Origin of the sequence: Aquimarina pacifica, from assembly GCF_000520955.1 — a bacterium.
GTDB lineage: Bacteria > Bacteroidota > Bacteroidia > Flavobacteriales > Flavobacteriaceae > Aquimarina > Aquimarina pacifica.
The window spans coordinates 57,672-173,014 of sequence record NZ_JACC01000010.1 but is presented as its reverse complement, the minus strand read 5'-3'; the positions used below and the strand labels follow the sequence as shown (position 1 = coordinate 173,014).

99 protein-coding genes and 3 tRNA genes (2 of these 102 cut by a window edge) are annotated in these 115,343 nt (G+C 33.1%); 45 read left to right on the top strand and 57 right to left on the bottom strand.

Annotated elements, in window-relative coordinates; all coding sequences use genetic code 11:
- The 3 genes from DZ60_RS22690 to DZ60_RS25080 form a co-directional block, all read right to left on the bottom strand.
- Positions 1-213: part of a carbohydrate-binding protein coding region (locus tag DZ60_RS22690; protein ID WP_152537391.1), annotated on the bottom strand (this coding region is incomplete at its 3' end). Its footprint begins 2,414 nt before the window's first position; the window shows 213 of its 2,627 annotated nt.
- A 57-nt stretch (positions 214-270) separates the two neighbouring features.
- Complete coding sequence (locus DZ60_RS24115) at positions 271-2,979, bottom strand: glycoside hydrolase (RefSeq protein ID WP_025741506.1); 2,709 nt, start codon at positions 2,977-2,979, stop codon at positions 271-273.
- Positions 2,980-3,101: 122 nt separating this feature from the next.
- A complete protein-coding gene (locus DZ60_RS25080) occupies positions 3,102-3,278 on the bottom strand; it encodes a hypothetical protein (RefSeq protein ID WP_161634373.1) in 177 nt (58 codons plus the stop codon).
- Between the two features lie 775 nt (positions 3,279-4,053).
- Between DZ60_RS25080 and DZ60_RS24110 the strand changes: the two genes are divergently transcribed.
- Positions 4,054-8,331: a carbohydrate-binding protein gene (locus DZ60_RS24110; protein ID WP_161634372.1), complete on the top strand. Its 4,278-nt coding sequence runs from the start codon at positions 4,054-4,056 to the stop codon at positions 8,329-8,331.
- Positions 8,332-8,588: 257 nt separating this feature from the next.
- Here DZ60_RS24110 and DZ60_RS0107645 read toward each other — a convergent pair whose 3' ends face one another.
- The 3 genes from DZ60_RS0107645 to DZ60_RS0107635 form a co-directional block, all read right to left on the bottom strand.
- Positions 8,589-9,107 (bottom strand): OmpH family outer membrane protein, encoded by a 519-nt coding sequence (locus DZ60_RS0107645; RefSeq protein WP_025741503.1) that lies wholly within the window; start codon positions 9,105-9,107, stop codon positions 8,589-8,591.
- A gap of 260 nt (positions 9,108-9,367) precedes the next feature.
- Positions 9,368-9,607, bottom strand: a complete 240-nt coding sequence (locus DZ60_RS0107640) for a hypothetical protein (RefSeq protein WP_025741502.1) — start codon at positions 9,605-9,607, stop codon at positions 9,368-9,370.
- Positions 9,608-9,670: 63 nt separating this feature from the next.
- Positions 9,671-10,123: an SRPBCC family protein gene (locus tag DZ60_RS0107635; RefSeq protein WP_025741501.1), complete on the bottom strand. Its 453-nt coding sequence runs from the start codon at positions 10,121-10,123 to the stop codon at positions 9,671-9,673.
- 171 nt (positions 10,124-10,294) lie between these two features.
- Here DZ60_RS0107635 and DZ60_RS0107630 point away from each other — a divergent pair, with 171 nt between their 5' ends.
- The 9 genes from DZ60_RS0107630 (at position 10,295) to DZ60_RS0107590 (ending at position 22,178) form a co-directional block, all read left to right on the top strand.
- The gene (locus tag DZ60_RS0107630) at positions 10,295-12,247 is read left to right on the top strand and encodes a peptidylprolyl isomerase (protein ID WP_025741500.1); all 1,953 of its coding nucleotides are present in this window, start codon (positions 10,295-10,297) and stop codon (positions 12,245-12,247) included.
- 109 nt (positions 12,248-12,356) lie between these two features.
- Positions 12,357-13,205: a hypothetical protein gene (locus tag DZ60_RS0107625; RefSeq protein ID WP_025741499.1), complete on the top strand. Its 849-nt coding sequence runs from the start codon at positions 12,357-12,359 to the stop codon at positions 13,203-13,205.
- The gene (locus DZ60_RS0107620; RefSeq protein WP_025741498.1) at positions 13,198-14,715 is read left to right on the top strand and encodes a peptidylprolyl isomerase; all 1,518 of its coding nucleotides are present in this window, start codon (positions 13,198-13,200) and stop codon (positions 14,713-14,715) included. Before DZ60_RS0107625 ends, DZ60_RS0107620 begins: the two co-directional genes overlap by 8 nt.
- Positions 14,716-14,723: 8 nt before the next feature.
- Positions 14,724-15,680 carry an AAA family ATPase gene (locus tag DZ60_RS0107615; protein ID WP_025741497.1) on the top strand — a complete coding sequence of 319 codons (957 nt, stop codon included), beginning with the start codon at positions 14,724-14,726 and terminating at the stop codon, positions 15,678-15,680.
- 187 nt (positions 15,681-15,867) lie between these two features.
- The gene (locus tag DZ60_RS0107610) at positions 15,868-16,311 is read left to right on the top strand and encodes a hypothetical protein (RefSeq protein WP_025741496.1); all 444 of its coding nucleotides are present in this window, start codon (positions 15,868-15,870) and stop codon (positions 16,309-16,311) included.
- Between the two features lie 317 nt (positions 16,312-16,628).
- On the top strand, positions 16,629-18,893 hold the full coding sequence (locus DZ60_RS0107605) for an aconitate hydratase (RefSeq protein WP_025741495.1): 2,265 nt from the start codon (positions 16,629-16,631) through the stop codon (positions 18,891-18,893).
- A gap of 241 nt (positions 18,894-19,134) precedes the next feature.
- Complete coding sequence (locus DZ60_RS0107600; protein WP_025741494.1) at positions 19,135-19,803, top strand: Crp/Fnr family transcriptional regulator; 669 nt, start codon at positions 19,135-19,137, stop codon at positions 19,801-19,803.
- A 74-nt stretch (positions 19,804-19,877) separates the two neighbouring features.
- Positions 19,878-21,299, top strand: a complete 1,422-nt coding sequence (locus tag DZ60_RS0107595; RefSeq protein WP_025741493.1) for a hypothetical protein — start codon at positions 19,878-19,880, stop codon at positions 21,297-21,299.
- Positions 21,300-21,611: 312 nt separating this feature from the next.
- Complete coding sequence (locus DZ60_RS0107590; RefSeq protein WP_025741492.1) at positions 21,612-22,178, top strand: TlpA family protein disulfide reductase; 567 nt, start codon at positions 21,612-21,614, stop codon at positions 22,176-22,178.
- 59 nt (positions 22,179-22,237) lie between these two features.
- On the opposite strand, the gene DZ60_RS0107585 is transcribed toward DZ60_RS0107590, so the two are convergent.
- Genes DZ60_RS0107585 through DZ60_RS0107570 form a run of 4 tightly spaced genes read right to left on the bottom strand, consistent with a single transcriptional unit; the run spans position 22,238 to position 26,017 of the window.
- Entirely contained in the window at positions 22,238-22,696 is a 459-nt protein-coding gene (locus DZ60_RS0107585) for a sterol desaturase family protein (protein ID WP_025741491.1), read from the bottom strand.
- 27 nt (positions 22,697-22,723) lie between these two features.
- Complete coding sequence (locus DZ60_RS0107580; RefSeq protein ID WP_025741490.1) at positions 22,724-23,563, bottom strand: phytoene/squalene synthase family protein; 840 nt, start codon at positions 23,561-23,563, stop codon at positions 22,724-22,726.
- A 45-nt stretch (positions 23,564-23,608) separates the two neighbouring features.
- A complete protein-coding gene (locus DZ60_RS0107575; protein WP_025741489.1) occupies positions 23,609-25,105 on the bottom strand; it encodes a phytoene desaturase family protein in 1,497 nt (498 codons plus the stop codon).
- Positions 25,106-25,120: 15 nt separating this feature from the next.
- Positions 25,121-26,017, bottom strand: coding sequence for a MerR family transcriptional regulator (locus tag DZ60_RS0107570; RefSeq protein WP_025741488.1), 897 nt, complete (start codon positions 26,015-26,017; stop codon positions 25,121-25,123).
- A gap of 1,021 nt (positions 26,018-27,038) precedes the next feature.
- Between DZ60_RS0107570 and DZ60_RS25075 the strand changes: the two genes are divergently transcribed.
- Positions 27,039-27,188, top strand: a complete 150-nt coding sequence (locus DZ60_RS25075; RefSeq protein WP_161634371.1) for a hypothetical protein — start codon at positions 27,039-27,041, stop codon at positions 27,186-27,188.
- Between the two features lie 110 nt (positions 27,189-27,298).
- Here the strand turns inward: DZ60_RS25075 and DZ60_RS0107565 are convergent.
- The 3 genes from DZ60_RS0107565 to DZ60_RS0107555 form a co-directional block, all read right to left on the bottom strand.
- Positions 27,299-27,382 (bottom strand) — tRNA-Leu (locus tag DZ60_RS0107565).
- Positions 27,383-27,448: 66 nt separating this feature from the next.
- Positions 27,449-27,521 (bottom strand) — tRNA-Lys (locus DZ60_RS0107560).
- 61 nt (positions 27,522-27,582) lie between these two features.
- Positions 27,583-27,655, bottom strand: a tRNA-Lys gene (locus DZ60_RS0107555).
- 129 nt (positions 27,656-27,784) lie between these two features.
- Here DZ60_RS0107555 and DZ60_RS0107550 point away from each other — a divergent pair.
- Positions 27,785-28,306, top strand: a complete 522-nt coding sequence (locus tag DZ60_RS0107550; RefSeq protein WP_025741487.1) for a shikimate kinase — start codon at positions 27,785-27,787, stop codon at positions 28,304-28,306.
- On the opposite strand, the gene DZ60_RS0107545 is transcribed toward DZ60_RS0107550, so the two are convergent.
- Positions 28,307-28,807 (bottom strand): phosphoribosyltransferase family protein, encoded by a 501-nt coding sequence (locus DZ60_RS0107545; RefSeq protein ID WP_025741486.1) that lies wholly within the window; start codon positions 28,805-28,807, stop codon positions 28,307-28,309.
- A gap of 109 nt (positions 28,808-28,916) precedes the next feature.
- A complete protein-coding gene (locus DZ60_RS0107540; protein ID WP_025741485.1) occupies positions 28,917-29,312 on the bottom strand; it encodes an RNA-binding S4 domain-containing protein in 396 nt (131 codons plus the stop codon).
- A 195-nt stretch (positions 29,313-29,507) separates the two neighbouring features.
- Here DZ60_RS0107540 and DZ60_RS24105 point away from each other — a divergent pair, with 195 nt between their 5' ends.
- A complete protein-coding gene (locus DZ60_RS24105) occupies positions 29,508-30,779 on the top strand; it encodes an FKBP-type peptidyl-prolyl cis-trans isomerase (RefSeq protein ID WP_025741484.1) in 1,272 nt (423 codons plus the stop codon).
- Between the two features lie 108 nt (positions 30,780-30,887).
- On the opposite strand, the gene DZ60_RS0107530 is transcribed toward DZ60_RS24105, so the two are convergent.
- From DZ60_RS0107530 to DZ60_RS0107520, 3 genes are all read right to left on the bottom strand, one after another.
- Positions 30,888-31,472 carry a porin family protein gene (locus tag DZ60_RS0107530; RefSeq protein WP_025741483.1) on the bottom strand — a complete coding sequence of 195 codons (585 nt, stop codon included), beginning with the start codon at positions 31,470-31,472 and terminating at the stop codon, positions 30,888-30,890.
- Between the two features lie 207 nt (positions 31,473-31,679).
- A complete protein-coding gene (locus tag DZ60_RS0107525) occupies positions 31,680-32,633 on the bottom strand; it encodes a transketolase family protein (RefSeq protein WP_025741482.1) in 954 nt (317 codons plus the stop codon).
- A gap of 23 nt (positions 32,634-32,656) precedes the next feature.
- Positions 32,657-33,502, bottom strand: coding sequence for a transketolase (locus tag DZ60_RS0107520; RefSeq protein WP_025741481.1), 846 nt, complete (start codon positions 33,500-33,502; stop codon positions 32,657-32,659).
- Positions 33,503-33,832: 330 nt separating this feature from the next.
- Between DZ60_RS0107520 and tgt the strand changes: the two genes are divergently transcribed.
- The 8 genes from tgt to DZ60_RS0107480 all read left to right on the top strand — a co-directional run bounded on the left by tgt (position 33,833) and on the right by DZ60_RS0107480 (position 43,418).
- A complete protein-coding gene (tgt, locus tag DZ60_RS0107515) occupies positions 33,833-34,963 on the top strand; it encodes a tRNA guanosine(34) transglycosylase Tgt (protein WP_025741480.1) in 1,131 nt (376 codons plus the stop codon).
- A gap of 112 nt (positions 34,964-35,075) precedes the next feature.
- The gene (locus tag DZ60_RS0107510; RefSeq protein ID WP_025741479.1) at positions 35,076-36,146 is read left to right on the top strand and encodes an LptF/LptG family permease; all 1,071 of its coding nucleotides are present in this window, start codon (positions 35,076-35,078) and stop codon (positions 36,144-36,146) included.
- On the top strand, positions 36,133-37,065 hold the full coding sequence (locus DZ60_RS0107505) for a DMT family transporter (protein WP_025741478.1): 933 nt from the start codon (positions 36,133-36,135) through the stop codon (positions 37,063-37,065). The genes DZ60_RS0107510 and DZ60_RS0107505 overlap by 14 nt, the downstream gene beginning before the upstream one ends.
- 51 nt (positions 37,066-37,116) lie before the next feature.
- Complete coding sequence (locus tag DZ60_RS0107500) at positions 37,117-38,070, top strand: acetyl-CoA carboxylase carboxyltransferase subunit alpha (RefSeq protein WP_025741477.1); 954 nt, start codon at positions 37,117-37,119, stop codon at positions 38,068-38,070.
- Between the two features lie 168 nt (positions 38,071-38,238).
- Positions 38,239-39,792 carry a replicative DNA helicase gene (gene dnaB / locus DZ60_RS0107495; protein ID WP_025741476.1) on the top strand — a complete coding sequence of 518 codons (1,554 nt, stop codon included), beginning with the start codon at positions 38,239-38,241 and terminating at the stop codon, positions 39,790-39,792.
- Between the two features lie 121 nt (positions 39,793-39,913).
- Positions 39,914-41,098 (top strand): hypothetical protein, encoded by a 1,185-nt coding sequence (locus DZ60_RS0107490; RefSeq protein ID WP_034229057.1) that lies wholly within the window; start codon positions 39,914-39,916, stop codon positions 41,096-41,098.
- A gap of 286 nt (positions 41,099-41,384) precedes the next feature.
- Complete coding sequence (locus DZ60_RS0107485; RefSeq protein ID WP_025741474.1) at positions 41,385-42,323, top strand: tetratricopeptide repeat protein; 939 nt, start codon at positions 41,385-41,387, stop codon at positions 42,321-42,323.
- 252 nt (positions 42,324-42,575) lie between these two features.
- Positions 42,576-43,418, top strand: a complete 843-nt coding sequence (locus DZ60_RS0107480) for a DUF4412 domain-containing protein (RefSeq protein WP_025741473.1) — start codon at positions 42,576-42,578, stop codon at positions 43,416-43,418.
- A 106-nt stretch (positions 43,419-43,524) separates the two neighbouring features.
- On the opposite strand, the gene DZ60_RS0107475 is transcribed toward DZ60_RS0107480, so the two are convergent.
- The 3 genes from DZ60_RS0107475 to DZ60_RS0107465 form a co-directional block, all read right to left on the bottom strand.
- Positions 43,525-44,808: an amidohydrolase family protein gene (locus DZ60_RS0107475; RefSeq protein WP_025741472.1), complete on the bottom strand. Its 1,284-nt coding sequence runs from the start codon at positions 44,806-44,808 to the stop codon at positions 43,525-43,527.
- A 67-nt stretch (positions 44,809-44,875) separates the two neighbouring features.
- Entirely contained in the window at positions 44,876-47,875 is a 3,000-nt protein-coding gene (locus DZ60_RS0107470; protein ID WP_025741471.1) for an amidohydrolase family protein, read from the bottom strand.
- Between the two features lie 105 nt (positions 47,876-47,980).
- Complete coding sequence (locus tag DZ60_RS0107465; RefSeq protein WP_025741470.1) at positions 47,981-49,057, bottom strand: DUF3810 domain-containing protein; 1,077 nt, start codon at positions 49,055-49,057, stop codon at positions 47,981-47,983.
- 246 nt (positions 49,058-49,303) lie between these two features.
- Between DZ60_RS0107465 and DZ60_RS0107460 the strand changes: the two genes are divergently transcribed.
- Positions 49,304-50,764 (top strand): aminoacyl-histidine dipeptidase, encoded by a 1,461-nt coding sequence (locus tag DZ60_RS0107460; protein WP_025741469.1) that lies wholly within the window; start codon positions 49,304-49,306, stop codon positions 50,762-50,764.
- 160 nt (positions 50,765-50,924) lie between these two features.
- Here DZ60_RS0107460 and DZ60_RS0107455 read toward each other — a convergent pair whose 3' ends face one another.
- From DZ60_RS0107455 to DZ60_RS0107445, 3 genes are read right to left on the bottom strand one after another with little or no spacing between them, the layout of a single operon-like run.
- The gene (locus tag DZ60_RS0107455) at positions 50,925-52,106 is read right to left on the bottom strand and encodes a peptidylprolyl isomerase (RefSeq protein WP_025741468.1); all 1,182 of its coding nucleotides are present in this window, start codon (positions 52,104-52,106) and stop codon (positions 50,925-50,927) included.
- A 13-nt stretch (positions 52,107-52,119) separates the two neighbouring features.
- The gene (gldI, locus tag DZ60_RS0107450) at positions 52,120-52,671 is read right to left on the bottom strand and encodes a gliding motility-associated peptidyl-prolyl isomerase GldI (protein ID WP_025741467.1); all 552 of its coding nucleotides are present in this window, start codon (positions 52,669-52,671) and stop codon (positions 52,120-52,122) included.
- A complete protein-coding gene (locus tag DZ60_RS0107445) occupies positions 52,668-53,684 on the bottom strand; it encodes a DHH family phosphoesterase (RefSeq protein ID WP_025741466.1) in 1,017 nt (338 codons plus the stop codon). The genes gldI and DZ60_RS0107445 overlap by 4 nt, the downstream gene beginning before the upstream one ends.
- A 387-nt stretch (positions 53,685-54,071) precedes the next feature.
- On the opposite strand from DZ60_RS0107445, the gene DZ60_RS0107440 reads away from it, so the two are divergent.
- Positions 54,072-54,491 carry a nucleoside-diphosphate kinase gene (locus DZ60_RS0107440; RefSeq protein ID WP_025741465.1) on the top strand — a complete coding sequence of 140 codons (420 nt, stop codon included), beginning with the start codon at positions 54,072-54,074 and terminating at the stop codon, positions 54,489-54,491.
- A 121-nt stretch (positions 54,492-54,612) separates the two neighbouring features.
- Here the strand turns inward: DZ60_RS0107440 and DZ60_RS0107435 are convergent, their stop codons facing one another.
- Genes DZ60_RS0107435 through DZ60_RS0107425 form a run of 3 tightly spaced genes read right to left on the bottom strand, consistent with a single transcriptional unit; the run spans position 54,613 to position 58,659 of the window.
- Positions 54,613-57,165 (bottom strand): TonB-dependent receptor plug domain-containing protein, encoded by a 2,553-nt coding sequence (locus DZ60_RS0107435; protein ID WP_025741464.1) that lies wholly within the window; start codon positions 57,163-57,165, stop codon positions 54,613-54,615.
- A gap of 6 nt (positions 57,166-57,171) precedes the next feature.
- Entirely contained in the window at positions 57,172-58,080 is a 909-nt protein-coding gene (locus DZ60_RS0107430; RefSeq protein ID WP_025741463.1) for a FecR family protein, read from the bottom strand.
- Between the two features lie 57 nt (positions 58,081-58,137).
- Positions 58,138-58,659 (bottom strand): RNA polymerase sigma factor, encoded by a 522-nt coding sequence (locus tag DZ60_RS0107425; RefSeq protein ID WP_025741462.1) that lies wholly within the window; start codon positions 58,657-58,659, stop codon positions 58,138-58,140.
- A 521-nt stretch (positions 58,660-59,180) separates the two neighbouring features.
- On the opposite strand from DZ60_RS0107425, the gene DZ60_RS0107420 reads away from it, so the two are divergent.
- Together DZ60_RS0107420 and DZ60_RS0107410 are read left to right on the top strand one after the other, a co-directional pair.
- Complete coding sequence (locus DZ60_RS0107420) at positions 59,181-60,095, top strand: hypothetical protein (protein WP_025741461.1); 915 nt, start codon at positions 59,181-59,183, stop codon at positions 60,093-60,095.
- A gap of 261 nt (positions 60,096-60,356) precedes the next feature.
- A complete protein-coding gene (locus DZ60_RS0107410; RefSeq protein WP_025741459.1) occupies positions 60,357-60,758 on the top strand; it encodes an acyl-CoA thioesterase in 402 nt (133 codons plus the stop codon).
- Here DZ60_RS0107410 and DZ60_RS0107405 read toward each other — a convergent pair.
- Genes DZ60_RS0107405 through recF form a run of 3 tightly spaced genes read right to left on the bottom strand, consistent with a single transcriptional unit; the run spans position 60,744 to position 62,544 of the window.
- Entirely contained in the window at positions 60,744-61,040 is a 297-nt protein-coding gene (locus DZ60_RS0107405) for a DUF721 domain-containing protein (RefSeq protein WP_025741458.1), read from the bottom strand. The two genes, DZ60_RS0107410 and DZ60_RS0107405, sit on opposite strands and share 15 nt — an antisense overlap.
- Positions 61,040-61,453 (bottom strand): hypothetical protein, encoded by a 414-nt coding sequence (locus DZ60_RS0107400; protein WP_025741457.1) that lies wholly within the window; start codon positions 61,451-61,453, stop codon positions 61,040-61,042. The genes DZ60_RS0107405 and DZ60_RS0107400 overlap by 1 nt, the downstream gene beginning before the upstream one ends.
- Positions 61,450-62,544, bottom strand: coding sequence for a DNA replication/repair protein RecF (recF, locus tag DZ60_RS0107395; RefSeq protein ID WP_025741456.1), 1,095 nt, complete (start codon positions 62,542-62,544; stop codon positions 61,450-61,452). The genes DZ60_RS0107400 and recF overlap by 4 nt, the downstream gene beginning before the upstream one ends.
- A gap of 136 nt (positions 62,545-62,680) precedes the next feature.
- Here recF and DZ60_RS0107390 point away from each other — a divergent pair, with 136 nt between their 5' ends.
- From DZ60_RS0107390 to DZ60_RS0107360, 7 genes are all read left to right on the top strand, one after another.
- A complete protein-coding gene (locus tag DZ60_RS0107390; protein WP_025741455.1) occupies positions 62,681-63,451 on the top strand; it encodes a tetratricopeptide repeat protein in 771 nt (256 codons plus the stop codon).
- Positions 63,452-63,510: 59 nt separating this feature from the next.
- Positions 63,511-64,014, top strand: a complete 504-nt coding sequence (gene ribH / locus DZ60_RS0107385) for a 6,7-dimethyl-8-ribityllumazine synthase (RefSeq protein ID WP_025741454.1) — start codon at positions 63,511-63,513, stop codon at positions 64,012-64,014.
- Positions 64,015-64,129: 115 nt separating this feature from the next.
- Positions 64,130-64,420 carry a hypothetical protein gene (locus DZ60_RS0107380; protein WP_025741453.1) on the top strand — a complete coding sequence of 97 codons (291 nt, stop codon included), beginning with the start codon at positions 64,130-64,132 and terminating at the stop codon, positions 64,418-64,420.
- Complete coding sequence (gene mutL, locus DZ60_RS0107375) at positions 64,421-66,310, top strand: DNA mismatch repair endonuclease MutL (protein WP_025741452.1); 1,890 nt, start codon at positions 64,421-64,423, stop codon at positions 66,308-66,310.
- Between the two features lie 7 nt (positions 66,311-66,317).
- Positions 66,318-67,070 carry a rhomboid family intramembrane serine protease gene (locus DZ60_RS0107370; protein WP_025741451.1) on the top strand — a complete coding sequence of 251 codons (753 nt, stop codon included), beginning with the start codon at positions 66,318-66,320 and terminating at the stop codon, positions 67,068-67,070.
- Between the two features lie 3 nt (positions 67,071-67,073).
- The gene (locus tag DZ60_RS0107365) at positions 67,074-67,952 is read left to right on the top strand and encodes a rhomboid family protein (RefSeq protein WP_025741450.1); all 879 of its coding nucleotides are present in this window, start codon (positions 67,074-67,076) and stop codon (positions 67,950-67,952) included.
- A 12-nt stretch (positions 67,953-67,964) separates the two neighbouring features.
- Complete coding sequence (locus DZ60_RS0107360) at positions 67,965-68,981, top strand: endonuclease/exonuclease/phosphatase family protein (RefSeq protein WP_025741449.1); 1,017 nt, start codon at positions 67,965-67,967, stop codon at positions 68,979-68,981.
- A 174-nt stretch (positions 68,982-69,155) separates the two neighbouring features.
- Here the strand turns inward: DZ60_RS0107360 and DZ60_RS22670 are convergent, their stop codons facing one another.
- The 22 genes from DZ60_RS22670 to DZ60_RS0107255 all read right to left on the bottom strand — a co-directional run bounded on the left by DZ60_RS22670 (position 69,156) and on the right by DZ60_RS0107255 (position 93,094).
- The gene (locus DZ60_RS22670) at positions 69,156-69,464 is read right to left on the bottom strand and encodes a DUF6122 family protein (protein ID WP_034229034.1); all 309 of its coding nucleotides are present in this window, start codon (positions 69,462-69,464) and stop codon (positions 69,156-69,158) included.
- Between the two features lie 53 nt (positions 69,465-69,517).
- On the bottom strand, positions 69,518-70,468 hold the full coding sequence (locus tag DZ60_RS0107355) for a hypothetical protein (protein ID WP_152537390.1): 951 nt from the start codon (positions 70,466-70,468) through the stop codon (positions 69,518-69,520).
- 11 nt (positions 70,469-70,479) lie between these two features.
- Positions 70,480-71,715: an MBOAT family O-acyltransferase gene (locus DZ60_RS0107350; RefSeq protein WP_161634370.1), complete on the bottom strand. Its 1,236-nt coding sequence runs from the start codon at positions 71,713-71,715 to the stop codon at positions 70,480-70,482.
- 176 nt (positions 71,716-71,891) lie between these two features.
- The gene (locus DZ60_RS0107345) at positions 71,892-73,085 is read right to left on the bottom strand and encodes a cytochrome P450 (RefSeq protein ID WP_025741446.1); all 1,194 of its coding nucleotides are present in this window, start codon (positions 73,083-73,085) and stop codon (positions 71,892-71,894) included.
- On the bottom strand, positions 73,064-73,294 hold the full coding sequence (locus tag DZ60_RS0107340) for an acyl carrier protein (RefSeq protein ID WP_025741445.1): 231 nt from the start codon (positions 73,292-73,294) through the stop codon (positions 73,064-73,066). The genes DZ60_RS0107345 and DZ60_RS0107340 overlap by 22 nt, the downstream gene beginning before the upstream one ends.
- 132 nt (positions 73,295-73,426) lie before the next feature.
- A complete protein-coding gene (locus DZ60_RS0107335) occupies positions 73,427-74,059 on the bottom strand; it encodes a WbqC family protein (RefSeq protein ID WP_025741444.1) in 633 nt (210 codons plus the stop codon).
- 86 nt (positions 74,060-74,145) lie between these two features.
- Positions 74,146-75,717, bottom strand: a complete 1,572-nt coding sequence (gene lepB, locus DZ60_RS0107330; protein ID WP_025741443.1) for a signal peptidase I — start codon at positions 75,715-75,717, stop codon at positions 74,146-74,148.
- Positions 75,718-75,768: 51 nt separating this feature from the next.
- The gene (gene dapB, locus DZ60_RS0107325) at positions 75,769-76,473 is read right to left on the bottom strand and encodes a 4-hydroxy-tetrahydrodipicolinate reductase (RefSeq protein ID WP_025741442.1); all 705 of its coding nucleotides are present in this window, start codon (positions 76,471-76,473) and stop codon (positions 75,769-75,771) included.
- Between the two features lie 52 nt (positions 76,474-76,525).
- Positions 76,526-77,131, bottom strand: a complete 606-nt coding sequence (locus DZ60_RS0107320; RefSeq protein WP_025741441.1) for a DUF5683 domain-containing protein — start codon at positions 77,129-77,131, stop codon at positions 76,526-76,528.
- The gene (locus DZ60_RS0107315) at positions 77,121-78,029 is read right to left on the bottom strand and encodes a ParB/RepB/Spo0J family partition protein (protein WP_025741440.1); all 909 of its coding nucleotides are present in this window, start codon (positions 78,027-78,029) and stop codon (positions 77,121-77,123) included. Before DZ60_RS0107315 ends, DZ60_RS0107320 begins: the two co-directional genes overlap by 11 nt.
- A 6-nt stretch (positions 78,030-78,035) precedes the next feature.
- A complete protein-coding gene (locus DZ60_RS0107310; protein WP_025741439.1) occupies positions 78,036-78,800 on the bottom strand; it encodes a ParA family protein in 765 nt (254 codons plus the stop codon).
- A gap of 172 nt (positions 78,801-78,972) precedes the next feature.
- Positions 78,973-80,184, bottom strand: a complete 1,212-nt coding sequence (locus DZ60_RS0107305; protein WP_025741438.1) for a hypothetical protein — start codon at positions 80,182-80,184, stop codon at positions 78,973-78,975.
- Positions 80,185-80,267: 83 nt separating this feature from the next.
- Positions 80,268-81,149, bottom strand: a complete 882-nt coding sequence (locus DZ60_RS0107300; RefSeq protein WP_025741437.1) for an SDR family oxidoreductase — start codon at positions 81,147-81,149, stop codon at positions 80,268-80,270.
- Between the two features lie 66 nt (positions 81,150-81,215).
- The gene (scpA, locus tag DZ60_RS0107295) at positions 81,216-83,348 is read right to left on the bottom strand and encodes a methylmalonyl-CoA mutase (protein WP_025741436.1); all 2,133 of its coding nucleotides are present in this window, start codon (positions 83,346-83,348) and stop codon (positions 81,216-81,218) included.
- A 232-nt stretch (positions 83,349-83,580) separates the two neighbouring features.
- Entirely contained in the window at positions 83,581-84,207 is a 627-nt protein-coding gene (locus DZ60_RS0107290; RefSeq protein ID WP_152537389.1) for a hypothetical protein, read from the bottom strand.
- Between the two features lie 89 nt (positions 84,208-84,296).
- On the bottom strand, positions 84,297-85,661 hold the full coding sequence (locus DZ60_RS0107285; protein ID WP_025741434.1) for a methylmalonyl-CoA mutase subunit beta: 1,365 nt from the start codon (positions 85,659-85,661) through the stop codon (positions 84,297-84,299).
- On the bottom strand, positions 85,654-85,968 hold the full coding sequence (locus tag DZ60_RS0107280) for an FtsB family cell division protein (RefSeq protein ID WP_034229052.1): 315 nt from the start codon (positions 85,966-85,968) through the stop codon (positions 85,654-85,656). The genes DZ60_RS0107285 and DZ60_RS0107280 overlap by 8 nt, the downstream gene beginning before the upstream one ends.
- Before the next feature lie 81 nt (positions 85,969-86,049).
- Complete coding sequence (gene udk, locus DZ60_RS0107275; RefSeq protein ID WP_025741432.1) at positions 86,050-86,658, bottom strand: uridine kinase; 609 nt, start codon at positions 86,656-86,658, stop codon at positions 86,050-86,052.
- A 336-nt stretch (positions 86,659-86,994) separates the two neighbouring features.
- On the bottom strand, positions 86,995-87,882 hold the full coding sequence (locus DZ60_RS0107270) for a dienelactone hydrolase family protein (protein WP_025741431.1): 888 nt from the start codon (positions 87,880-87,882) through the stop codon (positions 86,995-86,997).
- Positions 87,883-88,238: 356 nt separating this feature from the next.
- Positions 88,239-88,652: a hypothetical protein gene (locus tag DZ60_RS0107265; protein WP_025741430.1), complete on the bottom strand. Its 414-nt coding sequence runs from the start codon at positions 88,650-88,652 to the stop codon at positions 88,239-88,241.
- Between the two features lie 160 nt (positions 88,653-88,812).
- Positions 88,813-91,881 (bottom strand): WD40/YVTN/BNR-like repeat-containing protein, encoded by a 3,069-nt coding sequence (locus tag DZ60_RS0107260; protein WP_034229031.1) that lies wholly within the window; start codon positions 91,879-91,881, stop codon positions 88,813-88,815.
- Between the two features lie 475 nt (positions 91,882-92,356).
- Positions 92,357-93,094: a LolA-like protein gene (locus DZ60_RS0107255; RefSeq protein ID WP_025741428.1), complete on the bottom strand. Its 738-nt coding sequence runs from the start codon at positions 93,092-93,094 to the stop codon at positions 92,357-92,359.
- 87 nt (positions 93,095-93,181) lie between these two features.
- On the opposite strand from DZ60_RS0107255, the gene DZ60_RS0107250 reads away from it, so the two are divergent.
- The 3 genes from DZ60_RS0107250 (at position 93,182) to DZ60_RS0107240 (ending at position 96,148) form a co-directional block, all read left to right on the top strand.
- A complete protein-coding gene (locus tag DZ60_RS0107250; RefSeq protein ID WP_025741427.1) occupies positions 93,182-94,072 on the top strand; it encodes a DUF72 domain-containing protein in 891 nt (296 codons plus the stop codon).
- 452 nt (positions 94,073-94,524) lie between these two features.
- Positions 94,525-94,920 (top strand): hypothetical protein, encoded by a 396-nt coding sequence (locus DZ60_RS0107245; protein ID WP_025741426.1) that lies wholly within the window; start codon positions 94,525-94,527, stop codon positions 94,918-94,920.
- 118 nt (positions 94,921-95,038) lie between these two features.
- Positions 95,039-96,148 (top strand): DEAD/DEAH box helicase, encoded by a 1,110-nt coding sequence (locus tag DZ60_RS0107240; RefSeq protein WP_025741425.1) that lies wholly within the window; start codon positions 95,039-95,041, stop codon positions 96,146-96,148.
- 22 nt (positions 96,149-96,170) lie between these two features.
- Here DZ60_RS0107240 and DZ60_RS22665 read toward each other — a convergent pair whose 3' ends face one another.
- Complete coding sequence (locus tag DZ60_RS22665) at positions 96,171-96,563, bottom strand: response regulator (RefSeq protein WP_025741424.1); 393 nt, start codon at positions 96,561-96,563, stop codon at positions 96,171-96,173.
- Positions 96,560-98,764 carry a PAS domain-containing sensor histidine kinase gene (locus tag DZ60_RS0107230; RefSeq protein ID WP_025741423.1) on the bottom strand — a complete coding sequence of 735 codons (2,205 nt, stop codon included), beginning with the start codon at positions 98,762-98,764 and terminating at the stop codon, positions 96,560-96,562. The genes DZ60_RS22665 and DZ60_RS0107230 overlap by 4 nt, the downstream gene beginning before the upstream one ends.
- Positions 98,765-99,233: 469 nt before the next feature.
- On the opposite strand from DZ60_RS0107230, the gene DZ60_RS0107225 reads away from it, so the two are divergent.
- From DZ60_RS0107225 to DZ60_RS0107210, 4 genes are all read left to right on the top strand, one after another.
- Positions 99,234-100,433, top strand: coding sequence for an imelysin family protein (locus tag DZ60_RS0107225; RefSeq protein ID WP_025741422.1), 1,200 nt, complete (start codon positions 99,234-99,236; stop codon positions 100,431-100,433).
- A 78-nt stretch (positions 100,434-100,511) separates the two neighbouring features.
- Positions 100,512-101,921 (top strand): di-heme oxidoreductase family protein, encoded by a 1,410-nt coding sequence (locus tag DZ60_RS0107220; RefSeq protein WP_152537388.1) that lies wholly within the window; start codon positions 100,512-100,514, stop codon positions 101,919-101,921.
- Positions 101,922-103,031, top strand: a complete 1,110-nt coding sequence (locus tag DZ60_RS0107215; RefSeq protein ID WP_025741420.1) for an imelysin family protein — start codon at positions 101,922-101,924, stop codon at positions 103,029-103,031.
- Between the two features lie 414 nt (positions 103,032-103,445).
- Positions 103,446-104,315, top strand: a complete 870-nt coding sequence (locus tag DZ60_RS0107210; RefSeq protein ID WP_025741419.1) for a type IV pili methyl-accepting chemotaxis transducer N-terminal domain-containing protein — start codon at positions 103,446-103,448, stop codon at positions 104,313-104,315.
- A 262-nt stretch (positions 104,316-104,577) separates the two neighbouring features.
- On the opposite strand, the gene DZ60_RS0107205 is transcribed toward DZ60_RS0107210, so the two are convergent.
- Positions 104,578-105,009, bottom strand: a complete 432-nt coding sequence (locus DZ60_RS0107205; protein ID WP_025741418.1) for a hypothetical protein — start codon at positions 105,007-105,009, stop codon at positions 104,578-104,580.
- 459 nt (positions 105,010-105,468) lie between these two features.
- Between DZ60_RS0107205 and DZ60_RS0107200 the strand changes: the two genes are divergently transcribed.
- The gene (locus DZ60_RS0107200) at positions 105,469-105,927 is read left to right on the top strand and encodes a COG2426 family protein (protein ID WP_025741417.1); all 459 of its coding nucleotides are present in this window, start codon (positions 105,469-105,471) and stop codon (positions 105,925-105,927) included.
- A 91-nt stretch (positions 105,928-106,018) separates the two neighbouring features.
- Here the strand turns inward: DZ60_RS0107200 and DZ60_RS0107195 are convergent, their stop codons facing one another.
- Positions 106,019-106,489, bottom strand: a complete 471-nt coding sequence (locus DZ60_RS0107195) for a nucleoside deaminase (protein ID WP_025741416.1) — start codon at positions 106,487-106,489, stop codon at positions 106,019-106,021.
- A 300-nt stretch (positions 106,490-106,789) separates the two neighbouring features.
- Between DZ60_RS0107195 and DZ60_RS0107190 the strand changes: the two genes are divergently transcribed.
- The 5 genes from DZ60_RS0107190 to DZ60_RS0107165 all read left to right on the top strand — a co-directional run bounded on the left by DZ60_RS0107190 (position 106,790) and on the right by DZ60_RS0107165 (position 114,009).
- Positions 106,790-107,830 carry a helix-turn-helix domain-containing protein gene (locus DZ60_RS0107190; RefSeq protein WP_025741415.1) on the top strand — a complete coding sequence of 347 codons (1,041 nt, stop codon included), beginning with the start codon at positions 106,790-106,792 and terminating at the stop codon, positions 107,828-107,830.
- A 283-nt stretch (positions 107,831-108,113) separates the two neighbouring features.
- Positions 108,114-109,841 carry a serine hydrolase domain-containing protein gene (locus tag DZ60_RS0107180; protein ID WP_025741413.1) on the top strand — a complete coding sequence of 576 codons (1,728 nt, stop codon included), beginning with the start codon at positions 108,114-108,116 and terminating at the stop codon, positions 109,839-109,841.
- Between the two features lie 192 nt (positions 109,842-110,033).
- The gene (locus DZ60_RS0107175; protein WP_025741412.1) at positions 110,034-111,488 is read left to right on the top strand and encodes a glycosyltransferase; all 1,455 of its coding nucleotides are present in this window, start codon (positions 110,034-110,036) and stop codon (positions 111,486-111,488) included.
- Between the two features lie 735 nt (positions 111,489-112,223).
- Entirely contained in the window at positions 112,224-113,147 is a 924-nt protein-coding gene (locus DZ60_RS0107170) for a helix-turn-helix domain-containing protein (RefSeq protein ID WP_025741411.1), read from the top strand.
- A gap of 121 nt (positions 113,148-113,268) precedes the next feature.
- Entirely contained in the window at positions 113,269-114,009 is a 741-nt protein-coding gene (locus DZ60_RS0107165; RefSeq protein WP_025741410.1) for an SDR family oxidoreductase, read from the top strand.
- Positions 114,010-114,089: 80 nt separating this feature from the next.
- On the opposite strand, the gene mnmE is transcribed toward DZ60_RS0107165, so the two are convergent.
- Positions 114,090-115,343: the 3' portion of a tRNA uridine-5-carboxymethylaminomethyl(34) synthesis GTPase MnmE gene (mnmE, locus tag DZ60_RS0107160; protein ID WP_025741409.1), read on the bottom strand. It continues 144 nt past the right edge of the window; only the last 1,254 of its 1,398 coding nucleotides appear in the window; its start codon lies off the right edge, out of view — the gene reads right to left on this strand; the stop codon is at positions 114,090-114,092.

The window sequence follows — 115,343 nt, the reverse complement described above, 5'->3', positions numbered from 1 at the left end:
AATAGTATTATTTGAGCCCGAAAAAATAATATTTCTGGATGAACTCGACAGATCTTCGAGATCATAATTACCAGAGGCCATTACAATACTTTGGTTACTATTTTGAACGGCCGCTCGAAGTTGTGCTAATGAATTGACATTTGTCTGGGCATTTCCTGAGGATAATGACATCAAAATCATTGTTATCATTATAAAAAAATGGTATTTTTTCATTTTTGAGGTTTTAAGTGATGTTGGCGTTTTTATGTTTATTAATGTGGAAAAAGTATTTTAATTCTTTATTACTTTTTTGATTTTGCTACCATTGAGATCTGTGATTTTCATGAGATACATGCCAGAACGCAGACGTTCTAAATTCATAGTGCTTATGCCTTCTCCATTGTTGATAATAGTTTTTGCAGCTACTACCTGTCCGGTTATACTAATAATTTCTACTAACGCAGTGGTGTCTATATTGCCTAGTTGAATAGTTACTATATCGTCGATTAGAGTAGGGTATACAAGGACTTGGTTGTTCGGGATTAAGTTTTTTGAATTAGAACTATCCGCAGAAAACTCTAACCAGTTTATATTAAATAGATATCCACTACCACCATTAAATACTAAATAGATATCCTGAACTCCGGAGGTGTTACTTATAGAAGTGTTTAGCGTTATCCATTCTTGGTTCCCTCCGGTATTCGAAACAGAGGTGCTTCCTATGAGAGTTCCTGTTGTACTTCCGGTTCTTATTTCAATAGTTCCACCAGTAAAATTACAGGCGATTCTTAGATCAACGCTTTGAGCTCCTGTTAAATCAATTGCGTCAAAACGCAGCCAATCTCCGTTATTAATCCATCCTACATTTTCACCACCTCCGGCATCTGTAGTAACTTCTGTTTGTATTTGATTCATTCCATCATAATCTTCTGCTTCTATTCTTGAAAAATTAGCTGGCGAATTACTAACTTCTGTAATACTAAAAGATTCCCAAGTTCCATTTCTATCACCTCCAACCATTTTTACGGTTCCAGTATTGTCTATTTGTAATCTTTTAAATTCTGTATTCACAGCGGGTAATGTTAAAAAATAGGTATTCGCTATGGCGCCTTCAGAAAAATCATAATAGGTCCATGACCCACTTGAGGATGTTGGTTGCATATCCGCATATTCCTGTTGATTTGTTCGTAATCTTGGTTTGGTTCCCCCGGCAGCTCGTTGTATGTGCCAGTATCCATTCCCTTTATCCACAAATTTCCATTCTACATCTTCTCCCGTAGTTGTAGTTGTTGTTGTGTATGCGTCTTCACTTTCTCCGGTAGCAGCAAGTCTAAGGTTATGATGCGGAGCATCGATATAATAAGTTTTACTCGGATCCGGAATAAAGTCTACAGTAATTGAGTTTAATAATGGGATTCTAAACGTAACAATCGATTTACCTGGAATGGAATATGAGTTTGCTAGATTGTGATTTTCGACTTGAGCAAGGTCATTTGCATCGTTAGTGATAAAAACTTCTGCATAATCTACATATTTGCCATTAGGAAGGTTATTAATATTTTCTTTAATAGCTATTGTACTATCCGACCAATTGGTATAGACAGTTACTAATTCGGATTGTTCAGGATCAATAAAAGAAACTCCCATTAATCCGTTTAGATCATCTGCTCCTGAAGTGCTTATGCGTTGATAACCAGGTCTAATAAATCTACTAAAATTACCTAGTGCCCATAGATTTTTGTCGGTATCGATAGTTCCGGGGTTTTCTAACGAAGCATAATTCCCACCTCCTGGAATTAACCGTATCAAATAAAACCTATTTTTTTGACTCCATCTTTCTCTTTCTAAGGCGGTCCAATAATCCCAAATACTTACTCCTGCAATTTCGAGATCTGCATAAATAATTTTGGCTAAAAAGATGGCATTGTCTAATTTATCGTCATAATGCTGGCTTAATAAATTATATTCAGTTTGATAAAGTTCTAAACCATCATAACTATCCGTTTTGGCTTTTGCATTAGCCCTTGTTGAACGAATTGAAGAATCAGAGCCATTTATCCAATAAGAATGCGCCCCTATACCTTTAAGAACTTGAGAAAAATTTCCCAAATAATAAGGACTACCAGAGTTAAAATAGTTATCTACGATATCACTTTTTTCAGCATCTTCCTGCACCTGATATAGGTATTTGTAACTGCCCGCTTCTGATAATAAAATTTTAGTATCTAACCCTTTACTTAATATGTCTCTATTGAGCTTGTCTACTAACGCATAAACTTCGTCATGTTTCCAAGGACACCCTTCTTGACCACTATTCCATTCATATTGGGGTTCGTTTATTGGACTGATTTGTGAAAATTCTATGCCTTCATCAGAAAAGTGTTTTAGGACATTGACTAAAAATTCTGAGAAACTATTGTAATTATTAGAAGCTAAATTTGTTGTTCCGTACCTGTTCGTATTATCGCTATTAGTTCTTCCATTTTTAGTATAAAAACGAGGAGGACTGTTTACAAAAGCAACTAACTGGTGTACATTATAATCATTTGCAGCTTTTAAAAACCACTGTTGTCCAGATTGTTTGTTCCAATTGTAATTGACAATTTCTTCTCCATTAACTTCTTCTACACTTTCAATAAAACATTCAGACCTTCTTTCCTCTTTTTCAATATTACTAGCACTTCCTTGTTCGGTACTGCCTCCTCCAATATTAAATCTCCATCTGGATAAACCAATTCCTTGAGGTGTATTATTGTTAATCTCTGTAGAAAATAACAATTCAGCTATTTCTTCCTTTACATCTTGATCCCAATATTTGCCAACAGCATCAAAATTCCAAGCATCAGAAGCACCAAAACCTTGTATGGTTTGGTGTCTATTTTCAAAATCTATTTCAACGATTTGCTGCGCTGATATATGTAAACAAAAGAACAGGATTACTATTGGCAGTATTTGTGTTTGAAGTAATTTTAAAACAATTTTCGAATTTAGAGGGTACATTTTGTGGTTGTGGATTAATTAATTATTCTATTGTTAGTTTTTATTTTTGAATACTTATTTTTTTGAAAGAAAACGGTTCTTTAAAATGATTTTCATAACTTTCTTTGTATTATTTAATTTGATCAACTCAGCATCGAATATCCTTTTAGCTTTAATTGTATGTTCATCTTCTCATCTTTTAGATACAATAAAAACGCTTCTGGAAAATTCATTTTAGTAAGCGTATGTGTATAAGAAAATGGAGAACATAAAATCGTTAAGCATGGAGAAGCATTTATTCGTGAGTCTGATTTTTTCATTTTTTTGAAAACGCTACTTTTCATATTACAAGATCGCGGCTATTTTTTTAGTTAGCAGAATTGTTTTTGTAAAATATACTTGGAATAGTAGTTGTGGGCTATTGTCTGAAAGCTTTGAATGATCGTTGATTTTTTCGAAAACGATAAGTGGTATAGACCAGTTGAGTATTAAGTGAGTTTGTTGTGAAAAAATAAAAAACAATTACATAGATAGCTTTTTTTATAGTAGTGTTGTGGTGCATGATTATTGGTTTTAGTGTTATTTTACTTGTGTTTTGTTGTTTTTTTTGTTAAAAAAATAAATTAAATATATTTTATTAACAAATATAAGTTAAAATTATCAACTTATAAATTTATGAATATTTTCCTTTGAAAAGATGTCTTAACTAGTTGCCGAAGTATTTAAAATAGAATTCGTTCTATTTCAATTAGAATTAGGGAATCACATAGTCTTTTTCGTTTATGTCTTATATAGGTTCTTTTTTTGTTTTTTATGATAATAAGGTCTCCTTTGATAGTTTTCTATGTTATTATTTTTTTTTGAGCAGTGATTCCATGGATCATCGAATACTACTTCATAATTGACAGATTCTATTTTTTGATCACCACATAGTAGTTCATGATATTCCAATCATGATTAGGTCAGTATATTAACATTATGGTAATTGTTTTGCGAGCAAATAATTCGGGAAACTAGAAAAAATCTTAAAACACAATGTTGAAATATAGTAGTGAAGTAAATATTCATTCATGCTATACAATCCAAATCAAAATCATGAAATCAAACTTTATTTTTTTTGCATTAGTATTATTAAATTTCACCCTGATGGGGCAAACCACCTCAGGTGAATTAAAGAGATGGCACAAAGTAACTATAGACTTTAACGGTCCTAATACTTCAGAAACAGCTGCTACAAATCCATTTTCGGATTACAAATTAGATGTAACTTTTACTCATTCTTCCTCGGGAACAACCTATGTAGTGCCAGGTTTTTATTCTGGATGTACAGATCCGGAGGATAGTAATTGTAGTTCTGGAGACATTTGGAAAGTTCACTTTTCTCCAGATCAAACAGGTACCTGGAACTGGTCTGTTTCATTTATGACAGGTTCCGACGTAGCTATAAATGGTGGTGGATCGGATGCGGGATATATGAATGGTGATACAGGTTCAATAGTGATTTCTGAATCTGACAAAACAGGAAGAGATTTTAGAAATAAAGATTTGGGTCGACTACAATATGTAGGAGAACATTATTTAAGATATTCAGGAACAACTCCATCATCTCCCAATGGAAAATGGTTTGTAAAAGCAGGGGCAGATTCTCCCGAGAACACATTGGCCTATGAGGACTTTGATAATACTCCGAATAGGGGTAGTAGACGAAAATCATGGACTCCTCATGAACAGGATTATAATGCTAGCGATGCATCAGATTATACTTGGGATGGTGGCAAAGGAACCGAATTATTAGGTGTTGTAAACTACTTATCCGAAGAAGGTGCTAATGCGATGTCATTTTTAACTTTTAGTCTTGGAGGAGATGATGAAAATGTTTTTCCTCATTTGATGAAAGTGTCAGAAAGTGTATATAATGGTTATGATGATGCTACCCAATGGAGTAGTGGGGTTCATAAGGACCGGTTTGATGTTTCTAAAGTAGCGCAATGGGAAAAAATATTCGAGTATGCCGATAAAAAAGGAATGTATTTGCACTTTAAAACCATGGAGACAGAAAATGATGAGTTTATGGACGGAGGAAGTTATTTAGGGCGAGAACGAAAATTGTATTATAGAGAACTTGTTGCTCGATTCGGACATCATTTGGCATTAAATTGGAACTTGTCTGAAGAGTCTACTTTGGATTCTGACGTTATTATTGATAACATAGAATACCTTAACGAAATTGACCCTTACAGTCACAATATTGTATTGCATACCTACCCAGGTCAAAAAGACCAACGATATAATCCGTTGTTAGGAAGTCAATCAAACCTTACAGGAGCTTCCTTACAATCGAATATGACATCTGTACACGGAGATGTAATCGAATGGATTGCGAATTCTAATAGTGCCAACAGAAAATGGGTTGTAGCCAATGATGAGCAAGGTCCGGCAGATATAGGTATACGCGTTACAGACAAAGAGGTGCGAGAAGAAATTCTTTATGGGACACTCGTGGCCGGAGGTGCCGGAGTAGAATATTATTACGGATATACAAGTAATGATGGTGATCTTTTTAATCAAGATCATCGACTAAGAGGAGTGAAATATCAAGAGGCAGGTTATGCGATTACTTTTTTTGAGAATTACTTTAATGAATATTTAGTAGGGGCCGTAAGTAATGATGGATTAACGGGAGATTCAGATGATTATGTGCTTGCTAATTCAGGAAATGCATATGTTGTATATCTTCCAAACGGTGGGTCAACAAGTATAACTTTGCCATCAGGGAATAGTACATATGAAGTGCAATGGTATAATCCACGAAGTGGTGGAAGTTTAACTACTGCAACAGTATTAGGAAATAATTTAGTTGCCCCAGATGATAATGATTGGTTAGCCTTGATTAAGAAATCGGATGGAACCAATACAGCTATCACATTACCAGGTTTTTTTGAAGCAGAAGCGTATACAAGCCAATATGGAGTGCAAATAGAGACCACTGAGGATACAGGTGGTGGTTTTAATCTAGGGTATATTGAAAATGGTGATTATGTAGAGTATTTAGTAGATGTTGAAACATCAGGAACTTATGATGTAGAAATCAGAGTAGCAAGCCCGAATAATGGTAGTAGTATATCTTTGACATCTAATGGAATTGAAGTTGGAGAAGCGGCAGTTACCAATACGGGTGGATGGCAAAATTGGACAACTATAGAGACCACTATAGACCTTTCTGCTGGAGAACAAACATTACGTTTGGATTTCACTGGAGAGAGTTCGTATTTGATGAACTTGAACAATTTAGAATTTTCTGAGAGCACTGATGATATAGGAGATTGTATTCCTCTAGAAGTTGATGGAGTTCTTGCTGTAGAAGCAGAAAATTATACGAGCCAGACAAAAACAGATATTCGTCAATGGTACTTACAGGATGGATCTGGCATAACAACACCGACTCCAGATCTTGATGAAAGTCACCATAGCAATGCCAGTAGTGGTGGTTATCTAGAAGTTTTGCCAGATACGCGCGTTACACATGACGATCAGTTGATTTGGGGAACAAATATCACAAATACAGGAGGAGAGGTTGCTGTACTTAATTATGATGTGAAGTTTACCAATCCTGGTAGATATTATGTATTTGTAAGGGCATATTCTACAGGGACAGAAGATAACGGGATTCATGTAGGACTTGATGGATCTTGGCCGGCTACAGGAAATAAAATGCAATGGTGCTCTGGTAAGAATGCATGGACTTGGGAGAGTAAGCAAAGAGATACAGGAGATACTTCTTGTGGAATAGATGAGACTATCTATATAGATGTGCCTACTGCTGGTGTACATACAGTTTCATTTTCTATGAGAGAAGATGGGTTTGAAATAGATAAGTTTGTATTTACCCAAGCGTTTACAAAGCCTACAGGAACTGGTCCAGAAGTAGTCTTAGATGATTGCGATACAACAAATGCAGCACCTATTGTTTCTGTTACCTCTCCAGCTAATGGATCGACATTTGAACCTGGAGCTTCTATTTTGTTAAGTGCAAATGCTTCGGATTCTGATGGTGCAATTGCTAAAGTTGAGTTTTTTATTGACGGAAGCTTAGTCGCAACAGAAAACTTGGCACCCTATGAGATCGCTACTACTTTAACAAGTGAAGGAAGTTATATCATAACTGCACAGGCCACGGATAACGAAGGAGCTGTTACCTTGTCAGAAGCCGTTACTATTGAGGTAGAGGAAGAGGTGATAGAAAATACAATCGATATACCAGGTGCTTTTGAAGCAGAAGATTTTGAAAGTAATTCAGGGACCGTACGAATAGAAAGTACTCCAGGAAGTACAGGTAGTAATTTAGGTTTTATTAGAAATGGTGATTATGTAGAGTATTTGGTAGATGTAGATTCCTCAGGAGATTATTCATTTGATATATATGCCTCTAGTCGAGGTATAGGAGGTACAGTAGAAATTCTTGAAGATGGACTTTCTGTTGGCTCTTTGGATCTTCCTGTAACAGGGGAATGGCATGAATACGATGCATATAATACAACAGTTACCTTGTCTGCAGGTGTTAAAACCCTTAGGTTTTTGTTTGTTGGAGGAACTGGATACTTATTTAATATTGATAGGATAGAGGTCACTGCTTCTGACGAACAGCCTATAATTCCTGAAACAGTAAGTCTGTCTCCAATTCATGACGCATACTTGCAAGGTTCAACACGATATGATTCAAGTATTGTACGTGTTGAACAAGGAAACAGAACAGGGTATCTTATGTTTGATTTGTCATCAATTAGCGGAGTAGTTACAGATGCTAGTCTTAAGTTTACGGTGTATTCAGATCCGGGTAATGGAAACCTTACCGTTCATAAGGGAGGTACAGATGATTGGACAGAGGATAATTTATCAACTTCTAATAGTCCAGAGCCAGTAGAACTATTAGGTAGTATAAATGAAACGTATGCTATTGGTGATACAAAGACAATTTCGTTGGATGTGAATGGAGTTTCAGGGGATTTATTAAGTCTAGTCTTAAATGCTACGTCAGGAAATGACTTGGCTTTTGGATCAAAAGAAAACGCAGCGGTAAGTATACCTGAATTAGTGGTTACTTATACCTCTGATGTAAAAAATAGTAATGAGTCGGCGGATATTAAAGTGTTTCCAGTACCTGTACTCAATACTATTAATTTTTCTGGAGTTCCTCAAGGAACAAAAATTAAGATATACAATATCTTAGGAGCAATTCAGAAAGAAGTGGTGTTGAGTAATAATCAAAACTCTATAGACATGAGTGGTATGGCGGCAGGATATTACGTTATGATGTTTCTTGAAAACAACAAGGCTAATAAGCCTATTAGTACTAAGAAAGTAATTAAGCTATAGTTAAAAAAAAATGATTATTACTAACCATTATATGGCAAGTGGCTATTTAGAATAATTTGTTAGAGTAGTTTATTATTTAAAAAAAAGCGGTAAGAATATATATTCTTACCGCTTTTTTAAGCATTTAACCTCTTTTCAGCGCGTATAAATTAATTTTATTGTACTAAGAAAGGTGTCATGATTACGTGTTCTGAATAAAAAACAATTATACAAATTGTAATAGGTGAATAAATATATATATTCGGTTAAGATTTTTTTTATTGTTTCGGAGTTTCTATTTTGATACCAAGTTTGGTCATTACCTTTTTAGTAAGATCATAACTAGGATCTATATATGCCAAACCACTAGAAGTTATTGTAAAAACCTGAGTAAACTTTTCGGCTTGAGATATTTCTTCTAGTGCTTTCCCTATTTTTTGATATAAGGGTTGTAATAAATTGTTTTGTTCTAGCTGAACAAGTTGTGATCCGTTTTGACGAAATTTTGCTATATCATTTTCTAAAGCAATGATTTCTTCTTGTTTTGTTTTTTTCATTGGATCAGTAAAAGAAGCCACCTTTTCTTGATACTCTTTTACTTTAGATTGGTAATCGTCAACCTTAACTTTTAATTCAGTTTCGAGTTTTGCGTTATATGCCTTTAACTCTTCCTGAACTTGGGCAAGTTCTGGCATCTGTGATAGGATATATTCGGTGTCAATGGTTCCTGTTTTAGACTGTGCATTTACCTGAATGCTAACTGCCAAAATTATTATAGCTACTAATACTTTTTTCATCTTATTTTTAATTACTGATTTTTGATTTTTGCAAATATATAAGGTCTTAATCAATATATATGCCATGAATTATGTTTTTTAAGAACATGAATAGAAGTAGCGCCTTTATAATGATTGATTTAGCCCAGATTATATTATGAAGCTTAAAAAATTAAATGAGGTATTAAGAATTATTGGTTATAATTGTCAAAAGACGTATCAGGTGTTCTAAAAGTACTATCTGGGTTTTGGGTTAGTTACTTTAAATGAATCAATAGAGGTCATACTTGGTATAATTGTCCACGGTGAGGTTTTAAGGCATCTCGAACAGTTTTCATTTCAGAATCAATTACCACCATGTATGCAATACTGTGCATATCATTCAAATTTTCGGTTCCGGTAATATTCACAGACAATTTTTCTGACTGAATATATTCTTTAAGATGAAATTCATGATGTATAGCTGTTTTCGCTGCGACTGGACCTCTAAAATCCCAGATTAGTTTTAGTTTTCGCTCCAAATTATCTTTTTATTTAGGTATTAGTTTGTTTTTTCTTAATTATTTTTTTTTAAATAAGACATGTTAGTCCATGAGAACACTTTTTCCGTCTTCAATAAATACCTTGAAATTTTGCATTTGCATATAGGATTTATTTTTGAAAGCTGCATACAAGAAAGGCTTCATGAATTTTAAGGAGCCACTAAATCTGAATTCATTAGTAGAGGTCCACTTTGTACTTCCGTTGGGTAATTTTTCAAAATTATTTTCTTGAATGTTATATATGTTTTTAGAATCAAAGGTGCGGTGTATTGATTCCGGAAGATCCATAAGGATAATAGTTTCAGTTACTTCGATCTCTTTTTTTCCGATTCTATATATTAGCTTAACAGTAGTTCCTGTTTTTTCTTCTTCAATAACCAACGGTTCAACACTAACAAAACCTTTTTGCCAATGCTTCATGTTTTTTCTGGATTTATATTCTTTGGTAACTAGTTCTAATGGTTGGTTAATGATCACACGAGTAGTATATTTCATTTTGGGGATTCTAGGTTATTAGGTGTTAGAGTATGGGGGCGCAATATACGTAGAACATAAAAATTTTAAAAACTAATACTATACCTTTAATTGCTTCGTTAGAAAAAGAACTTGTAAAACATCTTAATATTATTATTTTTGTCCAGTTTAGGACTTCATAACAAATAAATCATGCGCAAAACGTTATTGTTATTCTTTTTAGGGGCTTCTTTTTTTGTTGCAAATGCACAGCAATCAAAGGATGTATTATTTACGATTGATGATTCACCAGTATATATATCAGAATTTAAGAGGGTTTATCTTAAAAATATTGATCTAGTAAAGGATGATTCTCAAAAAAACATCGATGAATACCTTGATTTGTTTATTAATTATAAGCTAAAATTAAAAGAAGCAAGAAACCTCGGTTTAGATAAAAAAGACACTTATTTAAAGGAATTTGAGGGATACAGAAAACAACTGGCAAAAGGATATCTTAAAGATACGAGAATTTCTGATGCTTTGGTAAAAGAGGCATATGATCGGTCATTAGAACGAATTCAGGCAAGTCATATTCTTATTGGTGTAAAACCCAACGCATCGGCCAAGGATACTTTGGCGGCATATCAAAAAATTGTAGAAGCAAGAGATAAGATCATAAAGGGAGCATCTTTTGAAACTATTGCAAAAGAGTATAGTCAAGACCCTTCGGTTGTTAAGAATGGTGGGGATTTAGGTTGGTTTTCTGCTTTTAGAATGGTTTATGAATTCGAAGACGCTGCTTATACTACTCAAGTAAATGATATTTCTATGCCTTTTAGAACACAATTTGGTTTTCATATTGTAAAAGTAAATGCACGAGAAAAGAAACTAGGCGAAGTTACTGTTGCCCATATAATGGTAGCTATAAATGCAAGGAGAACAGCAGAAGAAGCAGAAAAAAGAATTAAAGAAATCAACCAACAACTCAATCAAGGAGTTGCATTTGCTTCATTGGCCAAAGAATATAGTGATGATCCCAGTACAGCTATTGAAGGTGGTAAAATTAGAAGGTTTGGACAAGGAGCACTTAATTCTAAAGAATTCGAACAAACTGCTTTTAGTCTTCAGGAAAAAGGAGAGCTTTCTAAACCTATAAAGACCAAGTATGGATGGCATATTATCCAATTGATAGAAAAACATCCTCTCAAAACTTTTAAAGAGCAAAAAAGTGAATTGGCTAAAAAAGTAGAAAAGGATGGTAGGTCTAAACTTGTAACAAAAGCATTTATTGATTCGTTAAAGCAAAAGTATTCGGTTATAAAAAACGAAAGTGCAATTTCTTATTTTAAACAAACAATACCAGAAACATTTTTTGATCAAGAATGGGTCATTGACGAAAATACAGATCTTACTAAGGACTTATTTAGTATAAAAGATGAAAAGTATTCTTATAACGATTTTGTAGTCTATCTTAAAAAAAATAAAAGTAGAGGGTCAGCTTTTGCAGATACAGATATTTTTGTTGATCAACTGTATAAAACTTTTGAGTCTTCAAAATTACTAGAATACTATGAAAATCATCTCGAAGAAGATAATGCCGATTTTGCAAATATTATTAATGAGTATCGAGAAGGACTTCTTCTTTTCGATCTTATGGAGTCTAAGATATGGAATGTGTCCAAAACAGATTCAATAGGTCTTAAGAAATACTATGAAGCGCAAAAGGATAAATATACTAAAAACGAGAGTTATAAAGTAATCAAAGCTTCATCATCAAAGCTAGAAGCAATTAATAAGGTTGAGGGGCTACTCACAGCAAAAAAGTCAATCGAAGAGATCAAGAATGAGGTTAATAAAGGAGATGTTAGTTTAGTCTTAATTTCTGAAGAAGAATTAGTCAAGGGAAAGGACGTATTACCAAAAGATTTTACTGTTGAAGAAGGAGAAATTACAATTACTAATAAAGAGAATTTTTCTACTCTTATTATGGTGAAAGAAATAGTGCCTTCAAGAATTAAAACTTTTGAAGAAACTAAAGGAGAGGTTATTAGTGATTTTCAAGAAAGCATTGAAAACAAATGGTTAGACAGTCTGAAAACAAAATATTCAGTGCAAGTCAATGATAAAACCCTAAAAAGGGTTAGAAAAGAATTGTCTATATAAGCTCAAACAGTCTTTAAGCTTTTTCTGAATAGAAAAACTTTAGAGTTGCGATCTTGCGGGTATGGAGCATAGGGGTTTTAATTTTTGAATAATTAAAAGATAAAAACAGGTGAGACGTTATATAGTAGTGTTGTGGGTATTAGTACTTGTGTCGTGCCAAAATTTTGAAAATCGGATAAAGAAAGAGATAGTAGCAAGAGTAAACAATAGTTACTTATATAAGGAAGATCTCAAAAATCTTGTGCCCGAAAATACACCATCAGTTGATAGTTCTAATATTATCAAAACTTATATTAATAACTGGGCAACCCGCCAATTATTTATTGATCAAGCAAAACTTAATCTTACAGAAGAAGAATTAGAAACCTTTGATGATCTTGTAGAAAATTATAAAAACACCTTATATATAAATGCATATAAGAATGCAGTTATTAATAAGTCTATTGATATGGAGATAACTGAGCAAGATCTTCAGTCCTATTACGAACAGAATTTAAAAAATTTTAACCTTAATGAGGAGCTAGTAAAATTACGTTACTTACATTTGCCTGCTGATTATGATAGAATTGTTGCAACACGAAAACAATTTGGTCGTTTTAATGAAGAGGATAAAGAAGAATTAATAGAGAAAAAAGTACAGTATTTGGCATATTCTCTCAATGATTCGACTTGGATAAAATTGGACCAAATATTTGGTAGAATCCCCATACTTAAAAAGCAGGATAAGTCAAAGCTTCTAAAAAATAAAAAAGAAGTGCAACTTAAAGATTCTACAGGGATTTATTTGGTTAAAATAGAACATTTTTTAGGGAGAAATGAGTTAGCACCATTAGAATATATTCGACCAAGAATAAGACAAATAATTCTAAATAAAAGGAAGCTAGAATTGATAAAGAAAATAGAAAAAGATATTACAAGAGATGCAGTCGAGAATAAACAATTTGAAGTATATGATTAAAACTACTATTTTTTGCGCTTTAGTTACGATAAGTGCAGGATCACAAATATTTGCTCAAGAAAATGTAGAAGAAAAAGTAAAAGACTCTGCGCAGGTCGTTCAAAATGCCATAGTTGTTGAGAGTGGTTTGTCTGATAATGATACAATTGCCAAAATTAATGAAAAAGATTCATTGATAGAAAATGCTGTAGATGTACCCAAAGATTCTGTTAAGGCACCATTTAAGAGAATGAAGATAGATGGTGTTGCTGCTGTGATAGGCGAAAACGTGATTCTTGATAGTGATGTAGCCATCGCATACCAACAATTAATAAGTGAAGGTGTTTCTCAAGAAAATGTAAGTCGCTGTGAGTTAGCAGGAAGTTTGTTTGAGAGTAAATTATATGCACATCATGCTATTCAAGATAGTATTATCGTAAAAGATGCAGAAGTGAACGCTATGGTTGAGCAACAACTAAGCTATATGACTAGTGAGCTTGGTACCGAAGAAAAAGTATTAAAGTTTTATAAAAAGGATAATATTGATGATTTTAAAAAGGAACTTTTTGAGATCAATAAGTCAAATAGATTATCTGAACAGATGAGAACAAAAATTATTCAGGATATTCAGATTACTCCAGAAGAGGTTAGAGAGTTTTTTGATGAAATTCCAAAAGATGACCGACCACTTTTTGGTACAGAAGTAGAACTGGCACAAATAGTAATAGAACCTGAAATCCCTGAAGAAGAAGAGCAAAAAGTTGTCGATAGATTATTGCAGTTTAGAGAAGATATAGTAGAGAACGGAAGTAGCTTTGCTACCAAAGCAGTATTATATTCTCAAGACCCAGGGTCAAAGTCTACTGGAGGAAAATATACACTTAACCGTCAAACCAATTTTGCAAAAGAATTTAAAGATGTAGCATTTAGTTTGCAGCAAGGAGAGGTAAGTGAGCCTTTTAAAACTGATTTTGGATGGCACATCGTAAAAGTAGACAGGATTCGAGGAGAAGAAATAGATGTTAGGCATATATTACTTATTCCTGAGGTAACAAGATCAAGTATTGAAATAGCTAAAAAACAAATAGATTCGATAAGAGATAAGGTTGTTTCGGGTAAAATAAAATTTAAAGAGGCTGCAAGAAAATTTAGTGATGATAAAGAAACAAAAGAAGATGGAGGCCAGTTAATTAATCCAACAACAGGGGATACGCATTTTGAACTTACCAAAATTGATCCTATATTGTATGATCAAGTATCTAAATTAAAAACAAATGAGGTTTCGTTGGTAATTCCTGATCAAGATAGACAAGGAAGGAAGAAGTATAAATTAATCACGGTTTTAAATCGTTATGATGAGCATATAGCAGAGTATTCTACCGACTATCTCAAAATACAAGAGTTGGCTCTCAGGAAAAAGCAAATTGAAGCTATTAGAAAATGGCAGAATGAGAAAATTGCAGATACGTATGTTAAGATAAATGGTGAATATAGAAACTGTGAGTATAGTGGTAACTGGTTAAAAAAATAAAAAATAATATGTCAAACGACGTAGTGGCTATAGAAAAACTAGTAAAAAAACATTCAGAACTTAAAAAAGAAATTTCCAAAATAATAATTGGGCAGGAAGAAGTTATCGATCAGATACTTATTTCTGTTTTTTCTGGAGGTCATGCGTTATTAATAGGTGTCCCTGGGTTGGCAAAAACTCTTATGGTTAATACCATATCCAAAGCTCTTGGATTAAGTTTTAAAAGAATTCAATTTACACCTGATCTCATGCCTAGTGATATACTCGGTAGTGAAATCCTAGATGAAACAAGACATTTTAAGTTTATAAAAGGACCAATATTTTCTAATATTATATTAGCTGATGAAATTAACCGTACTCCTCCTAAAACACAAGCTGCATTATTAGAAGCAATGCAGGAGAGATCGGTTACCGTAGCAGGACATCATTATACATTAGATTTACCTTATTTTGTACTTGCAACACAAAATCCTATAGAGCAAGAAGGTACATATCCTTTGCCAGAAGCACAATTGGATAGGTTCATGTTCGCGATTGAACTCAAGTACCCAAGCTTTGAGGAAGAGGTTGAGGTTGTTAAAAGTACTACAGGCGATCATACCAATACTGTAAACCCTTTGTTTACAGCCCAAGAAATTATTGATTTCCAAAACCTTATTCGTAGAATACCAGTTGCTGATAATGTAATTGAGTATGCGGTAGGTATGGTTGGTAAAACAAGACCTAATTCAGAAACAGCAACAGACTTGGTTAAAAACTATATTGATTGGGGAGCAGGACCTAGAGCTTCTCAAAACCTAATTTTGGCTGCCAAGGCAAATGCAGCAATAAAAGGTAAATTTTCCCCAGATATAGAAGACGTTCAATCAGTGGCATTGGGTATTCTTCGTCATCGTATTATAAAAAATTATAAAGCTGAGGCAGAAGGGGTGAGTACTGAGGATGTAATTAAAAGTTTGTTTTAGTAAATAAGATGGGTATATCAGAACACTTACATGTGTCGTGTTTTTGATAAATAACTTAGGTCTTTTTTCATGATAATTAAATTATAACTTTTTTTTAGTAAGTATTAAACCTTTTGATGGTTTAATAGTCAAAGTAGTAGATCCTCAAGTTAGAGGAGATGTTTAACTTAATATGAAAATTAAATAGATGAAAAAAATTGTAACCTACGTAATGATATTGTGTCTTGGTGTAATCTCAGTATCTGCACAATCAAAAGAAAAATCAGATCATAAAGGAGCTCAAAAAGAATTAAAAGAAGAGTTTAAAGCAAGTCTTTCTGATGGTCAAAAAGCGCAATATGCAAAATTGGTAGAGCTTCGTAAAAATCACAGAGAGTCATTAAAAGCAACATATACAGAGGAACAACTAAAGGTGTCAGAAAATAAAGAGCTTTCAAGAAAAGAGAAGCGCTCCGCAATCAAGTCGACATTTACAGAAGAGCAAACCAATATGGTTACCGCTCATAAAGAAGCTCTGAAGAAAGAGCGCGAAGTTTTTAAAGCTAGTTTGAATGAGACTCAATTAGAACAATATGAGAAGTTGAATAAAAAAAGAATGGGCAAAAAGAAAGGCGCTAAGCGCAAGGAATAGTGTCCTATTCTATTAGTATAATTTTAAAGAAGTGAGACCCCTAGGATCTCACTTCTTTGTTTTTATAAACCCTGCTTTCTCCAGGACAATTAATAATGTAACTAAAACGTTTTCAATTTGATTATAAATATGATCCCTATTTATTATCTTTTTTTAATGATTTTATAGTATTAGTAAAATTAATTTGTGAATTTCAGGAAATGACTATCCTATTATTTTAAAAAATGTAAAAAGTTAGGAATAGATATATTCATTTAATAAAATCGGTTAAAATTCGTATTTTCGCATGACTTTTCAATACTTAAAAATAATAAGAGATGGCATTCGATATCGATATGATAAAAAAGGTCTACAGTCAGGTAGCAGAACGTGTTAATTCAGCGCGCAAAGTTACAGGTAAACCTTTAACATTGGCAGAGAAAATTTTATATGGACACCTTTGGGATGGTAAAGCAGATAAAGCTTTTGTAAGAGGAAAGGATTATGTTGATTTTGCACCCGATCGTATCGCTTGTCAAGATGCAACAGCTCAGATGGCCTTGCTTCAGTTTATGCAAGCAGGTAAAAATAAAGTAGCCGTTCCAACTACTGTGCATTGTGATCACTTGATTCAGGCAAAAGTAGGAGCGGATAAAGATTTACAATCAGCATTAAATACCAGTAATGAGGTTTTTAATTTTTTAGAATCTGTTTCTGATAAATACGGAATAGGTTTCTGGAAACCTGGTGCAGGGATTATTCATCAGGTAGTACTAGAAAATTATGCATTCCCAGGAGGAATGATGATTGGTACGGATTCTCATACAGTAAATGCAGGAGGACTAGGAATGGTTGCTATCGGAGTAGGAGGAGCAGATGCTGTAGATGTTATGGCAGGAATGCCATGGGAACTTAAATTTCCTAAATTAATTGGTGTTAAGCTTACTGGTAAACTTAGTGGGTGGACTGCACCAAAAGATGTAATCTTAAAAGTAGCAGGAATATTAACTGTAAAAGGTGGTACCGGAGCTATTATAGAGTATTTTGGACCAGGAGCTACGGCTATGTCATGTACAGGTAAAGGTACTATCTGTAATATGGGAGCAGAAGTAGGAGCAACAACTTCTACTTTTGGTTATGATGAATCTATGGAGCGTTATTTACGTTCTACAGATAGAAGCGATATTGCAGATGCGGCAAATGAAGTAAAAGAGCATCTTACAGGAGATCCTGAGGTATATGCGAGTCCAGAGGATTATTTTGACCAGGTAATAGAAATTAACTTATCAGAATTATTACCACATGTTAATGGTCCTTTTACACCAGATTTGGCAACACCTGTTGGTGAAATGTTAGACAAAGCAAAATCCAATGATTGGCCATTAAAAGTAGAGTGGGGATTAATAGGATCTTGTACAAACTCTTCTTATGAGGATTTATCAAGAGCAGCATCAATCGCACAACAAGCTATTGATAAAGGACTTAAAACTAAGGCAGAGTTCGGTATTAACCCAGGGTCTGAACAGGTTCGATACACTGCAGAAAGAGACGGCTTATTAAATATTTTTGAAAAACTAGATGCTAAAATATTTACAAATGCATGTGGACCATGTATTGGACAATGGGCAAGAGAAGGAGCAGATAAAGAAGAGAAAAATTCTATAATTCATTCTTTTAACCGTAACTTTTCTAAACGTGCAGATGGTAACCCGAATACGCACGCTTTTGTTGCATCACCAGAGATGGTCGCTGCAGTAGCAATTTCTGGTCGATTAGATTTTAATCCAATAACAGATAAGTTAATTAACGAGAACGGAGATGAGGTAATGTTGGATGAGCCAACAGGATGGGAGCTACCTCCAAAAGGTTTTGAAGTAGAAGATGCAGGATATCTTGCCCCTCAAGAAGATGGTTCAGGTGTTCAAGTAGTAGTAAGCCCAGATTCTGAGCGTTTACAATTATTATCTCCATTCGAAGCATGGGATGGTAATAATATAACTGGTGCTAAATTATTGATTAAAGCATTCGGAAAATGTACAACAGATCACATTTCTATGGCAGGACCATGGTTACGTTATAGAGGACATTTAGATAATATCTCTAATAACTGCTTGATAGGAGCAGTAAATGCATATAATAAGAAAACCAATTTTGTAAAGAGCCAATTAAATGGTGAGTATGATGGTGTTCCTAATGTGCAAAGATCATACAAAGCGGCTGGTATACCAACTGTGGTTGTAGGAGACCATAATTATGGAGAAGGATCATCTAGAGAGCATGCGGCAATGGAGCCACGTCACTTGGGAGTTCGTGCAGTAATCGTAAAGTCATTTGCTAGAATTCACGAAACCAATCTTAAGAAACAAGGAATGCTTGGTTTAACTTTTGCAAATGAGGCAGATTATGACCTTATTCAAGAAGATGATACTTTTAACTTTACAGACCTTAATCAGTTTGCTCCTGGTAAACAATTAACGTTAGAAATAGTGCATGCTGATGGTTCTAAAGATACAGTTATGCTAAACCATACATATAACGATTCACAAATAGAATGGTTTAAAGAAGGTTCTGCGCTTAACTTGATCAAGAAGCAAAACGTATAAGCATAAGCAACAAAATATTTTTTTGACTCCCGAATATCAAATGATATTCGGGAGTTTTTATTTTTTAAATATTTTTCTCGACTAATAGTATTGTGAGTATGTTTTATATCCTTTTTTATTACTCTTGAAGATATAAGGAGGTTAAGAGATTTTGTACTGTGAATAATTTTTGGTTTTTTATTGTAAGGTTTGGTGTGTTTTACGAACCTAACTTATAACTAACTCTTAAAAAACAATCATCATGAGTGCAATCTGGTATTTTGAGGACGAAAACCTTTTTCAGGTATTGTGTCCTCATAAATTCAAAGCTTATAAAAAAAATCATGATTTCGATGAATATCGGAAGAATGACTATATTTATTTTGAAGAGGATTCAGCTAATAAAGTGTATTTGATCGAAAAAGGAAAAGTAAAAATTGGTTATTATTCTGAAGATGGTCAAGAGGTAATAAAAGCCATACTGACTAGGGGTGAAATTTTTGGAGAAAAAGCAATATTAGGAGAAGATAGAAGAACAGAATTTGCTCAATCTGTTGATAATAGAACTTCAATCTGTCCTGTTGGGGTTCAAACAATGCACGATTTAATGCGAGATAATCAATCCTTTAGCCTTAAGATTTATAAGTTTATAGGACTGCGATTTAGACGTTTAGAAAGAAGGCTGCAGCTACTTCTTTTTAAAGATACTAAAACTAGATTATTAGAATTTCTTAATGAACTGAAAGAGGATTATGGGTACTGCTGTCCTAATACTGGCGATATGGTAATACAGCACCCTTATACTCAAAAAGATATTGCTAACCTTATAGGGACTTCAAGACCAACTTTGAATATTATTCTGAACGAATTAAAAGAATCTAATATAATTGATTTCGATAGAAAGCAAATTCGGCTAAGAAATGTTGCTTAGTGTTAGTTAGCTAACATTTTATGGTTTTTTGTATTGATACTTTTACAGTATAATAATCATAAAAAATATAAGCAATGTTTAGAAAATTAATTTTGGGGATTTTGGCAGTAGGCTTTACTGCGATCTCATGTAGTGATGATGATGGTAATATGGACGTTAATGCTGGTGCAATATCAGGGGGACCATTCGAGTTTAATGTTGATGGAGAAGCTGATTTTGTAAGTGGTATTATTCTAGATGATACTCATGTTGTTGGTAGCAATAGTACTTGGGTAATTACTGATGATTCTGGTAATATATTGGGGTTACCACCGACATTAGAAGCGGTAGAAGGAGTTAATTTTGACGGAGCCGGCGCCGGTACATGTTTAATTTGGTATTTACGTTATGAAGATGATACGGCAGGGGTAGAAGTAGGAGAGAATACTAGTAATATTACAGGTACTTTTGATTTTTCTAACAGTATAGAAGTAATTCGTAATCAAGTTACAAATGCAGGTACATTATCAGGTGGACCATTTGAGTTTGATGTCGATGGAGAAGCTGATTTTGTAAGTGGTATAGTATTAGATGATACCAACGCCTTTGGTACAAATAGTACTTGGGTAATTACTGATGATTTAGGGAATATATTAGGATTACCACCAACATTAGAAGCTGTAGAAGGAGTTAATTTTGATGGTGCCGGTGCTGGTACATGTTTAATTTGGTACTTGCGCTATGAAGACGATCTACAAGGTGCAGAGATGGGGATGAATGCAAATGATCTTACAGGTACTTTTGATTTATCTAATTCTATCGCTGTAGTGCGTAATCAAGTTACAAACGCGGGAACTCTATCCGGAGGTCCATTTAGTTTTAAAATTGATGGAGAAGCTGATTTTGTAAGTGGTATTGTGTTAGATGATGCAAATGCTTTTGGTACAAATAGTACCTGGGTGATTACTGATGATTTAGGAAATATATTAGGATTACCACCAACATTAGAAGCAGTAGAAGGAGTTGATTTTGATGGTGCTGGTGCTGGTACATGTTTAATTTGGTATTTACGTTATGAAGACGATCTACAAGGTGCAGAGATGGGGATGAATGCAAATGATCTTACAGGTACTTTTGACCTATCTAATTCAATTGAAGTAGTCCGCTCATGCGGTGTAACGAATGCAGGTGTACTTTCAGGAGGTCCCTTTAACTTTACTGTTGATGGTGATTCAGATTTTGTAAGTGGGATTTCTTTAGACGATATGAATGCCTCGGGAAGCAATAGTACTTGGGTAATTACCGATGATTTAGGAAATATTTTGGGACTACCACCAACGTTAGATGCTGTAGAAGGGGTTGATTTTAATGGAGCTGGAGTTGGTACATGTCTAATTTGGTATTTGAGATATGAAGATGGGTTACAAGGAGCAGAGATGGGTATGAATGCAGGCGATCTTCTTGGTTGTTTTAGTTTATCTAATTCTATAGAAGTAATTCGTGCTGAGGCTCCTTAGGATAAGAACTCTTGTTTTTGAAGTATCCTAGCTATGAAAAGTAACTTTTTCTTTTAAAAAAAATAATTTAATATTGTTTGATTAATTGTTAGTTTTAAAGCGCAATCATATAGATTGCGCTTTTTTTATTCATAAATTTGCTTCTACTTTTTGTCGCTAGACTTAAAAAACTATATGTAAAAATGAATCTCGTTTTAGGTAACAACCTAAAGAAATTTGTTAATTCATGTATTTATAAAGGTTTAAGAGATGTGTAAATTTTTATACCATTATTTGAACTATAAAGTTTGATTGTAATAAGAAAAACTACGAATGAAATTTAATAAGAAAAATATAACAAACTTAATTTTTGCAACCATATTGGTATTGTTTTTTATTCCTAACACTAGAGGAATGATGCAGATTTATTTGACTCGTATTTTTACCGTAAGCCCTGATATTATGGCTCTCAAAGAGAGAAAGTCACTAGAGTCTTATGATTGGAAATTACATGGGGTTAATACCGAATCTATGAATTTTAATACAACTAAAGGGAAGGTAGTTGTACTTAATTATTGGGTTACCTGGAAGGCTTCTTCAATTGCAGAAACGCCTTCTTTGCAAAAACTATATAACGACTACAAGGATAAAGTGGAGTTTGTGTTTTTAACCACAGATGATGATCCCGAGATTGAAAAATATATGAAAGGCAAAAAATATAATTATCCGATATACCGTTCTCTTTCAGAGCATCCTTCATTATTTGCTTTAGATGGTAAATCATTTCCTACAACATATTTGATTAATAAAAATGGAGAAATTGTTATAGATAAAGTAGGGCCTGCTTATTGGAATAGTGATAAAGTTCGAGAAATACTAGATGCTCTCGTTTCAGAATAGTAACGTTCTTTCGAATTATATCTTAAATTATCTAAATAAGAATTAAAATAGAGGTCAAATTACGCGGTACGTCTTTTAAAGTACTTAAAAGGAACGATTAACATCCCAAAACATTCACCTTTTTCTTTTCCTATATTTTTATGATGCATTTTATGCGCTCTTCTCACACCTTTTGCATACCAATTATTAGCGTTTCTTAAGAGTTTAAAACGTTGATGAATAAAAATATCATGAACGACGAAATATGCGATGCCGTATGCTAGAATTCCTAATCCTATAGGTATACCCACCCAAAAAGATTGGGGATTATGAAAAAAAATACAGGACATACTTATTACTGCATAAAAAATGAAGAAAAAATCATTACGCTCCCACCAACTATCATGATCTTTATGATGATGGTCTTTATGAAGAGACCATAAAAAACCATGCATTACATATTTATGAGTAAACCAAGCCATAAACTCCATCAGAGAAAATGCGGTAAGAAAAACTAATATTTGAATGAAAATTTTCACGAGTTTTAATTTTTAACAAAAATACTATTAAATTATTTTTAATCGACAGTCAAAATAGGATTTGGCCAATAACCCAAATTTTTGGTAGTTAGGAACTCGAATACGGGTGTTTTTAATATCTTTTGAAGGGGTCTTTTTTAATTTGTTTAGCAATTTTCTATAGTATGTAAAAGCGGTGTATACTCCGAATTTTGCTTCAATAGGCAGCTTTAAAATCCCTTCTAAACCTTTTTCGAAATCTTCTTCTATTTCATTAATAATTCTAATCTTAGAAGCTTCATCTAATTGGTTTAAATCGGTATTAGGGAAATATGTGCGGTCGAGGTCTTCGTAATCTGCCTTAAGATCTCTTAAGAAGTTGACTTTTTGAAAAGCAGACCCCAAATACATAGCACTTTGCTTAAGTTCATTGTACTTTTCTTGATTTCCGTTGACAAAAACTCGTAAACACATAAGTCCAACTACATCGGCAGAGCCATAAATATATTCTTTATACTCTTTTTCTGTAAGATATTTGGTTTTATAGAGATCTAATCTCATACTTTTCATAAAAGCCTCATATAATTCGGGTTCAATATCATATTGATGAACGGTTTTTTGAAAAGCATTTAGAATGGGATTTAGGCTAATCTTATTATTGATTGCCTTATACATTTCTTCTTCAAAATCATTGAATAATTTTTCCTTATCGTAATCATGAAACGTATCAACGATCTCATCGGCAAACCTTACAAATCCATAGATATTATAGATATCTTGTCGAATAGAATCTGACAACATCTTTGATGCTAAAGAAAAAGAGGTGCTATAGGAGTTCGTAACAATTTTACTACAGCTATAGGAAACAGTATCAAAAATAGACTTCATGGGATAGGTTTACTAATTAGTTTTTTTTAAGATGATATTCTGTGTTTACGTATTTATTAGTGTTGGTTGTTGTATAGTTGGTTTATTATTTGATTGTATTAATCCTGCAACGAGTTTTCCAGAAATTAATGATGGTGGTACTCCAGGTCCTGGCACAGTAAGTTGTCCTGTAAAATACAAGTTATCTACTTTTTTGCTTTTCAATTTTGGACGTAAAAAAGCAGTTTGAAATAGCGTATTAGCCATTCCGTATGCATTTCCTTTGTACGAATTATACTCTTTTACAAAATCGTTGACACAAAATGATTCTTTAAATATAATATTGTTTTTTATATTTTGATTGGTTATTGATTCGAAACGGGTAATAATTTTATCAAAGTATTGTTCTCTTAGGTCGGGAGTATCCTGAATTCCTGGAGCTAGAGGAATTAGAAAAAAACCATTTTCTTTGCCCTCGGGAGCCGAATTTGGATCCGTTAAAGATGTGAAATTGGCATAAAACAATGGGTTTTCTGGCCATTTTGGAGTGTCGTAAATTTCTTTGGCATGTGTATTAAAATCGGTATCAAAAAATAAGTTATGATGATTAACATTTTTAAGTTTTTTATCAAACCCTACATAAAAAAGTAACGAAGAAGGGGCAAAAGTTTTTTGCTCCCAATATTTTTCAGAATATTGTCTGTATTGGGCATCAAGTAATGTTTCTCCGTGATGATAGTCTGCCCCACATAAAATAATATCAGAATCTATTTTTTCAGAATTTATGATAATACCATCAGCACTTCCATTGGTAACCGTGATTTTTTCTACTGTTGCATTTGTTGTAATTTTGACTCCTAAGGATAAGGCTAATTTTTCCATACCAAGAATTACCTGATACATTCCTCCTCTTGGGTGCCAAGTTCCTAATCCGAAATCTGCATAATTCATAAAACTATAGAAAGCAGGAGTGTCACTCGGTTTAGCTCCTAAAAATAAGACAGGGAATTCGAGAATCTGAATTAGTTTTTCATTACTAAATTCTCGTCGTACTTCTTTTGAAATAGTACTAAAGAATTGACCAACTCTCTGAATAGTTTCCTTTGTAATAAGTTCAAGAGGAGATACTCCAGGGCGATATACTAAGTTTTTAATGGCAATCTCATAGTTGTTCTGAGCGGTTTCTATGAACTTTTGTAGTTTGAGAGAACTTCCTTTTTCCTCTTTTTCAAAAGCCTTATAAATTTTATCTAAAGTATCCTCTATGAGTATACTTTCGTTGTTCTTAAAAAAAACTTTATAAGCAGGGTTTAGTTTATCTAATGTGTAAAAATCTGATGCAGAAGTATTAAAATCTCTAAAAAAATTTTCAAATACATCTGGCATCCAATACCAAGATGGGCCTATATCAAAAGTAAAACCTTGTTTTTTAAGCTGCCTGGCTCTACCACCGATGGTTGAATTTTTTTCAAAAATGCTTACACTGTATCCGAGCTTTGCCAAGTAGCAAGAAGCCGAAAGAGATGAAAACCCAGAACCAATTATTACAATTTTTTTAGACATAAATACATTATGAGATTAAAATTCTGAAATGAGTGAACTAATAGATTCAAAGTAACGATGATTGGATTGACTTGATGTTGGTAAATGCATGACTTGTTTTCCTAAGACCCAAAAATCACTTTGTTTATCTCTACAGACTATACTCTCAAAATCTTGCATATAAGTATCTAAATGTTCTTTTTCAGGTTTGATGGTGAAATAGGACACAAAGACAATTTTTTCATGAAAAGATAAAGCACTAGGTAAATTATCTAATGGGATACTAGATCCCAGGTAAATTGATTTATAGCCATGTAGTAGTGTTTCGTAATGAATATATAACAAGCCTAATTCATGTATTTCATTTTCAGGAAGAAATAAAACAAACGCCTTGTCTGTTTTGGTATTCTTGTTGTACTGAAGTTTCTCTATATTCAGCAATAACTTTTGTTTTACCAAATTTGTAATAAAATGTTCATGAGATGGACTTATGGTATCTGTTTGCCATAATAAGCCTATTTCCTTTAAAAGAGGAATAAAAATATCAATAAAAATGCTTCTGAAACTTTTTTTTCTTTCAAGCTTATCATAGGTTACAGAAAATAGGGTTAAATCATAATTAAGCATTGCAATTTTAAAAGAATTGATAGCCTGATTTTTTGTGCTACTATCTGATACAATACCTTTTACATAGTCATTAATCTCATCTTCACTTAACTTTGATATTCTGGATATTTTATAACCACTATTTACTAAGTACGTTACATTAAGTAATCTTTGAAGGTTTTTAAGGTTGTACGTTCTTATGTTGGTTTCAGTACGATCCGGAGAAAGAAGATTGTAGCGTTTTTCCCAAATTCTAATGGTGTGCGCTTTTACGCCACATAGATTTTCTAAATCCTTAATGCTAAAAACTTGCTTTATATTGTTCACTTTTTTCTAGAAATTGTTAAACAAAATTAGGTATTTATTTTTCAATATTTGTTAAAATAGTATATATAACTGTTAAAATAAGGTATTTGGAAGTTATTTTTAAGTGATTCTAAATTGTTTTACCATCGTTTTTATGGTAGGGTTTTGATTTTGTTTAAAATATTTTTTTCTGATTTAATGTAAATTGTTGTTTTTAAAAGGTTTGAATGAAGCTGTTTGTTAATAATTGTTAAAAATGGTACTATTTTATACATAGTACTGTAACAAAAATTCATTGCTTGCGTCTAGTAGGTATATAACAATAAAAACAAAGAATCATGAGAACATTAAATAACGATCAAATCACCCAAAAGTTAAGTGCCACTAGAGGATATGTGTGGAATTTAAAAAGACGTTACAAGTAATTATTAATCCATCAATCAAAACACGAAGAATCATGAGAACATTAAATAACAATCAAATCACTCAAAAGTTAAGTGCCACCAGAGGATATGCGTGGAATTTGAAAAGACGTTACAGATAATTATTAATCAATCAAAAAAAAAACGAATAATCATGAGAACATTAAATAACAATCAAATCACTCAAAAGTTAAGTGCCACCAGAGGATATGCGTGGAATTTAAAAAGACGTTACAGGTAATTATTAATCAATCAAAAAATGAATAATCATGAGAACATTAAATAACAATCAAATCACTCAAAAGTTAAGTGCCACCAGAGGATATGCGTGGAATTTAAAAAGACGTTACAGATAATTACTAATCAATCAAAAAACGAATAATCATGAGAACATTAAATAACAATCAAATCACCCAAAAGTTAAGTGCCACCAGAGGATATGCGTGGAATTTAAAAAGACGTTACAGGTAATTATTAATCAATCAATCAAAACACGAATAATCATGAGAACATTAAATAACAATCAAATTACCCAAAAGTTAAGCGCCACCAGAGGACATGTGTGGAATTTAAAAAGACGTTACAGATAATTACTAATCAATCAATTAAAATAACTAACTATGAGAAATATAAAATTGAGTAAGAAAAATCTATTGACTGGCGTAACCAAAAAGCAAAACGCACTTTTTAATTATGGAGTTAGTCTTTATGGTTTTCGAGGAAGTATTTGTGTTCAGGATCAACGTTACTCCTATGGTATTGAGTACTAATAAAAGTGTATAAATAACTGGTAATGTGGTTAATATATTGTATTGGGTTAAGGTTGCATAGTATGTGAAAATTAGCATCCTAATTTCATTGTAATGAAGGTAATAAGAAGTGCCCAGGATGGGAGTCGAACCCACACGCCCTAATGGACACATGGCCCTCAACCATGCCTGTCTACCAGTTCCAGCACCTGGGCAAAAATAGGTGCATAAATATACTATTAAATAAAAAAAGTACCGTAGAAACTACGATACTTTTTTAGTGACCGGGCTGGGGCTCGAACCCAGGACCCTCTCCTTAAAAGGGAGATGCTCTACCAACTGAGCTACCAGGTCATAGATCATTTTAATATCAATAATAGTTTAAGAACACTACACATATATTAATATGTCTTAGTGACCGGGCTGGGGCTCGAACCCAGGACCCTCTCCTTAAAAGGGAGATGCTCTACCAACTGAGCTACCAGGTCAATTCTTTTCCTTGAACGCGGGTGCAAATATACTATCATTAATTTATTTTTCAAGAAGAAATTGATATAAATTTGCATTTTGTTTAAAATGATGTTTTTTTTGGGGAATATCTATTTAATTTTAAGAGTATGAATATAGTGTTAATGGGATACATGGGCAGCGGAAAGTCGTTGATTGGCAGAACCTTGTCTGAAAAAGTAAAAATGGAATATTTGGATCTTGATGATTATATAGAAATTCAAGAAAAAAAAACTATTTCGGATATTTTTAGTGATAAAGGCGAAATATATTTTAGAAAAAGAGAAACTGCGCATCTAATAGAAGTGCTAAAAAAGTATGATAATAAGATTATTTCACTAGGAGGAGGTACTCCTTGTTTTTTAGGAAACCTAGAAATTCTTAAAGAGGATTCTAATGTTCAAAGTATATATTTGCAAACCTCGCTCGAAGAATTAACCAAAAGATTGCTTCCAGAGCGCCATAAAAGACCTCTAATAGCACATATAGACACGTTTGATGGTTTGATGGATTTTATTAGAAAACATGTGTTTGAGCGCTCGTTTTATTATAATCAGTCAAATCATATTATAAAAACAGATCAAAAAGATGCGAATCAGATTAGTGAAGAGAGTATAGCGCTGTTATTTTAATTATTTCAGAAGTGCAATATCGGTATTTCCAAATTCGATGAAAACATGTTCATGAAGTGAGGTGGATAAAGATATTCCCTTAAAGTCCGCTTTTATTGGGTATTTTTTGTGATTTCTATTTACCAATACCGCTGTCTTAAATCTAGTCAGAGGAACATCAAGAAAATGCTTTACTCCGTAAATAAGTGCTGTTCCAGAATTTAAAACATCATCTGCAAGAACCAAAGGTTTGTTTTCATATTCAGATGGCGCTATAGAAGTTGATACTGTATTTTGAGGAGATTTTTTATCCATGGTTACTTCGCACAGCGTTATTTTAATATCAGAAATATCCTCTAAAATATTTTTTAGGCGCTGAGCAAAAGTGAAACCGTTTTTTGCAATACCAGCAATTATGATTTCTTTTTCATTTACATTAGTCTCATAAATTTGATATGCAATACGTTTTATTTTGTGCTGTATTTGCTCATGAGTTAGTATAATATTATTATTCGTTTGCATATCAAAACTACTTAATTACTATTGTTTGGTGTTCAAATATATAAAAGAGTTTGTTATCAGGATCAGAATACTAAGAATTATAGTGTTTTCATAATCTTTGATAACGAACTTATTCTTCCTCTTCATGATTTTTATTGGTGTCATCTATAAACCACTCATCAATATCCCTTCGGTCTTTTTTCGTAGGTCTTCCTGTACCTTTTTTACGATAATAATCTTTAGAATATTTTAAAAGATCTAATTTTTGCAACGCTTCCTTTGGCGTAATGTCTTTACGATAGATATCGACTAGTTTTGCACCTAGTCGACTTTTTGGTGTGTCCAAAACTAAAAGTTCATAATTAACCTGGTTTTTGCGAACAGTAATTTTATCAGTTGGATATATTTCTCTTGAAGGCTTAATAAGATCGCCATTTACGCGTACTTTACCTTCTTTACATGCCTTGGTGGCAATACTTCTTGTTTTGAAGTAACGTATACACCATAAATATTTATCAACTCGCATAAAAAGTTTGTATCATTGGTTTAAAAAAAGAATTTACAGCGAATAAATTCGTTATTAATTAGAATATTTTTTTTGAAATCCCTTTAGAATTTAAAAAATTAGTAATGGGACGCAAAGATTAAAAGTAAAAACTCATAAACAGATGGAGCAAAAGTACAAGAAAATCGTATCTTGCGCCTTCAAAAAAAGAATTAGATGAATGTAATAAAATATTGTGGGGCCATTGTACTTACTTTGGTTGTTTTATACGCCTGTAATAACGATGATGATGATTCGATTATAATAGTAGAGTTAAGAGATAGGGCAGAGCAGCAAGTAGATGAAGCCCCTATTGTTCTAGAATACTTAAATAAACATTTTTATACTTTAGTTGATAATCCTGCTAATCCGGATTATCAAATTGCTGTATTTGATACTATTGCAGGAGAGAACTCAGAACAGCCTTCAATTGCTGAGTCAGATTTTTTACAAAGTAAAACGATTACAGTAGAGGATGTTGATTATACATTGTATATTCTTAATCTAAACAAAGAGAAAAATGATCTGGTAGGAACTCCAAAACCTACGTTTGCAGATTCTACATTGGTTACCTACAGAGGAGAAGTTTTTTATGATTATAATGATTCAGATGGCGATGGTGTTCCTGATGTGGTAGATGTAGATTCTGATAATGACGGAGAAGCCGAGGTTGATGAAATAGATGGGGAATCAGTCACTAGAGTTGATAGTGATGGTGATCAAATTGTAGATGATAGTGATGCAGATACCGATGGTGTGCCAGGAACTGATAGTGATAAAGTAGACTCAGATGGCGATGGTATTATTGATGAAGATGATTCGGTAGATAATACGGATCTTACAAGACGAGTTTTTGATAATGCAGTAACTCCTGTGTGGTTTGATCAAGTATCTGTGATTACTGGGTGGAGAGAGGCATTGGTAGAGGTTACAGGAGCTTCTGATTTCGTAGAAAATGAAGACGGAACCGTAAGTTATAACATGGATTTTGGGAATATAATAATTTTTATGCCTTCTGGTTTAGGGTATTTTGGAAGTGCGCAAACAGGAATTCCTGCATATGCACCTCTTATTTTTCAGATTCAATTATATGGTGTTAATGAGGCAGATCATGATAATGATGGAGTACCTTCTTATCTAGAAGATATTGATGGTGATAGGATTGTTCTCGATTTTGAGTCAGATGAAGATGAAGATGATACTTATGATGACACTGATGAAGATGGCTTTCCAAATTATATAGATACCGATGATGATGGAGATGGTGTACTTACTATAGATGAAGACCTTGAGCCAGATACTGATTTAACTGTTGATAGAGATGGTGATGGTGATCCAACGAATGATATTGGTGATGGTGATCCAACAAATGATGATTCAGATGGTGATGGAGTGCCTAATTATTTAGATGAAGATAGTACCGAATCTAGATTAGACGAAGAAGACTAAATAGTACGTTTTACTTTTATGAAAAAGTAAGTATATAAAAAAGCTGTTTGGAGTTGCGTGTAACTCCAAACAGCTTTTTTATTTTCAAGAAATTTCACAATACGATTACTATAAATCTATGCCAATACCAAGGATGAGCTGATTAGGTCTAGTGTCTATCCTAATATCTTGGTTTAAAGCTTCTGCTTGGTTTTTGCTAAGACCACGCTCATAGCGTATATCAATATTAATACGTTCAAGTTGTATTCCTGTACCAAATTGTACTCCAATTGTAAATTGATTTTTTACTTCTTTTAATTGTACATCTTGCAAATCATTTTCTACTATGTACTGTAGTGCAGGACCTCCAAAAAGATGAATTGGTCCTAAGACTGAAATTCCTAATAAGATTGGAAGATCAAGTTTTCTAATGGTATAATCAATAGTTGCATTATCGACATCATAGTTACTATTGTTAATAGTGTATTGAAGTTCGGGTTTAAGGTATAAATGATCGGTTAATTGTCCTCTTATAAATACACCTAGGTGATACCCAAATCTATCATTTCCTAATAATCTTGCGGCATCAGTAATTTCTATGCTGCCGTTATCCCCATAATTAAGTCCCGCTTTAATACCCAATACTATTTTTCTCTCTTGAGCTGATATTGCGAAAAAAGCAAATAACATAAAACCAACAAATATATTTTTCATGTAAATAAAGTTTAGTAACAAGCTAATACACTATATACCATTAGTAGTATAATAGGTAAAGTTGTTAATTAATAATTAATTCGAATGATTTTGGTATTGCGGCTAGTATATGATGAACGGGTATTGTTCTCATATATTTTGAGTAAAAACAAAAAACCTTCTGAAACTTATCAGAAGGCTTTCTTAATTATTTCAAAATGAAATTAGTTATTTTCTTTTAACCACTTTTTGTGCCGCTTTGGTAATAGCATTGGCATTTAGACCGTATTTCTCCATTAATTGTTCAGGAGTTCCACTTTCTCCAAAAGTGTCTTTTGTGGCAATAAATTCCTGAGGTGTCGGGTGTTGTTCTGAAAGAACTCTAGAGACACTTTCTCCTAATCCTCCTAAGAAGTTATGTTCTTCTGCTGTTACAATAGCTCCTGTCTTTTTAACAGAGGTTACAATAGCTTCACTGTCTAGAGGTTTTATAGTGTGAATATTAATCACTTCTGCGCTTATTCCTTCTTCTGATAATGTCTCAGCGGCCTCAAGAGCTTCCCATACCATATGACCTGTTGCAACAATAGTAACATCTGTCCCTTCTTGAAGAAGAACGGCTTTGCCAATCTCGAATTTTTGATCCTCAGCCGTAAAATTAGCAACTTTTGGCCTTCCGAAACGGAGATAAACAGGACCTTCGTGATCTGCGATAGCAATAGTCGCTGCTTTTGTTTGGTTATAATCACAGGTGTTTATTACGGTCATTCCCGGCAGCATTTTCATTAATCCAATATCTTCGAGAATTTGGTGGGTAGCACCATCTTCACCAAGGGTTAATCCTGCATGAGATGCACAAATTTTTACATTTTTACCACTATACGCAATCGATTGGCGTATTTGATCATATACACGTCCGGTAGAAAAGTTAGCAAATGTTCCTGTAAATGGAATTTTACCTCCTATCGTAAGTCCGGCTGCGATCCCCATCATATTAGCTTCTGCGATACCGATCTGAAAAAAACGTTCGGGGTTATTAGCTATAAAAGCGTCCATTTTTAACGAACCTATTAAGTCAGCACACAATGCTACTACATTTTCATTCGTTTTTCCTAATTCTTCCAAACCAGCTCCAAAACCAGAACGAGTATCTTTTTTTCCTGTATCTATATATTTTTTCATTTTGTCCTTTAAATATGGGTGCTTTAATAATCTCCTAGAGTCTCAGGGTTTTGTGAGAGTCCAATTGCTAATTGCTCATCATTAGGAGCTTTACCGTGCCAAGCATGGGTGTGCATCATAAAATCGACACCATGTCCCATGATAGTGTGTAGCAATACACAAACAGGTTTTCCTTTTCCAGTTCTACTTTTGGCTTCTTTTAATCCATCGACAACAGCAGCAATAGAATTACCTTCTTTAATATCCAAAACATCCCATCCAAAAGCTTCAAATTTTGCCCGTACACTACCCATTGCTAATACATCATCAGTAGAGCCATCAATTTGTTGACCATTAAGATCTATGGTTGCTATAATATTGTCTACTTTTTTTCCGGCAGCATACATAATAGCCTCCCAATTTTGACCTTCCTGAAGTTCTCCATCACCATGTAAACTGTATACTAAATGAGGATCATTGTTTAATTTTTTGGCTTGGGCGGCTCCAAGAGCTACAGACATCCCTTGTCCTAAAGATCCAGAAGCAATTCGTATGCCAGGAAGCCCTTCATGAGTCGTGGGGTGTCCTTGTAGTCTACTGTTAATTAGTCTAAAAGTGTTTAGTTCTTCTACTGGAAAATATCCACTCCGCGCTAAAACACTATAATATACGGGGGAAATATGACCATTCGATAAGAAAAAGATATCCTCATTGATACCATTCATGTCAAAATCATCTTTTCGTTCTAAAACTTCCTGAAAAAGTGATACGAAAAACTCCGTACATCCCAAAGAACCCCCAGGGTGACCCGAATTAACCTTATGTACTTGTCGTAAAATGTCTCTACGAACTTGCGTAGCAAAATCCTCTAATTGTTTTGTTTTTGGCATTATAATGCTGATTTCTTGATAATGAGTGACCAAAAATACAGGTTTTGTATATGGTGACAAAATGTTAAACCCGATTTATGTAGAGTAACTTTGATATAGTCGTTTTAACTACTATGTAATATGATGTTTTATTAGATTTTTGAATTTCAAAATCATAGTTAAATAGTATATTCTAAAGTAATCGAAAATACAAATGAGTTTTTAATATGTAATTAGGAGTAATAAAGACGTTAAATTATGAAACTATTTAGAATAGAAAAAGTTTTCAAAAAAGTACAGGTATTAATGTGATTCTAGTTAGTTATCTTTGCGCTCTATCAAACAGGAACTATGCAATTTGACCTTTTGTCTAAAGACCCAGAAAGTAAAGCACGGGCAGGAAAAATAACAACAGATCATGGTGTTATTGAAACTCCAATATTTATGCCAGTGGGGACAGTGGCTACCGTAAAAGGAGTACACCAAAGAGAACTTAAGAACGATATTAATCCAGATATTATATTAGGTAATACTTACCATTTATATTTAAGACCACAAACTCCTATCTTAGAAAAAGCAGGGGGATTACATAAATTTATGAATTGGGATAGGAATATACTTACTGATAGTGGAGGATATCAGGTATATTCATTATCGGCTAATCGAAAAATTAAAGAAGAAGGAGTTAAGTTTAAGTCACATATAGATGGTTCTTATCATGTATTTACTCCCGAAAATGTAATGGAGATTCAGCGTACTATCGGCGCAGACATTATCATGGCGTTTGATGAGTGTACACCTTACCCATGTGATTATCAATATGCCAAAAGAAGTATGCATATGACGCACAGATGGTTAAATCGTTGTATGCAACATTTAGAAAAAATTCCGGTTAAGTATGGATATGATCAAGCTTTTTTTCCGATAGTGCAAGGTAGTACATATAAAGACCTTAGAAGACAATCAGCAGAATATATTGCAAATGCAGGAGCGGTTGGTAATGCTATTGGGGGATTATCAGTAGGAGAACCAGCAGAAGAAATGTATGCAATGACAGAAGTAGTTACAGAAATTTTGCCAGAAGATAAGCCACGTTATTTGATGGGGGTAGGAACACCAATCAATATATTAGAAAATATAGCTTTGGGTGTAGATATGTTTGATTGTGTAATGCCAACAAGAAATGCAAGAAATGGAATGCTGTTTACTGCACACGGAACCATTAATATGAAAAATAAAAAATGGGCAGATGATTTTTCTCCAATTGATGAAATGGGGATTACTTTTGTCGACACAGAATACTCAAAAGCATATCTGAAACATCTTTTTTCTGTTAATGAATTGTTAGGAAAACAGATTGCAACTATTCATAATTTAGGTTTTTATTTATGGTTGGTTAGAGAAGCTAGAAAGCATATATTAGCAGGAGATTTTTACTCCTGGAAAAATATGATGGTGAAACAAATGGATAAAAGGTTATAGCAGTAAGAAGGTAAAATAGGTTGGGATTGATTTTTTATTAAATGAATCTGGAAATGCCTTAATGTATTTATTTTGATTATTTAAATACAAAAATTCAATTAAGAAAACAGGTATGAAAATACTAGATTGGTATATACTTAAAAGGTACTTAGGAACATTTTTTACAATGATCTTATTATTTATACCTATTGGGATAATAGTAGATCTTTCTGAAAAAATAGATAATATGTTAGAGCATAAGGTTCCTTTGAAGCCTATAATGCTATATTACCTTGACTTTACGGTATATTTTGCAAATTTGTTATTTCCTCTTTTTGTATTTCTTTCGGTAATTTGGTTTACCTCTAAATTGGCAAATAAAACAGAAATTATAGCTTTTCTAAGTTCTGGTGTTTCGTTTTGGAGGTTCTTACGACCCTATATGATTGGCGCAGTTATAATTTGTGTAGGAGCTTTGGCAATGGGATTGTTCCTTGCACCAAAAGCAAGTCAAGGTTTTAATGAGTTTAGATATTCTTATCTAAAAAAGAATAAAAAAGTTCAGGAAACAAAAAATGTATACAGACAACTTAACGATAGCATGTTTTTGTATGCTAACAACTTTAAACCTTTGCAAAAATCAGCAACGAACTTTACTCTCGAACATTTTGATGGTAATATGTTATGCACCAAAATATCAGCTAGAAAAATAACGTTCAAAGATAGTATATATGAATTGAAAGGGTTTGTAAAACGTTCTGTTACAGATGGCGATGATATTATAGAAAAGGCAAAAGTAAAAGATACAGTATTACCTTTTAATATGGACGAATTTACACCTGTTACTTATGTGGCAGAGACACTTAACTATAACGAATTAAGCGCATTCATAGAAAAAGAAAGTAGAAGAGGTTCTTCTGATATAAATCGTTACAAAGTAGTTGCTTACAAGCGTTGGAGCTTGCCTATTTCAGCATTTATTCTAACCGTAATTGGGGTAGCAGTTTCTTCTATGAAACGAAGAGGAGGAATGGGAGTCAATCTAGCGGTAGGTATTTCATTAGCATTTATTTTTATTTTTTTAGATAAAGTATTAGGTACATTGGCTAGACAATCAGATTTTTCTCCTTTAGTAGCAGTATGGTTTCCAAATGTATCTTTCGGAATTTTAGCTATTTATCTTTTATATAATGCCAAACGTTAAGGTTAGAAATTATCTTCATCTACATTTTATAGTGTTTATATGGGGGTTTACAGCAATATTAGGAGAGTTAATATCAATTGAAGCGTTGCCATTAGTTTGGTATCGAATGCTTTTGGCTTCAGGTTTTATCTATGTGTTTATTTATAGTAAGAAAATATCTCTAGTGATATCTAGACGTTTGTTTTTTAAACTTTTTGGAGCCGGAGTCATTATTGCATTGCATTGGATTACGTTTTTCGCTGCAATTAAGGTTTCAAATATTTCCATTACTTTAGCAATGCTATCTACAGGGGCATTCTTTACTTCAATTCTTGAACCCATTTTTTATAATCGCAAAGTAATATGGTACGAAATTCTTTTTGGAGTTTTAGTGATTATTGGGTTGTATATTATTTTTAGCGTAGAGAGTGGGTATTCGTTGGGGATTGTATATGCTTTATTATCAGCTTTTTTATCTGCAGTTTTTTCGATAATTAATGGTAAAATGGCTCAAGAACATAATCCCTCAATGATTTCTTTCTATGAATTGGTAAGTGGTACCCTTATAGTAACTCTGTTTTTACTTGGTATAACTTTTTTTGGTAATAGTGTAGAAGGATTTACTCTCTCATTCTTTCAATTATCAACTTCAGATTGGTTGTATTTGTTGTTGTTAGCATCTATTTGTACTGCGTATGCTTTTATAGGGTCTGTTCAGGTAATGAGGTATTTAAGTCCTTATACTGTTATGCTAACTATAAATATGGAACCTGTTTACGGAATTTTACTTGCCTATTTAATTTTTGGGGATGCAGAAAAAATGAACCCTCAGTTTTATTATGGCGCAATGATTATTCTGGGGACTGTAATTTTGAATGGGATCTTCAAAAATGCTAAAAAAAGAAAAAGACCATCAACTTTAGGCGACATTACGGACTAAAGTTTTTATATTTGTCGGCTAACCCTAGTTAATTAAAATATATTCTTGATTATGGAATATTTAGAATTTGAACTCCCGATAAAAGAGCTTGAAGAGCAATTTGAGAAGGCTTGTGCGATAGGCGAGGAAAGTGAAGTAGATGTAACAGATACATGCAAGCAAATCGAAAAAAGGCTCAAAGAAACTAAAATAGATATATATAAAAACCTTACACCATGGCAGCGGGTCCAGTTATCAAGGCATCCGTCAAGACCATATACATTGGATTATATAGATGCGATATGTGGTGATTCTTTTTTAGAATTACATGGAGATCGCAATGTAAAAGACGATAAAGCCATGATTGGCGGTTTGGGTAAAATTGGTGATCAAAGCTTTATGTTTGTTGGTCAGCAAAAAGGATATAATACAAAGACAAGACAGTATCGTAATTTCGGAATGGCAAATCCCGAAGGATATAGAAAAGCACTACGTCTAATGAAAAGTGCCGAGAAATTTAATCTTCCTGTTGTATGCTTTGTTGATACACCCGGAGCTTATCCAGGATTAGAAGCAGAAGAACGTGGACAAGGAGAAGCAATTGCTCGTAATATACTAGAGATGACACGTCTTAAAGTTCCTATCATAGTTATTATAATTGGTGAAGGAGCAAGTGGCGGAGCATTAGGTATTGGTGTAGGAAATAAAGTACTGATGCTTGAGAATGCTTGGTATTCTGTGATTTCACCAGAGAATTGTTCTTCAATATTATGGAGAAGCTGGGAGTTTAAGGAACAAGCAGCTGATGCATTAAAATTAACAGCCAAAGATAGTGTTAAGATCAAAGTGGTAGACGAAATTATTAAGGAACCATTAGGAGGAGCGCACAGTGACAGAGAAACTACGTTTAAAACCGTTCGGGATAAAATTTTAACATCTTACGAAGAGCTTAAAAACTTATCACCAGAAGAATTGGTTGAAAAGCGAATGGACAAATATGCAAACATGGGAGTCTTCAAAGGGTAGCCCCCAAAAAATCACTTAGTACCTAAATCTGAAGTTTGCACTTCAGATTTTTTTTATGCTTATTAACAATAAAATAAATTTATTAACAGTTCTTTTGTTGAAGAACGGTGGACATTCGTATCTTTAGATATAGGTGCATCTCTTTACAATTTTTTTACATTCGTAGTCATGGAAAAAGTACAGCAATCACAGCAAGTAAAGTACGGTCGGGGGAACGTAGTTACGCTTGAAAAAGGAAAAATACCACCACAAGCAATTGATTTAGAGGAGGTTGTGCTTGGAGCGATGATGATTGATAAGAAGGGGGTAGATGAAATTATTGATATCTTAAACCCAGATGTTTTTTACAGAGAGGCACACCAATATATTTTTGAAGCCATTTTTAAACTGTTTGAAAACTCAGAACCGATTGACTTATTAACGGTTTCTACTCAGTTAAAGAAAGATTCAAAACTAGAATTAGCAGGAGGAGATTATTATTTGGTTCAGCTTACCCAGAAAGTATCATCTTCTGCACATATTGAGTTTCATGCTCGTATCATTCTTCAGAAATATATTCAACGAAGTTTAATTAAAATTTCTAATGAAATTATTGAGGAATCATACGACGAAACTACCGATGTTTTTGATCTCTTGGATATGGCAGAATCTCGATTATATGAGGTCACTCAGGGAAATATCAAAAGATCGACAGAGAGTGCACAAAATTTGGTAATTCAAGCTAAGAAAAAGATACAAGAAATATCAAACAAAGAAGGTTTAAGTGGGATACCGTCCGGTTTTGATAAACTGGATAAATTAACCTCAGGATGGCAGCCAAGTGATTTGATCATTGTGGCTGCCCGACCTGGTATGGGTAAAACGGCTTTAACGCTTTCTATGGCAAGAAATATGTCAGTAGGTCAAAACATCCCCGTAGCATTCTTTTCATTAGAGATGTCTTCGGTACAGTTAATTACCCGTTTGATTTCTTCAGAAACAGGACTTTCGTCAGAAAAGTTGAGGACAGGGAAATTAGAAAAACACGAATGGGAGCAGTTAAATGTAAAAGTGAAGGATTTAGAAAAAGCGCCTTTGTTTATTGATGATACACCATCATTATCAATTTTTGACCTTAGAGCAAAAGCACGTCGTCTTGCATCTCAACATGGTATTAAAATGATTGTAATTGATTATTTGCAATTGATGACTGCCGGGGGATCAGGAAAAAATGGAAATCGTGAACAGGAAATATCAACGATTTCGAGAAACTTAAAAGCACTAGCCAAAGAATTAAGTGTTCCTGTGATTGCTTTATCTCAGTTGTCGCGAGCCGTAGAAACAAGAGGAGGAAGTAAAAGACCACTACTTAGTGACCTTCGTGAATCAGGAGCGATTGAGCAGGATGCTGATATTGTATCATTTATTTATCGACCAGAATATTACAAAATAGATGAGTGGGATGACGAAGAAAGATCACCTACACAAGGGCAAGGAGAATTCATTGTAGCTAAACACCGTAACGGAGGTTTAGAGAATATTAGGTTAAAATTTATTGGTCACTTAGGTAAATTTGATAACTTAGATGACTTTAGCACTCCTTTCGAGTTTCATTCTAAAATGAATGATGGTAAAGAAGAAGGGGATGAACCTTTTAATAAAAGCCATCTTCCTAGTGCAGATGAAGCTTTCGGAAGTAGTATAAATGATTCTAGTGATGATGATGACGAAGTACCTTTTTAAAACAAAACTTAATAATAACGAAATTTCAACTTTTACAATTCGAAAAAAGTTAATTTCATTATTGGTTTTTGCATGTCTTTTAGTTACGTTTCAGTCCTATGCATCCTATGTTTTATTGCCTATGGATGCAGATGAGCAGCAAAATCATTTAAAGGCATACGGGATTACCTATTGGACTTTGAGTAAGGATATGAAGGTAAAGTGGTTACTTAATTATAGAGGAGGAGCTTTTCTTTTACCAGACACAGAAAGGATAAGAAAAGAATGTACAATTCGCGGTGTTTCTTATGAAGTATTAAGCGATGCAGAAGCCCAAGGGATTTTGGAAGAAATTAGTAGTCCATCACAAAATATGGAGGCCGTTATATTAGAAAAAGCACCTAAAATAGCTGTGTATTCTCCTAAAGGAAATCAACCTTGGGATGACGCTGTTACTATGGTATTGACTTTTGCCGAAATTCCTTATGAAACAGTATATGATAAAGAGGTACTAGAAGATAATCTGATATTGTATGATTGGTTGCATTTACATCATGAAGATTTTACAGGGCAATATGGTAAATTCTATGCTTCTTACAGAGCCGCTCCTTGGTATATTAGAGAGAAAGCAGCAGCAGAAAAATTGGCGAATTCATTAGGTTATACCAAAGTTTCTCAAGAGAAATTAGCAGTAGCATTAAAAATTCGTGATTATGTAGTAGGTGGTGGATTTATGTTTGCCATGTGCAGCGCAACAGATAGTTTTGAAATTGCATTATCTGCAGAAGGTGTTGATATATGTGAGCCTATGTTTGATGGAGATCCTAGTGAACCCGGGTATCAAACTAAAATAGATTATAATAAGACATTTGCTTTTAAGAACTATACCTTAGAGCGAAGTCCAACGGTATATGAATTTTCTTCGATTGATATGACAAGAAATCGAAGGATCTCTAAAACTACAGACTATTTTACTCTTATGGATTTTTCGGCAAAATGGGATCCTGTACCTACAATGCTTTGCCAGAATCATACCGCATTGGTAAAAGGGTTTATGGGGCAAACCACGGCATATAATCCTAATGAAATAAAATCCAATGTTTTAGTTCTTGGAGAAAACAAAACCAATTCTGAAGCACGTTATATCCATGGTATAAAAGGTAAAGGCTTCTTTACTTTTTATGGAGGGCATGACCCAGAAGATTACACACATCGAGTTGGGGATCCAAAAACAGAATTAGAACTTCATCCCAATTCACCCGGATATCGTCTTATCCTAAACAACGTTCTTTTTCCGGCTGCGAAAAAGAAAAAGCAGAAAACCTAAATAGGTCAACTGATATTGTTCTTTATTTATAGCCTATATTTTGGTATTAGGATAATCTAAATAGGGTTATAACTTTGTTTAGAGATATTAGTACCAGAACCACTACTATAAAAGGGCTAACGCTAACAAAACAGTACTCCTTCACTATTCTTTTTTATCCCTGTATTCAGGGTAGTAGAATTTCAATCCAAAGACTATTTTTGAAAATATATAGAATACAAGTAACGAATTGGGGTATACTACTGTAGGTCTTTTGACTGTCAGTTTAATCGTAAGACAAGAAAAAATGAAGGAATTTAAAAGACTTAAAAACATATCTAAGCAATTTAGACCATATATAGGTTTATATAACATCGAAGTTCCTAAAGAAGTAGAATGGGAAGGAATTGATGAAGGGAGTACTATTTTTATTTATGATCACTATGCTCTGGATGAAGAGGTAAGAGAAGGGCTAACGACGTATTGTTTGCGATATGATGCTAAAGGAGGGGTGAGTTTAGATGACATATGGCTCTATTGGAACTGTAAAAAAGATGAAGAAACATTTGGAGGAATGTATGCACCTTTTGCTTTTATCAAGAAAGGGATCTGCAAAGGACCATTTAATGAGTTTGATGGGATGCTGTATTTAGAAGAAGGTTCTGCTGATGATTTTGAAAATATGACCGTTCATTTATATTCGAAAGAAAAAAGAGCATCTACGGTAGTGGCAAATTCTTTTAAGGAATTGAATATTCAGAAAAATGAACCGGATAGAGTACGTTCAGAAGCAATCAAAACTGAAGGAAATCAGTTGTTTGGAGAAGGAAAACCAAATGAGGCTATTGATAATTTTTACGAAGCTATTCTTGTTGATACAACAAATCCACTTCCTTATAATAATATTGGAGCGGTAGGAATACGGCAGGCCAAGACAATGCATGATAGTTATAGAGCAGAGTCTTTCTTTCAGTTATCATATCTTGTAGATGATTCAGAACCAATAGGAATACAAGGACATTATAGAGCCTTGGCCAATAGAAAGAGTTATGATGCTGCCATACCAATTGCAAAAAAAGCAGTTTCTGTGGAAAAAGATGATAAAGAAAAGGCGATTATATATTCTGAACTAGCCTATTATTACAAAGTTACGGATCGATTAAAAAAAGCCCGAAAAGCTTGTGAAAAAGGATTTCTTTTAGACGCAAACAATGAATTAATCCTGAAGTTACTTAAAGAACTTTAGACGGAAAATTATTTTTCTAAATTTTATATATTCATAATTGATCAACATGTTAGAATATCTCTTTTTTTACATGGATATGATTACCATTTTTTGATTTTTTTTGCCAAAAAACGTACCATAATCCATACCAAAAATATGCTCATTATTCAGGGAATTCTTTGTGTATTAGGATAAATAGTAAAGTTAAGTAAGTATATAATAGGTGAATAAAGAATTAGTTTAGTATTTTTAGATAAACTAATCGACACTATTATGATATCCGAATCTAAAAATCTATCCTTACTTTTTGTAATTCTTTCTATTATTTTCTGGTCTCCAGATGCTAATGCACAATTTTTTAAAAAATTAAAAGAGAAAGCAGAAAAAGCGGCAGAGCGAGCTATTGAGAAAAAAGTTGAACAGAAAACGGAGAAAGAAACAGAAAAAGCGTTTGATTCTACATTTAATAGGGGGAGTGCGAGTAAAAAAAATAAAAATGTTTTAGGAGTTTCAAAAGTGCAACCTGCCAGTTCTTATTTATTTACGCATAAATATGTTATGAACTTAGAAATTGATAAAAACACGACTACATTTGATTACTACTTAATAGAAGATAAAGAATATATGGGGTTTAAGGTACCCGGACAAGAAGCTTCAGGGATGTTTGGAGTAATAGATATGTCAAGAAGTGCCATGTTTTCATTTATGAACAATGGAGGGCAGCAGATTTATATAGCAACCAATATGAATCCAGATGAAATAGCTAATGAAAACTTGAATAGGTCAAAGCCCAAGGTGACCAAAACAGGAAAGACTAAAAACATCTTAGGGTATTCCTCATATGAATATTTGATCAAAAGTGATGAATTTGATGGTATAGCATGGATAACCGAAGATGCAGAGGTTGAGTTTTCGAATTATTATAGTGCCAAAAATAGAAAATCAAAAGCATCTGATATAAATGATTTATGGAAAGATTTACCTGAAGGATTGGTCATGGAAATGGATATAACAGATATTTCTCAAAAAAAACCCACCACTATCAAAATGAAATGCCTTGCTCTGGAAAAAGAAGCACTGACAATTGATACTAGTAGTTATAAGAGTATGTACTAAAACTAGGGTTGTTTTTTTTAGAAGATAATGGATAAGCTGATGTGTCAAAAAACAAAAGTGTTTATTTCTGTATTGGTGCTATTAAGGTCAATATATTGACTGTTAATTATTGACCATATTTGTTGCTGTACCGTTTCCAGAGTTCGGTTTGATGACTTTCTAAACTAATTTCGCGTCCTTGTATAAATGCTTTTTCTATCTGATTGGTTCGCATATCTAGTGCATCTCCAATACTTATAAATAATGTTGCGTCTTTGCCGACCTCTAGGGTTCCTACACTTTTATCTATACCAAGAATAATAGCTGTATTACCTGTAATTAGTTGAAGCGCTTTTTCCTTATCTAATCCGTGCGCAGCAACGGTCCCTGCTTGAAAAGGAAGATTCCTTGTATTGGCGCGCTCCATTTGTCCGCTGTTTTGTAATGCCACTAAGATACCCGCATCCATCAATAGTTTTGCATTTTTATAGGGGAGATCATAATCATCATCTTCGTTTTTGGGCGTGCTATGAGTTCTTGTTAGTAATACCGCGGTATTTTGTTTTTTTAGTCGATTAATAACTTTGTATCCTTCATCAGCGCCAACGAGGACTATGTTCTTTAAAGAGTATTTTTTTGCAAAAGTTAAAGCGTCAAGAATTGCTTTTTCTCTGTTGGCATGTATGAATAATGTCTGGCTTCCGTTAAAAACCCCTTTCATTGCTCTATAGGGAATACTTTCGGTATTAGAAGCTTTAGAAGAAGCTTGCGCCTGGTCCATAAAGTTTGATAACTTGGCAAGTTGTTCTTCGTATTTTTTGTTTACCTTATATCCTGGTGATTCATCCATCCACCAACGCCCTTTCGAATAAAGATTTGGCCAATTAAGGTGAACCCCATCATCCATCTTTAGTACAGCATCTTCCCAGTTCCAGGCATCTAGTTGAACAATCGATGAAGTGCCCGAGAATCTTCCTCCTCTTGGTGTAATTTGAGCAATAAGCACTCCGTTCGGGCGCATGCTTTCTACAATTTTACTCTCTGCATTATAGGCTATAATGCTTCGAATATGCGGGTTGTAATTACCTAGTTCGCTATCATCATCAGTAGCTCTTACGGCACCAATTTCTACTAATCCTAATGTTGTATTTGGAGCAATAAAACCAGGGTATATATGCTTGCCAGTGGCATCAATTATAGTTCCTTTTGGCTCTATATCTGATCCAATTGCGGTTATTTTTCCATTTTCAAAAGTAAGTACACATTTTTCAATGATTTGACCGTTGCCAATATGAGCAGTGACACCTTCTATTGAGATAATTTCGGTTTGTTTTTTTGCAGGTGTTTGCTGTCCTGTTATAGTTCCCACGAAAATAAGTAGTAAGGTAATGGTTGCTAGAATGTTTTTCATGATGGTATCTTAATTATTCTTTTGTCTAAATGCTATTTATTAAAGGTGTCTATCGTATGAGATTTCCTTAATGTATTGCTTCTAATGTATCGCAGTGAACATGTTGTTTTGCTTTTTTCTTGGGTGGTTGTGTCTTGCCTCCTTTGTTTTTGGTTTTTAGCATTAGTTCAGTAAGTTTATTTCGTTCTTGAGCGATAGATTTTCTTGCGGCTTTATCCTTATCCAAATCAAAATAAACGGCTCCGTCTATCAGTGTCTTTTCCGCTTTAGCGTATATAGAAAGGGGATGATCGGACCATAACACGATGTCCGCATCTTTTCCTACTTTAATGCTGCCTACACGATCATCTATATGAAGTAATTTGGCTGGGTTGAGGGTGACAAATTTTAAAGCCTCTTCTTCACTAACTCCTCCATATTTTACAGATTTTGCAGCTTCTTGATTAAGACGGCGAGACATTTCTGGATCATCGCTATTGATAGCAGTTACAACTCCTTGACGATGCATTATAGCTGCATTATAAGGAATAGCGTCATTAACCTCGTACTTATATGCCCACCAATCTGAGAAAGTTGACCCTCCTACACCATGAGTCACCATTTTGTCTGCAACCTTGTATCCTTCGAGTATATGTGTAAAAGTGTTGATTCTAAAATCAAACTTTTCAGCTACTTTCATAAGCATATTAATCTCACTTTGCACATAGGAATGACAACTCACAAAGCGCTGTCCGTTTAGAATTTCTAACAATGTCTCCATTTCAATATCTTTTCGATATGGGAGTCCACTTTTTTTACGTTTTCCGTACGCTATTGCACGCTCAAAATAATCAACATATACTTGCTCTACACCCATTCGTGTTTGAGGAAAACGGCTGTTGCTACCCCAATTACTTTGTTTTACATTTTCACCCAGAGCGAATTTGATGAATTTTGGTGAGTTTTTATAGATAAGATTTTCTGCACTTTCACCCCATTTTAGTTTTAAAATAGCAGATCTTCCGCCAATAGGGTTTGCAGATCCATGCAGTATTTGAATAGAAGTAACACCACCGGCTAAATTACGATAGATACTAATATCATCAGGTGCAATGACATCTTCTATAGTTACTTCTGCAGACGAATTATGCCCTGCTTCATTAATAGAAGCTGTGGCAATATGGGAGTGCTCATCAATGATTCCTGCAGTAATATGTTTTTTGGTAGCATCTATTATTTTTGCTCCTGCGTCATTTAGTTGTTTACCTATTTTAGATATTTTTCCATTTTTGATAAGAATATCTGTTTCTTCTAAGATACCATCTGCTTCATTAGTCCAAACCGTTGCATTTTTAAAGAGTATTGTTTCTGCTTTTGGAAGTTGTTTATTCCCGTAGGCAATATTAGGGTAAGTTACAGGTAAGACTTCTGCTGTTTCGATTTCATGGGTTTCTTTTGAATTGGTTTTATTGTCTTTAGCACTCTTGGGCTTCTTTTTTGCAGTAAAAATGGTTTCAGATCCATCGGATAAAATGGCTTTTCCGCTCAAGAGATCAGAAGATGTATCCACAGGAACGGCAATTCGTATATATTTCGCTTCTGTAGTGTCGCTATCTTTAATTGTTAGTGTTAGCCAATTATTAGCATAGGTTGTTTTTGAGTCTAAAGAAATGGTATCTAATTTTATTTCACTTTTTAATTTTTCTGGTGTACCCGTAAGTACCATATTGTACGTTTTTGCTGCTATTTCTACATCATATGAGCCGCTAATATCTTTAATATTCATGTTAGTGATACTATATTTATGACCTTGTACCCAGTTTTCATAAATGACATTATCTTTTGAAAAAAGTTCGTTTTTAGTTATCAAAAAATTGGCATAGGCTCCTTTTTTTAAACTTCCTAGAAGCTCACTTTTCCCGAGTATTTGTGCCGGGATAGTGGTTAGTGACGCCAATGCTATTTTTTTATCAAGTCCATATTTTATCGCTTTTTCTAAGTTGGGTTGAAAATCAGACAATTTTTTTAACTTATGTGTAGTAAAAGAAAATGGAATATTGTTTCTGGATACGATAGATGGGTTTGCGGGAGCTTGATTCCAGTGGCGCATACTTCCCAATGTGATAATATCTGCATCATATGGATTAGAAACATCATATGCATCCGGAAAATTAATAGGAAGTATATAGGTAGCGTTGGTAGTCTTTACTTTATCTATTCTGGCATATTCATCTCCACCACCTACGATGGTATATTGTATATTAAATTGGTCTCCGATTTTATCAGCTCTAAATCCATTAATACGACTTCCTGCTTCAAAAATTTGAGGTAATTTTTTGTTGCGTTCTAATGCTTCTAAAGAAAGATCTTTGTTTTCGCAATTACCGCTTTGATACCATTTGGCATCATGATATACTTGTCGGATCAGAGCAATAGCTCCCATTAGAGAAGTAGGGTATACTTGCGGGCTGATATTACTTTTTGTAAATGATAAAAATTGCGCAGATTGATCACTTAATAATCGTTCTCCTTCTTTTCCTTCTGTATTTAATGCGACCAAAAGCCCTGTCCCTCTCATAATACCATCTGGCATGTGTGTTTGTAAAACTCCAAACCCTTGTTTTAAATATTCTTTTGCTTTTTTAGCATCATAAGCAAAATTATTAAGAGCGTTGGTTTCAGGTCGAATATGGTCATTCCAGTAATATCCATCTCTGGTAGCATCCCATGCTGGTTGTGCACCCGGACTAAAGATACCTCTTGCTCCAGCTTTTTTCTTTGGTTTTTGTATGCCAAAATTGGTAAAAGGATCAATAAAGGATGCGTATATATGTTTTCCGTCTAAATCAACGGTAATGCTATTTTTTGGAATAGTTACAGAAGTTCCAATCTCAACAATTTTCCCTTTTTGAATAACTAATGTCCCCTTTTTAATTGTTACTTCTGGGGTTGGATGTATAGTAGCATTTGTGAAAACCGTATAATTTGTGTCTGGTGTAGTAACACCATCATTTTTCGGAAAATACTCTTGACCAGTCGTACTTAATAATCCTGATATAATACAAAGTGAAGTGAATAATTTTTTCATAACGATGAAGTAGCCTAAATTGAGTGAAGGTTTAAAGATACTTCTTGCGCTATATATGGTACATGCCTATTAATAATTATTTAACAACTAAAAAGATTTTGATAATTATCTATGCTTAACAGGGTGGGTTTTATAATAATTTACGATTAAAGCAACTACATAACTATACGTGGCTATTCCGTTAGGTTGATCATTTGCCTTAAGATAGGTGTCATATGTACTTTTAAAAATAGGTTCTAAAGGGTTTTTGTATGATTCCCAAAACTCATTTACTTCATAATAATTTTTTCTGATACCCGGTCGTAATTTTTCGATAAGGCAGATGGCTTTCTGCTCATCACGTCTATATAAATCGTTAAGACAGAATTTTAAAGCGAATGTAACGCCACTATAATTAAAATAAATGTCCTCATAATTAATGGTCACTAAGGCCGCAATAAAATTAGCTTCATTTTCTTTTGCAAAACCCAATTGATGTGCTTCTTCGTGGCAGCTTGTGGTAGGGGCTTTATAATTTAAAATTAATCGATTTACTTGAGCTTCATTTGTGATTGGGTTAAGATATCCGCTAAATCCCATATAGGTAAGGGGAGTGCTAATGAGAGATGTCTTAATACTTTTAGGGTAATATTTTAATGTTGGGAATATATGATTTAATTCCTCGTATGCTGGGACTGTTTTATCAAATACTTCCTTTTTGGTATATGGAATGTGTACTGGTAATGAGTCGTTTGGTTCTAGACTTTTATGTAATAAATTAGCTTCAGTAACTAATTTTTCAGAAACCTTAATCAGTTCTTCTTCAGTATATTGGTCTTCTATTTTTAAAAGCTCATGTAGTGGGAGCCTATAATAATTCAAGCCCCAAAATAAATGAAAGCAGGCATAAACTATAGATAATGTGGCTCCGATATCAAACAAGACCTCTTTTAGTATAATATGCTTTGTAAATACTTTTTTTATCAAAAATCGTATGAGTATAATAATAAGTATACAATATAAAATATCCCCAAAAGAAAACGGAATCCAGCCAAAAGCATACCGCAATAGGATAGAAGTATAAATGAAAATCCCATTACTATAAAAACGTTCTACAAACTCAGGAAAAAAGGAAAGTAGTTGTATCAGAATAATCTGTACAGGTAGAAGAAACGTAATAATGCGTTTTGTTTTATTAAGCATCCTGTAAATATATTTACAATTCTGATATTATGAGGAAATGATAACTTTTTTTTAAAGTATTATAACAGTTACTATTTTTTATCCTACAAGTTCTAGTAAAAGCGCTTATAACTCTTTAGGAGTTTTCGAATAAGAGAAGCTGTACTTCTTTCTTTGGTGTTCTATCTTCAGACTTTTATGATTTTATATTGGGATTTGGGATTTAAAATTTAGAATTTCGTAATCTATTAAATACAAAATTAAGACATGAACTCAGAAATAAGAGCTTTAGAGCCAAAAATGCTTTGGAATAAATTTGCAGACCTTAACGCGGTTCCTAGACCATCAAAAAAAGAAGAGCGAGTTATTGCATTTATTAAGGATTTTGGCACCTCATTAGGATTGCATACAGAGATAGATAAGGTTGGTAATGTTTTGATAAGAAAACCTGCCACACCTGGGATGGAAGATCGTAAAATGGTAGTAATGCAATCGCATTTGGATATGGTGCATCAGAAGAATGCGGACACCGATTTTGATTTTGATGCTCAAGGTATCGATATGTATATAGACGGAGATTGGGTACGTGCAAAAGGAACGACATTGGGTGCAGATAATGGGTTAGGAGTTGCAACAATAATGGCAATTCTAGAAGCAACTGATATTATACATCCTGCAATCGAAGCGCTATTTACGATTGATGAAGAGACGGGTATGACGGGTGCTATAGGATTAGAAGGAGGTTGGTTACAAGGAGATATTTTATTAAACCTAGATACCGAAGAGGATGATGAGATAGGAGTTGGTTGTGCAGGAGGTGTTGATGTAACAGCAAAAAGAACATATGAGGAAGAATCAGTTTCTGAAGGGAAAGTGGCATACACGATTGCTGTAACCGGGCTAACAGGAGGTCATTCAGGAATGGAAATTCATAAAGGTTTGGGAAATGCGAATAAAATTATGAATAGACTTTTGTTTGATGGCTTTGAGAATTTTGGACTCAGAGTTCATAGTATAAAAGGAGGAAGTCTTCGTAATGCTATCCCAAGAGAGAGTTTTGCTACTGTTGTAGTAGATGCTGTGCAACAAAAATCATTTGAGTATGAGATTAGAGAATTAGCAGAAATAATCAAAAATGAACATGCTGTTCTTGATTCAGAACTGACAATAACATGTAATCCTGCAGACTTACCAGAAAAAGTAATGGATCTTGGTGTACAGGAAGGTGTCTTAAAGTCTTTATATGCAGCTCATAACGGGGTTTATAAAATGAGTATTTCTATTCCTGATTTGGTAGAGACATCTAATAATATTTCTAAAATTACTATCGGAGAGGGACAGGTGGTTATTGAGTGTCTTACCAGAAGCAGTGTAGATTCTTCTAAGGTTGATATGGTGAATACTTTAAGGGCAGCTTTTGAACTGATTGGGTGCGAAGTTACCACAGGAGGTGATTATCCTGGTTGGGCACCAAATATGGATTCTCCTATACTAAAAGTTTTGGATGTTATTTATGAAAAATTAAATGGAGAAAAGGCTCATATTGCAGCTTGTCATGCAGGTTTAGAATGTGGGATTCTTGGACAAAATTATCCAGAGATGGATATGATTTCTTTTGGGCCAACAATTCTCGGAGCGCATTCTCCAGATGAAAGAGCAAGTATTTCTTCTGCTCAGAAATATTGGAAATTTGTTTTAGAGATTTTAAAAGAAATTCCTAAGAAATAATTGTAATATATATTACTAGAGGTTCTTCGGTTTATCAAGTTATACCATTAGAACTTCTTTGTAGACCTGTAAAAAGAATGGGTTTATACAGCTAAAAACAAAAACATCCCGAACAAATCGGGATGTTTTTTTATACTTCTAGTCTAAGTACAATATTTTTCTAGTGTTTATGGTCACCGTGGTCTGCTCCTTCATGATTATGCGCCTTATTATCTTCTGATTGATCTTTAATACTTACTAAATCAATTTCGAAAATAATGTCAGAATTAGGAGGTATTGGTCCTGCTCCTTTTTCTCCATAAGCCAAATGAGAAGGTATAAAAAGAATGGCTTGGTCACCTACATTCATTTGTTGAACACCTTCCTTAAAACCAGCAATCATTTGTGCATCCGGAGAATATGGCATTGGGATTGGTGCATAACCTCTAGGGTCTGCAGCTCTTCGCTCATTAAAAACACCTAATTTTTTTGCTTTTTCTGCGATATTAGTATCAAATACTTTTCCGTCAGAGAAATATCCTGCATAATTTACATTTACAATATCAGTAGCTTTAGGCTTTTCTCCTTGTCCTTTAGTAATGTAAACCATTTCTAATCCGCTTTCTAATTTTGTAGCAGTAGCTTTTAGTTCATTGAATTTTGCAGCTGTGGCACTATTTAACTCTTTTTGAACACGCTCTTTTTCTGCTTTTTCTTCTTCGATTGCTTTTAGTTGGCTAGTAAAAGCTGTTTCTGCATCAAAAGCTTTTGCAGATGCACCTTTACGAATAATATTTACTTCTACCATCTTAACTTCTTCTACCGGTTTGTCTCTTGCTGCAGTTTTTACAACTCCTAGACTATCGATAAGATCTTGCCCTACAACAATTTCTCCGAAAACGGTGTGCTTACCGTTTAACCATGGGGTTTCCTTAAGTGTTATGAAAAATTGGCTTCCGTTTGTATTTGGTCCAGAATTGGCCATTGATAAGATTCCTTTTGATTTGTGAGTCAATGAATCCACAATTTCGTCAGGGAATTTGTAACCAGGATCTCCACTACCAGTTCCTAAAGGATCTCCTGTTTGGATCATAAAGTCTTTGATGATTCTATGAAAAATAATACCGTTGTAATATTTTTTCCCTTTATAGAGACTATCTACCATTGTATTTGTACCCTCGGCGAGAGATACGAAATTGGCAATGGTCATAGGTACTTGTTCATGATATAGTTTAGCAACTGCAGTTCCTTTGTTTGTGATTATTTCTGCATATATACCATCCTGTAAATCAGGGTATTTTTCGTTGCAACTACTGATTACGACTGTTAAAATGGCTAAGAGTAATAAATTTATTTTTTTCATTTTTATTGGTAAATTAATTTTCTGTTTTTGATTCGTGTGTGATGTTATTAAGTGTTACTTCTGTTATTAACGGAATATTTGTTCCGATCTTATAATCGTCACCATAATACCCGTAAGCCTGATAAGAGGGAAAAAGAAAAGTAACCATTTCTCCTTCTTTCATAAGTTTCAAACCTTCTCTAAGTCCTAAAAAGAGCTCTTCTTTATCGATTCGATAGGTTATAGTATCTAATTCTTTTTTTGTATAAATAATATTACCATATAAATCCTTTACATTGTAATTAAAAGAAACTTTATCTCCGAACTTTGGTGTTCGATAGGATACTGTGTCTTTTTTTGTGTAAAAATACCAGAAACCAGTCTCTGATGTTATATAGTGATTGATTGTATCGGTATTAATGATTTTTAGGATTTCTGCTTCTTCTCTTGCAGCAAGTTCTTTATTTCTACTGATAGATTCATCAATAAAAGATCCCGATTTTATATGTACCGGTTTTCTGGCTTCTGAGGGTTTGCAAGAAGAAAATAAAAGAATACAACAGAAGAAATAAAGTGCTATTCTCATTGATTTAAGGCATTTTTATAAGATGGTAAGATACTAATAAATTTTTCAACCGTGTCGGATAATGAAATATTACTTCTGCCACCTGCTGCATTATGATGTCCGCCACCTTCAAAATGATTTCTCGAAAATTCGTTTACAGAAAAATCCCCTTTAGAACGAAATGAGATTTTTATAATTTTATCCCCTTTATTTTCAATGAAAATTACGGCAAATACAATTCCTTGTATTGATAATCCCATATTAACAAATCCCTCAGTATCTCCTTTCTTAAAATTATGTTGATCTAATTCTTTTTGAGATAGGGTGATATAAGCAGTTTTGTATTCTGGTATGACTTTAAGATTATTTAGAGCAATTCCTTGTAACTCTATTCTAGAAAGGGTGTTGGTGTCATAGATGTCTTCATGAATTTTGGTGTTGTCGGCACCGTGATCAATCAAATCTGCTATAACCTTGTGTGTAGTACTAGTTGTTGATCTGAACCGAAAGGACCCGGTATCCGTCATAATTCCTACATAAATACATGTAGCAATTTCTGGAGTAATTTTATCAAGATCATCGAGTTTTTCGATAAAATGGTAGATCATTTGACAAGTAGAGCTCATGCTTACATCACTATACGTGTATGATGCATACGTGTCTGGCTGTTGATGATGATCAATCATTATAAAACAAGTTTTTGTCTTTGCTAAAATATGCTCCATATCACCACTTCTTGAGAAATGATTAAAATCTAAAGTAAAAATAAGATCAGCAGCTTCAATTTTGGATGTAGCTTTACTAGAATTATGGTCATATTTTAGGATTGTATCCATCCCGGGGATCCATTTAAGAAACTCTGGACAATCATTAGGAGTAATTACCGTGACATTATGCTGTTGAGATTTAAGGTAATGGTATAACCCTAAACTCGAACCAATAGCATCACCATCGGGATTTTTATGAGTTACAATTACAATGTTTTTGGGAGAGGACAATAACCCCTGTATTTCAGTTATATCTTGAGTATGCATAGGTCAGCGAATATACAATAAATAATATTTTAGTAATATTAGAACCTCTAATTTTGTTATGATTTTTAATTTCATATTCGTGATAGTTGTTCGCTGTAGATACTTCTTTTTTTTTGGAGGTAGTTAGTTCATGTTACGCACATAGGGATATGAAGAACTAATTTCAAATGATTTTGTACGACAGAATATAGTTTCTGATTATAAGAAATTGAGATCAGCTTAGTGTCATAGTTATATGATATGTGATTTCATATGATATTTCTTGTTTTTGATAGTTTTATACATACTTTTGCACAAAATTCGAAAAAGAGTTGGGTTTAATATACCCAAATAATGAAGTGAATTGCTTCTGAATGTTTAGGAGCGAGAAACATTAAAAAAATAATAATGGCAACAAACAGAACTTTTACAATGCTAAAACCTGATGCGGTAAGAAAAGGGTACATCGGGGCAATTCTTGAACAAATCACAGCTTCTGGATTCAGAATTGTAGGAATGAAATTAACGCAACTTACAACGGATGATGCAAAAGCTTTTTATGAGGTGCATAGTGAGCGTCCTTTTTATGGTGATCTTGTAGAATATATGACAAGTGGTCCTATTGTTGCAGCTATTCTTGAAAAAGAAAATGCGGTCGAAGACTTTAGAACTTTAATCGGTGCAACAAATCCAGAAGAAGCAGCAGAAGGAACAATTCGTAAGAAGTTCGCAACTTCGATTAGCGAAAATGCAGTGCATGGTAGTGATAGTGATGAGAATGCTGCAATCGAAAGTAATTTCCATTTTTCTGGTAGAGAGCAGTTCTAGAAAAAGAATATATTGATTATAAAAAACCATTTCAAATTTTTTGAAATGGTTTTTTATTTAATTGTTGTGTCTTGTCCTAAAATAATATTACACAAAATGTTATTGATTCGTCTAGAAGCTCTTACCAAAACACTCTAAAACTTAGGTTAGGGTTGATGCCTAAGGATTGTATGTCATTGTTGATTAGTCTATTGCTTAATGTGTTTGTGGTTCTAAACTCTTTGTTTAATATGTTTTTTCTATTGTAAATATTTATTAAGGAGAATCCAAGACGGTATTTTATCTTCGAATTAAGTTTAAACCTAAAATCATAAATTGCAGAAAAGTCGAGTCTGTGGTAAACAGGTAAATTGTTACTATTTATTTTATCAAATTCTAAAACAATTATTTCACCAGAATCATCAACTCCAGAAATATTAGTGAATGACTTTCCTGTATGCCATATCCAGCCCAAAGAAAACTGAAATGTATTGATCTTGTAAAAGTGAGACCATTTCACAGTATGCTCAATATTCCAATTTCCTGGGAAAGATTGGTTGTCATTAATACCCTCAAATATATTGCGTGTATCTATGTATGAGTAGCTCACCCAAGTTTTGTAATTCTTAATTCTTTTTTTAATGAAGACATCAGCTCCAAACACAGTACTTTCACCATTGTGATATGTATTGTCGATGGGGTTTATAAAACCTGCAGTAAGCGTAGTAATGTTATCTATTTTTTTATAATAACTATCAATGTCGATGTACCAATTGTTTTTTTTAATACTATTTCCGAAGGTAAACTGATAGGAAGTAGTCAAAGGAAACTTATCAGTATTAGCTAATGTCCATACTTTGTTTTCTAAGGATAGATCACTCACAACAGATTCCTGAATTTGACTTACTGCCTGACTTCGAAACTCTCCACTTGCGTTGATCTTCCAGCTTTTACTTAGATTTTTCTGTATAAATAACCTAGGTTCTATAGAAGTTTTGTTTATTTCTGTATAGTGATTTATTCGTACTCCTACAGCGGTGTTAAAACTCGTTGGTTTATCAAATTTATATTCGACGTAACCTGCGTGTGTATTGAGACTGCGATTGTCTTGATCCAAAATTAACTCGTAGTCAGGAGTGATAGAAGAAAAGTTATATTTAATTGTATTGTTCGAAAATTGATATCCTCCTGATATATTTTGATATTCGGATAATTGATAATCTATATTATAGTTGCCACCGAAGTCTTTGATTCGGTTTTGTTTGCTCTCAACTTCTATAATATCTTCAGATTTTATAGTAACGAAGTTGTAATCTAATAAGTATCTTGTGTAATATCCGCTTACATTTTGAGAAACATTCTGATTATATGAATGTTTCCAATTTATGTTATACCCTTCATTTTCTGTTACTAATTCATCATTAAATGAATCTACAGTATCACTTCTTCTGAAATCAAGGTCATTTTTTCCGTAAATCGTATTAATTTCGATGGTATTCGAACTAGAGGGTTTAATCAATAAATTTGCATTATAATCGGCGTAATAAAAAGTATTGGTATTATTTGGAAATACAGCTGAGTCTGTGATTTTGGTATTCTGAAAAACACGTTCTGATAATTGATCATATGTAAAGGTGTTGAGTAGGTCTGCAAACGATCTTCTTGCTGATACCTGAAAGGAAACTTTATCCTGTATGATGGGTATGCTTGTGACAATATCTGCGTTTATCATATTAAAACCAGCGCCACCTGTAAATTTATTAGGTACTTCGTTTTCTGATTGTATAGAAACAACACCCCCGATGCGATCTCCATATTTGGCGCTTACACCACTTTTAGAAAATTCGACTTCTTTTACCACATAGGGATTAAACGCAGATAGCATTCCGAAGAAATGACCTTGCTTATAGGTTTTAATACCGTTCCATAATATAAGGTTTTGGTTTGGTGAACTTCCCCTTACGTATAGCCCAGAAGCTGTTTCAAAGGGGTTGTTAACTCCAGGTGTTAATTGCACACTCTGTAGAATGTCAGGTTCTGTTTGTCCCGGAAGGATTTCTATATCCTTTAGGTCGATATGAATAATCTTTTTGTTTTGAGTAATTCCTTTGATAAGATACTCTTGTATGATAACTTCATCGAGAATCTCTTCTTGAGTATTTGTAAGATATATTTCAGTACATTTTTTTGTTTGAAAATCTCGGCTCTTTAGTACTTTTTGACGAAACCCCGGAGCACTAATTAAAACGACAGAATTATAGGGAGCTAAGTCAGTTTCAAAATACCCTGTTTCATCTGTTTTTATGCTTGTACGATTTGTCTTAAAGAATATTTGAATATTTGATAAAGGTATTTTTTTTTCATCAAAAATGTATCCGCAAGCTGTTGTTACATCCTTTTTTTTGAAAGGACTAATTGTTATATAATCATCACCTGTAATGGTAAATTTTAATCGCGTCTGGTTTTGTAATTCAATAAGAATATTTTCAATAAGACCTTGAGGCGGTATTGTAAGAGATACCTTTTTATTGTCAATTATTTCGTCAATGTAAGAGAATTTTACATCATATAATGTTTCTATATGGGTTATGGCCGATCTAAGTTGTTCATTTTTTAGTATAATAGACTGTGCTTCTTCTTGAGAAGAAGCAAGAATACTCCATAAAAAAAGATATACGCCTAAAAATCTGGTCATTGTTTGCTATTCTACTACTACAGTTTTGCTATCATCAGATAGCTTATAGGTCATGCCTAAAGTACTAAAAACTGTTGTAAGAGCGACTTTTTTATTCGTATTAGGAAAAGATCCTGTATATATAGTTTTAAGATCTATATTATTTGTAATTATCTTTATTTGATATTGTTCTTCTAATTCCTTGAAAACATATTCTATAGGTGTGCTTTTAAAAGAACTAGTTTTGGTAAGCCATGAGGGTTTCTGAGATTCAAAAGACCATCGTTCGGGTGCACGCTTCTCTATATTTCGATAACCTTTTCCTTTGGTTAGAACTTCTTCTATGGTGTCATTGTTAACTCTTACTTTTCCTTCGTAGCAGGTAACTTCAAAGAACTTATTTTGCGATTGCACATTAAACTGAGTTCCTAGTACAGTAATGGTTCCGTTTTTTGTTTTTACTGTAAATTTACTTCCTTTTTTTACTTTAAAATATGCTTCTCCATTCAGAGAAACAGTTCTATGTTCCTTCCATTCATTTTTATTAAAGCTTGCCTCAGATTTAGCGTTTAGAATCATTTCTGATCCGTCAGGTAATACTACTATTTGCTGTTTTCCGTAGTTGGTAGCAAAAGATGTGTCCATTTGATATAGAAAAAGACCAATAATAATGGCAATAGATGCGGCGGCTGCAAAATAAGGTACAAGTTTAATAATACTCCTTTTTTTAGAGGTATTATTAACCCGAGTTGATTTAATACGAGATAGAGCGTTTTCGATATCATATTCTCTGATAACTAAAGAGTCTGTGCCCTGTTTAATTTTTGTAAAATATTCATATTCGGGATGTGATTTAAACTCAGAAAGTTCTTCTTCAGAAAGTTCTTCGTTTATCCATCTGGATAAGAATATATCATCTTCTTTATTACTTAACATATACCTTGTTATATATAAGTGAACGTTTTATGTGTTAATTACCCTACCTTTAATATGTTAAATATTTCCAATTTTTTTTCGTAGCGTCACTAAAGCTTTGTGCATTAGTTTTTCTATGGCCTTTATTGATACATTTGACATTTCTGCAATCTCTCGATATGTTTTTTTGTCGATTCTACTTAAAAGGAAAACCTCACGTTGTCTTTCGGGTAGATCTGCAATTGCCTTTTTTAAGATCTCCATATATTCATTCTCTAGTGCAATAAATTCTGGAGATTCATTATTGATGTCAGTATTTCTATGTTTTATGTAGTCTCTATACTTAAATTTTACTTTCTGGTGACGTGTATTACTAATCCCAAGGTTGGTTGCAATCGTAAATATGTAACTTTTTGCTTTCTCTAGAGGAACCTTGGCGCAGTTATTCCATAATTTTATAAATGTATCCTGAACAATATCTTCTGCTTGCTCTAGATCTCCAAACTTATAATACATGTGGTTTCTCAAAAGAGTAGCATGACTTTTGAAAAAGTGATCAAAAGTTTGCTCGTTGCATATAGAATTTTTACTGTCAGACATTTTGGGGTATCAATATGAATATTCAAAGCTAGATTTTTTTTTTAAGCTATCAAAAAATTAAAAAAAAGAAAGTAGGGGGTAGGGTATTTAGTTTATTAAGCGTTTTATTATTGAAGGTAAATTATAATGTGTGTTTATATCTGCCTTTTAGAAATAAGTGAGTTAAGTTGGTTAAATTAATTTGGTGGATTCCCTAAAAGTATTTGTCATTGCTTTTGGGGAATTTTTTGTTAAGAGCTATTTCTATACATACAGCAATGCATTAGTTCTTTACAATAAAAATGTACTGATCTCTGTTTTCTTATATATTAGGTATGCTCTGGATAAGATAAATGCCCTTCATTTTATACCGGTAAAACCGTTTTTTTTGATATTTTGAGTTTGGGTATGCTTATTTTTTTCTACTTTTCTGATCAACTAATTGCGCGCTTAATGTAAAATTAAGAATCAATTTTTGATGGTAGTTGCTTTAAGAGGTAGGGTGTTGGCTTTCTTAAGCGTTATAGGTTTAAAACAAATTGATGTTGAATATATTCAAAATAGTATATAGAAATTATGTGTTAGCACTATTCATCATAGTAACTTCTTGTGTCAATGATGATGGTGTTCTTACAGATGATAAAGAGGTCGATATTACTTCTTCGACTTCAATAGTTGCCTTACTCAATAGTTTACAATCGGATGTTTTTACACTTCCTGAGAATGCGTTATGTTTTTCTTTTCAATATCCAATAGTATTGGGGTATAACACAAGTTCGAGTATAGAGATTACTACATTTCAAGGATTAGTTGATGTGCTTTCTAGTCAAAGTGCTAATTTTAATATTACTGGTTTACAATTTCCTGTAGAAATTATCTTAGAAGGAGGTACTCGAATTTCTGTTGAGACAGAGCGTTCTTTTCTTGATGTTTTTAGTGCTTGCGAACTTACTACGTTTAGAGAAAATTTTGAACAGTTTTACGGACAATGTTTTGAACTTGAAACACCTATTGTATTACTAGAAGAAACAGGTCAAGAAATAAGTTTTGATTCTCAAGATGGGTTTATAACTTTTCTTGATACATTGCAAAGTATCTCTTCTCCAAATTTTAAATTTCCCGTTGGTATATCCGTATTGCCAGATGTGGCATTTTCCGAAATATTAACATATTATGAGTTCTATGAAATTATGAATACATGTTCTGGTTGTCCCAATGTGAGTTTGGGCATAGAACAAATTTCTGGGAATGTGTATATATTCTCTCCTGATTTTGAGGTCGAAGATGATTATGAATTTATTTATTCTATTAATGGAGTAGTGATTGCACCAGCTTTGTTGGTTGGCAATACACTAACTAAAGACCTTGATGGAGGGTCAAATGAAATTTGTCTTACGGTAATCACACCTGATTGTTTAGATGGTGTAGAGATCTGTGAGGAAGTTTTTGTGCCATAAAACTCTCGTTACTTTACTTTATTGGTTGCTTTGTATTCGCTTTAGGTGTTTTTTATAAATATGTGGTGTACTCATTACTTATTAGTAAAAAAAATAAGAAGTAATCTTACATCAAAATTGCAATAAATTCTGATTAAAGTTTTTGTTTTTTGAATATTCTTAGGGTTAAAATTATAAAATAATAATTCTTTTAAAGAAGGTCTTAAATTAATAACCATATGGGGTTTTTTTGATAATTTAGCGGTAAACAAAAAAAGCCCCATGAGATACCATACACGAAAACTTGTAAAACCAGGAGACCTTAACCCAAACAACACACTTTTTGGAGGAAGAATGTTAGAATGGATAGATGAAGAAGCAGCATTGTATGCCGTGATTCAATTAGAAAGTAAGAGAGTTGTAACAAAGTTTATGTCAGAAATCAATTTTGTGAGTTCGGCAGTTCAGGGTGATATTATAGAAATAGGTACTGATGTAGTAAAATTTGGTAAATCTTCACTTGTACTTACTTGTGAAGTTCGTAACAAATTAACTCGAAAAACAATAATTAAAGTTGATAAGATAACAATGGTTAACCTCGATGAGCATGGAAAACCAACTCCTCACGGTAAAACAAAAATCGAATACGTAAAGGATAGGTTGTCATCTTCACCTAAGGACTAATTTTTTGATTAATGATTTACCTAATTCACTATTAAGGTTATCAATAATTTTTTGTTTTCCATAACTTAACTCTTCTCTCAGTACAGATGAGGTGAGTTCTACAAATAATGTTTCTCTTTCTAGTCTTATGTTCCTTGTGTATTTGGTGATTGCGGGCCCCATGATGCTTTCCCATACATCACGTACTTCGACTTTATCTAGTCCTTTTTGTAGGTTATTGTCAGAAACAAAGTTTTTTAAAATATCCTGAAGACTCTGTTCATCTTGATGACGTTTTGCCATTATAGTTTGATTTTTTTGAAGCGTTTGTAAAAATAAATATTTCCTGTTTCATTCTTTATAGCCATTTTGTTTTCTTTCGACGAAATTAAAGATTCTTTCCAGGTAGCTTGTTCTGTTTTATAGTACATCCGGATACTATCGTTTTCTATTTTTAATCTGAATGTTTTACTGTCATTATTTATAATAAAACTTCCGTCAAGTTGGGGTTGTACTTTTTTACGAACACCAATAGAGTCTTTAATCTCAAAAAAATCAACACTCTTATTAAAATTGTATTGTTTCTTTGATCCGTCTGATAGCATAACATATTCTATCTCCCAATACCCGTTAAGATTTTTTGCGTCTTCTAGTTTAGTCTGTTTTGCACAGGAAATAAAAACGAGTAATAAAATATAAATTATCTTTTTTATCATTCTGGTGAGTTTTTTAATTGAATAATTTTATAAGATTTTGATATTTTTTTGACGACCTCCTCAGTTCTTTCTGCATGCGTGTCACTTATAAATAGTTGTCCGAAATTTTGATCGTCAACAAGTTTAATAATATGTTCAACACGCTTTTCGTCTAACTTATCAAAAATATCATCAAGTAGTAATATAGGGTTTACTTTGCTTTGTTTTTTTATAAAATCAAATTGTGCCAGTTTTAGTGCAATTAAGAATGACTTTTGTTGTCCTTGACTACCAAATTTTTTAATAGGGTATCCTTCAATTTCAAAAGATAAATCGTCTTTGTGTATCCCTACGCTTGTATACTGTAGCATTTTATCTTTTGCTAAATTTTGTTTCAACAGCGTTAGTAGATCTGTACCAGATAATTTACTCTCATATGTCAAAGCGACTTTTTCAAGGCCAGAACTAATAGCTTGATATCTATTCAAAAATATTGGGGTAAAAGTTTTTAGGAAATCTGTTCTCTTTAAATGAATTTCTTCTCCGTATTCATGAAGTTGTTGATTGTATATTTCTAAGGTATCTGGATCAAATGTGTTATTAGCTGCAAAATACTTTAATAGTGCATTTCTTTGGGATAAGGTTTTTGAGTATTTTAATAACAGTAAAAGATAGTTGTTATCACTTTGAGAAATTACGCCATCAATAAATTTGCGACGCGTATCACTACCTTCTGTAATAAGGTCTCTATCCGCAGGAGAAATAATTACCAAAGGAAGGAATCCAATATGTTCACTAAATTTATCATATACCTTTCCGTTACGTTTGATAACTTTTTTTTGACCTCTTTTTGCACTGATGAGCACTTTTTCCTCTCTATTTTCTTTTTCATAAAGACCATCTATGACAAAGAAATCCGTAGCATGTTTTATATTTTGACTCGTAATAGGATTAAAATAACTCTTGCCAAAAGATAAATGATAGATGGCGTCAAGAATGTTGGTTTTTCCGACTCCATTGTTTCCAACAAGACAGTTTATCTTATCATCAAAATCAAAATTGATAGTGTCAAAATTTTTATAATTTAATAAAGATAGCGATTTTAAAATCATAAAATATTGATGACCAATGTGTCATGGCGTTAATGGAATTCATAAATAATCTGTGCAAATTATTGAAAAATAACAAATCTTTTCCCTTTTAATTATGAATAAAAATTTTATTTTTGCCCTTCATTAAAGAAAAGATATGGCAACGTACAAGAAACGAGGATATAAACCAAAAAATAAAGTTGAAGAAGTTGAGGTTACAGAAGAGAACTCAACAACTGCTGAGGTGTTTAATACCTTAGATGAAGGAGCTTCCAAAACCGAAGAATGGGTTGCAGCGAATCAAAAATATATACTAGGAGGAGTAGCTGTAATAGCAGTAGTTATACTTGGGTATCTTGCATTTCAGAAATTTATACAGGCTCCCAAAGAGCAAGAAGCTGCGAATGAAATGTTTAGAGCACAACAATATTTTGAGAATGCAGTAAACGGAAATTCTGCAGTTCGAGATTCATTATACACACTAGCTCTTAATGGTGGAGATGGTAAGTACGGGTTCTTAGAGATTATAGAAAATTATGGAGGTACTAAAGCAGCTAATCTTGCAAATTATTATGCAGGGTTTTCTTACCTTAATACAAATAAATATCAACAAGCAATAGATTATCTTGATGATTTTAAAAGTGATGATGAAATGTTAGGCCCTCTTGCATTAGGCGGTATTGGAGATGCATTTTCTCAACTTGGTCAGGTAGATGAAGCTTTAGGTTACTATGAAAAAGCATCTAAGGCCAAAGTAAATGATTTTACAACACCAAAATTTTTACTTAAAGCTGCAATTATAGCTATTTCTTTGAAGAAGTCAGATATTGCTGTTACATACTTAGAAAGAATTAAAAATGAATTTCCTAAAAGTGTAGAAGCAAATCAAGTAGACGTTCATTTGGGTCAGGCAAATGCAATGCAATAGTTTTGGATTAGAGCTTAAATACTTATTATTGCTCTGTATCATAAATAGTAAGAAATATAATGGCTACAGAAAATAAAAATTTATCGGCATACGACAAAAATACAATCCCAAATGCGAAAGATTTTCGATTTGGGATTGTTGTTTCAGAATGGAACGATACGATTACTCAAGGCCTGTTTCAAGGAGCGTTTGACGCATTTATAGATTGTGGGGCAATAAAAGAAAATATTGTACGATGGAATGTTCCCGGGAGTTTTGAGCTGATCTACGGATGTAAAAAAATGCAGGAGTCTTTTGATATGCTCGATGTTATTATTGCTGTAGGGTCTGTAATACAAGGAGAGACTAAGCATTTTGATTTTGTATGCGAAGGCGTAACACAAGGTATTAAAGACCTAAATATACAAAGTGATATTCCTGTAATTTTTTGTGTTCTTACGGATAATACACTACAGCAATCAATTGATCGATCCGGAGGAAAACATGGAAACAAAGGAACAGAAGCTGCTATTGCTGCTATAAAAATGGCTCAACTGCGCAAAGACGCTACCTTTTATAAGTAGTTTTATTTTTTACATCTCCTGTACGGCATACTACTTGCTATAGATATATTTTGATGTTATTGTAATGCTAAAACCTTTAGATTACAATTCATTTTTAATTATATTTGAAATGATTATGGGAATATTTAAAACAAGAAAAAATAAAAAGTTTAGTTATTCACCTCGGTATTGGGATGATAATGGAGAAGGTAGCCCTTATCGAATAGAGAATAAGTTTGATAAGTATAGAAGTACTGTTGGTACTAGTAATAACCTCAAAGATAAGTTTAGTAGAGCTTGGGAAGAACTGAGGCATGATTCAGATAAAAATGTGAATCGTAGAATTTTATGGGTTGTTCTCATTTTACTTTTTATTTTTTTGGTTATCATAGATTTTGATTTATCCATATTTACTGCACGACGATAAATGTCCGATATTATCCAATTATTACCAGATCACGTAGCCAACCAAATTGCTGCAGGAGAAGTGGTTCAAAGACCGGCTTCGGTTGTTAAAGAGTTGTTAGAGAATGCAATAGATGCAGGGGCTTCGCATATAAAACTTATTATAAAAGAAGCAGGTAAAACACTTATTCAAGTTATTGATGATGGTAAAGGAATGAGTGTTACAGATGCAAGATTGAGTTTTGAACGTCATGCGACTTCAAAAATAAAAACCGCAGAAGATCTTTTTCAATTAGATACAAAGGGATTTAGAGGAGAAGCTCTGGCTTCTATAGCAGCAATTGCTCATGTAGAACTCAAAACAAGACAAGAAGTAGATGAGGTGGGGACTGTAATACATATAGAGGGGAGTGAGGTTATTTCTCAAGAAGTTTGTGTAACTCCCAAAGGAACATCGATTAGTGTCAAAAATTTATTTTATAATATTCCTGCCCGGCGTAATTTTTTGAAGTCAAATGCAGTAGAACTGCGACATATTATAGATGAGTTTCATAGAGTAGCAATGGCACATCCGTCGTTGCGATTTGATATGTATCATAATGGTAACGAGGTTTTTAATTTGATAGCATCTAAGCATAGACAACGTATTGTAAATGTTTTTGGAGGAAAAACGAATGAAAAGTTAGTTCCTGTTACCGAAGAAACAGATTTAGTTGGTATAAGTGGTTTTGTTGGTAAGCCCGAGTATGCTAAAAGAACAAGGGGAGAGCAATTTTTCTTTGTGAATAATCGATTTATAAAAAGCCCATACCTCAATCACGCTGTTAATGCAGCATTCGAAGGGTTGCTAAAGGATAAATCGCATCCGAGTTATTTTTTGTATCTCACTGTAGACCCACAGTCAATAGATATTAATATCCACCCTACAAAAACTGAAATCAAATTCGAAGATGAACATGCTTTATATGCTATTTTGAGGGCTTCTATTAAGCATAGTTTGGGGCAGTTTAATGTAGCTCCGGTGCTTGATTTTAATAGGGACTCTTCTATGGATACACCATACGAATATAAGAGTAAAGCTGCTCAGACTCCAACTATTGAAGTAGATAGAGGTTTTAATCCATTTAAAGAAGAAAAATTATCAGGTGAGAATAATTCGTCATCAACAGATAAGAAATATACTTCTTTTAAAAAGGAATCTCCGGGGAGTTGGGAAAATCTATATACGGGCCTTGAGTCAGAAATGACCAGTCAGAAATCAACACAAAATGATTTTTCTTCAGTAGAATTTGAAAGTGAAGAGGTGACAGGCTCTTTATTTGAGAATGATGACAAGAAAGTGGGGCACCATACGACATATCAACTTCATAAAAAATATATTGTAACAACCATCAAAAGTGGGATGGTTATTGTTAATCAACATAGAGCTCATCATAGAATAGTGTACGAAGAATTATTGCGCAATATTACTATGGCAAGTGCGGCTAGTCAACAATTATTATTTCCTCTTACCTTATCTTTCTCTAAAACTGAAGTAGCTCTTATTTTAAGTATACAGGAGCAATTAGAAAATATGGGGTTTGTTTTTTCAGAAATGTCAGAGTCATCTACAAATGAAATAGAAATCACAGGGATACCTTCGATAACTTCAGAGAAAGAAGTGTCGCTTTTATTAGATAAGTTGTTAAGTGATCTAGAAAATGAAGTTCCCGAAAGTGGTTTCTCACAAACAGATCTTTTGGCAAAATCTATAGCAAAGAGTATTGCTATACGCACTGGAGTAGAGTTGGCCTCTGAACAGCAACAATATATGGTTAATAGTTTGTTTGCCTGTACAGAGCCCTCTATAACACCCGATAATAAGCCGACATTCATAACGTTAACGGTAGACGAAATAGATACAAAATTTTAAGGAATACATGGGGAGAATTACAGAAACAGTAAAAGTACTACTAATTATAAATGTCATTTTTTTTGTAGGGTCTTTGACCTTGGCTGATAACGCATATGAGTGGTTTGCGCTTTGGTTTCCGAAGAATGATAGTTTTCAAATATGGCAAATTATAACTCATATGTTTATGCATGGAGATGCAGGGCATATATTTTTTAATATGTTTGCCTTATATATGTTTGGAAGCCATTTAGAGAATTCTATAGGGCAGAAAAAATTTCTATTTATTTACTTTTTTTCAGGTTTAGGGGCAGCGGGTTTTCAGATTATGTTTACACATTTTCAATTCGACCCAGGATATACGGCATATTTGAATGCGGGTTTTTCTGAAACTGAAATAATTAAATTTATACAAAATACAATCTCAACAGGTCAGTATTCTGTTCATCCGAATATTCCTCAGGAGGTTACAGAGAATATGATTAAATCATATACAACGCCTATGGTTGGTGCCTCGGGAGCAATTTTTGGAACTCTGGCTGCTTTTGCAGTATTATTTCCTAATTTGCCTCTTTATCTCATGTTTATACCAATTCCTATTAAAGCAAAATATCTTATAGGAGGATATTTTCTATTAGATTTGTATTCAGGTATTACAGGACAATCCCTTTTAGGACCCTCTAATGTAGCACATTGGGCTCATGTCGGAGGCGCAGTAATTGGTTTTATTACTATGTGGTATTGGAAAAAAAATTCGTTTAATCAAAATCGTTGGGATTAGCATATGGCAACTAATAATCTAGGATATCAATTTAAAACCGCTACTATTAGTACGAAACTTATTGTTATTAATGCAGCTATATTTTTATTTGCAACTTTAGGTGCATGGGTGTTTGAGACAACACCAAGTATTTTAATGAAATGGTTTGTACTTCCTACCGAGTTTAATGCATTTCTGTTACAAATATGGAGTGTGCTAACATATAGTTTTTTGCATTTTGGGTTTTGGCACGTCTTCTGGAATATGCTTATGCTTTACTGGTTCGGACAATATGTTTTGAATTTGTTTACCGAAAAGAGGTTTCTTACTATTTATCTTTTAGGTGCTATTTGTGGTGGATTTTTATTTGTATTAGCATATAATTTGTTCCCTGTTTTAAGTGGTCAGTTGGGGTATTTGGTAGGTGCATCCGCTGCTGTTTTGGCTATAGTGATATTTATAGCAGCATATACCCCGAATGCAGAAGTTAGAATATTTGTACTTACAGTAAAATTATGGCAAATAGGAGTTTTTATGGTGCTTATGGATTTGGTTCAGATTCCAACATCGGGAAATGCTGGTGGATTAATTGCCCACATGGGCGGTGCGATTTTTGGATATCTTTATGCCATTCAACTCAAAAAAGGTAAAGATATAGGGGCATGGTTCGAAAAACTTATGGATGGAGTTATGGCTATATTTAAACCCAAAAAGAAAAGCCCATTAAGAACGGTACATAAATCAAAAACTCCTATAAAAACGGCAAAAAAAACAGCTGCATCCTCCGTAAAATCTCCTAATCAAAAACAGATAGATGCTATTCTGGATAAAATTAGTAAAAGCGGATACGAAAGCTTAACCAAAGAAGAGAAGGATTTTTTGTTTAAGGCAGGGAGGGAGTAATAATTTTATATTATGAGGAAGGTGGTTAATAAGCTGATTTTTGTGATGAATTCTGTCGCGGCTTTTATCTTGTTGCTTGCATATTTATTGCCCTACGTTTCTCCTAAAACATTTCCGCTTCTTTCTGTGCTTAGTTTAACTGTGCCTGTACTTATTCTAATTAATGTACTGTTTCTAATATATTGGCTGATTTTATTAAATAAAAGATTACTACTCTCTTTCATCGTATTACTTCTAGGTATTACTCATGTTTCATCGTTGTACAAGCTACGTGGTAAATCGGTTAATCAGGTAGATCATGACCTTTCTTTATTAAGTTATAATGTGCATAGTTTTAATAGGTTTCGTTGGATTGATTCTGATACGATTCCTCAAGATATTTCTCGATTAGTGCGAGAAGAAAATCCTGATATATTCTGTGCACAAGAATTTTATAACAACCCTAATATAGACTTTGAGCAGTATAGGTACGAATTTCAGGATTTTAATAATGGAAATAAAGAGTTGGCATTAGTTATATTTTCTAAGTATCCGATTATTAATAAAGGGTCTTTAGCATTTAAAAAAACACCTAATAATGTGATTTTTGCTGATATAGTAATTCATAAGGATACTATACGGGTCTATAATATTCATTTGCAATCTCATAAAATAAATAGTAAAACTGATGAACTGGCAAAAGCTGATTCACAAAAATTATTAAAACGTATTTCTATTTCTTTTAGAAAACAACAAGCGCAAGCAGAACGGCTTATCGCCCATATGAAAACCTCTCCTTATAAGAATATTGTTATGGGAGATTTTAATAATACAGCCTATTCTTATATCTATGATAAAATTCGTGGAGAAAATCTCTTAGATACATTCAAAGAAGCAGGAAGCGGGTTTGGTAAAACGTTTAAGTTTGAGTTGTTCCCGGCCAGAATTGATTTTATTTTAGTTCCTCAGGAATTTGAGGTTTTAAGTTTTAAGAGTTATGAACAGGAACTTTCTGACCATTACCCAATCTCTACACGACTAAAGTTTTAATGCTAGTTTCATACTTGGTTCAGTCTACTGAAAATTTATTCTTTTTCGCAATGTACCGAATTGATACTAAAAGATCTTTAGGTTTGGAGCTATGATAATGTCTACTTCGCTCGTGTTTTTAATGAAGCCTATAATTTGGTATGAGGTGAGAGAGGCCCAAGAAGCAGAGTTGTATTACATCATCCAACAATCTATTTGGTCAGTAATGATATGCCATAAAAGGGCGCATGCAAGAATTCTTGTTTTAGAAAAAAACAATCCAATACTGTAAAAAGTAATAGCAAAATAGCTGTGAAGAGGATGAAAACCAATGCTACATCGATTTGGGTCAAAAACGGGGAAAGCGAATAAGTGATCTAAATCAATGAGCATAACTCCTATAAAAATGAGATATGTTTTTTTCCAGTATTTAGGAAATAAAAGGAATGCAATACCTAGTGGAATTATAAGGTGTAAACCATAGTGCAGAATAGGTCTAATCATTGAGGTAATAAATTAAATGAAGTAATTACGATAATCATTATCAGCGATGCTTTTTATTTTAATAAATGACTTTTTATTATTGGGCATAATAAAGAAGTATATTTTTCTGCACCTTTACTATTAAAGTGGTTTTTGTCTAATAAATAACTACTATTTGTTATTTCTTGAAAAAAGTCTTCAGAATATTTTAATTTTAGATGATTAGGTAATTTATTATAAATGGGTATCAAGAGATTCTTTTCTTTTTCTTTTTTATAAGTAACAGGTAAAAAGAAAATTACTCTAGAATTTGTTTGTTTACTTAAGGCCTCGAGATAACTCATATATTTTAAATAGATGTCAATATTCTCATTTTTATATTTAGTTGTTTCTAGGTCTTCATATTTTAGAAAGGGTAATATTGAGTTATGACTATTCTCGTCAGTTGATATAAAACCAATGGTACTCTTTTTTTTTGATTTGTTCAATTGCATCAAATCTCTTCCGTCGTGTTTTAGTGATACTCTTGAGAATAAATAATCATTTAGGATATTAAGGTTAAATAATAGTTGCTCTTGAGAGTTTGTGCTGTTAAAAGTATTTATACTTTCGAAAATATTGAGGTTTGCTTTTGTTGAAAAATGTATGAAGTGTTGTGATAATTTTGGTTTTATTGGGCTAAGTTCTATGAATAGAACTTTTGGAGATTCTTTTTTTAGTAAATGTTCACTTAAAATACAGTTTCCTAAAAAGGTAGAGCCACTTATTCCTAAATTTTGAAAATCGATTCCCTTAAAATATTTCTTAATGATTTCTGGGTTAATACTCCTTTGTACTCTACTTGAACCAATAAAATAATATGTTGTGTCTTGAGTAGGATTTGATAATACATTTATAATTTCATCAAATGACGATAGGTTATTATTAGTAGTAGAAACAGATATAATTTGCCTAATAGAAATTGTTGTTATAAGTAGTATTAAGCCAAAAATACTGAGTTTTATTATAGATTTTCTACTCTTCATGGTTTTATTCATCAAAATAAAATATAATAATTATCAACCGCCGGATTTAACCCAAATAATAGAATTAGTAGTGTAAGTTTACAATAAATAAACCATCTTTGGAGTACAGGTTTTTCCTGTAGGTATTCATCAAATCTTTTATTTTTTGATTTAAAATAATGATAATCCATTATTATGAATGCACATAGTATAATGGTAATGCTTAGAGATAGTCTTTTTAAAACATTTAATGGAATATATGAATCCTCAATGAAGACTTTTTCGATAAGTAATAATGGGTCCGTAGAGATAAAAATTAATGCGAGAAAACATGAGACTGTAAGATGGTATACAATACCCATTTTTTTTCGAATACTAGGAAAAGGTAGCTTTTGAATATTAGCCTTTTTTTCTAAAATGATCCATAGCCCGTTTAGAGTACCCCAAATTAATAGGGTATAACTTATGTCATGCCATAAGGCTATCAAAATAAAGGTAATAAATAAAATAAAGTTTAGGTATCTTCTTTTCTTATCTTTTTTGGCCAAAACGAAAAAAAAATAATCTCTAAACCATTCATTTAATGTAATATGCCATCCTTTCCAGAATTCTTGTCTAGAGGATGATAAATATATACGATTATTAAAATTGTTTTTCATTTTAATACCGAAAATTTCAGAAACTCCTTGGAAAATATCAATGAATGAGCTAAAATTGGTATATAGATATAGAAAGAAAAGTAATCCAGGTATTAAATAATAGATACCGCTTATTTCTGAGCCAAGCAAGTGGGTCATTAAAGAATAGATTCTTTGTGCGATTATCATATTTTTGAATAACCCCCAAAGTATTAAACGCATACCTTTTGAAATGGTACTGTCATTAATTGCAATATTTTTGAATTGACCTATAAGATATTTTGCTCGATGTAATGGACCTGAAAAAACAGCGGGAAAATAAATTAAATACAAAAGTAAAAGAAAAAAATTACTTTCTGGTTCTATATACTTTCTCTTAATATCAACTAGATAGCTTATTCCGTTAAACGTAAAATAGGAAATACCTATTATCTGTAGTAGATGAGTCCAATTAAAAGAACTTTGAGATTGAATACCAGTGGAATAATATTCTTCGAAATGAAAATTTTTATCAGTTAATTTTGAAATTAGGAGAGGTATTAAGACTAAAAAAACGGCAATTTTAAGCCATGATTTGTTAAGTTGTATTTTGAACCCTAGTTTATAAATAATAAGGGCAATAAATACCAAAAAAAATATTTTGTATCCCACTAGGATGTAATAAAAAACTAAACTGGTTAACAAAAGAGCTTTCCATTTATTTTCAGCGGAAAATAAATAAACTAAAGTAACCGAAGATAATACATAAATAAATATTAAAAGTAAATTGAACTCTACCATTAATCAAAGGTATATAGATAATTATTTTAATCCGCTTTAATAGGCATGGATTGAGCCGTTCTCATAAAAATTTGCTTAGCCCATTTTATTTGTTCTCCCTCTTTGATAGAGAATTTTTGTAAAAATGTGACCATTGGTTTTAGGCAATATCTCATTTCTTGCCTAGATATTTGTGCGCCAAGACAAAAGTGATTCCCACCACCGAATGCTAAATGTTCATTGGGGTTTCTATCTGGAATTATTTCGTTCGGTTTTTCAAAGGCTTGAGGGTCACGATTAGCACTAGCTAAACATAGATAAAGCTTGGATTGAGCTGGGATTAGTATATCATTATATTCCAAAGGCGCTTTGTTAACCCGAACTGTATATTGCAGTGGAGAAGAAAACCTAAATAGTTCTTCAATAAGTAAGTTTAGTTCTTTGGCATTACAATTTAGAACGTAGTCTGTAAGTTTCTTATTTTTAATAATTTCGAATAGTGCCATGGTCAAATTGTCTTTAGAAGTCTCAAATGACGCCATTACAGATATTGACATGATCGAATAAATGTCTTCATCTGTATACTGTAAACCTAATTGTTCTGCAAAAAATCGAATATTTTCTTTATATTTTGAATCTTGGAAGATATTTTTCCCCCATAAAAACCAAGAGTTTATTTCTTGATATATTTGTTTAGGTACAAAAATATCCTGACTTCTAGCCAGCATATTTGAGTATTTTTTGATATGTTGAAAACTCTCAAAATCCTTAATGCCAAACAATCTTTCTGTTACTAAAAAAATAAAGTATGCACAATAATTAACTAAATCAATTTCTGTTTGATTTTTATATTTTTCGTTCAGTATTATAATAGATTCTTCAATAATAGTGGATAGATCAAATTCTTTAAAGGATTTTCCCATAATAGCTCTCATACTTTTATGAGCTTCATTATTAAGGTACATAGTCCATTTTTGAGTTCCCTTAGATAGGTAGGGACATGTATTAGTGTTTTTAAAAATATAAGGTTCTTTTTTTTTAAGGTATTCACTAAGCTCACTAACTACAAAGTCATTGGAGCGCAGTAATTTACTAACATCTTTGTATTCAAAAAAAACAAGTTCATTGTGTATGCCTTTATGGATAGGTCTTTTCTCTCTGCATTCCTCTAAATGATGGTACGGATTCTCAAAGTAACCTTTGGAGAATGGATTCCAGATTATTTGGGGTTTTCTATCCATGATACAAGTTTTTTGATAGTGTTATATTCTGAAAACACCGTAGGATCAATTTCTTTTACATTAAGTTTGGATTCCAGATCGAAGGCAAGTGTTAGTATCGATAGAGAATCTAAATTAAAGGTGGTAAATTCTTGGTCAGATGAAATTTCGTCAATTGGTAAGTCAGTTTCTTCAGCAATTCTCTCTTTTAACCATTGTTCGGTACTCATACGTATTAGTTTATTAGTTTTGGGTAAATATAGTATTTAGAATTTGATATTAAAAAAGACTAGAAAACGTATCATGGGGTTAAAGAGAATGGAGTTGTATATAGTTAGCAAATCGATGTACTGTGAGAGTTTTCAGAGAGCATTAAAAATCTTTTGATTTTCTAGATAAGTCAATGCATTTGTACCTTCATTAAATAATAGATCGAGAATAGATATGTTTGGTAGAAAGCCATATTTATCTTCAAAAACTTGAATGTAAGGTTCTAAGTCATGTTCTATCTCTTTTTTGGCATCTACTAATGATCTTAAATCAGTCATGTTTTCAGGAGTCCTGATATATTCGTTTGTCTTATTAACCGTCATGTCGATTTGCATACAGTCATGTAATATTTGCATACATTCGTAATTAAAGTCAAGAAGAAATGTTCTTTTTTTTCTGAATAAATGAACGAATTCATCCTCATAATATTCAAAAAAAGGAGAGGTGCGATAGGCCGTTTGTAATGATTTCCAATGTAATTGCTGCCAAGGGAATTCATTTTCTATCTGTACATCACGGTAGAGTTGCTTTATTCCTTTTTTACTATGTTTTATGGGTATACTTAACAATAGTTTACCATTAGCTCCATATATATAGGTGCGATTGCGATAGGTTTGTTTTTGGTAATTGTCTTCATTTTCAAAAATTACCGAATCTGATTGTGCTATTGCAACGTATTGCGCAATAGATCCAAAATACATAGGATGGAGTAATGTTGTTTTCAAGCTCGCAAAAATATTTGAATAATACCAAACGCATAGAAAAGGATTGTCTCTCTTTGCTTTTCTATGCGTTAGATTAAAGAGCGGTGTTAAGCCGCTTTCTTTCTTTTTCTGTATTGATTAAAAATTATCCAACCTACTAATAGAATAAGGAAATATCTAAAATAAGATGTAGGCTCTCCATTTCCGCCCACAGTAGTAAACATTCGTTCCCATCTTATTTTATTAAAAAGACCTTTTGCATTGGTATCAAAACTAAACCATACAAAAACGGGTTTTCCTACAATGTGATTTGCAGGAACATATCCCCATGCTCGGCTGTCTTCACTGTTATGTCGATTATCTCCCATCATCCAATAATAATCTTGCTTAAAAGTATAGCTATCAATAGGAGATCCATTTAACAATACTTGGGTTCCATTTACAGTCAGTTTATTATCAATACCCATTTCTGATCCCTCATACACCTCAATGATTCTACGATACAATGAAAAACTTTTGAGATCCATTTTTACAGTTTTGCCAGCTTCTGGAATATAAATAGCGCCAAAATTGTCATTATTCCAAGGTAGTTTGTTGTTGTTAGGGAAGATATTTGGATCTTTTACTCCTTTGGGAGTAATATTTCTAGTAATACTAGCTACGTTTGGATGATTTTTGAATTGAGAGGCAGCCTCACTGGTCATTCCCGCAGAGCTAAATTGAGTGTTGTTATAACCAAACTCATTTGGTTTAATGTGGTAACGTTTGTATAGATTTTGTAAATTAAAATTACTTCCTTTTGTGGTACCTATATATGAAAATTGTATTTGTGCTCGATCTGGTAGTTCTGTTTGTTTACCATCAATATACACATAACCATCTACTACCGAAAGAGAATCTCCGGGAACTCCTACACAACGCTTTACATAATTTGATTTTTTATCAATAGGTTTATAATGGTATTTTCCGTCTCCCCACTGTTGAAAAGCATTTACGGTATCAACAGGCCAACTAAATACGACAATATCATTGCGCTTTATTTTTTGAAACCCAGGAATTCTGAAATAAGGATATTGTGGTTTTTCTAAGTACGATTTTACTCCTAATTTAGGAATAGTATCGTGTACCATTGGAAATGATACAGCAGTCATGGGAGTTCTCGCACCATAATGAAACTTACTTACAAATAAGAAGTCCCCCACAAGAAGTGTTCTTTCTAAGGATCCTGTTGGGATGGTGTAAGGTTGCATGAAATAGGTGTGTACTATAGTGGCTGCAACGACAGCAAATAAAATAGAACTGGTCCATTCTCCGGCAGACGTTCTAGGTTTTAGGCTTCGGTCTTCTATATATGTTACATCTAACATATAATTGATGTAATAGATATATAAACCAAGAGTTACGAGCACAAGTATAGTATCTGTAGTTGTGTTTTTTCCGAAACTTCTTATGGTTTCAACCCATATTACCGGAATCATAATTACATTAATAACCGGAACAAATAAAAGAATTACCCACCACCATGGTCTATTAATGATTTTCATTAAAATTACAGCATTATATACAGGAATAATAGCTTCCCATGCTTTTCTACCTGCTTTTATATATAATTTCCAAGTACCTAAGAAGTGAATCACTTGTAGTATCAGGAAAAAAATAAACCATTGTGTAAGTGTCATTTTGTATTTTTTTAATATTAGTAAGGGATATTGATAAAATGTTACACTTTATTATAAACCTAAAACATCTTTCATGCTAAAAATCCCAGTTTTTCCATTAATCCATTCTGCAGCGACTACAGCTCCTAAAGCAAAACCGTTTCGATTATGGGCGGTATGTTTAATTTCGATGCTATCAACTTCTGACGCATAAGTTACGGTATGTGTTCCTGGAACTTTTTCGATGCGTTTTGCAGTGATTGGGATTGTATTTTGAGCAACTATATTCGTATCTAGTACCCATGCCTCATTTTTTGTGTTTTCAATAACGCCTTCAGCAAGGGTTATTGCTGTACCACTAGGAGCGTCTAGTTTCTCAGTATGATGAATTTCTTCCATAGTGATATCATATCCCTCTAATGGATTCATCATTTTGGCTAATTTTCTATTGAGTTCAAAGAAAAGATTAACACCAAGACTGTAATTAGATGCATAAATAAATCCTCCTTTTTTTTCTTTGCATAATGTAATTATGTGATCATAACTGTCTAACCATCCTGTGGTGCCCGACACAATGGGTGTGCCTGCATTGAAGCAATTTGTTATATTGTTTACGGCAGCAGATGGAATACTAAAATCAATAGCCACATCGGCTACTGAGACATCATATGTAGTATCGTTTTTATCAACTTTTAGTACGATAGTATGGCCTCTTTCGGTTGCAATTTTTTCTATGGTTTTTCCCATTTTTCCATATCCTAGTAGTGCAATTTTCATAATTTGGTGGTTGTGTGTGGTTATTTCGTTTTTAGAAAGGTGCGAATTCTTTTTAAAAACCATAATTGAGCGATAGACCATAATTTGGTCGAGCATCAAACTCATTAAAATTTATTTTGGGTCTAAATGAAAGTTCATCTGATACATTAAATTGTTTTAGATGCGCTGTAACATTTGCATCTACAATATTTAGTAGATACAACCCTACTGTTAATAATAGAGATAATTCTTTATCACGTCTAAAAGAATCTTGTAGTGATATCAATTGATCATCTGTGACATTAGGAAACTCATCATCAGTATATCCTGCCAGACGACGTTTATAAATATCTCTAAACCTATTATAATTATTGTTATAGTAGATATATGTATAGACACCTGTACCTATTGCAGCATATACAATTGGTATTTTCCAGTATTTTTTTGTGTATGCCTGCCCTAGACCCGGTAGAACAGCTGAGTAAAAAGCTGCTTTTGCAGGAGCCAATGGTTCATAAGGCTCTACAGCTTTTTCTTTTTTTTCTTTTCTCTCCCTTTTCTTTTTCTTTTTTACAGGAACCTCCTCTGTGGTAATTTTTAATTCTTCATTTTCCTGTGAAAGAATATTTTGAATAGAAAAAACTATAAAAAAAACAATATAAAAAAAATTAATCTTCACTATTAATAAGTTTCTTTAAACGTTTGAAATCTTCTTCAGAAGAAAAGGGTATGATTAACTTGCCGCTTCCTTTACTTGAAACTTTTACATCGATCTTGGCGCCAAAATATTCTGAAAAATCTTTAATTCCTTTAGATATATGACGCGGTAATTGATTGGTTGTTGCAACTGTATCACTTACGCTTTCGTTTGGATTGTTGATAGCTTTTACCAATTTCTCGGTTTCTCTTACTGATAATGATTTGCCAATAACCATTTCATAGGTGTCCAGTTGTTGTTGCGAGTCCTCTATATTAATTAGGGCTCTACCGTGTCCCATTGATATAAACCCGTCTCGCATACCAGTTTGAACAATAGGATCTAATTTTAATAACCTAAGGTAATTTGCAATTGTTGATCTTTTTTTTCCTACTCGGTCACTAAGTTGTTCTTGAGTCAGACTTATTTCGTCAATAAGACGTTGATATGATAGGGCTATTTCTATTGGGTCTAAATCTTGTCTTTGAATATTTTCTACCAAAGCCATTGTCAATGACTCTTGGTCATTAGCAATTCTGATATAGGCAGGTATAGATTTTAATCCAGCTAATTTTGACGCTCTAAAACGGCGCTCTCCACTAACAAGTTGATAATTGTTGAAATCTAATTTACGAACTGTAATTGGTTGTATAACCCCTACCTCTTTAATAGAAGTAGCTAATTCTCTTAATGTTTCATCATTAAAACTTGTACGCGGTTGAAAAGGGTTAACATCGATGCTCTCTAATTCTAGCTCAATGATATTACCTACTACTTTATCTGCATTCTTATCTTCAACTGATTTTATGTCATTATCAGGGTCCTTAAGAAGTGCTGATAATCCTCTTCCTAGTGCTTGTTTCTTTGTTGCCTTCGCCATGAGTCCTTAGCTATTTTTCTTTATAATTTCTTGTGCCAAACTTAAGTAATTACTGGCACCTTTACTAGAAGCATCATAGTTAATTATACTTTGCCCATAACTAGGAGCTTCACTTAAACGTATGTTTCTTTGGATAATAGTTTTGAAGACCATTTCATTAAAATGTTTTTGAACTTCTTCTACCACTTGATTTGATAACCTTAACCTTGAGTCATACATTGTCAATAATAATCCTTCTATATCCAATTGCTTATTGTGTATTTTCTGAACACTCTTAATGGTATTCAAAAGCTTACCAAGTCCTTCTAATGCAAAATATTCACACTGTATGGGTATTACGACAGAGTCAGATGCCGTTAGTGCATTAAGGGTAAGTAGACCAAGAGATGGCGCACAGTCAATGAGAATGTAATCATATTCTGATTTTAGTTCTTCTATTGCACTTTTCATCATATACTCTCGTTGATCTTTGTCTACCAGTTCAATTTCTATGGCAACCAGATCAATATGCGCAGGGATAATATGTACATTGGGAGAACTGGTCTCTAAAATAACATCTTTTGGTTGTGCAGTATGTTCTAGAATCTGATACGTTCCTTTTTCTATGGTGTCCACATCTAGCCCTAGACCTGATGTCGCATTGGCTTGAGGATCAGCATCGATAAGTAACACTTTTTTTTCTAGAACACCCAATGATGCTGCTAGGTTTACAGAGGTAGTGGTTTTGCCAACACCTCCTTTTTGATTGGCAATTGCTATAATTTTACCCATATGTGGGGATTTGGATTTGAAAGGTAAAAATACAATTTATTATATATTATAAAAATGAAAATATCAACAGTATTGATAAAAAAAACTATCCCCTGAATAAAGATGGTGAGTGATGCTTTTTTTGATGTTAATAAAAAAGATATTTATTTCCTTCGCTTTGCATGACTATGTGTTAGAGATCAAAATTATAACCAAATTTTAATGCAATCGAATCACTTGGATAAGAAGCTCCCGAATAATTTAGAAAATCCCCAATACGCTCATAACCGATTTTGACAGTAAGTTCATTTTTTTCATTAAGCACGAGATTAGCCCCGATTTCTATCGCAAATCCAGAAGTGATTTTTTGGGTTTCGACGACAAAGTCTTCGTACAAAAAGCTTTCATTTCCAGTAGTATCAATTCTTATATATGAATCTATCGGGTCAGAATTTAACAATAGACTGTTTATGTAATAGATTCCCAGATATGGGTTTATTTTTTTTCTGGATTCATTGAATCCATATATGCCACCTAATTTAAAATTTATTGTTTTAAGAGTGATCTTCGAAGTTTCGAAATCTCCTATCAAGACAGGTACATTTCTATAATATGCGGTTTCAGTATTTATTTGATTGTATGATACTCCTGCGACAAGGGATATTCTTGAAGATATAGATGTAGGAGTAAAGAGGTAATTCAAACCGATTGACGGGGTAATTGAGCTTTCGAAATCTTTTCCTCTAATAGAGGTTCCTCTTGATTTTACTTTAGTATAATATGCACCGGCTTCAAGACCTAATTGATGAATGTTTTTTCTTTGCTTTCTTTCAGAGACAAAAGTGGTTTTTGCTACGCAATTATTGTATTCTATAAATATTGTAGATAAATCAGAGGATATAAGTTTTATGTTATCTAGTTTATTCTTTATTTTTTCGCAATCATTAAATTCAAGGTTTAATATCCCGATGTACCTTTTTAATTTAAATTGTTTATTCTGTGCTTCATTTTTTCTTAATATGATATCTAATTCTTTTAATCCTGTTTTTTTAGACTTCAAAAAATAACGTCTTTTAGTACCGTTATTTTTAAGGAAAAGTAGATTAGCAGTACCTTCGACCAATACTTCTAAGAAATAAAAATCCGTATCAATTTTTTCTGAAACGAATTTTTTATCGAAGTTTTCGAAAATGTATGACTTAATTTGATTAGATGATAGTGTATGTGTCTCATCTGTTTCACTTTTTTTGAATAACAAACGGTTACTTTCTTTAGGGAAAAATTGAATATAACCTTTCTCTACAGTACCATTTTGGTAGTATACTGTACCAGGCTCAAACTGATTTTGTGATACAGCAATATAATTTATTAGTAAAAAAAAGAGAATGGTAATTCTAAGGTTCATTTTTTGTGCACTTTTATGTAAAGAAATAGACCACCTTCGAATGAGGATGGTCTACCTGTTCTTTGTAGTTTGTATATAAAAAGTTATTTATTTTTTTTGGCTCTTATCATTGCTTCTAGTTGGTCCCACATTTCTTCAGGTATTTGCTCTAGTAGGTTAAATTGACCGGCACCTTTTAACCATTCTCCTCCATCTAAAGTAACGACTTCTCCATTTACATATGCTGAAAAATCAGACACAAGATATGCGGCTAAGTTCGCAAGTTCTTGATGGTCTCCTACACGAGCCAACGGTACTTGCTTTGCCATATCGATTTTATCTTTTAGTTCTCCGGGTAATAAGCGATCCCATGCTCCTTTTGTTGGGAATGGCCCTGGTGCAATGGCATTAAAACGCATTCCGTATTTTGCCCATTCTACTCCCAGAGATCTTGTCATTGCTAAGACACCAGCTTTTGCAGTGGCACTAGGAACAACATATGCTGATCCTGTCCAAGCATAGGTAGTAACAATATTTAGGACAACTGTATTCGTGTATTTTGTATTGATCCAGTGTTTGCCAAATGCTAAGGTGCAGTTCTTTGTACCTTTAAGTACAATGTCTATAATAATATCAAAAGCACGATGCGATAAACGTTCGGTGGGTGAAATAAAATTTCCGGCAGCATTATTAAGTAAAACATCTACAGAACCAAAAGCTTCTAGCACTTGATCCCTCATACTTTCTACCTGATCGTATTCTCTAACGTCGCATTGCACAGGAAGACAGGTGCCTCCTGTTTCTGCTTCGAGTTCTTTTGCTGTGCCTTTGAGCTTTTCAATATTACGAGAAGTAATGGCAACCTTTGCACCAAGTTCTAAAAAGTACCTGGACATTGATTTTCCTAATCCACTTCCGCCACCTGTGACAACAATATTTTTTCCTTTTAGTGCTCCGTCTCGGAGCATTTTATCTTTATAGTTCATATGCTTTTGTGTGTTAGCTAAGATACTATCTTATTTTTAAATGGTATTCATGCATACTATTTCATTTTACTCAAATGTAGAAATCAAAATTTCTAATATTGTGATTGCGGCATCACTAATTTTTGTTCCAGGTCCGAAAATTGCTACAGCTCCTGCATTGTACAAATATTCATAATCATCAGGAGGAATTACACCCCCAACAATAATCATAATATCTTCTCTTTGATATTTCTTGAGTGTAGCAACAATTTGTGGTACTAAGGTTTTATGACCGCCGGCAAGTGATGATATTCCTACGATATGTACATCGTTTTCTACTGCTTGTTTGGCAGCTTCTTCTGGAGTTTGAAATAGAGGACCAATATCTACATCAAAACCAATGTCTGCATAACTTGTTGCAACTACTTTTGCCCCACGATCATGACCGTCTTGTCCCATTTTGGCAATCATAATCCGAGGTCTTCTACCTTCTAATTCGGCAAATTGATTCGCTAATTCTCGGGCCTTATTAAAAGCTTCATCGTTTTTTATTTCTTTGGCATACACTCCTGTAAATGATTTTATGTCTGCTTTATATCTTCCAAAGACTTTTTCTAGGGCATCACTAATTTCTCCTAATGTTGCTCGTTGTCTTGCAGCTTCTATTGCTAAAGCTAGTAAATTTTGATCTTCATTTGTGGCTGCATTTGTTAAATTGTTTAATGCTTTTTGTACCACTTCGTTATTTCGCTGTGCTTTTACTTTTTTTAGTCCTTCTATTTGCTGTGATCTAACAGCATTATTATCTACTTTTAATGTACTTATTGCTTCTTCCTTTTCTAACTTGAATTTATTTACTCCTACAATCACATCTTGTTTACTATCAATTCGTGCTTGTTTGCGTGCAGCGGCTTCTTCAATTCTCATTTTAGGAATTCCTGCTTCGATTGCTTTGGTCATACCACCGAGATCTGCAACTTCTTCAATAAGTTTCCACGCCTTTTCTGCAATTTCATTTGTTAAGGACTCAATATAATAACTTCCGGCCCAAGGGTCTACTGTGCGATTAATCTCTGTTTCTTCTTGTAAATAGATTTGCGTATTTCTAGCAATTCTTGCCGAAAAATCTGTGGGTAATGCAATTGCTTCATCAAGAGCATTGGTGTGCAGGCTTTGTGTGCCTCCGAATGCGGCAGCACTTGCTTCTATACAAGTACGAGCTACATTATTAAAAGGATCCTGTGCTGTAAGACTCCATCCACTGGTTTGACAGTGAGTTCTCAGCATAAGAGATTTAGGGTTTTTAGGGTTGAATTGTTTAATTAGTTTGGCCCATAACATTCTTGCTGCTCGCATTTTGGCGATTTCCATAAAATGATTCATTCCGATGGCCCAAAAGAAAGAAAGACGTGGCGCAAAGTCATCTATATCCATGCCAGTTTCAATTCCTTTTTTTACATATTCTATGCCATCTGCAAGTGTATATGCTAGTTCTATATCACATGTAGCGCCAGCTTCTTGCATATGGTATCCAGATATACTGATAGGATTAAATTTAGGCATTTCCTTTGAACAATATTTAAAAATATCTCCTATTATTCGCATCGAAGGTGTAGGAGGGTAGATATAGGTATTACGTACCATAAACTCTTTTAGAATATCATTCTGGATAGTTCCTGAAAGCATACGTTTATCTACACCTTGCTCTTCTGCAGCCACAATATAGAATGCCATGATGGGTAAAACAGCACCGTTCATAGTCATAGACACTGACATTTTATCAAGAGGGATTTGATCAAATAGCACTTTCATATCCTCAACCGTATCTATAGCAACACCGGCCATGCCTACATCTCCAAAAACACGTTCATGATCACTATCATATCCGCGATGCGTTGCCAAATCAAATGCTACGGATAACCCTTTTTGACCAGCAGCAAGATTTCTGCGATAAAAAGCATTGCTTTCTTCTGCTGTAGAAAATCCTGCATATTGCCGTATAGTCCATGGTCTACGAACATACATCGTCGAATAGGGACCACGTAAATATGGAGGGATACCTGCAGAAAAATTTAAATGTTCTAGAGTATTTATATCATCTAAATTGTACCAGGATTTAAGATCAATTCCTTCTGAAGTAGTATGTATTGATTCAGTATCAATAGAACTATTATCTATTTCATTAGGTAATTGTATATGTTGTATGTTTTTTCTGTTCATTACTTAAAAACGTATTTTTTAAGTTTGAAATATGTGCTTGTTTTTTTATAGTACAATTTGCTATCTAAAAGTATGAATTTACAAATAGTACATACAAAAACGCAGAGGCATCGTATTTTGAAGTTTATAAAACTAGTTAGTAATAATAACTCAAAATTACGGTTTTATTAATGAATTGTATTAGAATTTTAGCGTCTAAATATTCTTTTTTTTAGGAATATCGTAAGATAAGTTATTTGAACGCTTTTTCGATTACCATAAGTATAGAGTAGTAAATATCGAATGCAATGAAATTTTTAACTTGAAAAGTTTTAAAATCCTTATCTAATAGGTAGTAAATTTTTTGTGATACTAATGAAGTGCTAATATTTCCGTCTTCTTCTAGAGAAGCAATTATTTCTGAAAAATCACTACTATCACTAGAGTTTTTTAAGCATTGTATAAAACCACCTCTGTAGTTGAAGATAAGAATTTCTTCTTCGTTTTTTTTACTAGTTGTTGTGGCTGATTTTTGTGCGGTCTCAGGTTTTTCGTATTCACTTAGTTTGATCCATAGCGATTGCTTACTGCTAGCAATCTTTTTAAACTCTCTTGCCAGTTGTATTGAGCCATCTGATGGCAGTTTTCTGAGGTCTAATGATAAACTAGCCACTTCTGCCAAAAATGTTCGGTATGTCTTTATAGAATCGTTACCAAAATTATAATAGGTAAAAAGATCTTTCTCGAAGGAATTAAAAGCCTTTTGAATAATGCCTGATTCATCAACAGAAAGACAGGGATTGTCTGACTGATTGTATGAACTCATCGTAACTAGCAGCATTAACAATGATATGATTCTAGATCTAATCTTAAGGGGCATTGATTTAGATATTAGTAATGTTAGTATATAGGCTTTTGATTTTTTTTATTTATAGCAAAATTAGCAATAAGTCGGACAATTCAAGCACTTTATCGTATTTTTTTCTCGATTTTTTCACTTAACCTCCGTTTTATAAGGGGTTCTAGAAGTGTTTTTCTTACTTTTTTTTCAGGGAAAACCACCTTTTCAAAGGAGGGAATCACTTCGTTTGTTGTTTTATACTTGTTAGATCCTGTAAGAATGATCTCTTGATTGTCAAATAGTTCTTGTTCTTTTAAAGCACTTTCTTTAATTTTCTTTTGAATTTTTCCGGCTTTTAATTGGTTGAGAAACCCACCGTTTTTTTCAATGTCTTTAAATAAAGATAATGCCTTTTCTGCCAATTGTTCGGTAATACTTTCTATGTAGTACGAGCCAGATGCTGGATTACTCACAATATCAAAATAGCTTTCGTTTTTAAGTATTAGGAGTTGATTGATAGATATTCTTGTTCCAAATTCATTCTCTTGATTATAAATGTCATCATAAGGCAGGTTATATACCGTATTTGCTCCTCCAAGTATAGCGCTCATACATTCTGTTGTGGTTCGTAACATGTTTACGTTATAATCTAAAATGGTTTTGTTTCTATGAGATGGGTGAGCAATTATATGACATTCAGGGCTTACATTATATTCTGTCGCTAATGTACTCCATAAAGTTCTTAGCGCTCTTATTTTAGCAATTTCGAAAAAATAATTACCTCCTATGGATACTTTGAATAATATAGGATTCCTTTTCAGAGGGTGATTGGTTGTTCCATCAAAATAATTAAGGTACTCATTGGCATGAGCTATCCCATAAGCCAGTTGTTGTATGATGTTGGCTCCAGAATTTTGATAATCACCAAGATTAACTGTTATTGTACTTTTACTGTTTGATAGATGAGAGATTTTTTTTAATTCGTTAAAATCATCTTGAAGTGAAGTAAACCAATTTCCGGTAATGGCCAGATTACCAATAATGTCAGTTGCAATATATATGTTAAGTTTGGTGCTTTGGCCAGTATCAAGAAGCGTTTTTATGTACGAAAAGGATATGAACGTTGTTTCTATAAAAATAGTAAACCCTTCTGGGATATTTTGAAAAAGGGTAGAAGGTGCTACTTCTTTGTTACGTATTAGAAGATACAGGCTTTCTGCTCCTTTTTTAATAGCTTCTACTATTTTTTTATTCCCTAGTGCTCCATCATTGATTTCAATTTTTAATGAATTTTTCCAAGATGTGTGTTTTGGAACGGTAATGTTTACCTTTTTCAGGTCTTCCTGATGATAAAAGGGTTTTATATCGATTCCTTCTAATGACTTAAAAATTAGAGTTTCATTATAATCCTCACCTTTGAGGTCGAATTGGATTTTTTGTTTCCATTGTTTAGCAGAAACTTCCTCAAAACTATCAAATAAGGATTTAGTCATCTTGTTTGTTTTTTGGGATACTATCTTCGTACTCTATAATATATATTTCTTCATCATCTCTTTTCATAAAATACTCTTCTCTAGCAAATTTCTCTAATTCACTACTGTCTTTTAACACTTTAATGTCTTTTTGATCTTTTATGATTTCCTTTATATAGTATTTTTTATTGTCTTTAAGTTCTTTTATTTCTTGGTCTAATTCTCTATGTATAAACCAGGAGTTCGTGTCTAGGAATAGCATCCATATGACAAAAAGAAGAACGATTAGCACATATTTGTTAAGTAATATGGCGAATATCGGTATCAATGCCGGTTTATTTTTAAGTTTCTGAAAGTAACTTTTAAGCTTCAATATTATTGATAGTTATAGGTTATAAAGGTACAAAAGTTAATTCAAGCGTTCCTTAATAATTGTTCGTACAATATCAACGGCTACATTATTATAGTTGTTATTGGGGATAATTAAATCAGCAAACTCTTTGGTAGGGTCTATAAATTGCTGATGCATAGGTTTTAAAGTGTTTTGGTATCTATCGAGTACTTCGTCTATATCTCTACCGCGTTCTGCAATATCTCTTTTTAATCTTCTTATGAGTCGTTCATCACTGTCTGCATGTACATAAATTTTGATATCGAACATTTCTCGAATCTGAGGATTAGTCAGAATTAATATACCTTCTACAATCATTACCTTGCAAGGCGATGTTTGAATTGTCTCCTTTGTTCGATTATGTTCTACAAAAGAGTATACAGGCTGCGCTATAATTTCACCTTTACGTAAAGTTTCTAGGTGATTGGCTAATAATTCAAAATCTATAGATTGAGGGTGGTCAAAGTTTATTTTTGTTCTTTCTTCATAGCTTAAGTGACTAGTGTCTTTGTAGTAAGAATCTTGAGAAATTACACATACTTCATTTTCTGGAAGCTCATTTATAATGTGATTTACAACTGTTGTTTTTCCACAACCTGTTCCGCCGGCGATACCAATAATTAGCATTGATTGTTTTTTGCGCAAATTTAAAGATAGTTTTTGGTTTTTGTCTTAAAGTGCGCTAATAAACCTATAACTATACATTTGTCCCATTTGACCCACTTTATACAGTAGAAAATCTATTCCAACCCAAAACTACTGCAAGCACTGGCGCTTTACTTACGTTTTATCTAGTCACCATAGCGGTCCTATGCAGAAAACAAGAAAATGCCAGTGCTTATTGTAGTTTTGAGTCTCATTACGAAGTTCTATTGCATAAAGCGGGTTTTACGCTTTATAGGTAATCAAAGTTTATTGTTTGTCTGTCTTTGGTTATATCAAAAGAAAAATGAATTCATGTGGTTATTTCAGTTTTTTGACGAAAAAATCTAATGTACGTTGCCAAGCCAGATCAGCCGCATCTTTGTCATATCGCGGAGTAGAATTGTTATGAAATCCATGATTTACTTCTTTATAAAAGTATGCTTTATATTCTTTGTTGTTTTCTTTTAGCGCAGCCTCATAAGCAGGCCATCCCTTATTAACTCTGGTGTCTAATTCTGCAAATTGAAGTAGTAGAGAGGCTTTAATCTTTGCAGTTTCTTCTTTTGAGGGCTGACCTCCGTAAAAAGGAACTGCTGCATTTAGTGAAGGAATTCGTACCGCCATCATATTAGATATCCATCCTCCGAAACAGAATCCAACGACTCCTACCTTGCCATTACATTTTTTGTGAGACTTAAGATATTCGTAAGCTGCTATAAAGTCTTCAAGCATTTTGTTACGATCTCTTTGCTTTTGTAGAGCTCTTCCTTCATCATCAGAACCTGGATATCCACCCAAGGGTGTTAGTGCGTCTGGTGCCAGCGTAATAAAACCTTCTATGGCTGCTATACGAGCTGTATCCTCGATATAGGGATTCAGCCCTCGATTTTCGTGCACAACTATAATACCTGGTAACTTGTCCTTGGTTTCGACAGGATGCGATAAGAGCCCGCGAATAGAGCCGCCTCCTTTTGACGAATTATAAGTGATATATTCTGATACTAACCTCGGATCCTCAGGATTAATCAACATAGTATCTTTGTAATTAGGCATCATAAACCCTAATAATGACGGAAGAGTAATACCACCTACAGCATAAAGGGATAGTTTTTCCATAAATTGCCGTCTTTCTATGTTGTTATGTGCGTATTGATCGTATAGGTCAAAAACTTCTTGATTGATGTCTTCTTTTTTTAAGATTTTCATAGACTTAAATTTGTTGAGTTGTCCCACAATTTAGTTGAAAATAAAAGATTTATTTTTAAAATTTTGATAAAAAAAGAAGGAGGATAGCTTTTTTAATTAACCACATATTTGTTTTTTTAGCTCGTTTTGTAAACTAGAAAAGTGTTATAGGATACTTAGATAATGAAAATCATTATTCTTGGTTATTAATAGGTGTACTAAAAGGTTTTACAAAAAAGAAAAGCAGGTCATACCAATGACAACTGCTTTCTTTTATTCTGAATCACAGACTAAAATGATACTTTATTACGGCATAAGGTATTGTGTAGTCCATAATACGAACTATGAATCAGGTAAGAATTTTAGAACCTCTAAAATCAGGTAGTAACCAAAGGTGATGGTTCTAAAAGCTGCACGTTATCCTGAATTCGTTCTTTTACAATATTCATCATGCGTTTGTTTAGTGCTGATGAATTATAGGTGTATAGGTCATATTCATCTACCGTAAATTGACCTATAATCATACCTTTAAGACTATTTCGAAGTTTCATATCTTTTTGAATCGCATTTTCAATAAAGCTTAACCGTTTTTCTAGCGATAGTTCATAAAACGTATTTTTCCTTTTTCTAATGTAATTTTTAAAAACAGCAATGAGTAAGTCTCCTTGAAGTTTTATAATAGGACGAATAGTTTTGTTTTGAAACTGTTCGTCATTAGACATGTTTTCCGAAACTCTTGCATTAAGTAATTGAGGACGTATTGCAAGTAAATTTGATTCCCTGTTTTCCATAATAATGAAGGTTTACTAAAAATAATCAATTACTAGTTTCGAAATAAGTTGTAGGATTATAGTTGTGAACTAGTTATAAACAAATTATTTTTTTCTTTTTTTACTGCATAAAAATCCTCTCTATTGAGTTTCAGAAACTCAATAGAGAGGATTTTTAGTATTACTTATTGATAAATGCTTCTTTACTCAGAACTTCTATAGGGTTGATTTCTTTTTTCTCAAGATAGCTAGTCAATTTTGCAATTTGTTTTTTTTGTATGACCCCAAAAGCTTCTTTAGCTTTGTTTAGTCTGGTCTCTAAAACTTCTTTGTTCTCTAGTTGAGAGGACGAGGGTTTTTCAAATTGATTAGTTAGTTCGGCATATAGATCAGAAAGCTTTTCACGTAATTGAGGTTCTGCTTCATTAACGTAATTATCGCCTGTGGTTACCACCAGCGTTTCTTTTAATGTCGTTAATTCATTTATTACCGATGTGCATATTTTTTGAGCGTCAGGGTTCTTTTTGGTTACCTCCTTTGCTTTGGTAATATATTGATCTATTTTGAATACCAAATATGCGAGCTCTTCTGTATCATCAAATAATTCTTTTGCTGTATTTATTTGTGCTATTCTATCTTCATTAGACAGTACAGATTTTGGGTCATTTTTTACGGTAATTGTACTCTCGTAAGTATTCTTTCCTTTAGTTAATACAATTTTGTATGTTCCTTCAGAAACTCTAGGTGCTGTAAACCCTCCTCGAGTAAAGGTTTTTCCGGCGGCAATTTTTGGACCTTTTTTCTTTAAGTTCCAATCCACAATGTTGATTCCCTTTGATTTTCCTGGTGTTAATTCTGTAATGAGAGTACCTTTTTCATCCTGAATAGAGAGAGTCATTTTACCAAATGTATGTCTCTTTTTTAGGTAGTATATTATTTTTGCATTAGCACTTGGGTTATCTCCAACAAACTGTAGTTCTGTACTGCCACCGCCGAATCCGCTTTCTTCTTTGATAATTGCAGGTTTCGTGGTAAAAAAATGAACATCTTTTTGTAAAACTTCTTGATTGATTTGTCGCAATGGAGAAATATCATCAATAATGATAATACCTCGACCATGAGTTCCTAGAACAAGATCATTTGTTTTTTTCTGAAGATCTATAAAATGTACTGCAGCGGCTGGCATGTTATTGGTAAAGCGAGCCCAATTCTTACCTCCGTTTACAGTAATGAATAATCCAAATTCAGTACCGAGGTACAGAATGTCTTTATTCTCATAGTCTTCTTGAACATTTCGAGCAAACCCTTTAATGTCGTCAGTAGCCAAGGATATCCAGGTTTTACCAAAATCTGAAGTTTTATAGATATATGGGGTCATGTCCCCTGATGCATGCCCATCGAATACGGCATATGCGGTCCCTTTATTATGAGAGCTGGCCTCAATATGATACACCCATGTGTTTTTCGGAAGCCCTTGAATATTGTTGATGGTATTGGTCCAAGTAGCACCTCCATCTTGGGTGATTTGTACATTTCCGTCGTCAGTTCCTACCCAAATTACGTTCTCGTCTAATGGAGATTCTGCAATAGTGAATATAGTTGTATGTGTTTCTGCTCCAGATTTGTCTGTAGAAATACCCCCGGACTCTTTATCTTGTTTTGTAGGGTCATTGGTTGTTAGGTCTGGAGAGATTTTTTTCCAATTGGTACCCATGTCTTCGCTTACATGTAAAAATTGGCTACCCATATAGAATCTATCTGGTTGATGATTACTTACTGCCATAGGAGCATTCCAATTAAATCTCAAATCAGCTTCTCCTTTTATAGGAAGTGGTTCTATATTTTTAGTGTAATTTTTATCAACATCATATCTCCATACATTTTGTGCGCCCTGCATTTCTGAATAAATAATATTTTTTGTAGGGTGTTTTAGTACTCTAAATCCATCACCATACCCAACTCGTTTCCAGTCACGTGCTTCGATACCACCGGTTGATGAAGATGGTCCCCACCAAGATCCATTATCTTGTAATCCTCCATAAATGTTATAAGGTTCTTGGTTGTCGACACTAATATGATAGAATTGCGATATGGGTAGATTGTCAACCATATCCATCGTAGATCCACCATCCCAACTTCTGTATATTCCGCCATCAGTACCTACATACATTCTGTCTGAGTCGTTAATGTCAAATGTAATATCATGAATGTCTCCATGCATATTACCAAGGTTTTTAAAAGTTTTTCCACCATCTCTTGAGATAGATCCAAACAATCCTGCTTTGACAATAATATCTGGGTTTTTAGGATCAACCACTATTCTCGAGAAGTAGAAAGGACGAACAACGAGTCCGAAATCATCGTTTAATAAAGTCCAATTAGCTCCTGCATCATCTGATCTGTATAGTCCTTTGTTTTCTTTGCTTTCTATTATGGCATAGAGGATTTTAGGATTTGATGGAGCAATGGCAATTCCGAATCTTCCTAAGTCACCTTTTGGGAAACCATTATGGATTTTATTCCATGTTTTGCCAGAATCTGTCGATTTATATAATGCACTTTCTGCTCCGCCTGAATTAAATCCCCAAGCAGTTCTTCTAAACTCCCACATCCCAGCATATAATATAGTAGGGTTTTGTGGATCCATAATGATATCACTGACTCCCGTTTTTTCGTTAATATATAGGATTTTCTCCCAAGTAGTACCTCCGTCAGTTGTTTTGTATACTCCTCTTTCGGTACTGTCACTCCATAATGCACCCAATACGCCAACATACATTTCGTTTGAGTTTTTTGGGTTGATAACAATACTACTTATTCGCTCAGATTTTTCAAACCCCATTTTTTTCCAATTGGCGCCTCCATCAGTAGATTTGTATAAACCATCACCAACAGAAACACTATTCCTGGTCCATATCTCACCAGTTCCTACCCAAACTGTATTATCAGGGTCATTAGGGTCTATTTTTACCACACCGATAGACTGAGCATGATCATCAAAAACTGAGTTAAAACTAGCTCCTCCGTTAGTTGATTTCCATACACCGCCACCAGCTGTACCGGTATACATAATTCTATTATTGGTTGGGTGATTTTCTAGATCAATAATTCGTCCACTCATTAATGCTGGACCAATTTGTCTTGCTTTAAGGTTACCGAATAATTCTTTTCCTTTTAGGACTACTTCTTGTGCATGTATATTTGCAGTTAAGAAAACAAATAAGCATGCAATTATAAATCTTGAATTCATAATTACTTGTGATTAAAAAAATGATTGACTATTATAAAATTTAGGATCATTTTATAGAATCAATAAAGGGGATAGTTGATAACAAAAACAAATAGTGTTGATCTCATCTAATGGTATTTTTTGTTTTTTTTAGAAGAGTTAGTTGTAGTTGCGATTCTTACTTTATTTTTCTAAAATGAACCTGAAAAACAAATATTTAAATCTATGCGATAGATTTTATTTGTAAAAAAGCCTATTTAAAGCTGTTTTTTTTCAATATTAAAAAACTTAAATAGGCTTTGTTGCCTGATACTTAATTTAAATCTGCTGTATGCAGAAGAAAAACTATTACAATCCAAAACTACCGAAAACATTGACGCTTCGCTACATTTTTTATAGTCACCCTAGTGATGCTATGCAGAAAACAAGAAAATGTTAGTGTGTATTTAAGTTTTGAGTCTCATTATGAAGTTCTTCTGTATAAAGTGTGTTAAACTTACTTCGTAGCTGGTAAATCAAATATTGTTTTCTCTACTTCTGGATTTAGAATAAATTCTTTGAAATCCATACTTTGAAACTCGCTACTTTGAGCAAAAGGAAAGTATAGACCTCCTACTTCTTGATAATCACTAATAGACATTTTGAAAGTCTTTCCTTTCATCGGTCCATTTTTTATCTCTTCTTCTATTATAATAGGAACAAAATTCTCTGTATCGAAGTAGTAGTGTGATATATTAGGCTCTGATTGTCCATTCACTACTATAGGATCTTTAGTAACTTTTATTTTGAAAGTTTCAGTACCGTCTATTGTTTCTTTTCCTATTAGTTCTACAGCATATCCTTTTTCTTTATAATTAAGAAATGGAGAAGGCCAATCTTTGATTTGCTTCTTCATGTTTTCTGTAGTTTCACTATCACTTTTTTCGGCTTCCATGGTCATTTGATTTCTAGACCAAGAAATTTCACCATCATATGCGGCCCAGATCATTTTACTACCTTGAAGCTCTATGGTCGTAGATTGACGGCCGTCTTTCATCATGGTTTGCTCAAAAGGAATTTCCATCCCTTGCATTTTCATGATTCCTTTCATTGTTACACCTCCTAGTTTTTCCCAATTTTCTTTTCCTCCTGTATTCTCGAAGTAATTGGTAATGATTTCATCCGCAGTTTGTGCTTGGAAAGAGGTTGAGATAGCCAATACAATTGCGATTACTAGTGATTTTAAAGTATTCATTTTCTTTTTTTTTAAGATGTTGTTGTAAAGTTAGTCAATCGAATCTTATTTTTGTTACAGTTTTTATTCAACATTATTCTTTTAACTATGCAATTCGGTAAAGTAGAACATCCTGATGAAGTAAATTTTTACCTACCAAAGGATCACGATGGTACTACTGAGATTTTAAAAAAGACCTATTCTGATAAGGTATCCATATATGTTGGCTGCGCTAAATGGAATAAACAAGATCTCAAAGGTTTTTATCCGAAAGGAACAAAAGATGAACTTGCGTATTATTCAAAACAATTTAATTGTATTGAGCTTAATGCTACATTTTATAGAATATTTCCTGCTGAGCAATTTGAGAAATGGTATAATAAAACCCCAGAAGGATTTAAGTTTTTTCCTAAGTTAGTGCAAAATATATCTCACCTAAAAAGGTTGAATGATGATGTGCAGCCTTATGTAGATCAATATGTGTCTAATGTGTTGCATCTAAGAGAAAAATTAGGAACCATATTTTTACAGATGCACGGTAATTTTGGTCCGAAAAACTTTGATAGAGTCATTAAGTTTATTGAGAAATGGCCCAAAGAATTACGTTTGGCAATCGAGTTTAGACATACGGATTGGTTTAATGATGCTAACGTGTCTAAGGATTTGTATACTCTTTTAGAGGAGAATAACATAGCAAATATAATAACCGATACCGCCGGCAGAAGGGATTTGTTACATATGCGATTGACCAATAATGAAGCATTTATAAGGTATGTAGGTGCCAATCATGAAACGGATTACACAAGACTTGATGATTGGGTAGAAAGACTTGTACTTTGGACGCATCAAGGGATTCGTCATATTAACTTTTTTGTACATCAAAATATAGAGGTAGAGTCTCCACTACTATCTAAGTATTTTATTGATAAGCTGAATACTGAGCTGGGGGCTCAATTAAAAGTTCCTTCACATATAACAGATAGTCCAACGCTGTTTTAAATCCTATTTGGATATAGTTATTTATAGAAGCTGAATTAGGATGCCGCAAGTAGTCCTCTTTTTTAGAGTCATATGTAGTGAGTTTATTTAGAAACTGATGTGTAACAAATTGATTTTGGTCTGGTATTATGATTATAACGATAGGTTCTTTTCTTTTTTTGTTATAAATATTCTTAAATGATACTATTCTTACTTTGGCTTATAGTAATAATAGTAGTTTATTCTTTTTGATAGTTATATTTTTGTAGGTTATTACTTACTTTATTTTTTTAATATCGGATTAAGTGAGTTTTTTTATGTTAAAATTTGTTTTTTTTATTCTTTTTGTCGATTAAATGTGTATTTTGACGATGAATTTGAAAGTTAGGTTGTTTTAGGAAAGTTTGAGACCTAAAATGTGCCTTATTTGGATTAAAAAAGATAAATACTAATAATTTTTTAAAAAAAAATACATGCAAAAGTTCCCTAAATCCTTTGTTTTAATAGTGTTTTTATTAATTTTTAATTTTGTAAATTCTCAAAGTACTAGTTTTGATAGTGTAAACAATCTCGCACTTTATACTACCGCTTCTGAAGATATCGAAACATTCGAATTGTTTGTGAAGGAGGGCTTTTCTTACGATAACGACGAAATACATTTAAATGAGGATTATGTGCATCATAGTGATGCTGCTGCCCATAATCATGACCATAACCACGATGTTGTAATGTTAGATATCATTTCTTCTGACGAAGGAGCTGATTTTAATTGCTCAGGAGGGTTTTGTATGAACAAGTCTCATTATCATAAAAAAGGGCTGACATTAAAAAAGCAGTTCTTTGTTTATTTTATTAGAATCTCTTGCTAAATAACCAACCAAATAATTCTATTAACTCCTTTATTAACTAAAAATCTATGTAATTTTTGGATTAAGTTGAATGATAAAGTAGATATTCAGTTACTTTTGCAATTCAAATCCATAATGTATGACATTTTTAGAATTAGGAGTATCTAAGGATCTAAATAAAGGACTTTTAGAGATAGGGATTAAGAATCCGACAAAGATTCAAGAACAATCAATACCTATTCTTATGAGTCACGGTACTGATTTTATCGGTAAAGCTCAGACAGGAACCGGAAAAACAGCTGCTTTTGGTGTTCCAATACTATCCCAAATTGATGTATCAAAAAATCAAATACAAGCATTAATTCTTGCCCCAACTAGGGAATTGTGTCAACAAATAGCGAAACAACTTTTTAAATATACCAAGTATACTGAAAAAATATTCGTCGAATCAGTTTACGGGGGAGAGAAAATAGATATACAGATTGGTAGACTAAAAAGACCAACTCATATTGTTGTTGCAACTCCCGGAAGATTAATTGATCTAATTAATCGTGAGTCCGTAGATATTTCTAAAATAAATACCTTGGTCATGGATGAAGCTGATGAAATGCTAAGTATGGGGTTTAAGAAAGATCTTACTACCATTTTAGGAAAAACAAAAGGTCGTAGAAATATTTGGCTTTTTTCTGCTACGATTCCTTCAACTCTAAATGATATTATAAATTCATATTTAAGTAAAAACGCCGTTAAAGTAAGTGTTGATAAAAGGGATGCTGTGAATACTGGGATTGATCATCAATTTGTAGTAGGAGAAGAAATCTATAAATTAGACACGTTGACGTATTTTTTGAAAACTCAAAAAAAAGCAAGGGGAATTATATTTACTAGGACTAAGGTAGCAGCTCGAACGCTAAGTAAACAGCTTATTGCAAAGAACTATCAGGTTGGTTTATTAGAGGGAGAAATGACCCAAAAGGATAGGGATAAAGTAATGAGAGCTTTTAGAAAAGATACGTTACAGCTTTTGGTATCTACTGATGTTGCTGCTCGCGGAATTGATGTGGCTAATTTGGCTTTTGTGGTACATTATCAATTACCCGATCAAGTCGAATATTATACGCATAGAAGTGGGCGAACGGCCAGAGCTGGTAATACAGGTTTGTCACTTGCACTTATAACAAGATCAGAAGTTCAAGTTTTAAAAGCTATAGAGAAACAGTTAGGAATAAATTTCAAACAAATTAGATAATTTGTAGGATATTATTAGGATATCATATTGTTTGTTCTCTCTTTCCTAAAGAAGATTTGATATTGGCGATTACTGATAGAAGTTTGTCAAAGTTGACGGGTTTAGAAAAATAATTATCAAAACCAATATTGATAAAACGTTGTTTGTCCCCGGGCATAGCGTATGCCGTTACTGCAAATACGGGCAGCCCTTTTATGATATCTAATTGTTTAAACCTTTGTAATAATTCGCAACCGTCCATTTGGTTTAAACCAAGGTTTATATCTACAAGGATTAGATCGAGGCTATTATTTTTTACTAATTTGAGGGCTTTTAAGCCATTTTCTGCAATAATAACATTCGCATTGTTTTTGGATAACATTTTTTCCATCACCATTGCGTTAATTTTATTATCTTCTACGTAAAGAATATTCATAGGCATTTAGGTAAAATTATACTAAACACCGTACCTTTTCCGACTTCACTTTTTACTGTTATTGTACCACCCAATATTTCAATATATCTATTAGATAAGCTTAGTCCGATACCGGTGCCTTCATATTTCCGATTTAAACCAATACTTTCCTGCATAAATGGATCAAAAATTTTCTTTAAATTTTCACTATCTATACCAATTCCTGTATCAATAATTGAAATATAAGCATTATTTTCTAAATTTTCTGAATTTATCGTAATATTTATACTTCCTTGTTCTGTGTATTTGATAGCATTCTGAATGATATTGTTTATGGCGGTTCTAAAAAGATTTTGGTCTAAAGTTACCTTAGGACAAGTTTCATCGAGCTCTATGTTATACTTTAATTTCTTAGAATCAGCAAGATGCTTGTATTCTCTATAAGAGGATTCGACAGTATAATTGAGATCCAAATCTTGTAGGTGTAAATTGTTTTTTATAGCCTCAATCTCACTGTAATTTGATAAGCTATCAATAGTGTATAATAATCTGTCTTTACTTTCTTCGAGGTATTGTACTAGCTTATCTATTTCTTGAGGTCTTTTTTCATCTAATAATAGTTTGCTGACGGTCATAATTCCATTAAGCGGTGTTCTTATTTCGTGGCTAAAATTTGAAAGAATATTTGATTTTAGGACGTTAAGTTCTTGTTCTTTGATATATGCATCTTTAATAACCATTTCTGCAAGTTTTTGCTCTGTAATATCATGAAAACTTACTAGAACAGAATTGACTTTATTGTGCTTGTCAATAATAGGAGTATATTTTGATTCATACCATTGCGGTTTATTATCATACCCAATGCGCTCAATGTCTTTTTTAATTATATTTCCTTTGAGAGCCTCATTAAATTGATAAGCAAATGTGTTTTTGAAATTTAGCGGCATCACATCAATAAAGCGAGATGTTTTTTCTAAAGGGTCAACATTAAAGTCTCTTTTAATTACTTTTAAAGACCTGTCATCTGCCATTAGGATTTCTCCCTCGGGATTTAGTAAAATGATATAGTCAAACCCATTATTAACCATGGCTTGTAGCTTTGTTTTATTTATAGCTATTGTTCGTTCATTGATTTTTCTTTGATGAACATCGATCAGGTTTCCTATCATTCGTATGGTTTCTCCGGTTTTATTTTTTTTTCTAAAACCAAAAACCTCGTAATGACGGTATTCTCCTTTTAGGTGTTTCAATCGATAATGGTTATGATAGTAATTGCCCTCTTCAATTAAATTTTGATAATGCCTTTCTAGCGCCTTTTCTAGATCATCGGGATGTATCATTTTTCTAAATTCATCTTCGTGAACAAAATCCGTTTTCAAAGATAATCCCAGCATTTTCTTGAAATCTACACTATAGAAAACTTCTTTTTTCTGAATATTATAGTCAAATAAACCTGATTGAATTCCTTTTAAAGCGAGGTGCTTCGTCTCTTCACTATGTTTTAACCTTTCTATATAATTGTGTCTATCAGTAACATCTGCACAGGTACCATTTATGTATATGACCTCATCTTTGTAGATAACGGGCTCTCCCATTACTTTTACCCATTTCTTATTACCCTTATTAGTAGTTACTCTTCCTTTATATTCAAAAGAGGTTTTATCATTAATCAGTTTCTCAATTTTTTCTAAGGCTTCTTTACCTAAATCACTATCATAAAAGCTAGCCGCTTTTTCTAGGGTTAGGGGAGTGTTATAAGGTACTTCTTTGATGTCGTAGGTTCCCTTTGAGAAATACATATTATCATTTCGAGGGTTGTAATACCACCCTCCTGTTTTAGTTAATCGAGAAATGGTTGACAGAGCTCGGTGCTCTTTGTATTCTTCTGTTGCATCTAAGCCAGCGGCATATATTAAATCATTATGCAAGGTGAATTCAAATTTTAACGATAGTAAATCATCTTCCTCCCACGAAAAACGCACTGTATTGCTTACTACAGTATTTTTTTTTGACAGTTTTGATACAGATAAATTAAATATTGCGATGTCCTCGTCAATCATGACATCAGTTAAATATCTTTGGTCAATGTCTTTATTGTTTTTAGAAAATAAAAGTCTTCCTCTTTCATTGCATGATATTATTTTACCATCTATGTTAAGTATATAGAGATAGAGTAGAGTTTTTTCAGAAAAGATTTGAAATTGTTCTAAGGTAAAAGGCATCGTTACTAGTGAGTTAAATAAAGTTACTAATTAGTTATAATGTTTAAGAATGATATAGATGGTGTACAAAAAAATCACTCAGATATTCAAGTAATATATATAAAACTTGTTCTTATATAAAAACAGCATCAAGTAATAACATGCTAGAAAGATAGTAAATACGTAGTTCTTGTAAGGAAAAAGGGGCGTGAATTTGACTCTCATTAACTTAATTTATGATTTTTTTGATCCTTTGATTTTTTATAAGGAGTATGAGTTGAAGTTATTTCTATAGTAACGAAAAAGGGTTTTTGTTTTTATTAGAGTTTAATAATATGGATTAATATAAAAGGTTGATTACGTAATAATTATAATATGGGTGTACTAGATAGAGGGTTTTTAATTTATATTTAGTCTTAATAAATTTGTTTTTAGGAGATGTAAAAAATATATTTGCAGCTTATTTAAAAAAAGTCTAAATAAGGATAAGATGAAAAACACACTAACAAAATATTATTTACTCGGTGCTTTGGTTCTAGGGATTATTGCCTGTTCTGATGATGATTCTGATGATAATGGAGGTTTTACTGTCATTGAAAAATCAGCGGTAATTGAAACATATGCTGACTTAGTATTAACAAACTATCAGGATTCATATGATGCCGCAGATGCTATGAAAGAAGCCATTGATGCTTTTGTTGCTGAGCCTACTTCAGAGAATTTTGAAGCAGCAAAAACAGCTTGGAAAACAGCTCGTGAACCATACGGACAAACAGAAGCTTTTAGATTTGCAAGTGGTCCGATTGATGATGAGGATGGTCCAGAAGGTTTACTAAATGCGTGGCCACTAGATGAAAACTATGTCGATTATGTAGTAGATGCTGATGGTGTTACAGTTTTAGAAACAGGTATTATAAACAATCCAGAAGATTTCCCTACAATTACTAAGGAGGTATTAGAAGGGCTTAACGAGGTTGGGAGTGAATCTAATATTAGTGTAGGATATCATGCAATAGAGTTTTTGTTGTGGGGTCAGGATACGACAGACGAAGAAGATAAATTACCGGGGCAAAGACCTTATACGGATTTTGTTGATGGAGATGAAGGTACCGCAACTAATCAAGATAGAAGAAGAGATTATTTGGCGGCTTGTGCTGATTTGTTATTAGATCATTTGCAGTTAATGTTAGATGAGTGGAGTGCCAATGGTACATATAGACCTATTTTTTTGGGATTGGATGAAGATGTTGCACTCGCAAATATGTTAACTGGTATTTCTACACTTTCAAAATCAGAATTAGCAGGAGAACGTGTTTTTGTAGCGTATGATAATCAAGATCAGGAGGATGAGCATTCTTGTTTTAGTGATAATACTCATAGAGATTTAAGATTAAACCTAGCGGGTATTGCTAATGTGTATAGAGGAAGTTACAGTACTGTTAGTGGTAGTTCATTAGAAGATCTAATTGTTCAGGAAAACCCAACATTAGGAGCAGAGATTACTGCAAAATTAGTGGCAGCAGAAGCAGCAGTAGAGGCAACAGCTACACCTTTTGATTTTGCTATTTCTGACGAAACAGAAAGGCCATTGGTTTTTGCAGCCATTACTGCTTTACAAACGTTTGGTGATGCTCTTGTAGAAGGAGCAGACGAGCTGGGACTTGAAATATCAGCCGAATTACCAGAATAAGTTTTTTCTGGGCATAAAAAATATATTTTCTAAAATCAGAACCTTTTTTTAAGGTTCTGATTTTATTATTTAATAAAAATGAAGCTAGATACCTTGTTAATTAAATATATGGTGGTCGCGGTTATGGGTGTATTCATAGTCAGCTGTGAGAGTGATGATACAGAATATACTCTTTTGACTCCCGAAGATGGAGAAGCATTCTCGGGAGGCGAAACGACAGTTTTTGATATTTCGCAAAATGCATTTGGTTTTCAGGCGCCTAATCTGGATACTGAAAATGGTTTGTTTTTTTTTACCGGAAACTCCCTTTTTAACCAAAATTGGGTGACAGCCCCTGCATCTACAACTGCTAGAGATGGATTAGGTCCTTTGTTTAATGCACGTTCCTGTTCTGGTTGTCATTTTAAAGACGGTAGAGGTAGGGCACCAATTACAGATGGAGAATTATCATCGGGCCTACTCTTTAGATTAAGTATTCCTGGTACTGATGAGTTTGGGGCTAATCTTCCAGATCCTAACTATGGAGGGCAACTACAAGATGATTCTATTTTAGGGTTAGATACAGAAGGACATGTGACTATTGACTATGAACAGGTTGTCGTTACGTACCCCGATGGAAATAGTGTTACTTTACAAAAACCACTATATACTTTTGAAAATCTAAGCTATGGTTCGCTTGCTGCTTCAATACAGATTTCACCAAGAGTTGCTAATCAGATGATTGGCCTAGGATTGTTAGATGCAATACCCGAAGCTACGTTGTTAGGCTTTGCTGATATATCAGACAGTAATGGCGACGGTATCTCAGGAAAACCTAATTATGTATACGATGTCGAAACTCAATCTTTAAAACTAGGTCGCTTCGGTTGGAAAAGTAATCAACCTACTCTAAAGCAACAGGTGGCAGGAGCTTTTTTGGGAGATATGGGAATTACAAGTTCTTTATTTCTTGAAGAGAACTGTCCCCCAACAATTGATTGCAATACAATTAGCAATGGTGGTTCTCCTGAGATCTCTGACGAAAATCTAGATAAAGTAGCCTTATATAGCGCCACTTTGGGGGTTCCGGGAAGAAGGAATCATGAAGATCAAAGTATTTTACAGGGTAAAGAATTATTCGAACAAGTTAATTGTATCGCATGTCATATCCCCAAAATGGAAACAGGTTCTTATCATATAGAGGCTTTAGAAAACCAAACTATTCGTCCATATACGGATTTATTGCTTCACGATATGGGTGAGGGGTTGGCTGATAATACCCCTGATTTTGAAGCTACGGGCAAAGAATGGCGTACGGCACCACTTTGGGGAATTGGACTTATTGAAACCGTAAATGGCCATACCAATTTATTACATGATGGTAGGGCCCGTAATATAGAAGAGGCAATTCTTTGGCATGATGGAGAAGCGGCAAGCTCTAAAACAGCTTTTATGAATCTTATTGTCGAAGACAGAACCAAATTAATTGATTTTATTAAATCCTTATAGATGAATGCAACGTTTAAAATACTATTTGTAAGCTTTTTTGTTTTTGTATGTCACATTGGGTGTAAAGAAGATGATTCGGATACAGCTCCTCAGATAGAAAGCACAAAAGAATTACAACTGATTAATATGTATGATAATGAGATTAGTGTGCTCGTTGATGATTTTGTAAAGCAGACTGAAGCGTTACAGATGTCAATACTCACTTTTCAGAGTAGTACGACCACAACAAATTTGGAATCGGCAAAAACACAATGGAAAAACATGCAATCAGTCTGGAAACAACTAGAACTTTATGATTTGGGGACTGTCGCCGCAAGCTTTATTTCTTTCGAGATTAATCGCTGGCCTACCGATCCAACAAGAATTGAAGAAGAGATATTGGGAAGTGATACTATAAATGAGGCTTATGTAGCATCTTTGGGGTCATCTTCTAAGGGAATTGCAGGTATCGAATACCTTCTTTTTTCTGAACAACAAGATATTGCTAGTACACTCGAATTATTTACAACAGAAACGAATGCTCAAAGAAGAGTAGAATACCTAGTTTCCGTAAGCAAAAATCTTACAACAAAATCTTATGAACTCGACACACTTTGGAGTGAGAATAGAGAAGAGTTTATAGTGGCTCTTGAGAATGGAATTAGCGGAAGTCAAAATCAAGTGATTAATGCTATGATTGCACTTACCGAGGAAATTATAATTTCTAAGTTAGGTGACCCTTTAGGAGATTCGAACGATGGAATTCTAGATGCCTCAAAATTTGAAGGGTTTTCTAGTGAGTTTTCAAAAGAAATAATACAACAACACTTGATATCATTGAGGAGATGTTTTACAGGAGAATTTACCGACGCATCTAATCAAATTGGATTTGATGATTTTCTTCTTCTTTTTAATAGTAGTGAATTAGTTGATAAAATAAGTATGCAGTTTTCTATATGTCAGGATCAACTTGATAATATTCAGGGGTCTTTAGAAGATACTCTTATTTCTAATCCAGATAATGTGATTTTACTCAAAGATTCATTTAGAGATTTATTAGTGCTACTTAAAGTAGATATGGCCAATATACTTGGTGCGATAATTACATTTAATGATAATGATGGTGATTAATAAGATTCAATAGAATAGGTAATTATAAGTCCTATTTTCTTGAAATGTGTTAGTCAAATAAGCTCAATTTCAACATAAAGAATACTGGGGTAGTAGCTCTTGTCTTTTTTTGTAGGAAAAAACATGTTTTTTTGAATATTTGTGATTTAAACCTTGCTTTTTTTATGAAAAACGTAATGATTTAAGTGATTGAATTAAAGTGTTTTATGTGTTTTTTTGAGGAAAAACCATAATGATTAAATGGCATTAAAGTTGTTAACTGTTAAAATTTGCTTTTAAACCAATTTTAATGCATTTCGTCGTGTTTTTTGTTTTTTTATTTCTTACGTTTGCCGAAATAATAGTGTTCATCATTTACTAGTAACTTGATAAGTTCTAGAATTTGTTACCCCTAAGAAAAAATTAAAAATTATTATGAAAACGTACACAAAATTAAAGTCATCTATCTTAATTATTCTCTTCATTAGTATTGCTGTTCCTTCTATAAAAGCACAGCCTGGTAAGAAGTATGGGATTTTAAGTTATAATACGGCAATAAATGTATCAGGAAAGCAACGGATGCTAACCCAAAAAATGACAAAAGCATATTTATATTTGATTAATAATCCTACAGATATGCAAGCAAAAAAAGACTTACTTACTAGTAAGATTATGTTTGAGAAAAAAAATTCTATTCTTTTGGATAATACCAAAAACAAAAACACAAAAGCGAGTATTGAAAAGGTACATAAATTGTGGGGTGATTTTAAAAAAATAATTGAAGAAACTCCTAGTTTTGATGGGGCTACCAAAATAATGGAAACCAATACTGATTTATTAAAGGCTGCCAATTCGGTTGTTCTAGCTATTATAGCAGAGTCGAAAGATGCAATTATGAACAATGCCGAAGGAGATGAGGATTTTGATGAAGAATTAGCGAATTCTAGATTAGAGCTAAAGAAGATAATAAATATATCAGGAAGACAGCGCATGCTTTCTCAGAGATTGGCGGGATATTATTATGCCAACCAAAGTGCTTTAAAGGATAAAAATTTAAAAGCCGTTCTTAATCAAGTGTTCAATGAACTTGACGGAGCAATTAATTTATTTGTGGTGTCTGATTTTAATACTACTGAAATCGATGAGAAATTAGGCTCAGCAGTAGTACAATGGGAGTATTTTAAAGCGAATTCTAAAAAGCTTTTTGGTCAAGGTTTTGATGATACAGATATCTACAAAAGGTCTAACAAATTGACCAAGATCTTTGATGATATTACAGGGCTCTATGAAAAAGTCGATCTTTAATTTTTTAGCTTAAATAATTCGAACGACATTTTTTTGAATAAGAAGGGGGACTATATAGGTCCCTTTTTTATTGATAAATAATCATTAATCTTTGAGTAGAATTTTATGTATCAGACTCTCTTCTTTAGGTTAGAGGTATCGTAATTGGTCTTATAAACATGATAACATGTAATAAATACATCAAACTAGAAAATTCTTTTTTAGTGTATAATATGATTATGCTATAAATTAGGATCAAGTTATGTAAGGTGATGCAGCAAAATTAAGCTGCGTTATCTTTAGCTTTTGATAGACTTTTTGCCCAAGAAATTGCATCAGCTAAATTATCAAAGCCTTTTACTTTATTTCGCATAAAGATTTTTTCTAAAATTATATTGAGAAACCCTCTTTTTGTGTAACTCACAATTGCATATCCTTTTAGACTGTATTGATATTTATAAAAATTAATCCAGTCACTAGGTATCACAGAATAATTATGAACTCGATTTGTAATGTAAACGATATCATTTCCATTTTGATCATAGAGGTTACTAAATTCTTTTGAAAGTATTTTGCCATGATTCTCCCATGTAAAAATAACATCTTCATTAACTTCACCTATAATAAAACTATCAAACAAGTAGTAATTACCAAAATCAAAATTCATTTCTTGTATGGCTTCTTTATAGAATGGGGAATTCTTTACAAACTGCATGGTCAATTTAAGTATATATTCAAAAGATAAATATACTTTATTTTTGATAAAAAAACAGATTAAATGTTATTAAAACACGATTAAAGGGTGGTTTGTTTTTTATTTTGCTGAAATTTTATCAAATTTTAACTTTTATTTGTTTCTATTAAAAATGCATTTTTAATAGAGTTTTTTGGCATTGCATATTTATGTTTGGTAACCGAAAATCGTTCTATTAATTTCAATATTCTTCTTATAATTTATTGAATAGATAGATATATTGGTTGTAAAGTTTTGAAGGTTTGAGGTATAAAGAATTGTCTGTAACTCTACAGCATGCTTAATTAACGTACTTCTGTTCTTAGTAATAGTAAGAGGTTCTTACTTAAATAATAAGAATTTAATTGTTTTTTATGTTTTTTAATACCGCTGTAAACCAATTAGAATAGTAACTTTGTCATTCTTTTAGAAAATGAGGTTGTGATTGACGATATAATTATTGCTATTTTATGGAGCATTTCTCCTTTTGGAGAAGCCAAGGTGGGCATTCCTTATGGTATGCTTAAGGGAGTAAATGTTTATTTGGTATTTGTAGTCTGCTTTTTGGCTAATGTGCTTGTTTTTCCTTTGATGATGTTTTTTCTCGTCAAAATAAATGGTTATTTATTAAAATGGCACCTTTATAAAAAAGCGGCAATATACGTTGCCCGAAAGGCAAAAATAGGATCCGGAGATAAAATAGAGAAGTACGGTTTTTGGGGACTTCTTCTTTTTGTAATGATCCCATTACCCGGCACAGGTGTATATGCCGGTAGTATTGCTACATATCTTTTTAAAATCAAAAAGAGAAAAGGTTTTTTAGCTAATACTATAGGAATATTCTTGTCTTCTCTGATAGTATGGATAACTACCTTGCTTACTATGAAAGGCATAAACTAATATGTTGTTTACCTTTTTGGTAAAACAGGCATTTGGATATAACTATTTTAGTTTTTAGTATTAAAAAAAAGTTCTTAAAAAAATCTGAACATTAATACTCTTTTTTGTCTTCTTTTTCAGACCATTTTTTAAAAGGAATTAAGGCAATTTTATGCCCCAATTGTTCAAACGGAATACTACGTTTATCATAAGGTAAGGGGATTTCTTTATAGATGAATTCATCATCAAAACCAATATTTGCAGCATCTTGTTGAGTACTCCCGTAATATACTTTGTCAGGACGAGACCAGTAGATAGCACCTAAGCACATTGGGCATGGTTCACAAGACGTATAGATTTCACATCCGTCTAATTGAAAAGAGTTTAAGTTTTTGCAAGCATCTCTAATAGCAGTTACCTCTGCATGAGCAGTGGGGTCATTCGAGGAGGTAACTTTATTATTACCACGACCAATTATTTTTCCGTCTTTTACAATTACACAACCAAAAGGCCCTCCTTCATTACTGTTCATTCCTTTTAAAGCTTGGTTTATGGCTTCCTGCATGAATTTCTCTTTTTCCATATATTTTGAGTTTATTTTATTTCTGATTCTAATCGTTTAATGCTTCACATCAAAAGGATGTAGTAATTTTAAAAGCCTAGCAATATAAGTTTTTTATTCATAAAGTATAAGAAAGATGACAAGTCTGTAAAAACTATTGAATGCTGTACCTCAAATAGTAGATATCCCCCATATATGCAGTAACATGTTTATTAGGTGTTTACTATTCATTTTACTTTTACGATGACGTATTTATTATATTTTTTATCTTCACAAATCAAAGTTTTGATTAATAACTAAATAATGAAGTTTATAAAGTAAATGGAGATCAGTAGAGAGTTGTTGTTTTTTATAAGCGCCATAGGGGCTTTTAATGGACTTGTTATTGGTTTGTATTTTGTTTTTTTTGGTAAGCCCAAACATCGTTCTCATGCTTTTTTAGGGGGGCTTCTTCTTGCATTAAGCGTGCGAATTGGTAAATCAGTTTTTTATTATTTTAATGCTGATTTGGCCAGTTTTTATATTCAATTTGGACTTTTTGCATGCTGGTTTATAGGCCCTTTTCTTTTTTTTTACATTAAATATGCTACTACTGATAAAGAGGTAAAAAGAAAAGAATGGATACTACATCTAATAATCGTGATGGCCTTGGGGTGTACTTTGTTTCTAATGTTTCCAAGAGAAAAATATATAGATTTATGGTTTAATGTATTTATTTATATTATTTATTATCAATGGTTAATCTATTTATTTGCAGCCGGAATATTATTGTTCAAGGCGTTTAAGATTTTTAAAAAAGAAGGAAGAAAAAAAAGAAATTTCGAACTTTGGATTTTAAGTATCTATGTTGGTAATGTTATCATTTGGATCGTATTTAATACAGCAAGTTATACTTCATATATTTTGGGAGCTATTTCTTTTTCATTTATATTTTACCTCCTTATTTTGTTACTACTTTTTTCAAAAGAACGTAGTAAATTATTATTAAAAGATCCTCCCAAATATGGGGGTAAAAAAATCCCTCAAAGCGAAGCTAATAGGTTAATTGCACTACTTGAATCATTAATGTTTAAGGAAAAATTATATCGAGATTCTAATATAACACTGTCCGAAGTTGCTAAAAAACTTAATATATTACCCAACAAATTATCACAGTTGCTAAATGAAAAATTAGGAAAAAGCTTTCCGAGTTTTTTAAATTATTACCGTATCGAAGAAGCCAAAGAATTAATAAAGTCTAATAAAGTGTTCTCTTTAGAGTCTATAGGGTATGATTGTGGATTTAGTTCTAAGTCTGCTTTTTATAGCGCTTTTAGAAAGCAAACAGGTACGACTCCTTCTAAATACAAAGAAAAATCATAGCCATTTTTAGTATTGATATATAAATCGGTACTCCTAAATTATTTTTTACGAATGTTTTTCTGATCTGTCGAGCTATCCTTGCTAGACGTGGATACGAGGAGAGGGCTTTTTGAGCAAAAAAAACCTTCTCACGTTCAGGAAAAATACATAGAATTCCTTTTTCTTTTTTTAGTTCTGTAGGTCCTCTGTTTGCTACAAGTGGATTACAATAAAATAGAAGAATGAGTAATAAAAAATAGTCATCAATATCAATCAAGTTTAGGATAATTAAAAACGAACCCTTATGAGAAATTTTTATATTCAATATATAGTACTTGTCTGTCTATTTGTAGGTATGTCTATTAATCTAAATGCTCAGAAAAGTGATTTTTCGAAGCTTTCTGACATACAAGAAAAGGAAATATATAGCATCTTTTCGATTCTTGATAGTGTGCACAAACCTGGGGCTGCGGTTGCAATCATTAGCAAAGGCGAACTAGTTTATAAAAAGGGATTCGGAATGGCAAATTTAGAGTACCAAATACCCATTACTCCTCAGACTAAGTTTCAAATAGCAGCAATGTCAAGACATTTTACGGCTTTCGCAATTTTGATGCTAGAAGAAGAAGGTGTAATAAATTTAACTGATGACATCAAAAAATTTATTCCAGAACTAATTGAATACGATAAGAAAATAACAATAGAGCATCTTTTATCTCAATCCGATGGCCTTTGCGGGTACATACCGCTAAAGGAGTTAGGAGGCTGGGATACTACCGTTTTTAATCAAAAGCACGCAATTCAACTTTTATCTAAGCAAAAAAAACTTGGTTTTGACCCAGGAAGTGATTTTGCATATACGGATACTAGTATGTTACTTCTGGCTGAGGTGATTGCCAGAGCATCAGATATGTCTTTTGCTAAATTCATGAAAGAACGTCTTTTTGAACCCCTTAAGATGAATAATACCTTGATACGAGAGGATTTTGGACAAATAATTTCTGATGCGGCTATTTCTTACGAAGTAAATGAAAATGGTGGTTACAAAAAATCAACTATGTTCCTTAGTACTATAGGAGCAACAAATATGTTTTCGACCGTAGAAGACCTTGTGAAATGGGAGTTACATTTAAAAAAACCAGTTCTAGTATCCCAAAAAGTAATTACTAGGTTGCACTCTTTTATTAAGTTAAAAAATGGAAAGGAGTATAATGTACCTTGGGGTAAACTAACATATGGCCAACAGTATGTTCATAAGGAAAGAGGCATTAACACGGCATATCTTGGTGGTTCTATGGCTGGACATGCGAGCTCTATTTTTAAGTTCGATGAGCAAGACTTTATAGTAATTGTACTTAGCAATACAGGAGAGACTTATACGGGATATTATGGTATGCAATCTGCATATTCTTTTCTTAAAGATAAATTTACCGAACCTATCACGGTTGATTTCACAAAAATCCCGACAAAAAAGCTTACAGTCAAAGAATTAAATCGATATACTGGTTCTTACTGGGATGAAAAATATGGTCTCTCTAGAAAAATAGAAGTGAAAAACGATACCTTACGGTATATACGAACCAATGGATATGAGTCTTCATTAATTCCTTTAGGAAACGATAATTTTCAGATGAAGGTAACTGGTGATGATAAGATCTATGTGTCTTTTGAAGTAAAGAACACTACAGATAAGAAAATGACCTTTACCATCGGTGAAGCAGATCCTTTTTTGATGGAGTATTATGTGCCGTCAAAATATACAGATAAAGAATATAATCAATTTGTTGGGGCGTATTATTGCGAAATGCTAGATGTTGTATACCATGTTGATATTGAAGATAATAAATTGGTTTTTGATAATGTAAGATCCGGAAAAACAATTTTTAGTCATATTAAAGAAAATACATTTTCAGGCAATCACGAGTTTTTGAGTAATATCCAAATCATTAAAGATACTAGCGGTAGAATAACTGGTTTTTTTGTGAAATATGAGACATTACATGATTTATGGTTTAAAAAAATTGTCGAATAATTGGTCTACAATTTCCCTGATAATCGATAGCTGTTCCCATTTGTCTTACCCAATTGTGTGTTTGATTATACACACCTGTGGAAGATTTCTACACTTTTTGATTCATGATAAAAATGTAAAACACTGTTAATCAGTGTTTTTTTTAATGGTATCAATCTTGTTTTGTTTTAAAGAAAAAATTAAGGGACATCTATGAATCAATTAACATCTTTCGAATCTTCAGAAACACCAAAATCAAGAAGCAACTCTCTTGATCAGATACAACAGTTTTTTTCTAGTTCATCATCTTTGATCTTGATAGCAACATTTTTGTTGATGTTTGGTGGTGGCTCGTTGTTTTATTTTCTTCAATCTTATTTTGAACAAATTTACCTAGAGAGAATGAATACGCCTTGGGGAATTGCTCTTATGGTTATAGGCATGTCTTTGTTGGCAATAAAAGTTAGTTTTTTGGTATTTATATTATTTCTGTATTTGAAATATAAAGTTGTTGATACAGTATCAGATGATCAATTACCATTGTGTACAGTTATTGTACCCGCTTATAACGAAGGAGAATTGGTTTATAAGACCTTGATCAGCCTTGTTGCAAGTGATTATCCGAAAGAAAAATTACAAATTATTTCTATAGATGATGGTAGTCAAGATGATACTTGGCAATGGATGTTGAAGGCTAAAGAAGAGTTAGGTAACCGTGTTTCTATCTATCAACAACCGAAGAATAAAGGTAAAAGACATGCATTATATCGTGGATTTAATATGGCGATGGGAGAAGTGTTGATTACGGTCGATAGTGATTCTGTTGTTAAAAAAGATACATTACGCTTAATGGCTAGCCCTTTTGTAGTCAATGAAGACTGTGGTGCTGTGGCAGGAAATGTACGTGTGTTAAACGCAGACAAGGCCCTGATTCCTCGCATGTTAAATGTAAGTTTTGCCTTTAGTTTTGAGTTTATACGGTCTGCACAAAGTAGATTAGGATCCGTATTATGTACTCCTGGGGCTTTATCTGCATATAGAAGAACAGCAGTTTTTAATTGTCTTGAAGATTGGATTAGTCAAACATTTATGGGTGAAGTGTCGAAAATTGGTGAAGATAGAGCAATGACTAATATGATCTTAAAGCAAGGGTTTAAAGTATTGTTTCAACGAAATGCGTACGTTTTTACAAATATCCCAGAACGTTATAAAAATTTATACAAGATGTTTATTCGTTGGGAAAGGAGTAATGTAAGAGAGAATATTGCGATGAGTAGGTTTGCGTTTAGAGACTTTAGAAAGGGAGCCAAAAGTGGAACAAGAATATTACTTCTTAATCAATGGCTTAAAATGACAATGGCATATCCCGGAGTACTTTTAATGTTGTTTTTTGTTTTTACATATCCCATATTATTTTTTAGTTCTACGCTTGTAAGCATTCTCGTTTTTTCGAGTATACAGGCATTGTTTTATGCAAAAAAACATAGTGTTTCAGAGGCTTTTTGGGCGTATCCATATAGTATATTTTATGCGTTTACCCTGTTTTGGATTACTCCATATGCTATTGCCACAGCTAGTAGAAGTAGTTGGTTAACTCGTGATTTATCTCAGAAAGAGGTAAAAGAAGAGTTAAAGGAAGATCAACAACAAGTTGCTGTGGTCTCATAGGCTGTAGCGAGGATGTATGCATAAGTATTATTGGTAATTAATATAGATCATGTTCTTTATTAATTTAATAATGAAGCTGATTCGTATATAAACATTGACAGTTGTTGCTTTTTAATACAATATGTTAGCGTCCTATAATTAATAAAGTGAAGGGGAGGGTAAGAGATTTACTAAAAGTTGGATATTTTGGGGTTAAATATTCGATTAACAAAATGATATTGGGTATTTCTTTTATCCCCTTTTTGCAAAAGCATACGATCTACAACAGTCAATTAGTAGTTTTTTGTTAGGTTGTTTGTTGCTTAATAAATGTCTTTAAAACTTTTTAAACACTCTTTTTCTGTTTCAAAAAAACTTGTAATCTGTTTACCAATACCAATATCTTCAAAATAAATTATCTACTAGAGAAGTAGAGTTCGAGTTGTAAAAATAAAGTGTTTTTGTCTTCCTTTATTTAACCTGAAGATTCTAGTTCAAAGAATTTCTAAATAAAATATTTAGGCTAAAAGTTTACATATTACTATTTTACTTATGCGAAGGATGAATTATAGAAACCATTAGAAAAGGCATCTATTTTGGCGTTTCTAATGTCATTTGTTTAGCTCTAATGACTGCCTATTTGAGGAAGTTATTTATCTGTAATTGTATTATAACTTTGCTTAAGAATTAGTCATGATTCTTTAAATTTGTTAATGAGGAGCATTTCAATATAACATTCAATGTAAAGCCTGATAAATGAAAGACGAAAATCCTGAGGCAAAATCACTCTATGAACTATACATTCATTTGGGATTACCTGTGGATTTAATTCAGCCTTCAGAAGGATTCGCTATTCTTAATTTGAAGGATATCAATTTCACACTTCCATATCAATCACCCTTATTTCGCCCCGACTATTTTTCATTTCTTTTCGTGAAAAATGGCAAAGGAAATTACACTATAGATCACCACTCATTCGCAGTACAACCACATTCTATATACTTTACCAATCCGAGTAACTATCGAACATTTAGTTGGGAAAAAATCGAAGAAATTTATCTGATAACTTTTGATGAAGCATTTCTAAAACAATATATCAACAAAGATATCTTCTCAATATTTCCATTTTTATTGACCGAAACAATCAGTCCAAAAGTTGTAAGCCATGAATTTTATGAGACCATAGAACAGGTTTACCTAAATATTCATAACGAATATATCAGCCAATACGATGATAAATATAGAGTTATAGGGCATTTTTTGGCAGTGATGCTTTATAAAATAAGATCCTATTTTTGGCAGGATTATAATCCTATTTACGAAGGAAACAGAAGTTCACAAATTGTAAAATCATTTAAGCGATTACTAGAAAAACACTATCGTGATTTAATTACAGGAAGAACGGAAACTGCATTCAGAGTTCAGGACTATGCAGATGCACAAAATCTTCATCCTAACTATTTAGGCAACATTATAAAAACCAAAACAGGAAAATCTGTTACTACGTGGATTGCAGATAAATCTATTTCTGAAGCCAAATCATTATTACAAAACTCATCAATGCCCATCAAAGAAATAACCTATAGACTGGGATTCTCAGAAACTGCTCATTTTAGCAACTTTTTTAAAAAGCATACCAAAATATCCCCTGTTCAGTATCGAAAAGAGCATACTAGTTAATCAGCTAGTTCCGTATTTTTCTTTTTCTGTTTAAATTTTGCAACTTGTCCTGTATTCTGCGCAACAAACAAAGAGGTGTTCCTAAATACATTTGTTCTATCATATTTTAAAAGATAGACAAATGAAAAATTTAAGAAACAAAGTGGCACTTATAACGGGTGCATCTAGAGGTATTGGGGCAGAGGTAGCAGTACATTTGGCCAATGCCGGAGCAAAGGTTATTATTAATTATTCAGGCAGTTACGAAGCCGCAGGGGAGGTCGTACAACACATCAAAGCAAATGGCGGAGATGCTATTACTATGCAAGCGGATGTAGGTAGTTCGAAAGATGTAAAAAAACTTTTTGAGGATGCTATTTCCTATTATGGAAAAATTGATGTATTAATTAATAATGCAGGTGTTATGATCAATACTTTGATAAAAGATACCACCGACGAGGATTTTACAAAACAAATGGATGTAAATGTAAAAGGAGTATTTAATACACTGCGTGAAGCCGCCACAAAATTATCAGAAAATGGAAGCATTATTAATTTTTCAACTTCTGTAAACAGAATCATGTTACCCACATATGGACCATATGTAGCTTCCAAAGCGGCAGTCGAACAATTGACCCGTGTATTTGCAAAAGAAGTAGGAAGCCGAGGTATTAATGTAAATTCAATTTCTCCCGGACCTACAAATACTGAGTTGTTCACAAAAGGAAAGCCAGAAGCAGTAATTAATAGATTAGCCTCTTTATCAGCTTTTAACCGTATTGGAGAACCAGAGGATATTGCAAGAATTGTAGTGTTCTTGGCTAGTGACGAAGCCAAGTGGATTTCTGCTCAAAACATAGGCGTAAACGGGGCAATGGCTTAATAGCTTTAATCTTTGTACTATTCTAATATCAAAAATTTAAGTTTATGAAATTTAAATTGGTGTTCGATACTATCATAAGTTTACTTCCCAATACAGAAATTAGCAAAAATATTACCCAATAGGTCATCACTAGTAATTTCGCCAGTGATTTCACCAAAATGATATAGTGCCTGTCGAATATCTATGGCCATTAAATCACCAGATATTCCATTATCGATACCATATTGCACTTTTTGAATTTCTTCTAACGCCTTTAAAAGGGCATCATAATGTCTTGAGTTTGTAACAATAGTTTCATTATTTCTTAAAGCGCCCGTGTTTACAAATTCAAGGAGCTTATTTTGTAATTCGATTACTCCTAGGTTCTGTTTGGCAGAGAGTAAGTGAACATGCTCTATTTTTGATTTTAGGGTTTCAATTTCATTTTTATCAAGTGTGTCTACCTTGTTAGCAACTATAATCAATGGTTTCTGAGGGTATTTATTCTTTATTTTTCCGATTTCTACTAATACTTCTTTTAGTTCTGTAGTGTTAATAGATAGCTTTTCAGAATTAACCAAATAAATAACAACTTGGGCTTGTTCTATTTTTTCGAATGTTTTTTGAATCCCTAATCCTTCAATTATATCTTCTGTATTTCTGATTCCAGCAGTATCGATAAATCTAAAACCAATTCCACCAATATTGATTTCATCTTCAATCGTGTCACGAGTAGTTCCTGCAATATCTGAGACAATTGCTCTTTCTTCATTAAGGAGTGCATTAAGCAGGGTAGATTTTCCAACATTCGGTTCACCGACTATGGCTACCGGAATTCCATTTTTAATAACATTTCCGACAGCAAAAGAATCGATAAGTCGTTTTAGTACATTCGTTATTCTTGAAATTAACTCCTGAAACTGTTTACGATCTGCAAATTCTACATCTTCTTCGGCAAAATCAAGTTCTAACTCTATAAGGGAGGCAAAATTTAGTAATTCATCTCGTAATTTTTGAATTTCATTACTAAAACCACCTCGCATTTGTTGCATAGCTATCTGATGTGATGCTTCTGAATCCGAAGCAATTAAATCAGCAACAGCTTCTGCTTGGGATAAATCTAATTTTCCGTTTACAAAAGCGCGAAGTGTAAATTCACCAGCATTAGCCATTCGACAGCCATTTCGTAATAATAACTGGATGATTTCTTGCTGAATGTAGCTAGATCCATGGCAAGATATTTCTATAGTAGGTTCACCAGTATAAGAATTTGTTCCTTTAAAAATAGAAACTAATACTTCGTCCAATATTTTGTTATTATCAACGATATGTCCTAGATGTATCGTGTGACTTTT

Excerpts from the sequence above, each read along its gene's own strand:
- DZ60_RS0107455 (WP_025741468.1), bottom strand. The coding sequence starts at position 52,106 with ATGAAAAAAATAAATTTATTACTCTTAGCCATTTTAACAGTCGTAATC.
- DZ60_RS0107435 (WP_025741464.1), bottom strand. The coding sequence starts at position 57,165 with ATGACCAGATTTTTAGGCGTATATCTTTTTTTATGGAGTATTCTTGCT.
- dapB (WP_025741442.1), bottom strand. The coding sequence starts at position 76,473 with ATGAAAATTGCACTACTAGGATATGGAAAAATGGGAAAAACCATAGAA.
- DZ60_RS0107220 (WP_152537388.1), top strand. The coding sequence starts at position 100,512 with ATGAAGCTAGATACCTTGTTAATTAAATATATGGTGGTCGCGGTTATG.
- DZ60_RS0107460 (WP_025741469.1), top strand. The coding sequence starts at position 49,304 with ATGAACTCAGAAATAAGAGCTTTAGAGCCAAAAATGCTTTGGAATAAA.
- DZ60_RS0107520 (WP_025741481.1), bottom strand. The coding sequence starts at position 33,502 with ATGCCAAAAACAAAACAATTAGAGGATTTTGCTACGCAAGTTCGTAGA.
- DZ60_RS0107405 (WP_025741458.1), bottom strand. The coding sequence starts at position 61,040 with ATGGCAAAACGTCATCAAGATGAACAGAGTCTTCAGGATATTTTAAAA.
- DZ60_RS0107345 (WP_025741446.1), bottom strand. The coding sequence starts at position 73,085 with ATGGATAGAAAACCCCAAATAATCTGGAATCCATTCTCCAAAGGTTAC.
- DZ60_RS0107255 (WP_025741428.1), bottom strand. The coding sequence starts at position 93,094 with ATGAATACTTTAAAATCACTAGTAATCGCAATTGTATTGGCTATCTCA.
- DZ60_RS0107180 (WP_025741413.1), top strand. The coding sequence starts at position 108,114 with ATGAGAAATTTTTATATTCAATATATAGTACTTGTCTGTCTATTTGTA.
- DZ60_RS0107510 (WP_025741479.1), top strand. The coding sequence starts at position 35,076 with ATGAAAATACTAGATTGGTATATACTTAAAAGGTACTTAGGAACATTT.
- DZ60_RS0107485 (WP_025741474.1), top strand. The coding sequence starts at position 41,385 with ATGAAGGAATTTAAAAGACTTAAAAACATATCTAAGCAATTTAGACCA.
- DZ60_RS0107205 (WP_025741418.1), bottom strand. The coding sequence starts at position 105,009 with ATGCAGTTTGTAAAGAATTCCCCATTCTATAAAGAAGCCATACAAGAA.
- DZ60_RS0107540 (WP_025741485.1), bottom strand. The coding sequence starts at position 29,312 with ATGCGAGTTGATAAATATTTATGGTGTATACGTTACTTCAAAACAAGA.
- DZ60_RS25075 (WP_161634371.1), top strand. The coding sequence starts at position 27,039 with ATGAGAAATATAAAATTGAGTAAGAAAAATCTATTGACTGGCGTAACC.
- DZ60_RS0107500 (WP_025741477.1), top strand. The coding sequence starts at position 37,117 with ATGGAATATTTAGAATTTGAACTCCCGATAAAAGAGCTTGAAGAGCAA.
- DZ60_RS0107440 (WP_025741465.1), top strand. The coding sequence starts at position 54,072 with ATGGCAACAAACAGAACTTTTACAATGCTAAAACCTGATGCGGTAAGA.
- DZ60_RS0107240 (WP_025741425.1), top strand. The coding sequence starts at position 95,039 with ATGACATTTTTAGAATTAGGAGTATCTAAGGATCTAAATAAAGGACTT.
- DZ60_RS0107400 (WP_025741457.1), bottom strand. The coding sequence starts at position 61,453 with ATGATAAAAAAGATAATTTATATTTTATTACTCGTTTTTATTTCCTGT.
- ribH (WP_025741454.1), top strand. The coding sequence starts at position 63,511 with ATGGCTACAGAAAATAAAAATTTATCGGCATACGACAAAAATACAATC.
- DZ60_RS0107305 (WP_025741438.1), bottom strand. The coding sequence starts at position 80,184 with ATGAACCTTAGAATTACCATTCTCTTTTTTTTACTAATAAATTATATT.
- gldI (WP_025741467.1), bottom strand. The coding sequence starts at position 52,671 with ATGAGAATAGCACTTTATTTCTTCTGTTGTATTCTTTTATTTTCTTCT.
- DZ60_RS0107620 (WP_025741498.1), top strand. The coding sequence starts at position 13,198 with ATGATTAAAACTACTATTTTTTGCGCTTTAGTTACGATAAGTGCAGGA.
- DZ60_RS0107410 (WP_025741459.1), top strand. The coding sequence starts at position 60,357 with ATGAGATACCATACACGAAAACTTGTAAAACCAGGAGACCTTAACCCA.
- DZ60_RS0107250 (WP_025741427.1), top strand. The coding sequence starts at position 93,182 with ATGCAATTCGGTAAAGTAGAACATCCTGATGAAGTAAATTTTTACCTA.
- DZ60_RS0107605 (WP_025741495.1), top strand. The coding sequence starts at position 16,629 with ATGGCATTCGATATCGATATGATAAAAAAGGTCTACAGTCAGGTAGCA.
- DZ60_RS0107270 (WP_025741431.1), bottom strand. The coding sequence starts at position 87,882 with ATGAAAATCTTAAAAAAAGAAGACATCAATCAAGAAGTTTTTGACCTA.
- DZ60_RS0107370 (WP_025741451.1), top strand. The coding sequence starts at position 66,318 with ATGGGGAGAATTACAGAAACAGTAAAAGTACTACTAATTATAAATGTC.
- DZ60_RS0107170 (WP_025741411.1), top strand. The coding sequence starts at position 112,224 with ATGAAAGACGAAAATCCTGAGGCAAAATCACTCTATGAACTATACATT.
- DZ60_RS0107420 (WP_025741461.1), top strand. The coding sequence starts at position 59,181 with ATGTTGAATATATTCAAAATAGTATATAGAAATTATGTGTTAGCACTA.
- DZ60_RS24110 (WP_161634372.1), top strand. The coding sequence starts at position 4,054 with ATGAAATCAAACTTTATTTTTTTTGCATTAGTATTATTAAATTTCACC.
- dnaB (WP_025741476.1), top strand. The coding sequence starts at position 38,239 with ATGGAAAAAGTACAGCAATCACAGCAAGTAAAGTACGGTCGGGGGAAC.
- DZ60_RS0107215 (WP_025741420.1), top strand. The coding sequence starts at position 101,922 with ATGAATGCAACGTTTAAAATACTATTTGTAAGCTTTTTTGTTTTTGTA.
- DZ60_RS25080 (WP_161634373.1), bottom strand. The coding sequence starts at position 3,278 with ATGAAAAAATCAGACTCACGAATAAATGCTTCTCCATGCTTAACGATT.
- DZ60_RS0107545 (WP_025741486.1), bottom strand. The coding sequence starts at position 28,807 with ATGCAAACGAATAATAATATTATACTAACTCATGAGCAAATACAGCAC.
- DZ60_RS0107590 (WP_025741492.1), top strand. The coding sequence starts at position 21,612 with ATGAAATTTAATAAGAAAAATATAACAAACTTAATTTTTGCAACCATA.
- DZ60_RS0107425 (WP_025741462.1), bottom strand. The coding sequence starts at position 58,659 with ATGTCTGACAGTAAAAATTCTATATGCAACGAGCAAACTTTTGATCAC.
- DZ60_RS0107465 (WP_025741470.1), bottom strand. The coding sequence starts at position 49,057 with ATGCTTAATAAAACAAAACGCATTATTACGTTTCTTCTACCTGTACAG.
- mutL (WP_025741452.1), top strand. The coding sequence starts at position 64,421 with ATGTCCGATATTATCCAATTATTACCAGATCACGTAGCCAACCAAATT.
- DZ60_RS0107525 (WP_025741482.1), bottom strand. The coding sequence starts at position 32,633 with ATGAAAAAATATATAGATACAGGAAAAAAAGATACTCGTTCTGGTTTT.
- recF (WP_025741456.1), bottom strand. The coding sequence starts at position 62,544 with ATGATTTTAAAATCGCTATCTTTATTAAATTATAAAAATTTTGACACT.
- DZ60_RS22670 (WP_034229034.1), bottom strand. The coding sequence starts at position 69,464 with ATGATTAGACCTATTCTGCACTATGGTTTACACCTTATAATTCCACTA.
- DZ60_RS0107580 (WP_025741490.1), bottom strand. The coding sequence starts at position 23,563 with ATGAAGTCTATTTTTGATACTGTTTCCTATAGCTGTAGTAAAATTGTT.
- DZ60_RS0107470 (WP_025741471.1), bottom strand. The coding sequence starts at position 47,875 with ATGAAAAAATTATTCACTTCACTTTGTATTATATCAGGATTATTAAGT.
- DZ60_RS0107550 (WP_025741487.1), top strand. The coding sequence starts at position 27,785 with ATGAATATAGTGTTAATGGGATACATGGGCAGCGGAAAGTCGTTGATT.
- DZ60_RS0107575 (WP_025741489.1), bottom strand. The coding sequence starts at position 25,105 with ATGTCTAAAAAAATTGTAATAATTGGTTCTGGGTTTTCATCTCTTTCG.
- DZ60_RS24105 (WP_025741484.1), top strand. The coding sequence starts at position 29,508 with ATGAATGTAATAAAATATTGTGGGGCCATTGTACTTACTTTGGTTGTT.
- udk (WP_025741432.1), bottom strand. The coding sequence starts at position 86,658 with ATGCTAATTATTGGTATCGCCGGCGGAACAGGTTGTGGAAAAACAACA.
- DZ60_RS0107615 (WP_025741497.1), top strand. The coding sequence starts at position 14,724 with ATGTCAAACGACGTAGTGGCTATAGAAAAACTAGTAAAAAAACATTCA.
- DZ60_RS0107505 (WP_025741478.1), top strand. The coding sequence starts at position 36,133 with ATGCCAAACGTTAAGGTTAGAAATTATCTTCATCTACATTTTATAGTG.
- DZ60_RS0107490 (WP_034229057.1), top strand. The coding sequence starts at position 39,914 with ATGGATGCAGATGAGCAGCAAAATCATTTAAAGGCATACGGGATTACC.
- DZ60_RS24115 (WP_025741506.1), bottom strand. The coding sequence starts at position 2,979 with ATGTACCCTCTAAATTCGAAAATTGTTTTAAAATTACTTCAAACACAA.
- DZ60_RS0107645 (WP_025741503.1), bottom strand. The coding sequence starts at position 9,107 with ATGAAAAAAGTATTAGTAGCTATAATAATTTTGGCAGTTAGCATTCAG.
- DZ60_RS0107380 (WP_025741453.1), top strand. The coding sequence starts at position 64,130 with ATGGGAATATTTAAAACAAGAAAAAATAAAAAGTTTAGTTATTCACCT.
- DZ60_RS0107230 (WP_025741423.1), bottom strand. The coding sequence starts at position 98,764 with ATGCCTTTTACCTTAGAACAATTTCAAATCTTTTCTGAAAAAACTCTA.
- DZ60_RS0107285 (WP_025741434.1), bottom strand. The coding sequence starts at position 85,661 with ATGACTAAATCCTTATTTGATAGTTTTGAGGAAGTTTCTGCTAAACAA.
- DZ60_RS0107195 (WP_025741416.1), bottom strand. The coding sequence starts at position 106,489 with ATGGAAAAAGAGAAATTCATGCAGGAAGCCATAAACCAAGCTTTAAAA.
- DZ60_RS0107365 (WP_025741450.1), top strand. The coding sequence starts at position 67,074 with ATGGCAACTAATAATCTAGGATATCAATTTAAAACCGCTACTATTAGT.
- DZ60_RS0107310 (WP_025741439.1), bottom strand. The coding sequence starts at position 78,800 with ATGGGTAAAATTATAGCAATTGCCAATCAAAAAGGAGGTGTTGGCAAA.
- DZ60_RS0107390 (WP_025741455.1), top strand. The coding sequence starts at position 62,681 with ATGGCAACGTACAAGAAACGAGGATATAAACCAAAAAATAAAGTTGAA.
- DZ60_RS0107290 (WP_152537389.1), bottom strand. The coding sequence starts at position 84,207 with ATGCCCCTTAAGATTAGATCTAGAATCATATCATTGTTAATGCTGCTA.
- DZ60_RS0107340 (WP_025741445.1), bottom strand. The coding sequence starts at position 73,294 with ATGAGTACCGAACAATGGTTAAAAGAGAGAATTGCTGAAGAAACTGAC.
- DZ60_RS0107190 (WP_025741415.1), top strand. The coding sequence starts at position 106,790 with ATGGAGATCAGTAGAGAGTTGTTGTTTTTTATAAGCGCCATAGGGGCT.
- DZ60_RS0107635 (WP_025741501.1), bottom strand. The coding sequence starts at position 10,123 with ATGAAATATACTACTCGTGTGATCATTAACCAACCATTAGAACTAGTT.
- DZ60_RS0107480 (WP_025741473.1), top strand. The coding sequence starts at position 42,576 with ATGATATCCGAATCTAAAAATCTATCCTTACTTTTTGTAATTCTTTCT.
- DZ60_RS0107210 (WP_025741419.1), top strand. The coding sequence starts at position 103,446 with ATGAAAACGTACACAAAATTAAAGTCATCTATCTTAATTATTCTCTTC.
- tgt (WP_025741480.1), top strand. The coding sequence starts at position 33,833 with ATGCAATTTGACCTTTTGTCTAAAGACCCAGAAAGTAAAGCACGGGCA.
- DZ60_RS0107260 (WP_034229031.1), bottom strand. The coding sequence starts at position 91,881 with ATGAATTCAAGATTTATAATTGCATGCTTATTTGTTTTCTTAACTGCA.
- DZ60_RS22665 (WP_025741424.1), bottom strand. The coding sequence starts at position 96,563 with ATGAATATTCTTTACGTAGAAGATAATAAAATTAACGCAATGGTGATG.
- lepB (WP_025741443.1), bottom strand. The coding sequence starts at position 75,717 with ATGACACTTACACAATGGTTTATTTTTTTCCTGATACTACAAGTGATT.
- DZ60_RS0107610 (WP_025741496.1), top strand. The coding sequence starts at position 15,868 with ATGAAAAAAATTGTAACCTACGTAATGATATTGTGTCTTGGTGTAATC.
- DZ60_RS0107225 (WP_025741422.1), top strand. The coding sequence starts at position 99,234 with ATGAAAAACACACTAACAAAATATTATTTACTCGGTGCTTTGGTTCTA.
- DZ60_RS0107175 (WP_025741412.1), top strand. The coding sequence starts at position 110,034 with ATGAATCAATTAACATCTTTCGAATCTTCAGAAACACCAAAATCAAGA.
- DZ60_RS0107315 (WP_025741440.1), bottom strand. The coding sequence starts at position 78,029 with ATGGCGAAGGCAACAAAGAAACAAGCACTAGGAAGAGGATTATCAGCA.
- DZ60_RS0107300 (WP_025741437.1), bottom strand. The coding sequence starts at position 81,149 with ATGAACTATAAAGATAAAATGCTCCGAGACGGAGCACTAAAAGGAAAA.
- DZ60_RS0107265 (WP_025741430.1), bottom strand. The coding sequence starts at position 88,652 with ATGGAAAACAGGGAATCAAATTTACTTGCAATACGTCCTCAATTACTT.
- DZ60_RS0107595 (WP_025741493.1), top strand. The coding sequence starts at position 19,878 with ATGTTTAGAAAATTAATTTTGGGGATTTTGGCAGTAGGCTTTACTGCG.
- DZ60_RS0107355 (WP_152537390.1), bottom strand. The coding sequence starts at position 70,468 with ATGAAGAGTAGAAAATCTATAATAAAACTCAGTATTTTTGGCTTAATA.
- DZ60_RS0107360 (WP_025741449.1), top strand. The coding sequence starts at position 67,965 with ATGAGGAAGGTGGTTAATAAGCTGATTTTTGTGATGAATTCTGTCGCG.
- DZ60_RS0107245 (WP_025741426.1), top strand. The coding sequence starts at position 94,525 with ATGCAAAAGTTCCCTAAATCCTTTGTTTTAATAGTGTTTTTATTAATT.
- DZ60_RS0107600 (WP_025741494.1), top strand. The coding sequence starts at position 19,135 with ATGAGTGCAATCTGGTATTTTGAGGACGAAAACCTTTTTCAGGTATTG.
- DZ60_RS0107630 (WP_025741500.1), top strand. The coding sequence starts at position 10,295 with ATGCGCAAAACGTTATTGTTATTCTTTTTAGGGGCTTCTTTTTTTGTT.
- DZ60_RS0107475 (WP_025741472.1), bottom strand. The coding sequence starts at position 44,808 with ATGAAAAACATTCTAGCAACCATTACCTTACTACTTATTTTCGTGGGA.
- scpA (WP_025741436.1), bottom strand. The coding sequence starts at position 83,348 with ATGAACAGAAAAAACATACAACATATACAATTACCTAATGAAATAGAT.
- DZ60_RS0107445 (WP_025741466.1), bottom strand. The coding sequence starts at position 53,684 with ATGCATACTCAAGATATAACTGAAATACAGGGGTTATTGTCCTCTCCC.
- DZ60_RS0107165 (WP_025741410.1), top strand. The coding sequence starts at position 113,269 with ATGAAAAATTTAAGAAACAAAGTGGCACTTATAACGGGTGCATCTAGA.
- DZ60_RS0107530 (WP_025741483.1), bottom strand. The coding sequence starts at position 31,472 with ATGAAAAATATATTTGTTGGTTTTATGTTATTTGCTTTTTTCGCAATA.
- DZ60_RS0107430 (WP_025741463.1), bottom strand. The coding sequence starts at position 58,080 with ATGTTAAGTAATAAAGAAGATGATATATTCTTATCCAGATGGATAAAC.